Source organism: Pseudomonas sp. IT-P176 (assembly GCF_949767245.1).
Taxonomy (GTDB): Bacteria; Pseudomonadota; Gammaproteobacteria; order Pseudomonadales; family Pseudomonadaceae; genus Aquipseudomonas.
This window is the reverse complement of the sequence record NZ_CATKPN010000046.1, coordinates 111,738-224,865: the sequence shown is the minus strand read 5'-3', so window position 1 is coordinate 224,865 and position 113,128 is coordinate 111,738. Positions and strand designations below refer to the sequence as shown.

At 60.3% G+C, this 113,128-nt stretch carries 102 protein-coding genes and 1 pseudogene (2 of these 103 only partly in view); 51 read left to right on the top strand and 52 right to left on the bottom strand.

Annotation, left to right across the window (positions count from 1 at the left end):
- Together ispA and ACM6IP_RS13655 are read right to left on the bottom strand one after the other, a co-directional pair.
- Positions 1–482 carry the 5' portion of a (2E,6E)-farnesyl diphosphate synthase gene (ispA, locus tag ACM6IP_RS13660; protein ID WP_414861659.1) on the bottom strand. Its footprint begins 406 nt before the window's first position, so the window shows 482 of its 888 coding nt (coding positions 1–482); the start codon lies at positions 480–482; its stop codon lies off the left edge, out of view.
- Complete coding sequence (locus ACM6IP_RS13655; RefSeq protein WP_095166242.1) at positions 479–721, bottom strand: exodeoxyribonuclease VII small subunit; 243 nt, start codon at positions 719–721, stop codon at positions 479–481. The genes ispA and ACM6IP_RS13655 overlap by 4 nt, the downstream gene beginning before the upstream one ends.
- Positions 722–1,050: 329 nt before the next feature.
- Here ACM6IP_RS13655 and ACM6IP_RS13650 point away from each other — a divergent pair, with 329 nt between their 5' ends.
- Positions 1,051–2,073, top strand: coding sequence for a PDDEXK nuclease domain-containing protein (locus tag ACM6IP_RS13650; protein WP_414861658.1), 1,023 nt, complete (start codon positions 1,051–1,053; stop codon positions 2,071–2,073).
- A gap of 30 nt (positions 2,074–2,103) precedes the next feature.
- On the opposite strand, the gene ACM6IP_RS13645 is transcribed toward ACM6IP_RS13650, so the two are convergent.
- Positions 2,104–3,045, bottom strand: coding sequence for a LysR family transcriptional regulator (locus tag ACM6IP_RS13645; RefSeq protein ID WP_401130505.1), 942 nt, complete (start codon positions 3,043–3,045; stop codon positions 2,104–2,106).
- Positions 3,046–3,132: 87 nt separating this feature from the next.
- Between ACM6IP_RS13645 and ACM6IP_RS13640 the strand changes: the two genes are divergently transcribed.
- The 5 genes from ACM6IP_RS13640 (at position 3,133) to ACM6IP_RS13620 (ending at position 14,228) form a co-directional block, all read left to right on the top strand.
- Positions 3,133–4,458 (top strand): MFS transporter, encoded by a 1,326-nt coding sequence (locus ACM6IP_RS13640; RefSeq protein ID WP_414861657.1) that lies wholly within the window; start codon positions 3,133–3,135, stop codon positions 4,456–4,458.
- Between the two features lie 32 nt (positions 4,459–4,490).
- Positions 4,491–5,423 carry a carbon-nitrogen hydrolase family protein gene (locus ACM6IP_RS13635; protein WP_159998143.1) on the top strand — a complete coding sequence of 311 codons (933 nt, stop codon included), beginning with the start codon at positions 4,491–4,493 and terminating at the stop codon, positions 5,421–5,423.
- A 636-nt stretch (positions 5,424–6,059) separates the two neighbouring features.
- Positions 6,060–11,804: a DUF4011 domain-containing anti-phage protein Hhe gene (gene hhe / locus ACM6IP_RS13630; protein WP_407693847.1), complete on the top strand. Its 5,745-nt coding sequence runs from the start codon at positions 6,060–6,062 to the stop codon at positions 11,802–11,804.
- Between the two features lie 45 nt (positions 11,805–11,849).
- Positions 11,850–12,938 carry a DUF4236 domain-containing protein gene (locus tag ACM6IP_RS13625; protein ID WP_407693846.1) on the top strand — a complete coding sequence of 363 codons (1,089 nt, stop codon included), beginning with the start codon at positions 11,850–11,852 and terminating at the stop codon, positions 12,936–12,938.
- A 168-nt stretch (positions 12,939–13,106) separates the two neighbouring features.
- Positions 13,107–14,228: an endonuclease NucS domain-containing protein gene (locus tag ACM6IP_RS13620; protein WP_407693845.1), complete on the top strand. Its 1,122-nt coding sequence runs from the start codon at positions 13,107–13,109 to the stop codon at positions 14,226–14,228.
- Between the two features lie 104 nt (positions 14,229–14,332).
- Here ACM6IP_RS13620 and ACM6IP_RS13615 read toward each other — a convergent pair whose 3' ends face one another.
- The 3 genes from ACM6IP_RS13615 to ACM6IP_RS13605 are packed head-to-tail and all read right to left on the bottom strand — an operon-like array spanning position 14,333 to position 21,275.
- Positions 14,333–17,599, bottom strand: coding sequence for a type I restriction endonuclease subunit R (locus ACM6IP_RS13615; protein WP_414861656.1), 3,267 nt, complete (start codon positions 17,597–17,599; stop codon positions 14,333–14,335).
- The gene (locus tag ACM6IP_RS13610; RefSeq protein ID WP_414861655.1) at positions 17,596–18,942 is read right to left on the bottom strand and encodes a restriction endonuclease subunit S; all 1,347 of its coding nucleotides are present in this window, start codon (positions 18,940–18,942) and stop codon (positions 17,596–17,598) included. The genes ACM6IP_RS13615 and ACM6IP_RS13610 overlap by 4 nt, the downstream gene beginning before the upstream one ends.
- Positions 18,942–21,275 (bottom strand): N-6 DNA methylase, encoded by a 2,334-nt coding sequence (locus ACM6IP_RS13605; protein WP_407693842.1) that lies wholly within the window; start codon positions 21,273–21,275, stop codon positions 18,942–18,944. The genes ACM6IP_RS13610 and ACM6IP_RS13605 overlap by 1 nt, the downstream gene beginning before the upstream one ends.
- Positions 21,276–21,483: 208 nt before the next feature.
- On the opposite strand from ACM6IP_RS13605, the gene ACM6IP_RS13600 reads away from it, so the two are divergent.
- Positions 21,484–21,612 carry a hypothetical protein gene (locus ACM6IP_RS13600; RefSeq protein WP_414861654.1) on the top strand — a complete coding sequence of 43 codons (129 nt, stop codon included), beginning with the start codon at positions 21,484–21,486 and terminating at the stop codon, positions 21,610–21,612.
- Between the two features lie 904 nt (positions 21,613–22,516).
- Positions 22,517–23,089: pseudogene (locus tag ACM6IP_RS13595) on the top strand (integrase); the annotation flags it as partial.
- Between the two features lie 336 nt (positions 23,090–23,425).
- On the opposite strand, the gene ACM6IP_RS13590 reads toward ACM6IP_RS13595, so the two are convergent.
- The 11 genes from ACM6IP_RS13590 to ACM6IP_RS13540 form a co-directional block, all read right to left on the bottom strand.
- Positions 23,426–23,743, bottom strand: coding sequence for a hypothetical protein (locus ACM6IP_RS13590; RefSeq protein WP_407693840.1), 318 nt, complete (start codon positions 23,741–23,743; stop codon positions 23,426–23,428).
- 139 nt (positions 23,744–23,882) lie between these two features.
- On the bottom strand, positions 23,883–25,133 hold the full coding sequence (locus ACM6IP_RS13585; protein ID WP_414861653.1) for a tyrosine-type recombinase/integrase: 1,251 nt from the start codon (positions 25,131–25,133) through the stop codon (positions 23,883–23,885).
- Between the two features lie 395 nt (positions 25,134–25,528).
- Positions 25,529–26,278 carry an XRE family transcriptional regulator gene (locus ACM6IP_RS13580; protein WP_414861652.1) on the bottom strand — a complete coding sequence of 250 codons (750 nt, stop codon included), beginning with the start codon at positions 26,276–26,278 and terminating at the stop codon, positions 25,529–25,531.
- Between the two features lie 227 nt (positions 26,279–26,505).
- Positions 26,506–27,033: an inorganic diphosphatase gene (gene ppa / locus ACM6IP_RS13575; RefSeq protein ID WP_095166255.1), complete on the bottom strand. Its 528-nt coding sequence runs from the start codon at positions 27,031–27,033 to the stop codon at positions 26,506–26,508.
- A gap of 111 nt (positions 27,034–27,144) precedes the next feature.
- Complete coding sequence (locus ACM6IP_RS13570; RefSeq protein ID WP_095166257.1) at positions 27,145–27,957, bottom strand: zinc-dependent peptidase; 813 nt, start codon at positions 27,955–27,957, stop codon at positions 27,145–27,147.
- Positions 27,958–27,963: 6 nt separating this feature from the next.
- Complete coding sequence (locus tag ACM6IP_RS13565; protein WP_095166259.1) at positions 27,964–28,620, bottom strand: DedA family protein; 657 nt, start codon at positions 28,618–28,620, stop codon at positions 27,964–27,966.
- 283 nt (positions 28,621–28,903) lie between these two features.
- Positions 28,904–29,365, bottom strand: a complete 462-nt coding sequence (locus ACM6IP_RS13560) for a GNAT family N-acetyltransferase (protein ID WP_095166261.1) — start codon at positions 29,363–29,365, stop codon at positions 28,904–28,906.
- A gap of 130 nt (positions 29,366–29,495) precedes the next feature.
- Positions 29,496–30,320, bottom strand: coding sequence for an ethanolamine ammonia-lyase subunit EutC (gene eutC / locus ACM6IP_RS13555; protein ID WP_095166619.1), 825 nt, complete (start codon positions 30,318–30,320; stop codon positions 29,496–29,498).
- 11 nt (positions 30,321–30,331) lie between these two features.
- Complete coding sequence (locus ACM6IP_RS13550) at positions 30,332–31,726, bottom strand: ethanolamine ammonia-lyase subunit EutB (protein ID WP_095166263.1); 1,395 nt, start codon at positions 31,724–31,726, stop codon at positions 30,332–30,334.
- Between the two features lie 98 nt (positions 31,727–31,824).
- Entirely contained in the window at positions 31,825–33,105 is a 1,281-nt protein-coding gene (gene eutH, locus ACM6IP_RS13545; RefSeq protein ID WP_095166265.1) for an ethanolamine utilization protein EutH, read from the bottom strand.
- A gap of 186 nt (positions 33,106–33,291) precedes the next feature.
- Positions 33,292–34,812, bottom strand: a complete 1,521-nt coding sequence (locus tag ACM6IP_RS13540) for an aldehyde dehydrogenase family protein (RefSeq protein ID WP_095166267.1) — start codon at positions 34,810–34,812, stop codon at positions 33,292–33,294.
- 358 nt (positions 34,813–35,170) lie between these two features.
- On the opposite strand from ACM6IP_RS13540, the gene ACM6IP_RS13535 reads away from it, so the two are divergent.
- Positions 35,171–37,081 carry a sigma-54-dependent Fis family transcriptional regulator gene (locus ACM6IP_RS13535; protein ID WP_414861651.1) on the top strand — a complete coding sequence of 637 codons (1,911 nt, stop codon included), beginning with the start codon at positions 35,171–35,173 and terminating at the stop codon, positions 37,079–37,081.
- A 23-nt stretch (positions 37,082–37,104) separates the two neighbouring features.
- Here ACM6IP_RS13535 and ACM6IP_RS13530 read toward each other — a convergent pair whose 3' ends face one another.
- Complete coding sequence (locus ACM6IP_RS13530) at positions 37,105–38,229, bottom strand: molecular chaperone DnaJ (protein ID WP_414861650.1); 1,125 nt, start codon at positions 38,227–38,229, stop codon at positions 37,105–37,107.
- Between the two features lie 190 nt (positions 38,230–38,419).
- Between ACM6IP_RS13530 and mpl the strand changes: the two genes are divergently transcribed.
- Genes mpl through ACM6IP_RS13515 form a run of 3 tightly spaced genes read left to right on the top strand, consistent with a single transcriptional unit; the run spans position 38,420 to position 40,675 of the window.
- Positions 38,420–39,769 carry a UDP-N-acetylmuramate:L-alanyl-gamma-D-glutamyl-meso-diaminopimelate ligase gene (gene mpl / locus ACM6IP_RS13525; protein ID WP_320333093.1) on the top strand — a complete coding sequence of 450 codons (1,350 nt, stop codon included), beginning with the start codon at positions 38,420–38,422 and terminating at the stop codon, positions 39,767–39,769.
- The gene (gene ubiX, locus ACM6IP_RS13520; RefSeq protein WP_095166275.1) at positions 39,766–40,398 is read left to right on the top strand and encodes a flavin prenyltransferase UbiX; all 633 of its coding nucleotides are present in this window, start codon (positions 39,766–39,768) and stop codon (positions 40,396–40,398) included. Before mpl ends, ubiX begins: the two co-directional genes overlap by 4 nt.
- Entirely contained in the window at positions 40,391–40,675 is a 285-nt protein-coding gene (locus tag ACM6IP_RS13515) for a YceK/YidQ family lipoprotein (RefSeq protein WP_095166277.1), read from the top strand. Before ubiX ends, ACM6IP_RS13515 begins: the two co-directional genes overlap by 8 nt.
- A 7-nt stretch (positions 40,676–40,682) precedes the next feature.
- On the opposite strand, the gene ACM6IP_RS13510 is transcribed toward ACM6IP_RS13515, so the two are convergent.
- The 3 genes from ACM6IP_RS13510 to ACM6IP_RS13500 all read right to left on the bottom strand — a co-directional run bounded on the left by ACM6IP_RS13510 (position 40,683) and on the right by ACM6IP_RS13500 (position 43,629).
- Entirely contained in the window at positions 40,683–41,324 is a 642-nt protein-coding gene (locus ACM6IP_RS13510; protein ID WP_095166279.1) for an oxidoreductase, read from the bottom strand.
- Between the two features lie 27 nt (positions 41,325–41,351).
- A complete protein-coding gene (locus ACM6IP_RS13505) occupies positions 41,352–43,070 on the bottom strand; it encodes a C13 family peptidase (RefSeq protein ID WP_414861649.1) in 1,719 nt (572 codons plus the stop codon).
- Positions 43,071–43,173: 103 nt separating this feature from the next.
- The gene (locus tag ACM6IP_RS13500; RefSeq protein WP_095166283.1) at positions 43,174–43,629 is read right to left on the bottom strand and encodes a MaoC family dehydratase; all 456 of its coding nucleotides are present in this window, start codon (positions 43,627–43,629) and stop codon (positions 43,174–43,176) included.
- A gap of 183 nt (positions 43,630–43,812) precedes the next feature.
- On the opposite strand from ACM6IP_RS13500, the gene ACM6IP_RS13495 reads away from it, so the two are divergent.
- From ACM6IP_RS13495 to ACM6IP_RS13485, 3 genes are read left to right on the top strand one after another with little or no spacing between them, the layout of a single operon-like run.
- Positions 43,813–44,175, top strand: a complete 363-nt coding sequence (locus tag ACM6IP_RS13495) for a CidA/LrgA family protein (protein ID WP_095166285.1) — start codon at positions 43,813–43,815, stop codon at positions 44,173–44,175.
- Positions 44,172–44,888, top strand: coding sequence for an LrgB family protein (locus ACM6IP_RS13490; RefSeq protein WP_095166287.1), 717 nt, complete (start codon positions 44,172–44,174; stop codon positions 44,886–44,888). Before ACM6IP_RS13495 ends, ACM6IP_RS13490 begins: the two co-directional genes overlap by 4 nt.
- Positions 44,889–44,898: 10 nt before the next feature.
- Positions 44,899–45,489: an LON peptidase substrate-binding domain-containing protein gene (locus ACM6IP_RS13485; protein ID WP_095166289.1), complete on the top strand. Its 591-nt coding sequence runs from the start codon at positions 44,899–44,901 to the stop codon at positions 45,487–45,489.
- A 7-nt stretch (positions 45,490–45,496) separates the two neighbouring features.
- Here the strand turns inward: ACM6IP_RS13485 and ACM6IP_RS13480 are convergent, their stop codons facing one another.
- Complete coding sequence (locus ACM6IP_RS13480) at positions 45,497–46,813, bottom strand: bifunctional DedA family/phosphatase PAP2 family protein (RefSeq protein ID WP_320333088.1); 1,317 nt, start codon at positions 46,811–46,813, stop codon at positions 45,497–45,499.
- Positions 46,814–46,856: 43 nt separating this feature from the next.
- On the bottom strand, positions 46,857–47,540 hold the full coding sequence (locus ACM6IP_RS13475) for a DNA-3-methyladenine glycosylase (RefSeq protein ID WP_401127178.1): 684 nt from the start codon (positions 47,538–47,540) through the stop codon (positions 46,857–46,859).
- Between the two features lie 187 nt (positions 47,541–47,727).
- On the opposite strand from ACM6IP_RS13475, the gene ACM6IP_RS13470 reads away from it, so the two are divergent.
- The 13 genes from ACM6IP_RS13470 (at position 47,728) to ACM6IP_RS13410 (ending at position 60,229) form a co-directional block, all read left to right on the top strand.
- Positions 47,728–48,999: a glutamate-5-semialdehyde dehydrogenase gene (locus ACM6IP_RS13470; protein ID WP_414861648.1), complete on the top strand. Its 1,272-nt coding sequence runs from the start codon at positions 47,728–47,730 to the stop codon at positions 48,997–48,999.
- Positions 48,968–49,690: a nicotinate-nucleotide adenylyltransferase gene (gene nadD, locus ACM6IP_RS13465; protein WP_095166296.1), complete on the top strand. Its 723-nt coding sequence runs from the start codon at positions 48,968–48,970 to the stop codon at positions 49,688–49,690. The genes ACM6IP_RS13470 and nadD overlap by 32 nt, the downstream gene beginning before the upstream one ends.
- Before the next feature lie 73 nt (positions 49,691–49,763).
- Positions 49,764–50,258, top strand: a complete 495-nt coding sequence (gene rsfS / locus ACM6IP_RS13460; protein ID WP_095166298.1) for a ribosome silencing factor — start codon at positions 49,764–49,766, stop codon at positions 50,256–50,258.
- 9 nt (positions 50,259–50,267) lie between these two features.
- On the top strand, positions 50,268–50,735 hold the full coding sequence (gene rlmH / locus ACM6IP_RS13455) for a 23S rRNA (pseudouridine(1915)-N(3))-methyltransferase RlmH (protein ID WP_003185785.1): 468 nt from the start codon (positions 50,268–50,270) through the stop codon (positions 50,733–50,735).
- A gap of 10 nt (positions 50,736–50,745) precedes the next feature.
- Entirely contained in the window at positions 50,746–52,641 is a 1,896-nt protein-coding gene (gene mrdA, locus ACM6IP_RS13450) for a penicillin-binding protein 2 (RefSeq protein WP_095166300.1), read from the top strand.
- 31 nt (positions 52,642–52,672) lie between these two features.
- Positions 52,673–53,776: a rod shape-determining protein RodA gene (gene rodA, locus ACM6IP_RS13445; RefSeq protein ID WP_162530240.1), complete on the top strand. Its 1,104-nt coding sequence runs from the start codon at positions 52,673–52,675 to the stop codon at positions 53,774–53,776.
- Positions 53,777–53,793: 17 nt separating this feature from the next.
- Positions 53,794–54,804, top strand: a complete 1,011-nt coding sequence (gene mltB / locus ACM6IP_RS13440) for a lytic murein transglycosylase B (RefSeq protein WP_095166304.1) — start codon at positions 53,794–53,796, stop codon at positions 54,802–54,804.
- Positions 54,805–54,860: 56 nt separating this feature from the next.
- Entirely contained in the window at positions 54,861–55,817 is a 957-nt protein-coding gene (locus ACM6IP_RS13435) for a septal ring lytic transglycosylase RlpA family protein (protein WP_371917574.1), read from the top strand.
- Positions 55,818–56,011: 194 nt separating this feature from the next.
- On the top strand, positions 56,012–57,169 hold the full coding sequence (locus tag ACM6IP_RS13430; protein ID WP_095166309.1) for a D-alanyl-D-alanine carboxypeptidase family protein: 1,158 nt from the start codon (positions 56,012–56,014) through the stop codon (positions 57,167–57,169).
- Between the two features lie 80 nt (positions 57,170–57,249).
- Positions 57,250–57,525, top strand: a complete 276-nt coding sequence (locus ACM6IP_RS13425; RefSeq protein WP_008152827.1) for a DUF493 domain-containing protein — start codon at positions 57,250–57,252, stop codon at positions 57,523–57,525.
- Positions 57,525–58,172, top strand: coding sequence for a lipoyl(octanoyl) transferase LipB (gene lipB / locus ACM6IP_RS13420; RefSeq protein WP_414861647.1), 648 nt, complete (start codon positions 57,525–57,527; stop codon positions 58,170–58,172). Before ACM6IP_RS13425 ends, lipB begins: the two co-directional genes overlap by 1 nt.
- A gap of 1 nt (position 58,173) precedes the next feature.
- Entirely contained in the window at positions 58,174–59,196 is a 1,023-nt protein-coding gene (gene lipA / locus ACM6IP_RS13415; RefSeq protein ID WP_095166313.1) for a lipoyl synthase, read from the top strand.
- Positions 59,197–59,278: 82 nt separating this feature from the next.
- A complete protein-coding gene (locus ACM6IP_RS13410; protein WP_414861646.1) occupies positions 59,279–60,229 on the top strand; it encodes a S66 peptidase family protein in 951 nt (316 codons plus the stop codon).
- Positions 60,230–60,322: 93 nt separating this feature from the next.
- On the opposite strand, the gene ACM6IP_RS13405 is transcribed toward ACM6IP_RS13410, so the two are convergent.
- The 5 genes from ACM6IP_RS13405 to leuS form a co-directional block, all read right to left on the bottom strand.
- Positions 60,323–61,645 carry a lytic murein transglycosylase gene (locus ACM6IP_RS13405; RefSeq protein WP_095166316.1) on the bottom strand — a complete coding sequence of 441 codons (1,323 nt, stop codon included), beginning with the start codon at positions 61,643–61,645 and terminating at the stop codon, positions 60,323–60,325.
- 61 nt (positions 61,646–61,706) lie between these two features.
- Positions 61,707–61,862 carry an alternative ribosome rescue factor ArfA gene (gene arfA, locus ACM6IP_RS13400; protein WP_095166318.1) on the bottom strand — a complete coding sequence of 52 codons (156 nt, stop codon included), beginning with the start codon at positions 61,860–61,862 and terminating at the stop codon, positions 61,707–61,709.
- 142 nt (positions 61,863–62,004) lie between these two features.
- A complete protein-coding gene (gene holA, locus ACM6IP_RS13395) occupies positions 62,005–63,042 on the bottom strand; it encodes a DNA polymerase III subunit delta (RefSeq protein WP_095166320.1) in 1,038 nt (345 codons plus the stop codon).
- A gap of 39 nt (positions 63,043–63,081) precedes the next feature.
- A complete protein-coding gene (lptE, locus tag ACM6IP_RS13390) occupies positions 63,082–63,687 on the bottom strand; it encodes an LPS assembly lipoprotein LptE (RefSeq protein ID WP_095166322.1) in 606 nt (201 codons plus the stop codon).
- Positions 63,688–63,774: 87 nt separating this feature from the next.
- Positions 63,775–66,381 carry a leucine--tRNA ligase gene (gene leuS, locus ACM6IP_RS13385; RefSeq protein WP_414861645.1) on the bottom strand — a complete coding sequence of 869 codons (2,607 nt, stop codon included), beginning with the start codon at positions 66,379–66,381 and terminating at the stop codon, positions 63,775–63,777.
- A 271-nt stretch (positions 66,382–66,652) separates the two neighbouring features.
- On the opposite strand from leuS, the gene ACM6IP_RS13380 reads away from it, so the two are divergent.
- Both ACM6IP_RS13380 and ACM6IP_RS13375 read left to right on the top strand, forming a co-directional pair.
- Positions 66,653–66,973 (top strand): hypothetical protein, encoded by a 321-nt coding sequence (locus ACM6IP_RS13380; protein ID WP_159998120.1) that lies wholly within the window; start codon positions 66,653–66,655, stop codon positions 66,971–66,973.
- A gap of 135 nt (positions 66,974–67,108) precedes the next feature.
- Complete coding sequence (locus ACM6IP_RS13375) at positions 67,109–67,876, top strand: YdcF family protein (protein WP_095166328.1); 768 nt, start codon at positions 67,109–67,111, stop codon at positions 67,874–67,876.
- Positions 67,877–67,938: 62 nt separating this feature from the next.
- On the opposite strand, the gene lnt is transcribed toward ACM6IP_RS13375, so the two are convergent.
- From lnt to miaB, 5 genes are all read right to left on the bottom strand, one after another.
- Positions 67,939–69,462, bottom strand: a complete 1,524-nt coding sequence (gene lnt / locus ACM6IP_RS13370; protein ID WP_159998118.1) for an apolipoprotein N-acyltransferase — start codon at positions 69,460–69,462, stop codon at positions 67,939–67,941.
- 15 nt (positions 69,463–69,477) lie between these two features.
- Positions 69,478–70,317 carry an HlyC/CorC family transporter gene (locus ACM6IP_RS13365; RefSeq protein ID WP_016773041.1) on the bottom strand — a complete coding sequence of 280 codons (840 nt, stop codon included), beginning with the start codon at positions 70,315–70,317 and terminating at the stop codon, positions 69,478–69,480.
- A gap of 5 nt (positions 70,318–70,322) precedes the next feature.
- The gene (ybeY, locus tag ACM6IP_RS13360; RefSeq protein WP_095166332.1) at positions 70,323–70,817 is read right to left on the bottom strand and encodes an rRNA maturation RNase YbeY; all 495 of its coding nucleotides are present in this window, start codon (positions 70,815–70,817) and stop codon (positions 70,323–70,325) included.
- Positions 70,810–71,814 carry a PhoH family protein gene (locus ACM6IP_RS13355; protein WP_159998116.1) on the bottom strand — a complete coding sequence of 335 codons (1,005 nt, stop codon included), beginning with the start codon at positions 71,812–71,814 and terminating at the stop codon, positions 70,810–70,812. The genes ybeY and ACM6IP_RS13355 overlap by 8 nt, the downstream gene beginning before the upstream one ends.
- A 207-nt stretch (positions 71,815–72,021) precedes the next feature.
- Complete coding sequence (gene miaB / locus ACM6IP_RS13350) at positions 72,022–73,350, bottom strand: tRNA (N6-isopentenyl adenosine(37)-C2)-methylthiotransferase MiaB (RefSeq protein WP_095166623.1); 1,329 nt, start codon at positions 73,348–73,350, stop codon at positions 72,022–72,024.
- 135 nt (positions 73,351–73,485) lie between these two features.
- Between miaB and ACM6IP_RS13345 the strand changes: the two genes are divergently transcribed.
- A complete protein-coding gene (locus tag ACM6IP_RS13345) occupies positions 73,486–73,815 on the top strand; it encodes a DUF1820 family protein (protein ID WP_003185742.1) in 330 nt (109 codons plus the stop codon).
- A 118-nt stretch (positions 73,816–73,933) separates the two neighbouring features.
- On the opposite strand, the gene ACM6IP_RS13340 is transcribed toward ACM6IP_RS13345, so the two are convergent.
- The 4 genes from ACM6IP_RS13340 to ACM6IP_RS13325 form a co-directional block, all read right to left on the bottom strand.
- Positions 73,934–74,488 (bottom strand): tetratricopeptide repeat protein, encoded by a 555-nt coding sequence (locus ACM6IP_RS13340; protein ID WP_095166334.1) that lies wholly within the window; start codon positions 74,486–74,488, stop codon positions 73,934–73,936.
- A gap of 224 nt (positions 74,489–74,712) precedes the next feature.
- A complete protein-coding gene (hemL, locus tag ACM6IP_RS13335; RefSeq protein ID WP_414861644.1) occupies positions 74,713–75,996 on the bottom strand; it encodes a glutamate-1-semialdehyde 2,1-aminomutase in 1,284 nt (427 codons plus the stop codon).
- 18 nt (positions 75,997–76,014) lie between these two features.
- Positions 76,015–76,638: a thiamine phosphate synthase gene (gene thiE, locus ACM6IP_RS13330; protein ID WP_095166338.1), complete on the bottom strand. Its 624-nt coding sequence runs from the start codon at positions 76,636–76,638 to the stop codon at positions 76,015–76,017.
- 18 nt (positions 76,639–76,656) lie between these two features.
- A complete protein-coding gene (locus ACM6IP_RS13325; RefSeq protein ID WP_095166340.1) occupies positions 76,657–77,454 on the bottom strand; it encodes a hydroxymethylpyrimidine/phosphomethylpyrimidine kinase in 798 nt (265 codons plus the stop codon).
- A gap of 325 nt (positions 77,455–77,779) precedes the next feature.
- Between ACM6IP_RS13325 and ACM6IP_RS13320 the strand changes: the two genes are divergently transcribed.
- From ACM6IP_RS13320 to ACM6IP_RS13305, 4 genes are all read left to right on the top strand, one after another.
- Positions 77,780–80,161, top strand: a complete 2,382-nt coding sequence (locus ACM6IP_RS13320; protein WP_159998112.1) for a 7TM diverse intracellular signaling domain-containing protein — start codon at positions 77,780–77,782, stop codon at positions 80,159–80,161.
- A gap of 73 nt (positions 80,162–80,234) precedes the next feature.
- Positions 80,235–81,884 (top strand): acyl-CoA dehydrogenase family protein, encoded by a 1,650-nt coding sequence (locus tag ACM6IP_RS13315; RefSeq protein ID WP_414861643.1) that lies wholly within the window; start codon positions 80,235–80,237, stop codon positions 81,882–81,884.
- Positions 81,885–82,060: 176 nt separating this feature from the next.
- On the top strand, positions 82,061–83,560 hold the full coding sequence (gene amn, locus ACM6IP_RS13310; protein WP_162530213.1) for an AMP nucleosidase: 1,500 nt from the start codon (positions 82,061–82,063) through the stop codon (positions 83,558–83,560).
- A gap of 131 nt (positions 83,561–83,691) precedes the next feature.
- Positions 83,692–84,258 carry a pseudouridine synthase gene (locus ACM6IP_RS13305; protein WP_320334511.1) on the top strand — a complete coding sequence of 189 codons (567 nt, stop codon included), beginning with the start codon at positions 83,692–83,694 and terminating at the stop codon, positions 84,256–84,258.
- Here the strand turns inward: ACM6IP_RS13305 and ACM6IP_RS13300 are convergent.
- The 4 genes from ACM6IP_RS13300 to ACM6IP_RS13285 form a co-directional block, all read right to left on the bottom strand.
- Entirely contained in the window at positions 84,253–84,462 is a 210-nt protein-coding gene (locus tag ACM6IP_RS13300) for a DUF2788 domain-containing protein (protein WP_095166363.1), read from the bottom strand. The two genes, ACM6IP_RS13305 and ACM6IP_RS13300, sit on opposite strands and share 6 nt — an antisense overlap.
- 135 nt (positions 84,463–84,597) lie before the next feature.
- Positions 84,598–85,077, bottom strand: coding sequence for an Lrp/AsnC family transcriptional regulator (locus tag ACM6IP_RS13295; RefSeq protein WP_095166364.1), 480 nt, complete (start codon positions 85,075–85,077; stop codon positions 84,598–84,600).
- Between the two features lie 391 nt (positions 85,078–85,468).
- Positions 85,469–86,362, bottom strand: a complete 894-nt coding sequence (locus tag ACM6IP_RS13290) for a cation diffusion facilitator family transporter (RefSeq protein WP_095166366.1) — start codon at positions 86,360–86,362, stop codon at positions 85,469–85,471.
- A gap of 28 nt (positions 86,363–86,390) precedes the next feature.
- Positions 86,391–86,810, bottom strand: a complete 420-nt coding sequence (locus ACM6IP_RS13285; RefSeq protein WP_095166375.1) for a polyribonucleotide nucleotidyltransferase — start codon at positions 86,808–86,810, stop codon at positions 86,391–86,393.
- Positions 86,811–86,919: 109 nt separating this feature from the next.
- On the opposite strand from ACM6IP_RS13285, the gene hrpB reads away from it, so the two are divergent.
- A complete protein-coding gene (gene hrpB / locus ACM6IP_RS13280) occupies positions 86,920–89,454 on the top strand; it encodes an ATP-dependent helicase HrpB (protein WP_414861642.1) in 2,535 nt (844 codons plus the stop codon).
- Positions 89,455–89,704: 250 nt separating this feature from the next.
- Here the strand turns inward: hrpB and ACM6IP_RS13275 are convergent, their stop codons facing one another.
- Positions 89,705–90,784: an endonuclease/exonuclease/phosphatase family protein gene (locus ACM6IP_RS13275; protein ID WP_159998104.1), complete on the bottom strand. Its 1,080-nt coding sequence runs from the start codon at positions 90,782–90,784 to the stop codon at positions 89,705–89,707.
- Between the two features lie 75 nt (positions 90,785–90,859).
- Positions 90,860–91,534, bottom strand: coding sequence for a YciC family protein (locus ACM6IP_RS13270; RefSeq protein WP_414861641.1), 675 nt, complete (start codon positions 91,532–91,534; stop codon positions 90,860–90,862).
- 178 nt (positions 91,535–91,712) lie between these two features.
- Between ACM6IP_RS13270 and ACM6IP_RS13265 the strand changes: the two genes are divergently transcribed.
- The 3 genes from ACM6IP_RS13265 to ACM6IP_RS13255 all read left to right on the top strand — a co-directional run bounded on the left by ACM6IP_RS13265 (position 91,713) and on the right by ACM6IP_RS13255 (position 93,729).
- Entirely contained in the window at positions 91,713–92,477 is a 765-nt protein-coding gene (locus ACM6IP_RS13265) for a DUF2076 domain-containing protein (RefSeq protein WP_414861640.1), read from the top strand.
- 138 nt (positions 92,478–92,615) lie between these two features.
- Entirely contained in the window at positions 92,616–93,095 is a 480-nt protein-coding gene (locus ACM6IP_RS13260; RefSeq protein WP_159998098.1) for an NYN domain-containing protein, read from the top strand.
- 22 nt (positions 93,096–93,117) lie between these two features.
- Complete coding sequence (locus ACM6IP_RS13255) at positions 93,118–93,729, top strand: PolC-type DNA polymerase III (protein ID WP_159998096.1); 612 nt, start codon at positions 93,118–93,120, stop codon at positions 93,727–93,729.
- A gap of 23 nt (positions 93,730–93,752) precedes the next feature.
- On the opposite strand, the gene ACM6IP_RS13250 is transcribed toward ACM6IP_RS13255, so the two are convergent.
- Complete coding sequence (locus ACM6IP_RS13250) at positions 93,753–94,214, bottom strand: Lrp/AsnC family transcriptional regulator (RefSeq protein ID WP_095166389.1); 462 nt, start codon at positions 94,212–94,214, stop codon at positions 93,753–93,755.
- A gap of 160 nt (positions 94,215–94,374) precedes the next feature.
- On the opposite strand from ACM6IP_RS13250, the gene yedA reads away from it, so the two are divergent.
- Both yedA and ACM6IP_RS13240 read left to right on the top strand, forming a co-directional pair.
- Entirely contained in the window at positions 94,375–95,265 is an 891-nt protein-coding gene (gene yedA / locus ACM6IP_RS13245; RefSeq protein WP_159998092.1) for a drug/metabolite exporter YedA, read from the top strand.
- A gap of 58 nt (positions 95,266–95,323) precedes the next feature.
- Entirely contained in the window at positions 95,324–96,652 is a 1,329-nt protein-coding gene (locus tag ACM6IP_RS13240) for a DEAD/DEAH box helicase (protein ID WP_095166392.1), read from the top strand.
- A 34-nt stretch (positions 96,653–96,686) separates the two neighbouring features.
- Here ACM6IP_RS13240 and ACM6IP_RS13235 read toward each other — a convergent pair whose 3' ends face one another.
- Both ACM6IP_RS13235 and ACM6IP_RS13230 read right to left on the bottom strand, forming a co-directional pair.
- Positions 96,687–97,934 carry a TIGR03862 family flavoprotein gene (locus tag ACM6IP_RS13235; protein ID WP_414861639.1) on the bottom strand — a complete coding sequence of 416 codons (1,248 nt, stop codon included), beginning with the start codon at positions 97,932–97,934 and terminating at the stop codon, positions 96,687–96,689.
- 312 nt (positions 97,935–98,246) lie between these two features.
- Entirely contained in the window at positions 98,247–99,167 is a 921-nt protein-coding gene (locus ACM6IP_RS13230; protein WP_095166396.1) for a histone deacetylase, read from the bottom strand.
- An 81-nt stretch (positions 99,168–99,248) separates the two neighbouring features.
- Between ACM6IP_RS13230 and ACM6IP_RS13225 the strand changes: the two genes are divergently transcribed.
- The 3 genes from ACM6IP_RS13225 to ACM6IP_RS13215 all read left to right on the top strand — a co-directional run bounded on the left by ACM6IP_RS13225 (position 99,249) and on the right by ACM6IP_RS13215 (position 101,384).
- Complete coding sequence (locus tag ACM6IP_RS13225; protein ID WP_414861638.1) at positions 99,249–99,818, top strand: GNAT family N-acetyltransferase; 570 nt, start codon at positions 99,249–99,251, stop codon at positions 99,816–99,818.
- A gap of 106 nt (positions 99,819–99,924) precedes the next feature.
- Positions 99,925–100,794, top strand: a complete 870-nt coding sequence (gene tesB, locus ACM6IP_RS13220; protein WP_095166400.1) for an acyl-CoA thioesterase II — start codon at positions 99,925–99,927, stop codon at positions 100,792–100,794.
- Positions 100,791–101,384, top strand: coding sequence for an HAD family hydrolase (locus ACM6IP_RS13215; protein WP_095166402.1), 594 nt, complete (start codon positions 100,791–100,793; stop codon positions 101,382–101,384). The genes tesB and ACM6IP_RS13215 overlap by 4 nt, the downstream gene beginning before the upstream one ends.
- A 22-nt stretch (positions 101,385–101,406) precedes the next feature.
- Here ACM6IP_RS13215 and ACM6IP_RS13210 read toward each other — a convergent pair whose 3' ends face one another.
- The 3 genes from ACM6IP_RS13210 to ACM6IP_RS13200 all read right to left on the bottom strand — a co-directional run bounded on the left by ACM6IP_RS13210 (position 101,407) and on the right by ACM6IP_RS13200 (position 104,233).
- Positions 101,407–102,372 carry an alpha/beta hydrolase gene (locus tag ACM6IP_RS13210; protein ID WP_414861637.1) on the bottom strand — a complete coding sequence of 322 codons (966 nt, stop codon included), beginning with the start codon at positions 102,370–102,372 and terminating at the stop codon, positions 101,407–101,409.
- On the bottom strand, positions 102,373–103,260 hold the full coding sequence (locus ACM6IP_RS13205; protein ID WP_414861636.1) for a neutral zinc metallopeptidase: 888 nt from the start codon (positions 103,258–103,260) through the stop codon (positions 102,373–102,375).
- Positions 103,261–103,381: 121 nt separating this feature from the next.
- On the bottom strand, positions 103,382–104,233 hold the full coding sequence (locus ACM6IP_RS13200) for a neutral zinc metallopeptidase (protein WP_414861635.1): 852 nt from the start codon (positions 104,231–104,233) through the stop codon (positions 103,382–103,384).
- Positions 104,234–104,468: 235 nt separating this feature from the next.
- Here ACM6IP_RS13200 and ACM6IP_RS13195 point away from each other — a divergent pair, with 235 nt between their 5' ends.
- The 3 genes from ACM6IP_RS13195 to ACM6IP_RS13185 all read left to right on the top strand — a co-directional run bounded on the left by ACM6IP_RS13195 (position 104,469) and on the right by ACM6IP_RS13185 (position 106,255).
- The gene (locus ACM6IP_RS13195; RefSeq protein ID WP_414861634.1) at positions 104,469–105,146 is read left to right on the top strand and encodes a TetR/AcrR family transcriptional regulator; all 678 of its coding nucleotides are present in this window, start codon (positions 104,469–104,471) and stop codon (positions 105,144–105,146) included.
- A gap of 240 nt (positions 105,147–105,386) precedes the next feature.
- The gene (locus ACM6IP_RS13190; RefSeq protein WP_095166410.1) at positions 105,387–105,815 is read left to right on the top strand and encodes a DUF4160 domain-containing protein; all 429 of its coding nucleotides are present in this window, start codon (positions 105,387–105,389) and stop codon (positions 105,813–105,815) included.
- The gene (locus ACM6IP_RS13185) at positions 105,812–106,255 is read left to right on the top strand and encodes a DUF2442 domain-containing protein (RefSeq protein WP_095166412.1); all 444 of its coding nucleotides are present in this window, start codon (positions 105,812–105,814) and stop codon (positions 106,253–106,255) included. The genes ACM6IP_RS13190 and ACM6IP_RS13185 overlap by 4 nt, the downstream gene beginning before the upstream one ends.
- A 55-nt stretch (positions 106,256–106,310) precedes the next feature.
- Here ACM6IP_RS13185 and trmA read toward each other — a convergent pair whose 3' ends face one another.
- Positions 106,311–107,390, bottom strand: a complete 1,080-nt coding sequence (gene trmA / locus ACM6IP_RS13180) for a tRNA (uridine(54)-C5)-methyltransferase TrmA (RefSeq protein WP_095166414.1) — start codon at positions 107,388–107,390, stop codon at positions 106,311–106,313.
- Positions 107,387–108,682, bottom strand: a complete 1,296-nt coding sequence (locus ACM6IP_RS13175) for an NCS2 family permease (RefSeq protein ID WP_095166416.1) — start codon at positions 108,680–108,682, stop codon at positions 107,387–107,389. The genes trmA and ACM6IP_RS13175 overlap by 4 nt, the downstream gene beginning before the upstream one ends.
- 204 nt (positions 108,683–108,886) lie before the next feature.
- Here ACM6IP_RS13175 and ACM6IP_RS13170 point away from each other — a divergent pair, with 204 nt between their 5' ends.
- A complete protein-coding gene (locus ACM6IP_RS13170) occupies positions 108,887–109,345 on the top strand; it encodes a DUF4879 domain-containing protein (RefSeq protein ID WP_414861633.1) in 459 nt (152 codons plus the stop codon).
- Between the two features lie 80 nt (positions 109,346–109,425).
- The gene (locus tag ACM6IP_RS13165) at positions 109,426–109,977 is read left to right on the top strand and encodes a DJ-1 family glyoxalase III (RefSeq protein ID WP_095166420.1); all 552 of its coding nucleotides are present in this window, start codon (positions 109,426–109,428) and stop codon (positions 109,975–109,977) included.
- Here ACM6IP_RS13165 and ACM6IP_RS13160 read toward each other — a convergent pair.
- Positions 109,943–111,226, bottom strand: coding sequence for an MFS transporter (locus tag ACM6IP_RS13160; protein ID WP_414861632.1), 1,284 nt, complete (start codon positions 111,224–111,226; stop codon positions 109,943–109,945). The genes ACM6IP_RS13165 and ACM6IP_RS13160 overlap by 35 nt on opposite strands.
- 338 nt (positions 111,227–111,564) lie before the next feature.
- On the opposite strand from ACM6IP_RS13160, the gene ACM6IP_RS13155 reads away from it, so the two are divergent.
- A complete protein-coding gene (locus ACM6IP_RS13155) occupies positions 111,565–113,004 on the top strand; it encodes a cytochrome ubiquinol oxidase subunit I (RefSeq protein ID WP_095166422.1) in 1,440 nt (479 codons plus the stop codon).
- Positions 113,005–113,007: 3 nt separating this feature from the next.
- A protein-coding gene (gene cydB, locus ACM6IP_RS13150) for a cytochrome d ubiquinol oxidase subunit II (protein ID WP_095166424.1) crosses the window boundary here: on the top strand, positions 113,008–113,128 show its 5' portion. It continues 887 nt past the right edge of the window; the window shows 121 of its 1,008 coding nt (coding positions 1–121); it begins with the start codon at positions 113,008–113,010; its stop codon lies off the right edge, out of view.

The window sequence follows — 113,128 nt, the reverse complement described above, 5'->3', positions numbered from 1 at the left end:
AGGTCGATGGCCTGGCCGCCGACCATACCGGCTGGGCCTGCCGCCAACGCCAGGGCGCTGACCATTTGCAGGCGGATCTCGGCATCGGCGTTATTCAAGCGCGGGTCGAGCAGGGCGCTGAAAGCCAGGCTTTGCAGGCCGTCACCGGCGAGAATCGCGCAGGCTTCATCGAATTTCTTGTGCGTGGTGGGCTGGCCGCGACGCAGGTCGTCGTCGTCCATGGCCGGCAAATCGTCATGCACCAGCGAGTAAGCGTGGATCAATTCAACCGCACAGGCCGCGCCATTGGCTTGCTCAGCCTCGCCGCCCAAGGCCTGGCAGGCGGCGTAAGCCAGTAGCGGGCGCACGCGCTTGCCACCGTTCATCACGCTGTAGCGCATGGCTTCGTACAAGCGCGCGAGCTCCGGGCTCGGCGCGATGAACAGGCTTTCCAACGCGGCGTTGACCCGGGCCTGACTACTGGCCGAATACGCCGCGATCATTCTGGTTGATCCGCGTCGAAAGGCGCCTCGGCCAGTTCGCCATCGCGCTCCAGCAGCACCTGGACCTTCTGCTCGGCCTGTGCCAGTGCGGCCTGGCAATCGCGGGTCAGGCCGATGCCTTGTTCGAAGGCGGTCAGCGAGTCTTCCAGCGACAGCTCGCCGTTCTCCAGACGCTCAACCAGCGTTTGCAGGTCGGCGAGGGATTGTTCGAAATCCAGTGCAGCTTTTTTGCGGGCCATGGCGGCTATCCAGGTGACATTTGAACCGGCGCGACACTAGCAGATAGGGGGGAGGGGGGCAAATGAGGAGACCCGCGGTTCTTGGGCGTGAGCCGAATACGAAGGCTAATCGGCTCATGAATTGAGCCGATTAATTGCGCTATCGGGCTCAGTGCCTAGTTGGCTGACGCTGAATCAGATATTCAGGGCCGCTGCTCTGCTGGCCTTGACCTGACTGAGCGCAGTCAGGACCGACGACTGTGTTTTATGGGGAAACACTCAGTGGTTTTTACTTTCAAGAAAACTCAAGTAGTTAAAGGGAAACGTCCTATCGAGTGGAACTGTTTCCCATGAATGATTTCCGGCTCAATTCACCAGATGGCGAGACCAGCTTTAGCGAAATTACCCATTTGATCGTTAGCGCACGGCAGCGTGCGTTGCAGGCGGTGAATACCGAGTTGATCGAGCTTTATTGGCAGGTTGGCGCGTACATCAGTCGCAAGATCGAAGCGGCCGAGTGGGGAGATGGTGTCGTGGTTCAATTGGCTTCCCATCTTGCGCGAACCCAGCCTGGTTTACGCGGGTTTACCAGGGCGAATCTCTTTCGCATGCGCAGGTTTTACGAGGCATACAGGCACGATGAAATAGTCGCGGCAGTGCTGCGACAATTACCCTGGACGCAAAACCTGATCATCCTCAACCAAAGCGAATGCCCTGAAGAGCGCGTTTTTTACTTGCACATGGCGATACAGGAAAGATGGTCAAGCCGCGAGCTCGAACGCCAAATCAAGGCGGCACTGTTTGAGCGCTCAATCATTAGCCCGGCGAAAATTTCGCCACGGGCAGAGCTGTTACATCCTGATGCTGTAAATGTGTTCAAGGACACCTACATGGTCGAGTTTCTCGACCTTGCGCAAGGACATATCGAGACAGATTTGCATCGTGGTCTGATACATCGGCTCAGGGACTTCCTGATTGAGCTGGGAAGGGACTTTTGCTTTATCGGCTCACAGTATCCCCTGCAGGTCGGAGGCCGTGACTTTGCTCTGGACCTGCTGTTCTTCCATCGGGGGCTGAACTGCCTGGTGGCAATCGAACTCAAGGTCGGGCGCTTCGAGCCCGAATACCTGGGCAAACTGGACTTCTACCTTGAAGCCCTGGATCGCAACGTTCGTAAACCCCACGAGAACCCGGCGTTGGGTGTGCTGTTATGTGCCAGCAAGGATGATGAGGTGGTTGAGTACGCACTCAACCGTTCACTTTCGCCGGCGTTGATTGCGCAGTACCAAACCCAACTGCCAGACAAGCAGTTACTGCAGGCCAAGTTGCATGAGTTTTATGCGCTCAATGATTTGGCTGCAGGCAAGTATTAGCATTTTTGATTGCTTCCTTTTGGGCCTGCCTCAGGTCGGCGTCAACGAGCCCCGCTGCAACTCCTGGGTGGTATCGATAATGAAATTACGCAGCCAGCGGTTGTGCGGGTCGTCGTTGTGTTCCACGTCCCAGACCATGAATACACGAAAGGCCGGGACAAAAATCGGCACCGGGCTGACCGTCAGTCGGGCAATCCGGGCGTAGGACAGCGCCGCAAAGGTCGGCAGGGTGGCGATCACATCGCTGTTGACCAGCGTCGCCAGGGCCCCGGAAAAGTGGGTAAAGGACGCTGAAACCCGACGCGGGATGCCTTCACTTTCCAGCAGGTCATCGACGAAACCACGGCGACCATCGAAGGATACCCGCACATGTTCGTGGCGCAGGTATTCGTCGCGACTGATAGGACTCTGCAGGTTGAGACGTGGTCCGTCATACAGGCAGGAGTAGGACGAAGAGAACAGCACTTGAGAGGAGTAGTGCGAGGTGACTTCCTTGGGCTCGGAACACAAGACCATGTCGATGGCCGGGTCCGCCAGGGCGTTTTTCCACAGTGAGCTGTTGGTCTGGTGAAAGGCGAAACTCACTGACAGGCCGCGGGCCTTGGCCTCGTTGACCAGCCTGGGCGACAGGTAACTTTCGATGTCGTCCGACAGGGCGATGTTGAACACCCGGTTGGATGACTCGGCGGCAAACTGCGGCTGGCGATCGACAATCGCGCTGACGGCTGTCAGCGCTTCCATCACCTTGGGTGCGATCTCCAGTGCCCGAGGTGTCGGCACCATGCCGGTGCCGGTGCGCAGAAACAGTTCGTCGTGAAACTGTTCGCGCAACCGCTTGAGCGAAGAGCTCACCGCCCCTTGAGTCACGTGCAGCACGGCAGCCGTGCGGGTCACGCTGCGCTCGGTCATCAGGCACTGGAAGATGATTAACAGATTGAGGTCGACCCTACTGATATTAGAAATTCTAATCATGGGTATCTCTAGTATTCGTTTGATTAATTTACCTGCGGATTCTTAATCTCAACCCAGGCAAACACAACAACAATCGAGAACCTCAGCATGCAACAGACGATAGCGCGAACGGATCAACCTGAAGGCATAGCGTCATCCAGCGCCGCGGCGGAACTGCGCAAACGTGCAGTGGCCGTCGGTATCGGCAACTTCATGGAGTGGTTCGACTTTGCCATCTACGGCTACTTCGCCGCGGTGATCGGCCAGATCTTCTTCCCATCCACCCAGCCCGGCGTCTCGCTGCTGTCGTCGCTGGCGGTGTTCGCCGTGGGGTTTCTCGCCCGGCCATTGGGCGCCGTGGTGCTGGGGCCGATTGGCGACAAGCTGGGGCGACGCGCGGTGCTGATCATCACGGTGTTCGGCATGGGGCTGGCGACCACGCTGATCGGCCTGCTGCCGGACTACGCGAGCATCGGCATTGCCGCGCCGATATTGCTGGTGGCCCTGCGCTTCTTGCAGGGAATGATGGTCGGAGGTGAGTGGTCCAGCGCCGGGATCTACATCGTCGAAAGTGCCCCGGCCAATCGCCGCGCCACCGCTGCCAGCGTGATTACCGGTACGGCCGGCGCAGCATTTCTTTGCGGTACGGCGATTGCGGCGATCATCACCAGTTCAATGTCCGAGGAGGCAGTGGCTCAGTGGGGATGGCGAGTACCGTTCGTTGCCTCCATCGTCATGGCGGGCGTGGCCATGTACATCCGCCGCAAACTGGGTGACACCCCGGTCTACGAGGAGCTTGAACGCAAGCGGGCCAACAACACCCTGGAAACCGTATCCAGCCGGGCCAAATGGCGCGCGTTCGTGATTTCCTTCGCATTCTCTGCCTTGTTCGGCGTGTCGCTGTACTACTTCATCACCTACGCCAACACCCACCTGACGCAAACCGTCGGCCTGAGCAAATCCACGGCCCTGTGGCTGTGCAGCCTGACCCTGGTGATCTACACCTTGCTCAACCCGATTGTCGGGCGCCTCAGCGATCGTTTTGGTCGTCGTCCGTTTGTCCTCGGCGCTGCATTCGGCCTGACCGTGCTGGCCTACCCGGTGTTTCTGTTGATGAACACCGGCCACTACGGGGCAATCCTCCTGGGATTGCTGATCATGGCGCTGCTGGTGGCGATCACTGCGGTGATGGACGTGGTGTTGCTGGTGGAAGTGTTCCCAGCGTCGATCCGCTCCACCGGCGCCGCAGTCGGGCACAACGTGGCGTTGGCCCTGCTGGCTGGCCCGGGCCCGTTCATTGCCGTGGCACTGATCCAGGCCACCCACAACCCGAACATTCCTGCCGTGTACCTGGCCGCCGTGTCACTGGCCTGCTTCATCGTGCTCTGGTTCCTGCTGCCGGAAACCAAGGACCGCGACATCACTCGTGGTTAATCCCCATCTTCTTCTGACACAAGGCAAGGCTCATGTTTAAAGCAGCTGTAGTGCAAGCGTCTTCCATTCCGTTCGAGCCGCAACTGAGCGCCGAAAAAGCGGCCGGCCTGATCCGCCAGGCCGCCGCCCAGGGCGCCACGCTTGCGGTGTTCCCCGAGGCCTTCCTCGGCGGCTACCCCAAGGGCGCCGCCTTCGGTACCGTCATCGGCAGCCGCAATGCCACCGGCCGCGCGCACTTCGAGCGCTACATGGACGGCGCAGTCACCCTCGACGGCCCGGAACTGGCCCGTCTCAGCGAAGTGGCGAATGAAACCGGCCTGCATGTGGTCATGGGCATCATCGAGCGCCTGGGCCGCACGTTGTATTGCACCGCCGTGACCCTGGCCCCGGGCCAAGGCATTGCCGGGTATCACCGCAAACTGATGCCGACCGGCCAGGAGCGGATCATCTGGGGCTTCGGCGATGGCTCGACCATCGCCCCGGTGGACACCCCCTTCGGCCGCCTGGGCAGCGTCATCTGCTGGGAAAACTACATGCCCGCCCTGCGCCAGGCCATGTACGCCCAAGGCACCGAAATCTACTGCGCGCCCACCGCCGACGACCGCCCAACCTGGGCCTCATCGATGGTGCACATCGCCCTCGAAGGCCGGGTCCACGTCCTGTCCGCCTGCCAGGCCATCACCCTGGGCGAATACCCGGCCAGCTACCGCGAAGACTTCAACCTCCAGGCCCAGGACGCCGACTACATCATGCACGGCGGCAGCATGATCGTCAGCCCGACCGGCGAAGTGCTGGCAGGGCCAGTGTTTGACCAGGAAACCATCCTGTATGCGGACATCGATTTGTCCATTGGCCGGGCCAGTAATCTTGATTTTGATGTGTGCGGGCACTATTCGCGGCCGGAGGTGTTTCAGTTGAAGGTGAATACAGCGCCGATGCAGGCGGTGGTGTTTGGGGAGGGGTGATTTGTGAAGAGAGGGGGGTAACGGGCATTAAAAAGCCGGCTTGTGGTTAGCTTTTTATTTAGTTAAGTAATTGAAAATTAGTAAATTATAGTTTCTATAAAACCTATTGTTCCCCCATTTGTTCCTCCACTTTTTGACGATTTCTTTTGATTTTTTTCCGGTAAAGACCGGCTTTTTGGTCGGTTTTTTTTGTTTGGTTGTTGCCCGAATTGAGCTTTTATCGGGCATCGAGAAAACGGTTGAGGAGGTCGAATTGAGAGACGTACTTTCGTGCTTAACTCGAGTTTTGCATTCCGCCTCTGACGGAGCCGCAACATCAAGTGTTTGGAAGTGAGAATCATCCTTATGCCGGGGTTTTCCTATAAGTGTAGGGGGATTTACTGACCAATCGTCGAGGAGACGGGGATTTGTGCGGCGTGAAGGCGCTTTGCCTTTACCTTGCTCCGAGTGCTGGATATTGTGACATCCATCAAACTCCAGGCAGACCGCTGTTTCCCAAGGATGGCATCTTGAGCGCACCGAGAAATCGGCAGCGCCCCTACAAAGCCTCTCTTGTTATCGCGGCCAGCTGAAGCTGAGCATCGGTTTACCGTGCCCAGAAAAAACTTATTAGGCAGTTGCCCCAAAAAATTAGCGGTGATCGACGTGAACTCAGGCCCTGAATCATTGGCTGTCCAACGGTATGAACTTGTTCTGCAATGGATACTGGAACTGGTCCCCGCAGACGGGACGGCCGTTGGCAACAAGTCACTCAGGGACCGGATCGATCGGCGAGCTGAGCTTCAGAATTTTGCTGTCTCTGAGGAAGAGTATTGGAGTCTTCGCGACGAGCTCATTACCAAGGGACTGCTCAATAAAGGTAGCGGCCGGGGAGGGTCGGTTTATCGGTTCGATACCGAGTCCAAGGGTCATTCAAAGTCCATTGATCCAGCGCCTCTTACCGATTGGGATGACCTTGATACGCCCCCAAGCGAGATACCGGAAAGCCTGGAGAAGCTGAGAAGCAGGCTTCTCGACCTCAGCGCTCGCAATCGGCTGCTGAACTTTTCACATGCGCGCTCCAAACGTTTCGTAAGGATTATTGATGAGTTGCCGGATCACCTGTTCGATACCTTGGCAGATGAAAAATCCATGCGATTTGCTGCTGTTCCTGAACCAACGGAAAGGCAGCTACTTACCCACGGCTTTTTGAAGCTGGACGAAAAGACAGGCGCAGTTGTTGAGTTAAAGAAACAGCCTACGGCAGAAGTCTGGGCGCAGATCCTCGGTATAGCGACCAGCTATGAGCTACCACTGCCCCCTGAAACCGGGCAAACAGGTAAGCATTCTGACGACGCTATTCAGACGCTTTATTACCCCGTGGAGATGGAGTCGCGGCTACAGATTCTGTATACCCAGTCGCGATCGGCACTCGAGGAAACGGGTGCGAACATTCTTTATCTTGCGCTCGGGTTCCTGGAGTGGGATGACTCAGTCGCAGGTAAAGACAGCACCCGCCTAGCGCCACTGATGCTGGTGCCAGTGAATCTGGAGAAAGGCAAACTCAATCCTCAAACCGCGACGTTCGAATACCGCGTACATCCTACTGGCGAAGACATTCTTACCAACCTTTCATTACGGGAAAAGCTTCGCGTCGATTTTGGTATCGCGCTACCGCGGATAACCGACGACAGCACGCCCGAGGAATACTTCGAGCGCATTGTTGAAACGGTGCTGAAGGTTAAACCTGACTGGAAGGTTCATCGTTACGCATCGCTTGGCTTGTTCGAGTTTGGCAAGTTGATGATGTATCTCGACCTTGATCCAGGTCGTTGGAAAGACCAATCATTGCTGGATCACGGCCTGGTTAAACGGCTTACAGGGATGGACGGTTTACCGGCCGATTCGACAGGAAAGCAAGGCGCATTTTGCGTTGAGCATTCAATAGACGACATTGAGCAGATTCACCTGCAGTTTCCTCTAATTGATGACGCTGACAGCTCTCAGCACAGTGCATTGATAGACGTGATTCGCGGGGATGATCTTGTGATCGAGGGGCCTCCCGGTACAGGGAAGTCTCAGACCATCACAAACATGATTGCGGCGGCATTGGCCCAAGGCAAAAAAGTGTTGTTCGTTGCGGAGAAGCGTGCAGCGCTTGAGGTGGTCAAAACTCGGCTGACAAGGGCAGGGTTAGGCGATTTTTGTCTGGAATTGCATAGTCATAAGAGTCAAAAGAGCGCTGTTATCGACAGCATCCGGCAACGGATTCAGAAAAGCGGTGGCTATCGCTCGCCCAAGCAGCTGACGGATCTGATTTCCAACTATGAGCGATTGAAGCAGCAGCTCAACAAGCACGTACATCACCTCCATGCTCAGTTCGAGGAATCGGGGATGAGTGTTCATGAGGTGCTAATGCAGGCAACGCGTTTGCGTGAGGCGTTGTCGATTAAACCTTCCGATTTGCACCCGCAGTCGGAGGCGCGGATCGATAAAATGCATTTGCGAGAGCAGGCCGGCTTTTATGCACACATCTATCGAAAGACGGCTGAGGAAGCTGGCCAAGCGGGCAAGCTTGAAACGCATCCGTGGTTTGGCAGCACAAAAACGCGGGTGACTGGTGCTGAGCGCTCTGCACTTCTAGAAAATCTCTCCCTGGCTCAGCAGGCGCTGAATCGTCTAGCGACTATTCGTCCTCAATTAGCACAACAGCTACAGGTAGCTGTACTGGAAACCTACAGCCCAGATCAGTTGCGAGATTTAGCCGCTTCAATTCCGGTACTTGCATTACCTAAAGGTGATGAGGATTGGGATCTGTTAGGACGACTGGATATCGAGTCCTGCGAGGCATTGAAGCTTTGGCTGCAAGGTATGGACTCCTTGTTGGACGAGCAGGGTGTGCTAGCTCGATCGTTGCGCGCTGATGTTATTGGTTCTGGGCAGGCGATAGTTTCTATCAAAAAAGCCTGCGCGGCCATACGTCTGCATAACGGTGATGAGACCCTGTCACTTAATGTCTTGCTGGATGTGATTGAAGAGGCTGAGGAGCTACTGGAGCTGGCTCCACGCATTCAAAGGCTGATTCAGTTATTGGCGGAAGGGGCTGCAGTTCAAGGCTTGCGAAGCGATTTTATCGGCATTGAACAAGTGGTGCTCTTTCTACAAATGCTCGCGGCGATGCCTGAGGATTTGGCACCTCTTCGCCATAAACGCTTCGAAGACGAGAGCTTGGACGGATTGCTCGTAGAGTTGGACAGTGACATCCCACTCATTAAGCAGTTGCAGGAGCAGGCTGCGAGTCATTTCACGCTGGATCGATTGCCTAGTCATACGCGACTGGAAGATTTGAGTCGGGTTCTGGCGGATAAATCACTTTTCCGCTGGTTCAAGGGACAATGGCGCTCTGCTAAAGCCGAAATCTTGGCCATGGCGCGACCAGGGCTCAAGCTGAACCAGCTTCTGGTGGTCTTGCCTGATGTCATTGCCTATTTGAAAAAACACAGTCAACTGAATGAAAATAAAGTGTTTACCGAAAAGCTGGGTGAACATTTCCAAGGGCTTGATACTCCGATCGACGCACTCAAGCGTTTGCGGGGCTGGTACAAGCTCTTGCGGACAGAATGCGGACGTGGATTCGGTGCAAAGGTATGGGTTGCGGAATACCTGCTTAAGGTCGATCAGCAGCTATTGGCCGGTGTTTCGGGCGATAGCGCGGACCTCGAACCCTATCTGATGGATGTCCTGGAGCATCGTCTTGACCTGGAAGAACTGTTGCCTTTTGACAGTCATGATTTGCGTTCGGAAGATTTACTTGCTCCACAGGGACTGTATGTTCGCCTTATCCAAGATATCGGAATCCCTCTACGCTCTTTATTACCCGTAGTCAGCGAAGAGAAGCCCACGATGGGGCAACTGCTGCAGTTGATTCAGGCCGTGGAGAGCTGGCAGACCCGCTCGGCGGCACTGCAAAGCGACGCAGTGCTACAAACCTGCTTGTTAGGTGAAGAGCTCCCTCGGATAGACAACCTTTCAGCGGCCCGACCTCGCTTGACGACCTGGCGGCATACGGTTGCCTTCGTTCAGCCTATTTTGGCGTTGCCGATTCGGGATATTCTCGTTCCGCAGTTGACCGCGTGCACACCAAAGGAAGCTGAGGAGCTGATACTCCATTGGCATCAACAAGGTACAGCGCTCGCGCAAGCCGTAGATATCTGGGAGCAGGCACTGGAAGATTTTTTCCAAAGCGCTGCGGTTATTGCTGGTCAGTGGTGGCAGTCCATTGAGAGCGCAGATTTCGAACCCATGGCCAGTCGTCTGGCCTGGGCCGTTCAGAACCCCGATCTACTCGACCATTGGTTCGAGTACCGCCGTTTGCGTTTGCACCTGGTCGAGTTGGGGTTCGAGACAGTCGTCGAAGGAATCGAAACGCAAAGATTGGCGTCTGAGCGCTGCATCGATGCCTGTCTGCTCGGGCTTCTTGACAGCTGGGCATTGAAAATTCTTGAGCTTGATCCCGCGCTGGGTCAGTTTTCGGGCAAGGAACAGGAGGCCATCCGCGCTCGGTTTGCTGATATCGATGAGCAGCTCAAGTATCTTCAACGTGAACAAGTTTCGTCACGTATCAGTCAGAACAAAATTCCTGTCGGAAATAGTCAAGGTGCGGTCAGAGACTTTACGCAATTGGCCTTGCTGCAGCGCGAGGCTGAGAAAAAGACACGGCATGTCCCGATCCGTAGCCTGATGAACCGTGCAGCTGAAGCGCTGCAAGGCCTCAAACCCTGCTTCATGATGTCGCCAATGGCTGTCGCTCAATACTTGCCGGCAGGGCACGTCGAGTTCGATTTGGTCGTAATGGATGAAGCATCCCAAATGCGCCCGGAGGAAGCATTGGGTAGCATCGCCCGAGGTAAACAGCTAGTAGTCGTGGGTGACCCGAAACAGCTGCCACCGACGAACTTCTTTTCCCGCAATGGTGGCGATTCGGATACGGATGAAACAGATGCATCATTGGCCGAGGACTCGGAAAGCATTTTGGAAGCAGCCATGCCGCTGTTCAAGCTGCGACGTCTACGTTGGCACTACCGTTCCCGTCACGAGAGCCTGATTGCTTTCTCCAACAAAGCCTTCTATGAAAGCAATTTGGTGGTGTACCCATCACCGCACCGTGAATCAACCGAATTTGGCGTCAAGTTTGTCAGAGTGCCTCGCGGGCGTTTTGTCGAGCAACGCAATATCGAAGAGGCCGAGGTTGTCGCCAAAGCCATCGAGCACCACGTTATTCACCGCCCTGATGAGTCGCTAGGTGTGGTGGCCATGAACGTCAAACAGGCTGATCAAATCGAGCGGATGCTTGAGCATCTGGCCAAACAAAGCCCGCAACTGCAAGTCGCATTGGACCGTAATCAAAGTCAGGATGAGCCACTGTTTATCAAGAACCTGGAAAACGTCCAGGGTGATGAGCGAGATGTTATTTACATCTCCGGCACCTACGGCCCTATGGAGGTAGGCGGTACCGTCCCTCAGCGTTTTGGCCCGATTAACGGTGCCAGCGGATGGCGACGTTTGAACGTGCTGTATACCCGCTCCAAGAAGCGCATGCAGGTGTTCTCCTCGTTTAGCTCGACCGATGTAGTGGTGACCGGTACTTCCAGCAGAGGCGTGCAGGCACTGCGTGATTTTCTGCATTTCGCTGAGTCCGGCCGCATGCCGCACATCAAAGAGTCTGAACGTGCTCCCGACAGTGATTTCGAAGTGGCTGTCATTGAGGTGCTGTCTCGTCATGGCTATCAATGCGAGCCCCAGGTTGGTGTTGCTGGTTTCTTCATTGATCTGGCGGTACGTGATCCAGGGCAGCCCGGTCGCTACCTGATGGGGATTGAATGCGACGGTGCGGCATATCATTCGGCCAAGTCAGCGCGTGACCGTGATCGTCTGCGTCAGAGCGTGTTGGAGCAATTGGGCTGGAATATTCGCCGCATTTGGTCGGTGGACTGGTTCCGTAATGCCCGTGTGCAAATCGAACCCATCCTTCAGGAGCTTGCGCGGTTGCGAACCGAGCCAGCTGTAGAGGTCGAGGGGGGGAGTACAGAATCTGAAGAGGTTTCCATCCAGCAAGTGGCAGATGAGCAGAGCGAGCACGCTGAGCGTATTACTCTTGAGGGTAACTACAGCCTGCGAGAGAAGTTGGTCTGGCTTGAAGAGAATGTGATCCGGCCGAATTTGCCAGAGGTTCCTGTTAACCAGCGGCTATTGAGGCCAGCTATGTTGGAAGCATTGCTTGAGTTTCTTCCTGCAGACCGTATCGAATTTCAGCAGATGATTCCTGGGTATTTGCGTAATGGTACTCATGGTGCGGAAGGGCGGTATATCGACGATGTATTGCTTTTGATTGGCGAGCAGTGAGTCAGCGCCTAACAGTGGATGTTCAAGCTGTATCAAGGAATGTTAATGGGATTCTATATTCGTAAGAGCGTCAGAGTAGGGCTGTTTCGTTTCAATCTGTCCCAGCAGGGTGTGGGCGTTTCGGTGGGATTGAAAGGCCTACGCATCGGGACCGGACCTCGAGGCAATTACGTTCATATGGGGCGGGGAGGCCTGTACTACCGGGCTACCGTACCAAGGACCAACGATAAGCCGCCTTTTTTGCCTCACGTTGAAACTACGGTGTTACCTGAGGGCACTCACGCCCCTTTAGTCGAGATCGAGTCCACGGATGCTTCGCAAATCGTGGATTCATCCTCACGTGATTTGCTCGATGAAATGAATTCGAAGCAGGCAAAATGGCGGCTTTGGCCATGGGTTGGTGTCCTAGGAATCCTCGTAGTATTTCTTGGCCTGCGTAATGGTTGGCCCATTGGGACTATGTGGGGTGCGCTTATCCTCGGTTCAGTCCTAACAATTGCCTCAGCAGTACGCGATACGATGGCTAAGACGGTTGTACTGTTTTACGATTTTGACGCCGAGATGGAAGAAGCTTACGAAGCACTGCACAGCAGTGGCCAGCAGGTTTCGGCAGCAGATGCGGCCTGGCATATCGAGGCCGAAGGCGCCGTTCATGATCGTAAGTATCACGCTGGTGCGAGCAATCTTGTACGTCGGAAAAAAACGACTATTGCTCGGTCTTCACCACCTTATGTAAAAACCAATATAGAAACCATCTCCATGGTTGTTGGGCGCCAAACGCTGCATTTCTTCCCTGATCGTGTATTGATTTATGACGAGAAAAGTGTGGGCGCGGTTAGCTATCGAGAGCTGCAGTTGCAGGTCAATGCGAAGCGGTTTATTGAAAGTGCTTCGCTTCCCAGAGATGCCACGGTAGTCGACAGGACGTGGCAATTTGTTAACAAGAAGGGCGGCCCTGATCGTAGATTCAAAAACAATCGTGAACTCCCTGTTTGTCTTTACGATGAATTGAAGTTGTCTAGCACCACGGGTCTGAATGAGGTCGTACAAATCTCGCGAAATGGTGTGGGAGAGGTTTTTGCCAAGGCGATTCTCGACCTTGCACGGATTATGCCTTCTGAGCGAGTAAGCTGAGGCAACCTAGTTCCTCGTATTCGTACCCGAGTTTCACGCATGTATGGAATGTTGATTTGGTCAGTAGCTCGCTAACTAATTCAGCATCTACCAGCGATTTTTGCGTGGTCGGAGTTTCGACGGCGAAATCCAGTTCTATCATAAAAAATTTCATCAAGGACTCACAGCTTGCCTATCAAAACGGACGTCTGGACCGTCGGCCTTACACCCAATAAGCTTCGCCAAAGCCGATTGGCCAGTGAGCAGCTACTGGAAGAAATGATCATCAGCTCCCCAAGCATTCTCTCGGATGAGTGGATGCTGATAGGTAGGCAAGAAAGCACTGGTATGGGGGGGCGCATTGATCTATTGGCCATTGCTCCTGATGGAAATCTGGTACTAATTGAGCTCAAACGAGACCGCACGCCCCGTGAAGTCGTTGCTCAGACCCTCGATTACGCCGTGTGGGTCGAGAGTCTGCGTGAGAACGAAATCGCGGCGATTTACCAACGGTTCCGCCCCGGAAGCAGCTTGTATGCAGATTTTCTAGCGCGCTTTGGTCGTGTGCTAGACGACGATGATTTGAATAAAAGCCACCAACTGATCATCGTCGCCACGGAGTTGGATGTCAGCAGCGAGCGAATCGTTGAGTACCTCAGCAAGCGAGATATTCCGATCAACGTGCTCTGTTTTCAAATTTTCCAGGTGGGCGATCAACAGCTACTGAGTCGATCCTGGTTACTCGATCCTGTTCAGACTCAAGTCAACGCCGCGTCGACGAGCGAAGGGCATAGCGAGCCTTGGAACGGCGAGTTCTACTGTTCCTTCGGCGATTCTGCCTCGCGCTCATGGGCCGATGCTGTGGAGTTCGGTTTTATTTCCGGCGGTGGAGGCGCGTGGTACAGCAAGACCCTGCAGCTCCTGTCTCCGGGAGATCGGATCTGGGTAAACATTCCGCAGCAAGGCTATGTCGGCGTAGGACGCGTTGTTGGCACGTCCACACCTGCGAACGAGTTCACAGTGATGCAAGACGGCGAGGAGCGGCCGGTGCTAGAGGTCGCAACGCGCGCCAACTATCATGCAGAATTTGCTGACGATCCGGAGCGCTGCGACTATTTTGTTCCGATCCAATGGCTGCAAAGCGTGCCGGTGAGCCAGGCAGTACGAGAGATTGGGATGTTTGGGAATCAGAATACGGTTTGCCGTCCGACTACGCCGAAGTGGCGGTGGACGATTGAGCGATTAAAGCAGCGATTTCCGCGTTTCGATGAAGTGGCAGCTACTGAGGTCGCGAGCGTTCCTGGCAGTTGATAAATTGGGCAGCAGCCTGCTGCCCAATTACTTGTTCAGTAGCACCTACAGTCAGTATCTCTTTTCTAGTCTGGAGAAAGTCCCACCTGCGGTGGGACATGCGATTATTGGTCTGCCAGCTTAAGTAAATCGAAAACCACTCTGGCAAATTTACTGGCCTTAGCAGGGTCAGAGAGCAGTTGCATCATCTGGTTCTGGTGGGCATCGCCACTGTCCATAATCGCGTCATCAACCGCATTGGCGAAGTTTCCAAGCAATGCCTGTTCGGGAGTATTGTTTGCCAGTTGTTGCATAACTAACTGGTTTTCACTGACCTTGTCACGGATGGTATAGGCGTAATTTACCATGTCTTTTTCAGTCAGTTGGTCCGTCACAAACAGCTCATTGAGCCGTTCTAATATCTGTGAAAGCAGCTCTTCCTTTTTGTCCTTCGCAGCCGCTGATCCAAGCCCCTCACCTGGCACGAGCTTATAGTCGGGCGAGTCTTCTTTTAGCTTCAGGTCTTGCTGGCGTATTTTCGAAACGCGGTAATGGCTGAGCACGACACCAGTGAGGTCAATATCATCCTCATCCACAGCGGCTTCACGCAGCATTGGGCTTAGATTGCGTGCGTACAGGCTGAGCTTTTCCAGCTGCTTATCATCGTAATCGACGATCTGCGACATGAATTCATAGAAACGCACAAAGGTGCCCAGATCCTTTTTGAAGATGTCCAGGGCGTCCTTGGCTTGCTTGCATTCCTTCAGGTCGTTTTCAGCGTTGGCGATCAATACTGCATCCTGAGTCTTTTTGATTCTCTCAAATATGTCTTTCGAGTGTGCGTAGGCATCAACCGCCAACTTGTAGCGTTTAGTCCAGCGTTCGACCGCAGGCTTGCAAATGTTGGCAATCGCCGCATTGCTTTTGTTTTTGATGAAAAAGGCTGCGGAGAACTGCTCAACCTCGCTGGACTTGTAAATGCCCGCCGCGTTGAGCTTCTCAAGCAAATCGAAGATCAAGTCTGGATCGGAAACATCTGCCAGCTCTGCCGTCTGAAAGTACGGCTGGAACGAGTCAAGGATGTCTTGCGGCTCGTTGAAGAAGTCCAGGATGAACATGCCAACGTCCGCCTTGCCGGGATACGTACGGTTCAAGCGCGACAGGGTCTGTACGCACTCGACGCCGCCGAGTTTTTTGTCCACGTACATGGCGCAGAGCTTGGGTTGATCAAAGCCGGTCTGAAATTTGTTGGCAACGATCATCACCTGATAATCATCGCTATCAAAGGCTTTGCGCATATCGCGGCCTTTGAGGTTGGGGTTCATGTTGCTCTCGGTGTATTTGTTGCCGAGTAACGCGACCGCATTTGGGTCTTTCTCTGTGAACTCCACCTCACTGGAGAATGCCACCATGGCATGGATTTTTTGGTAGCCCTTATCGACGATGTAGTTGTCGAAACACAGCTTGTATCGCACGGCCTCTTTGCGTGAGCTGGTGACCACCATGGCTTTGGCTTGACCGCCCAAAAGGCCCATCACGTTGTTGCGAAAGTGCTCAACAATCACCTGCACCTTTTGCGCGATGTTGTATTCGTGCAGGCGCACCCACTGGTTGAGCTTGACCTTGGCTTTCTTGCTTTCGACTTCCTGATCAGCCTTGTCGATTTTTTGCGCCAGGTTGTAGGCCACTTTGTAGTTGGTGTAGTTCTTCAGCACATCGAGAATAAAGCCCTCTTCAATGGCCTGACGCATGCTGTACACGTGGTAGGCTGCGGGCTTATTGGTTTTAGAGGGCTGCTCAGTGGGCTTGGGCAAACGGCCAAACAGCTCCAGCGTTTTGGTTTTCGGCGTAGCGGTGAAGGCAAAGTAACTGAGGTTTTTCGACACGCGGCGTGAAGCCACGGCGGCATCGAGAATGTCCTCGGTGCTAAGTTCGTCCTCACCATTAGCCTTGGCCTCAATCATCAGCACTTCTTTTAGCTGGCGGGCGGTAGAGCCGGTTTGCGAGGAGTGGGCTTCGTCAGCAATGATCGCGTAGCTGCGCTCTTTCAGGCTGACGCTGTTTTCGATGGCGCGCAGCACATAGGGAAAGGTCTGGATTGTGACGATAATAATCGGCTGCGAGTTTTCCAGCGCTGCGGCGAGCTTTTCCGATTTAGAACCGTCGCCTTCCTGATTATTGATGCGTCCAACCGCGCCATCGACGTGTTCAAACTGGTTGATCGTGTCTTGCAGTTGATCATCCAGCACGGTGCGATCCGTCACCACAATCACTGAGTTGAATTGTTTGCAGCCCTGTGCGTCGTAAAGCGCCGACAGTTGATGCGCGATCCAGGCAATCGAGTTGGACTTTCCAGAGCCGGCGCTATGCTGGATCAGGTACTTATGGCCAGGGCCTTCAGTGCGGGCCGCTGTGACCAGTTTATTCACTACATCCCACTGATGGTAACGCGGAAAAATCAGGCTTTCTTTTTTGTATTTACGACCTTCCCAATCTTCTTTCTCTTCAATTTGCAGATGCACAAAGTGCCCGAGAATCGATAGCAGATTGTTGGGCAGCAACACTTCGTTCCACAGGTAATCGGTGGCGTACTGGTTAATGTCTGCCGGCACATCGTTACCGGCACCGCCGACAGAGGTGCCCTTGTTGAATGGTAGGAAGAAGGTCTCCGCGCCTTCCAGCCGCGTGGCCATATAGACCTCGTACTGGCTCACGGCAAAATGCACCAGAGCACCACGCTTGAAGGTTAGTAGTGGCTCGGGCTTCTTAGTGACAGGATCTGTCGCAAAGCGTGTGGTTTTGTATTGCTTAATGGCGCTGTGCACAGCCTGCTTGAATTCGGATTTCAGCTCTAGTGTTGCGACCGGCAAGCCATTTACAAACAGCACCAAGTCAATTCGCCAGGCTTTGGCCTTGCTGCCGGACTGTTCGAGATGTTCTTTGCTTGCCCAGGGCGAATAAACCACCTCAGGCACGACACGGCAGCGGTTCTTAGCGTAGCGAGTCAAGGTATCGGGGTTTAGATCGTGTTCAGGTTTGAACTGACACAGACTGAACCGGGTGCCCCGGTGACGCAGTTCATGGCGCAACACGCCCAGCGTGCCGAAGGTGCGCATTTCTTTGCTGGCGGCATTGGGATCAGTTTTATTCAGTTGGGTAGCGACACGTTCAAGAAAGTGGTGTTCTGGGTTGCTTGGGTAGAGCGCGCAGAATTTTTGCCACTGTTCATCCTGGGTTTCTTTGACAAAACCCAGCAGGTCTTCGGAGTACAAGGCCAATTCACGGTTGTAATTTTCCGTTTTGCCCAGCAGCCAGCCTTTGGCAACGAGATGCTTGAGCATATCGTTCTGGAATATCAGTTCGTTGGCCTTACCGCCACCCAATGCACTCATGCGGCTACTTCCCTGTTGGTTTGAATTTCTTTAGGGGCTACCCAGTGTCTGACATCTATTTTTCCAGTGATAGCGGCGGAAATTAGAGCAGTGCGGCGCTCTTCAAGTAGTAAAATTTGTTCCTCAGCTTTATCGATCAGTTCTGTATATTTTCTGCGCTGCTTTTTGATGAACTCAGTAATTGTGCGTTGTTCACTATTGTTAGGGTATGCAATTGGTATGTTTTGGAGGATAGGTACGCTTATGTTTTTTTGCGCACTGCCCCAGCCAAGTAGGTCGAAGTATGATTTTCCAGTGTGGGAGTTCAAATACTCTGAAAGAAACTCAGGCAACATAGCTTTGCTTGGGGTGGCAACTAAGTTTGTAAAACATTGCGAGTTGTTCAATTGCTCAGGAATAACTGCGCTTACGCCCGGATAACCTGTTCTTACGGTTATTACGTCATTTGCATACAGATATTTAGAGCTATTTTTTTCTGAAAACTCTTCTGTGATAAACAACATCCCAGTAGTGTCAAGGCCTTCCTCTTTGATGTTTGTCGAGCGGATAATAGGGACGCCAGAGTCTGTATATGCATGTGTTGCTGCTTCTGCGATACCCACCACAATTCTAGTTGTACAAAACTTATATCTTCCAACCACCCAGTGTCTTGGGACTTTTCCTAGCCATTCAACTCCTGATTCGCGCATCTCAGCGTTAGAGTTCAAGCCTTTCGTTACTGCTTGGCTAATCGCCGCCTGGCGTTTTTCTTTTAATAGCTGGATAAGCTGCGTTTGCTTTTCAATGAGAGTGCCAATTTTAGCAGTCTCGTGGTCGAGAAAATTGGCGATTTTTACTTGTTCTAACCTATCGATACAAGGGATACGTATGCCGCCGAGCTTTCCTTTGGTTACATGAACCATGCCTATGACTCCATGAGCTTGCTCTTCCACGTAATACGTGACAGCCTTTAATGTCCAGTATAGCCACTGCTTATTACAAGAATACTCATCTAGTTTGAAAATATGCTGGTTAAGGTAATGCTCGCCCGTTCTCCACCATAAGAATGGCCCGAAAGAAGTTCCTCTGTTACCTGACCATCCAAATAAAAGATCACCTTCTAATACGCGGTAGCGGTCGTCAACTCGCCCCTCAAAGCAGTTAAAGTCATGGCTGCCATTGAGGTTTTCAATTCTTATAATAGGAACTCCATCTTCACTCCATTCAGAAGGCTTAAATGCATTTCCGTTGATGAAGTTGGTCACGCATTTTAACGGCGTAGTTGACCATGTGTCTGGAATTAGACCGAGCCACTCAACCCCGGAATCTTTATACTCAAGATACGTTTGATATCGTCCCGCCATTACGAATGTACCTCTTGTAGCAGCTGCATAATCTCGGCTGATACGACATCTAGATCCGCGTCGATCTCAAGCAACCCCCTAGGCGGCTGATACTGGTAGAAATGCCGGGCAAAGGGGATTTCATAACCGACAATACCGACTTGCTGATCCTTAGGATCTTTCTTGCCAGCATCTATCCAGGCATCGGGCACGTGGGGCTGCACTTCTTTTAGGAAGTACGCCTCATTGATGGCGTTAACGCTTTTATCCGGCTGGAGCGCGACGCTCTCGTTGTCGCGCAGGTCACTGTCTGGTTGGTATTCCAGTACCTCGCCGTCGACGGCAAACAATCCATACAACGGATTGGCTTTGGTTTTGTGAACCTTCTTAATTACCTTGGCTGCATCTGAGTTCTTCCAACTCACAGCGTCAATAATTTGTTTCTTGTCTTTCGCGTCCAGGTTTACTCCCTGCTTCTTGCAGGCGATTTTGAGGGCGTCGTCAAGGGTGTTGAAGTCATCATGCTGGGCAGCTCCGATGCTGGCCTTCAGCTGCTGCGTTTTGAGTAACAGCCGTTTTTGATCCATCCAGGTTGATCTGCTTAGCAAATCCTTGAGATGCTTTTCTTTCAAATCGGTGAAGTGAAGTTTGCAATAGCGGCGGATGGCGTCTTCATGGCCACTTAGGTCACCGTAAAGCTTGCAGTCGTCTTCGTCGCTCCAGCTCTCGCCCTCCAAGCTGCTGTATTCCTGATAAACCCAACGCATGGCGCTGTTGAGGGCGCCCGGAGCGAAGCGACAGGTAGCCACGCGTTCGTCACTAAATTGGTAAGACAGCCGCAATGGGCGTTCGATGCTGATTCGCCGATAGCCGAACTCATATGTGTTGTAGATCTTGCTGGCGAAGGTCTTGGGCACTTCAGCTTTGGGGTTGGCTGCCTGACGGCCACGATTGCTTTTTTGTGCGGCTTGTTTGTCTAGTTCGTAGGCATCGACTGCGACAAAACTGCCGAAAGCGCGAATCACCGTTGCAATATCGCTTTCATCCATTTCATTGCGCTTGGAACCGAGAGATTTTCGCATTTTGCTGCATAAGTTCACGCCGTTAATTAGCTGAACCTTGCCCTTGCGCTCTACGGCTTTTTTGTTCGACAGCACCCAGACGTAAGTGGATATGCCGGTGTTGTAGAACATGTCGGTGGGCAGCGCGACGATAGCTTCGAGCAAATCGGCTTCTAGAATATATCGGCGAATTTCCGATTCGCCAGAGCCAGCGCCTCCGGTAAACAACGGCGAGCCATTGAGGATAATGCCAATCCGCCCACCACCTTGAGAACCGTCGCGTAGCTTGCTGAGCAGGTGCATTAGGAACAACAAGGAGCCATCGCTGACCCGTGGCAACCCTGCACCAAAACGGCCACTGAATCCTTTTTGCGTGTGCTCTTCACTGATCTCTTGCTCGATCCTTTTCCAATCCACGCCAAAGGGCGGGTTAGAGAGCATGTAATCAAATTCAGTGGCGTAAAGCTGGTCGTTCGAGAGGGTGTTGCCTAGCTTGATGTTGCTGACGTCCTGCCCCTTGATCAGCATGTCCGCTTTGCAGATGGCGTAACTCTCGGGGTTGAGCTCCTGGCCATAGGCGCGCATCACCGCTTTTGGATTGAGCTCATGTACGTATTCCATGCCTGAAGATAGAAAACCTCCAGTGCCCGCTGTTGGGTCGTAAATGGTTCGGATGATGCCGGGCTTTGTCAGCGCATCATCGTCTTCCATAAACACTAGGGAGGTGGTGAGCCGCACGATGTCACGCGGGGTAAAGTGCTCCCCAGCGGTGTCATTGGAGCTTTCCGCAAATCGGCGAATCAACTCTTCAAACACCAGGCCCATGTCGTGGTTGGAAACAGCCGCAGGGCTTAAGTCCGTCTTCCGTACCTTTTGCACAACCTTGTAGAGCAGGTTGGCATCGTTCAGCTGTCCGAGAAACTCGGTGAATTTGAAGTGTTCGAAAATCTCCCGTGCATCTTTGGAAAAGCCCTGCAGGTAGGACTCCAGGTTGGCCTTGATGCCGGATTCACCGAGCTTGGACAGATCCATTTTCGAGGTATTGAAAAACGACAGCCCACCGCTTGCACGCAGGAGCAGTTTTTCCTGGGCTTCTTCGGAGATATTGAGTTGCTGGACGCGTGCATGCTCCGCCAGCACCGCTGCCTTGCTTGCCTCTAACACGCATTCGAGACGACGCAACAAGGTGAAAGGCAGAATGATGCGACCGTACTGGCTTTGTCTAAAGTCACCACGGAGTAAGTCGGCTAAAGACCAGATGTAGGCGGCCAGGTTGTTGGAGGCTTGCGACATGTACTGAAGTCCTTGTAGTGTTCGAAAGCTGCGGAGCCACTGCGCAGCTTGGTGATGAATATAACTGGGGCGCATTATGCTGCAACGACAGCGAGAGGTGATGGCTTCAGTCGGGTATTCCACCCAAAAGCTGGTGCGGTAGGGCAGTGACGACATTGAAAGTCAAATAAGCCACAAGGCCGAACTCCTTGAACAGCGCAGGCTGATCATGGCGCGGTGGAGCAACTACCTCGATGCCAACCGCCATGGGCATGTGACGCCCCACGAATTTGCCCACCCGGTCGGCGACAACATCACCTCCCTGCCAAACAGTCGTGGCACATTCCATCGTGGGTAAGCCTGTGAGATCACCTGGTCCGCCCTTTCGCGCGGGTCCATCCAAGCAGGGCAGCAAAGCTGCCCTGCTTGGATGGACCTCACTTAAAAAATTTAAAGCCCACCCAACCGTCTGTGGAAAACCACTGATTTCCACCGGTGCATAATTTCATCAACAGCCGCAGAACTCCCGAAAATTCGAGCCTTGACCCGAATTATCCACAGGCGTAGAAAAGATCGGGCAAAGCGCTGTCGTTGACAGCAACCCAGGTAGCCAGAACCTTTGAGGCTACGCCACGCCGTGGTGGTTCTCCCAAAGTGCGATTAGCGTCCGGCGGCTCGCACGCTCACAGCGATGTGATGGATGCCTACTTTTACCAGTGTCCCCACTGCGGCAACTTCCCCCATTCATAGCTGCCTTGCAGCAACCTATCCGCTTGGCCATTTCCTTGCGCCAACCTGCGCCCGTCTCTTTCTCCCGGAAAGAGACGGGCGCTCCTACCGCTGCTGCAGCCCAACTCGTACAAGGCTTTGCGGCATTCCCTCTCGTGACAATCGGCGTGACAAACACCGAAGTCACCAGCAACAGCGATGCAGATGATGGTGCCGCAGCCTACGGAATGGACTGCACCTGACTGACAGTCAGGCATGCCCCGGTCATCGCTTCACTGCCTTCACCCGACTCAGGATCTCGCGGCATTGGTCTCGTCAACCGGCGCAGCCTCCACCCGCCCACTTCTTCGGAAGTGCTCAGGAGGCCAGATCATGAGGTGCCCAAGCTCTCGGTCGTAAAGAGCCGCCAGTCCCGCGTTAGTGGACAACCCTCACAGGTCGCAGGGGCCTTGATCCCTGAGAACACTCAACATTCGTGGCGGGATGACGTGGGGGAGGGTTTTAAAAGTTTTTGCTTCGAGAGGAGTTTGATCATGGCCTTGGTCGGTAGACGGGATGGGCGAAATTTTGGGTATGGTCGGCAGTTGAGTTATGCCGGGGTGCAGGCATTAAAAGACCTGTTCGGCGGTGGCCACTACGGCACGGTCAAGGCGCATTCTGATCGCTGGCAGGCGTTCATGCGCTGGTATCGGTCAGACGATGGTCCTCGGTTCAATGATGCGCGGCAGGTTGATCGGAAGGTGTTGGCCGACTATGCGGCGTATCTCCGTGACCTGGTTGGGCGCGGTGACCTCGCCATCAGCACCGCGCAAAATCGGCTATCCAGTGTGAATCGGACCATGGCCACGCTTCGAGGTGATCAGTACGTCAAAATCCCCAGTCCGAGTAAGGCGCTGGGAATGCGGCGCACCAGTATTCGTTGTTCAATGTCGCAAGGCCAAGACCGCGAACAGGTGAAGCGGATCGTAGAGGTGCATTGCGAAATCCAGCAGCCGCGCGCCGCTGCCATCGCTCAGTTAGCGCGAGCCACCGGTATGCGCTTGCGCGAGGCGATTTTGGCCGGCCTTCCCCGTCTAAAACGTGAAGCCAAGCAATTCGGCAAGATGTTTACTGTGTAATCCTTGGCGATCCCTTTGTCGGCGAACGAGCCGCTAGCGGTTTCAAAAACTTGGTGGAGTTCGATGCTCTCGAGTTTGGTCGACAATTTCCCCCGTTCGCTGCCGATCCTGGAAGTGCCATGCAGGGAGCTCTTCATCAGGTGAGTTCGGATGCGGTGATTCGTGGCCAGTATGACGCGAGGCTCATGTCGCTGATTTTTGGCTCTGTCCGACCAAGTTTTGATGAGGCTTATGCCGTTTTTCGGCGCCACGCTGAAGCATTGATCCAGATGCTCTAAATCCCTCAGATCATAAAATGGTCTGAGGGGTTTCAGCATGCAGGTGTTAGCGGGGATAGTCCTTCGACATAGCTTCGTAATTGGCATAAATCCAAGCTTGAACTTTTGCGCGCCCTTGCGTTGTACCAGGCAGCTTTTCGTGAAGCATCCATTCCACAATCAACAGGCCTTTGAGTGAGTTTTTGTTATCTTTCCAGCCGATTGAGTTGATCATGTTCACCACCTCATACTTTTCTTTCCGGCTGAAACGGTCAGCATCTTCGACAGTCTTTGTGGGATCGTCCCCTTTCACAGCAGTATCGCTATAGTCGGTGTAATACAGCTCACTGGGTTTGATCTTGATTAGCGTGTTTGTTGTGGTCATTTGCTGTGCGCCGGAGTGTGCCCGCGAATTGGGGTGATATTGAATTGATGGCGCTGAATACAGATTTCAACTAAGTCGAAGCTTAAGCTTGTTACAGAATGCTTCGGTGGCGCCGTTGTTTAGCCCATTCTGGTCTACGTTATTTAGTAATTCGCGCATTTTGAGCCAGCCGGCTTTGTGTATCGCTGCCACCTTTGGGCGTCGCGTACTGCGCCCACAGCTCCATCAGTTCTCGACGTTTATCGAAGAAATCAGAGCGGGAATAAGCGCTTTCGGTTTCACCTCGCTCATCATGAGCCAGTGCCAGTTCACAAATCTCTCGAGGGAAACTGGTCTGCTCGCCCGCCCAGTCGCGGAACGTTGAGCGGAATCCGTGGCGAGTGATGCTTTCATAGCCGAGCCCGTGCAATAGGTTACGAATGCCGTTGGCATGCATGACGCCGCTACGACCACTCCCTGGAAATACATAAGGGCTTTCGCGGCCGAGCTTGGGAAGATTCTTGAGTAGTGAGACGACCTCTGGCGCCAGAGGGATCGCGAAAGCCTGGCGGGTCTTCATTCGTTCGTCGGGCAAAGACCAGCGACAGGACTCAAGGTCGAATTCATCCCAGCGCGCGAATCGGACCATGTGTGAGCGAGCGCCGGTTAGGATCAGTAACTGAGCTGCAACAGAAACGTGGCTGGTGTCCTTACGCAAGGCTTCCATGAGCTTCGGCAGGTCTTGCCAATTCAGCGCGGGATGATGCAGGCGTTTGCGAGCTTTCTTCTTCTCATGACGGCTGAGCAGGTTTTCCAGATGGCCGCGCCAGCGTGCCGGGTTCTCTCCGGTTCTGAGACCTCGGGCTGTGGCGGCATCCAGGATCTGTTCGATTTGCCCACGTACTTCGTCAGCCGTCCGCGTTTTAGTTGACCATATTGGCTGCAAGACTTTGATCAGATGCTTGGTCTCGATCTGGTCAGCTGAAAGCTTCCCTACCGTAGGGAATGCATAGAGCTCGAGTTTCCTCAGCCAGCCCTTGCGCCATTTCTCCGACCAGCTCGAGCCGTGGGCATCTCGATAGTCGGTGGCCAATTTCTCGAAGGTAATCAGATGTGCCAGTTCTCGTCGCTCTGCCTCCCGCTGAGCGGCTTGTTCAGCCTGTCGTTTAGCGAGTGGATCAGTGCCGTGGAGGATCTGGACTTTATTTTCATAGGCGGCTGCGCGGGCTTTTTTCAGGTCGAGCTGAGGGTAACTCCCGAGACCCATCTCCCTGCGTTTGCCGTTCAATTGAAAGCGGAGTACCCAGGTTTTTCGTCCTGAGGGTTTCACCAAAAGACGAAGCCCTTCACCGTCTTCGTACGTCCCAGCCTCAACCAGACTCTTGACTTGATTAGCGGTCAGTTTACCCATTTTTTTGCCCTCTGTTCCCCCACTTGTTCCCCCACTTACGCGTGGAACGCCTCGGATCAAAACGGAAGTCACAGGAACAAAAATAGGTTGAAACCCTTGATCTAGCAAGGCTCTCGCGATTTTCAGTAGATGAAGGTGGCTTTCAAAAAGGCATTAAAAAGCCGGCTTGTGGCCGGCTTCTCGGGGACTGGCTTGGTTTATTTTTGGTAAACCGTACCAGCCTTCAAAACGTACACCCGGATCTTGCGTCCGGCTGTGGGACTTGGCGAGAAAGTCATCTGCCTTGTCGGTGCGATCGGACCGGCGCGGGGCGGGTCGATGCAAATGTGGTGCGCAGCATACTGATTTTTTTGGGGAATTCCCAGTGCGATGTGTATTGCAGGGCGTTGCGGTGGTCATGCAAAGGGTACTGGCGGGCGCTGTTTGTTGAGGGTGGACCACCAGAACACCCAGCCGAGGACGTCGATATCCTGTTTTTTGATTTGTTCGGCGCTGAAGATCTCATCCGGATAGCCGCTGCTGTTGTGGCTGCGCAAGCGCAGGGCGCCGCCGGGGAGGCGGTGCAGGTATTTGATGCGCAGCATGCCGGCGTGCTGGAGGGCGTAGATCTGGCCGTCGATGATCTGGGTCAGGCTGCGGTCGATGGCCAGGGTCGAGCCGTCTTCGATTCTCTCCGACATGCTGTCGCCGACCATGGGCACGCAGATGGCGTGGATGGGTTTGACTTCCAGGTTCTCCAGGTAGTGGCGGGGCAGGCGAACGGCTTCGCCGGGGATTGCGACGACATGGGTGTCGCTGGAGCCGAGGGCTTTGGGCTGTTCTTTGTAGAGCGGGATTTCGATGTCGGGGGAGTCGACACTGACCTGGTATTGCTCGCGGGACTCCCGGGTGTCCAGCAGGGGGATAGTCGGCTCGGGCGCTTGGCCGATGACGGGATGCTTGGGGCCTTCGCCGTTGATCAGCCATTGGCTGTTGACGCTCAGCAGGCGGGCGATTTCTTCGACGCGGGGGTAGGGCACGCCGCGGATGTACCAGTTGTTGATGTGCTGGGGCTCGACGTTGCAGAAGGTAGCAAACTCCGAGGGGGTGATTTTCACCTCCTTGAGGAGTGCCTTGAAGCGTGGGCCGCATTTGTGTTTTTTCATAAACGCGGATTTTACTCAGTCAACTAACGGTATTGAATAAACAAACCGATCAATTTGCGCAGGAATATCCGCTTGTTTTGCAAGAGCTTGTAAGTGAGCGCTAAACGCAACTAAACAGCCTTCCAAATTGTATTAATTAGACTGTTATTTGAAGTTTCTATAGTTATAAAAAAACCCCGGATAACCGGGGTTTTTCAAGCCGTCAGTGGCGCCAGGCCAATGCCGTCTCAGCCTTTGTAGGCGGCAACCGACTTCATGATTTCAGCGCGCGCAGCTTCGGCGTCGCCCCAACCGTCGATCTTCACCCATTTGCCTTTTTCGAGATCCTTGTAGTTCTCGAAGAAGTGTTTGATCTGTTCCAGCAGCAGGGCTGGCAGGTCGGTGTATTCCTTGATGTCGACATACAGCTGGGACAGCTTGTCGTGTGGCACCGCGATAACTTTGGCATCGCCGCCGCCGTCGTCGGTCATGTGCAGGATGCCAACTGGACGTGCGCGGATGACCGAGCCTGGAGCAACCGGGTAAGGGGTTACAACCAGCACGTCGAGGGGGTCGCCATCGTCAGCCAGGGTGTTGGGGATGAAACCGTAGTTGGCCGGGTAGAACATTGGGGTGGCCATGAAACGGTCAACGAACAGGCAATCGCTGTCTTTGTCGATTTCGTATTTGATCGGCGCGTGGTTAGCCGGGATCTCGATCGCGACGTAGATGTCGTTCGGCAGGTCTTTGCCAGCCGGAATCTTGCTGTAGCTCATTGGGCGGTGCCCCCGTTAGTGGCCAAATGACTTGGCCGGATTGACCAAAAAGTGGCGGCGATTATAGGCATATTCCTGAGCCTGTGCCACGTACCAGAAGTCGCGTAGACCTTAGTCGTGTGGTTGATACGCCGGATGTTCGGCTTGCAAATGCGCAAGCCTTGCCAGGGGATCCTGGCGGTAGAACAGCTGCAGTTGCTGATAGACCTGTGGATAACTGCCGTGCAGCAAATCCGGGGCGCTGAAGAAGTATTCGCTGGTGACGGCGAAGAACTCGGCGGGGTTTTCCGCGGCGTAGGGGTCGATCGGCGTGTCGGCATCGGGGTTGTGGTCGAGTTGGCGGTTGAGGTCGTCGTAGGCGTGTTGCATCACCTGCGCCCAGTCCGAGACCCGCATGTCACTGTGCAGCGGCGGCAGGCCGTTGGCGTCACCGTTGAGCATGTCGAGCTTGTGCGCCAGTTCGTGGATCACCAGGTTGTAACCTTCCCAGCCACCACTGGCCATCACTCCCGGCCAGGCCAGGATGATCGGCCCTTGCTGCCAGGCTTCACCGCTGTGTTCGCCGTCCCACTCATGCTCCACGCCACTGGCATCGCGATGGCGCTGCGGGCTGAGGAAGTCGTCGGGGTACAGCACGATCTCATGGAAACCCTGGTACCAGTTCAGATCGCCCAGGTGCAGCAGCGGCAATTGAGCCTGGGCGGCGAGCAGCAGGCGTTGTTCCTGGTGCAGTTCGACGCCGGGCAGGCAGGTCAGGTGTTTGTCCTGCAGGAACAGCACGGCCGACTCGCGCAGCCATTGGTCCTCGGCCTCGCTCAGGCCGTCGAGAAAACTCAGGTGCTGACGGACTCGCTGCCAGGTTTCATCGGCAACGGGGTGCTTGGCCAAGGTGCGTTGGCGACGCCAGGTGCTGAGCAGGCCCATGGGCGATCAGCGCGACTGGGCTTTGGAGCTCGAGCCACCGAAGCGGCTGCGGACCAGGCCAATGATCATCGGCACCAGCGACAACAGGATGATGCCTACCACCAGCAGCGACAGGTTCTTCTTGATGAAGGGCACGTTGCCGAAGAAGTAACCCAAGGTCACGAGGCCGCCGACCCAGAGGATGGTGCCGAACACACTGAAGGCGAAAAAACGCGGATAGGGCATCTTGGCGACACCGGCGACGAAGGGCGCAAAGGTCCGGATGATCGGCAGGAAGCGCGCCAGCGTCACGGTCTTGCCGCCGTGCTTTTCATAGAAGTCGTGGGTTTGTTGCAGGTAGTCGCGGCGGAAGATTTTCGAGTTGGGATTACTGAACAGTTTTTCCCCGGCCGTTCGACCGACCACATAGTTGGTACTGTCTCCGAGTATCGCCGCCAGCATCAGCAGGCCTCCCAGCAGCACCGGGTCCATGCCGCCACCGGCGGCGACGGCACCGGCGATGAACAGCAGCGAGTCGCCCGGCAGGAAGGGCATGACCACCAGGCCGGTCTCGCAGAAGATCACCAGGAAAAGAATGGCGTAGATCCATGGCCCGTAGTTGGTGACCAGCATATCGAGGTACACATCGAGATGCAGGACAAGGTCGATCGGGTTGAAATCCATGGAGGGCACCTGTGTGGCGGCTCGACTCGGCAAGCCTGTGCGGAAAGTCTGAAAAATATGACTACAAGGCCGCGGGCTATTTCTTACGGCCGATAAAGATCGCGATTATACGGACAGCAAAGTGAAAAGCGTGTGGGTTTTGTAGCGAGGGATTACGAAGGCGATGGTGTGAGGATTGCCGGGGGAATCAAGTGCATCGGGTTCAGCCTGGGTTCAGGTTTCAGGGGCGCAACGCACCCCCGGCGGGAGCGAGCGCCCGCGCCACCTGGAAACGTCACAAATGTCAGAGTTCGTCGCTGATCGGCAAAATGTAGTTCTTGAACTCGCTGTCTTCACGAAAGCCCATGGACTCGTAGGTTTTTTGCGCCACCAGGTTGTCGCTGCTGGTGGACACGCGCATGCGCACGGCCTGGGTTTCCTTGGCCATTTTTTTCGCGGTGCGCATCAGGTTGTCGGCGACCAGTTGGCGGCGGGCGTCTTCGGCGACGTAGATGTCGTTGAGGATCCATACCCGCTTGAGCGACAGGGACGAGAAGCTCGGGTACAGCTGGCAAAAACCCAGCAGTCGGCCATCGTCGTCATCTGGCAAGGCCAGGTAAATCACCGACTCCTTGCGGCGCAGGCGTTTTTCCAGGAACGCGCGGGAGGAATCCGGATAAGGCAGCGAACCGTAAAACTCGCGGTACTTGACGAACAGAGGCGTCAGCAGGTCCAGGTGCTCGAGAGTAGCTTGAATAATCCGCATGCTAGAGGCCTCAACTTCAAGTAGATATGACGGCAGTTTCCAGTGGATTTGACGGCAATTGATCCATCACTCGGGCAGCCGTTCGTCGACTCTGCCTCAAAGCGCGACTAAAACGCAATGCGCAGTAGACTCAGGGTTTCTGCGGACCGAGCAGGAAATTGGAGCTGGTTTGTGCGTCGTTTTCTGACTCGATAGTCTGCAGTTGCGCCTCATCTTTCAGGTTGACGCCCGATAGCTGCCGGCGACAGGCCTCGCGCATCAGGTACAGCAGGCGGTGGGCGGCCATGCCGTAGCTCAGACCCTCGAGGCGGACATTGGAGATGCAGTTGCGGTAGGCGTCCGTCAGGCCGACCTTGGGGTTGTAGGTGAAATACAGGCCGAGGCTGTCGGGCGAGCTGAGGCCGGGGCGTTCGCCGATCAGGATCACCACCATTTTGGCTCCCAGCAACTGGCCGATTTCGTCGGCCACGGCGACCCGACCTTGTTCCACCAGAATCACCGGCGACAGGGACCAACCCTCGGCCTCGGTCTGTTCTTCCATGCGCGCCAGGAAGGGTAGGGTGTGCCGATGTACCGCCAGTGCCGACAGGCCGTCTGCCACCACCACGGCCAGGTCGACCCCGCCTGGGTGGGCCTCGGCATATTCACGCAGGGTTTGCGCCGAGTGCTCGGAGAGTTTGCGCCCCAGGTCCGGGCGCTGCAGGTAGCTATGCCGATCGCTGGCGGCGCTGTGCAGCAGCAGGCTGGCGCGTCCGGCTGTGGCCAACTGCGTGCTCAGCCCGGCGTGATCGAAGGGTAGGTGCACGGCGTCACGGGCCTGGGCGTGGGCGTACTGGAAATCCAGTTGGGCACCGGTCGGCATGCTGGTGCCGGAGCGGCCCAGGGCGATGCGCGCGGGAGTCAGGCGGCGCAGTTCCAGCCAGGGGTTCTGCGGGTCGATCGGTGGTTGTTCCATGAGCACCTCTTTCATCCCAGTTGCGCCAGGGCCTGGCGGAAGGCCGGCGGCAGGTTGTTGCCGAACCGGACCTTGCCGTCACCCTGCGTGAAAATACCCATGTTCGCCAACCATGCCTCGAATTCCGGGGCCGGTTTCAGGCCCAGGGTCTGGCGCGCGTAGAGGGCGTCATGGAATGAGGTGGTCTGGTAGTTGAGCATGATGTCGTCGGAGCCGGGGATGCCCATGATGAAGTTGATCCCGGCCACGCCCAGCAGGGTCAGCAGGGTGTCCATGTCGTCCTGGTCGGCTTCGGCGTGGTTGGTGTAGCAGATGTCGCAGCCCATGGGCACGCCGAGCAACTTGCCGCAGAAGTGGTCTTCCAGGCCGGCGCGGATGATCTGCTTGCCGTTGTACAGGTACTCCGGGCCGATGAAACCGACCACGGTGTTGACCAGGAATGGCTTGAAATGCCGTGCCACGGCATAGGCCCGGGTCTCGCAGGTTTGCTGGTCGAGGCCGAAGTGGGCGTTGGCCGACAGCGCGCTGCCCTGGCCGGTCTCGAAATACATCAGGTTTTGCCCCAGCGTGCCGCGGTTGAGGCTCAGTCCGGCGTCGTAGCCTTCCTGGAGCACGCTCAGGCTAATGCCAAAGCTGGCATTGGCGGCTTCGGTGCCGGCAATCGACTGGAACACCAGGTCCAGGGGCACGCCACGGTTGATCGCCTCGATGGAGGTGGTGACGTGGGTCAGGACGCAGGCCTGGGTCGGTATTTCGTAGCGCTGGATCACCGCGTCGAGCATTTCCAGCATGGCGCAGATCGAGGCGATGCTGTCCGTGGCCGGGTTGATGCCGATCATCGCGTCGCCATTGCCGTACAGCAGGCCGTCGAGAATGCTCGCCGCGATACCGGCCGGCTCGTCGGTGGGGTGGTTGGGTTGCAGCCGGGTCGACAAGCGACCGCGTAGGCCCAGGGTCCCGCGAAAGCGGGTGACTACGCGAATTTTCTGCGCCACCAGCACCAGGTCTTGCACGCGCATGATTTTCGACACGGCCGCGGCCATTTCTGGCGTCAGGCCGGGGGCCAGCGCACGCAGACTGTGTTCGTCGGCGGCGTCGCTGAGCAGCCAGTCGCGAAAGCCGCCGACGGTCAGGTGGCTGACGGTGGCAAAGGCGTTGGCGTCGTGGGTGTCGATGATCAACCGGGTGACTTCATCGGTCTCGTAGGGGATCAGCGCTTCTTGCAGAAAGTGCTTGAGCGGGATATCCGCCAGGGCCATTTGCGCCGCTACCCGCTCACCGTCGTTCTGCGCGGCGACACCGGCCAGGAAGTCTCCGGAGCGTGCCGGGCTGGCTTTGGCCATGACGTCCTTGAGGTCGTCGAAGCGGTAGGTCTGGGCGCCCACGCTATGGGAAAAACTTGCCATTTCAGTCTCCGTTTCAAATAGGACAGTGCGCTGCCCGGGGCCGGCCGTGGCTGAGCATGCCACGCTCGGCGTGGGCAGCGCACTTCAATGCAGCAGACTCAGGCCGTTGCCTTGGTGCCATCGGGGTGCAGGGTTTCCGGCAGCGGCAGGCCCAGGTATTCGCCCTTGGCAATGATCCCGGCGGCGCGGTCCTCGGCTTCCAGTTGCAAGGCCTTGGGTACCGACAGCCAATACGCCAGGCCCACGGCAATGAAACCTGCACTTATCTTGCCAATCAGCACCGGCAGAATAATGGTGGGCTGGAAGTTGGCAGTGAAGGACAAGTGGTCGCCCAGCAGGAAGGCCGCGCACACGCCAAAGGCAATGTTGATCACTTTGTCCTTTGGCGGCATGAAACGCACCAGGCGGAACATGGCCAGGATGTTGGCGATGGTCGCCAGCATGCCGGCGCTGCCAACGGCGCTCAGGCCGATCTTGCTGCCGAGGCTTTCCAGTGGCTTGCCCAGGTACTTGCGCAGCAGATAGACCATCGGGAAGGCACCGGCCAGCATGATGCCGATGTAGCCAGCGGTTTCCAGGGCGCGGGTCTGGTCTTCAGCGTCGGCGATGATCGGGTGGAACCCCCAACTGCCGAACACCAGGGTGAATACGCCGGTGAAGTACTCGACGATGGAGAACACCAGGACCAGCTTGATCGCGGCGTCCAGGGTGCGCCCGAAGATGATGAAGCCCTTGATCATCAGGTCGGGCAGAAAACGCAGGCCCAGGGCCAGGGCCACGACGAAGATCAGGATCGGCAGCAGGTTGGCGAAGATGCTGCCCAGGCCCAGGGCCAATTGATAGGTGGCTTCGCCGTTGGTCGACACCAGGTCGCGCACCAGCGGGTTGCTGAACGCGAGGATGACACTGGCAATCAGCACGCCCAGCGGGATAGTCAGGATGCCCGACATGATGCCCAGGGCCATGTACTTGTGGTCGCGCTTGTCGAGCATCGCCAGGCCCATGGGAATGGAGAACACGATGGTCGCGCCGCCCATGAAACCGGTGATCAGCGCCATGACCAGTGCTTCTTTACTGGCCGCCAGGGCCGAGGCCAGGTGATAACCGCCCATATCCGAGGCGATGATCATGGTCGCCGCCAGTGCCGGGTCAGCGCCCAGGGAGCTGAAGAACGGGCCGAAGGCTTTTTCGATGACCACTGTCAGGTAGGGGATGGACGCCATGATCCCCGCCGCCGGCACGAAGATGTGCCCGGTGGCGTGGATGCCTTCCATGAATTCTTTACCAAGTCCTTCATCGCTGTTGTAGATCGCCGCGAAGGCGCCGAGTACGGCGCAGAACATGATGAGATAGAGCACGTAGTTGCCGATCTGATCCATTGCGGTTTCCTTTCTTATTGTTGTTTTCCAGCGCGGACGCTGTGTTTCACCAAAGGCGCGCGGGCTTTTGCGATTTTCTGCTTGCAGCCGTGCGTCCGGCCGCCGAGGGGGGCCGAATGCACTGCATGAAAAAGAGTCTTGCCGGTACAGGTCAGTCCCGGCGACCGAAGTCGCCGGGAGGTTGGATCAGAAGAAGCCCAGCGGGTTGATGTCGTAGCTCACCAGCAGGTTTTTGGTCTGTTGGTAGTGATCGAGCATCATCTTGTGGGTTTCACGGCCGACACCGGACTTCTTGTAGCCACCGAACGCGGCGTGCGCCGGGTACAGGTGGTAGCAGTTGGTCCAGACGCGACCGGCCTTGATCGCCCGGCCCATGCGGTAGGCGCGGTTGATGTCGCGGGTCCACAGGCCAGCGCCGAGGCCGAACTCGGTGTCGTTGGCAATGGCCAGGGCTTCGGCTTCGTCCTTGAAGGTGGTGATGCTCACCACTGGACCGAAGATTTCTTCCTGGAACACGCGCATTTTGTTGGTGCCCTTGAGCAGGGTCGGCTGGATGTAATAGCCGGTCGCCAGGTTGCCCTCGAGTTTTTCCACCTTGCCACCGGTCAGCAGCTCGGCGCCTTCGCCCTTGGCGATTTCCAGGTACGAAAGGATTTTGTCGAATTGCTGCTCGGACGCCTGGGCGCCGACCATGGTGTCGGTGTCGAGCGGGTCGCCGCGCTTGATTTGCAGGACCTTCTTCATCACGACTTTCATGAAGTCGTCGTAGATCGACTCTTGCACCAGGGCGCGCGATGGGCAGGTGCAGACTTCGCCCTGGTTGAAGAACGCCAGCACCAGGCCTTCTGCGGCTTTTTCGATGAACGATTCTTCGGCTTGCATGATGTCGGCGAAGAAGATGTTCGGCGACTTGCCGCCCAGTTCCACGGTCGACGGAATGATGTTTTCGGCGGCGCATTTCATGATGTGCGAACCGACCGGGGTCGAGCCGGTGAATGCGATCTTGGCGATGCGCTTGCTGGTGGCCAGGGCTTCGCCGGCTTCTTTGCCGAACCCTTGCACCACGTTCAACACGCCCGGTGGCAGCAGGTCGCCGATCAGTTCCAGCAGCACGCTGATGCCCAGCGGCGTTTGTTCGGCCGGCTTGAGCACCACGCAGTTACCGGCAGCCAGGGCCGGCGCGAGTTTCCAGGCGGCCATCAGGATCGGGAAGTTCCACGGGATGATCTGGCCGACCACGCCCAGCGGTTCGTGGAAGTGATAGGCCGCGGTGTGTTCGTTGATTTCCGCAGAGCTGCCTTCTTGCGCGCGGATGCAGCCGGCGTAGTAGCGGAAGTGATCAGCCGCCAGCGGGATGTCGGCGTTCAGGGTTTCGCGCACGGCCTTGCCGTTGTCCCAGGATTCGGTGATTGCCAGGACTTCGAGGTTCTGCTCGATGCGATCGGCGATTTTCAACAGCACCAGGGAGCGGTCCTGGACCGAGGTCTTGCCCCAGGCATCGGCCGCGGCGTGGGCAGCGTCCAGGGCTTTTTCGATGTCTTCGGCCGTGGAACGGGGGAATTCGGCAATCGGCTGGCCGTTGACCGGCGAGGTGTTAGTGAAGTACTGGCCTTTGACAGGCGCGACGAACTCGCCGCCGATGTAGTTACCGTATTTGCTTTTGAACGAAACGATAGCGCCTTCAGTACCGGGGTGAGCGTAACGCATGATGAGTGTCTCCTTGGCTTTTGTGCTTATAGGGGAGTACGCGCAATAAGCGCTGGTACAAGCCTAGAGCAAAGGTCGGGCCAGTGCCTTGTGGTGCCTGTAAATCAAGGGTTTGCGCAGTCGGCGGCGGGGCCTTGCTTGCAGGCTGTGCCAGATTCGATACGGGTCGTGTGACACTTTGTACCGTTTGTGGCACAGCGCGTGACCGGTCGGTCTCGCTGGCATTGCAATGCGCGCCGGGCTGGAGGATGCTCGGCTGCATGAGAGGGCGAAGCACTCGCCTGAACCAGGCACAGGATAGGGGACACGGGGGTTACGACCGTTCTGCGGACCTGACCCTCGGGGAGAACAATAAGAAATGCACAGCAACCATTTAAGTCGCCATGCCCAACAGGTCTTGACCGTCACCCAGGGCAAGAACCAGTTGCACGGTCCGGGCAGCGATCCGTCCATCGCCCGCTCCTGGCTGCGGTGTCTGGAGGACTATCATCTCGATCCGGCATTGGCCATCGCGCCCACGGTGCTGGAGCATGGTCGGGTGCTGGAAAGTCGCGAGCGCCTGCAGCAGGTGCTGCAGATTGCCGGCGGAGAAATGAACAGCCTGCATCAGCAACTCAGCGGTGCCGGGCATGCGGTGTTGTTGACCGACGCCCGTGGGGTGATTCTCAACTGTGTCACGGCGTCCACCGAGCGCAAGATCTTCGAGCGCGCCGGCCTGTGGCTCGGCGCCGATTGGAGTGAGGCCTGCGAAGGCACCAACGGAATCGGCACTTGTTTAGTGGAACGCCAGGCGCTGACCATCCACCAGGATGAACACTTTCGCGGCCGTCACACGGGCCTGACCTGTTCGGCCAGCCCGGTGTTCGACCCCCATGGCGAGCTGCTGGCGGTGCTCGACGTTTCCTCGGCGCGCCATGACGTTTCGCGCCAGAGCCAGTTCCACACCATGGCGCTGGTCAATCTCTCGGCGAAAATGATCGAGAGCTGCTACTTCCTGCGCCACTTCGACAACCAGTGGTTGCTGCGCTTTCACCTGCAGGCCGAGTCGGTCGGGTTGTTCAGCGAAGGGCTGCTGGCGTTTGACGGGGAAGGGCGCATCAGTGCGGTCAACCAGAGCGCGTTGAACCTGCTGGGGCATATTCGCGGCGGCCTGGTGGGCAAGCCGGTGGAGGCCTTTTTCGACTGTTCGCTGGATCAACTGTTGTCTCGCGCCAGCGTCAACGCCAGCGCCAGTTGGCCGCTGCGCACCCGTGACGGCCGGGCCTTGTTTGCCCTGTTGCGCGGTCAGCCGCGCAGTGTGCCCGCCCCGGTTGCGCAGGCGCAGAGGGTTGCCGAGCGGCCGCGGTTGGCCGGTATTTGCCTGGGCGATGAAGGTTTGCAGGCGGATTTTCGCAAAGCCCTGCGGGTGTTCGAACGTGATGTGCCGCTGTTGATCAATGGCGAGACCGGTTCAGGCAAAGAGGCCTTTGCCAAGGCCGTGCACCAGGCCAGCCAGCGTGCCGACAAAGCCTTTGTCGCGCTCAATTGCGCGGCCATTCCTGAGAGCCTGATCGAGAGCGAGCTGTTCGGCTATCGCGGCGGCAGTTTCACCGGCGCACGCAAGGAAGGCATGCGCGGCAAGCTGCAGCAGGCCGATGGCGGGACTTTGTTCCTGGATGAAATCGGCGACATGCCCCTGGCCCTGCAAACCCGCTTGTTACGGGTACTTGAGGACCGGCTGGTGGTGCCGATTGGTGGTGAGCCGCAGGCGGTCAACGTGCGGATCATCAGCGCCACTCACCGTGACTTGCTGGAGCGGGTGCAGGATGGCAGCTTTCGCGAAGACCTGTATTACCGGCTCAATGGTCTGGAGGTAGGCTTGCCGCCCCTGCGTGAGCGCAGTGATAAATCCCAGCTGCTGGACTTTCTGTTGGCCGAAGAGGCAGGTGGCGAGGCGGTGTTGATTGATGCTCCGGCGCGCCAGGCGTTGCTCGGGTTTGCCTGGCCAGGCAACGTGCGGCAGTTGCGCACGGTGCTGCGGACCTTGGCAGCCTTGTGTGAAGAGGGGCGCATCGGTGTGGAGGACTTGCCGGCGATGATTCGTCAGGCTCGTCCGGCATCGAGCAGTGCACCGGCAGCGGTCGAGTTTCCACTCGACGATGCCGAGCGCCTGGCCTTGCTCAATGCCCTGGAACAACAGCGCTGGCACATGACCCATGCGGCCGAACAGTTGGGGGTCAGCCGCAATACCCTCTATAGAAAGCTGCGCAAGCACGGGATAACCCGTTAGGTGTTGGCTGAAGTGACGGCTGTTCAGCGAAAGAACGGGTCGTCGAAGAACAGGTCGTCGTTGAGTGATTTTTCCATTTCGCGCTCATAGTCCCTCTGTGCCTTGAGCCAGGCTTTCAGGTTCTTGGGATCATTCAGCTCTTCGCCGAGCAGAATATGTTCCTGAATATCATCCAGGACCGAGTCGAGTTGCTGCTGGTAAAAACCAGGCAGGTTCGCCAGTGTCAGTTTGTCGAACGGGTCGAGATTTAGCTGCAGTTTGAATCCTTGCTCCTGATCGAATACTTCCTGTTTTAGCTCATCGAGTTGCTCGGTCAATACGCGGTTGTAATGTTTCAGTCGATCAGCAGTCAGCGTGTTGAGGGTGCTTGCATCGATGTGCTCCAACTCCAGCTGTAGTTGCAGCAGCTCAAGCAGATTGCGCTGGCCATAGGCATGGTTGACGCGCTGCATCAACACGGTTTTGCGCTCGCGCTCGTCAGGGTCGGTTTCTCGGTCTGGGTGCAGGGCGCTGGCCAGTTTGCGGTACACCTCGCGCACGGACTGGCTGGCCTCGGCGGCGGCTGCTTCCTGGCGTAGCTGGTGGGCGTTTTTCTTGCCAGGTTTGTTTGGCTCAGGTTGTTCGCTCTGCAAGCGCTCATTTATTTTTTGCGCGATGTCGTCGGGAGATAGCCCCTGGATATCGTCGTCGAGCTCGACCCCGAACATCTCCTGCAGTCCCAGTTTGAGAAACTCGTTGTCTTCTTCCTCATCGGTATCGAAGTCTCGGCCACTGTGCTGGTTGTACAGCGCTTTCAAGCGCACTTGCTCCTCTTCGCTGCAATTGCCGCTATCAAGCAGGGTGTAGGCTTGGCCGCAAATTTCCTGGGTCAGTGTCTTGCGATCAGTTTTCGAGAGTTTGATTCGCTCGCCCAGGTCGCTCAGAAGTTGCACGAACCCGACCGTGTGTTGATGCAGGATGTCGAGCTGGGGCACGAACTCACTGTGCCAGCGCTGCTCATAAAGCGCGGTGGCCGCTTCCCACGCTTGCAGGATCTGCCGTTGTTTGTCGATTTTTTTCACCAGCTCATTGAATTTTCGCTGCCCGGCAGACAATTTTTTGGGACCTTTGTCTGGGGAGATACTCAGGTCGTAGGTGGTTTTGCTCATGGGCGGTCTCCGGCGATCACTCAAGCGTGAGGGATGCCAAGATTATCAGCGGCATCGGTGGTGTACAGGGTCGCAGGCAGATTCTGAATGTTCAGTCGTTTAATAGGGTGCAGTGACTCGCCCGTTTAAACATCAGGTGCGATTTTTCCCACCCTAGGCTAACCTGCCTCGATGTTTTACGAGGTTGACTATGCACATTCATATCCTGGGTATCTGCGGCACTTTCATGGGCTCGATGGCGGTTCTGGCCAAAGAGCTGGGCCATCGCGTGACCGGCTCCGACGCGAATGTCTATCCGCCGATGAGCACCCAACTGGAGGCTCAGGGCATTGAACTGACGCAGGGTTATGACCCGGCCCAGCTCGACCCGGCCCCGGACCTGGTGGTGATCGGCAATGCCATGTCCCGCGGTAACCCGGCGGTCGAGTACGTCTTGAACAAAGGTTTGCCGTACGTCTCGGGCCCGCAGTGGCTGGCCGACCATGTGCTGCAAGGGCGCTGGGTGCTGGCGGTTGCCGGCACCCATGGCAAGACTACCACCAGCAGCATGCTCGCCTGGGTGCTGGAGCACGCGGGCATGAGCCCGGGCTTCCTGATCGGCGGCGTGCCGCAGAATTTCTCGGTCTCGGCGCGCCTGGGCGACACGCCGTTTTTTGTGATCGAGGCTGACGAATACGACAGCGCCTTCTTCGACAAGCGTTCGAAGTTCGTCCACTACCGCCCGCGCACTGCGATCCTCAACAACCTTGAGTTTGATCACGCAGACATCTTCCCCGATCTGCCAGCGATCGAGCGCCAGTTCCACCACTTGGTGCGCACCATCCCGAGCGAAGGCCTGGTGATTCATCCGACCACTGAGCCGGCGTTGCAGCGGGTCGTCGAGATGGGCTGCTGGACCCCGGTGCAAACCACCGGTGCCGGCGGGCAATGGCAGGTCAAATTGCTCAGCGAAGACGGTTCGAAGTTCGAAGTGCTGTTCGAGGGCGTCGCGCAGGGCGTGGTCGACTGGGACATGACCGGTCAGCACAACGTCGCCAACGCGTTGGCGACCCTGGCGGCAGCACGCCATGTCGGCGTGGTCCCGGCCATGGGCATTGCGGCGCTGAGCGCGTTCAAGAGTGTCAAACGGCGCATGGAAGTCGTGGCCCAGGTCAACGGCATCACCATCTACGACGACTTTGCCCACCATCCGACGGCGATCGCTACCACCCTGGACGGCCTGCGTAAGCGCATTGGCGACGCACCGCTGATTGCCATCATCGAGCCGCGTTCCAACTCCATGAAGCTCGGCGCGCACCGTGACGGACTGCCGGAAAGCGTGGTCGATGCCGACCAGGTGATCTGGTACGCTCCGGCCAACCTGGGCTGGGACCTGGCGGGCACCGCGGCGCTGTGTACGGTGCCGTCGATCGTCAGCGATTCGCTGGACGGCATCATTGCGCGGGTCCAGAGCCAGGCTCAACCGGGCACGCACGTGGTGATCATGAGCAATGGCGGCTTCGGCGGCCTGCACGGCAAGCTGGCCGAGGCGCTTAAATGAACAACGGTCCGGATCGCATCACGCTGGCCATGACGGGCGCTTCAGGCGCCCAGTATGGCTTGCGCCTGCTCGATTGCCTGGTGCGCGAAGACCGTGAGGTGCATTTCCTGATCTCCAAGGCCGCACAGTTGGTACTGGCTACCGAGACTGACGTCACGCTGCCGCCCAAGCCGCAGATGATGCAGGCCTTTCTCACCGAATACACCGGTGCGGTCGCCGGGCAGATTCGGGTGTATGGCAAGGAAGACTGGATGTCGCCGGTGGCCTCGGGCTCCGGCTCACCGGCCGCGATGGTGGTGGTGCCCTGTTCGACCGGGACCTTGTCCGCCATCGCCATGGGCGCCTGCAACAACCTGATCGAACGTGCCGCCGACGTGACGTTGAAAGAGCGCCGGCAGTTGATTGTGGTGCCGCGCGAGGCGCCGTATTCGAGCATTCACCTGGAAAACATGCTCAAGCTGTCGAACATGGGCGTGACTATCCTGCCGGCGTCGCCGGGTTTCTATCATCAGCCGCAGACCATCGATGACCTGGTGGATTTTGTCGTGGCGCGGATTCTCAATGTGTTGAACATCCCGCAGGACATGCTGCCGCGCTGGGGCGAACACCATCTGAGCAGTGATGAGTAAGCTGCTGCTGGTGCTGCTGGCCTTGCAACTGGTCGGTTGCGCCAGTGTGCGCACCCTGGATGCGGCGCAACCGGGCGCTCCGGTGGTGTATTCCGGGGCGCGCCTGGACTGGTATGCGCTACAGGGTGGTTGTTGTGCCAAGGATCGGTTTGGTGCCGAAGCCCCGAGTTATCCAGGTCTCGACCTGCCGGCCAGTGCCTTGCTCGACACGCTGTTGCTGCCGTTGTCGGTGTTGACGGTGCTTGGGGTCGGGTTTCAGGCGACGGGCGGGTTGTAGCGCAGGGCTACTTGCCCAGCTTGCGCAGTTCGTCCGATTCCACCACCCGTATCCCGTCCTGCTCCTCCAGCGCCAGGCGCCACATGGCGCGGGCCAGTTGGCAGGCTTCGATGCCGCGGTATTTACCCGGGATCAGCCTGGACAGCGGGCCGGCGAGTTGCTCGGCCAGGCGTGGCTCCAGGCGTTCGCCCAGTAGCAGGGAAGGCCGGCAGATAGTTAGCTGCGGCCAGTCTTGCGCGCGCAGGGCCTGTTCCATTTCCCCTTTGACGCGGTTGTAGAACACCGAGGATTTTGGGTCCGCGCCGATGGCGCTGATCACGATCAGGTGTCGTGCACCCATTTCGCGCGCCCGTTTGGCGAAGGCCACCACCATGTCCAGGTCGACCGCGCGAAATGCCGGTTCCGAACCGGCCTGCTTGATCGTGGTGCCCAGGCAGCAGTAGGCGATGTCTACCCGGCCATTGAGTTGAGGCAGGAACACGGTAGGGTCGCCGACTGGGTTTTCCAGGTGCGGGTGTTCCGCCAGCGGTCGGCGAGAGGGCGCCAGTACGCGACTGATGGTGGGCTCGTTGAGCAACCGGTCGAGCAAATGTTCACCGGTCAGGCCGGTGGCTCCAGCGAGCAGTACGTGCTGAGGCGTCAAGTACATAGTGTTTCTCCCTTGATACTGTTCAGCTTAGTTGCTCTTTGCATCCGTGTTGTTCAACGCCGCATTTTGCAGCGCTTTTCGTGCTTGCTGCTTGCGCAGTGCCTGCCAGCGCGCCAGAACCCCCTTGGGTGCCCAGATCTGTGGTTCAGAAGCTTCGAAGTTGTCTGCCAGTTCCCGTTCGGCAACCGTGGCCTTGGCCAGCTTGAAGGCTTGCTCGAGGTCGTCGGTCTGGTTCAGTGCCTGGGCGAACAGGGCATCGCCGAAGTAAGTGAAGTCCGCTTCCTCGGAGCAGCCGAACGACACCCGGTCAGCCCGCGAGGCGGTCATGACGAGCGTGCGCTCGTCTTTGAGGGCAGGTAGGAAACCTCCGGAGTAGCAGGCGGAAATCACGATGATCTTGTCGCGGTTTTTCAGCGGTGCCAAGACGGCGGCCAACTCATCGGCGGGCAGGTCGGCCAGCTCCATGCGCGGCTGGTCGAGTACCAGTTCGTGTTCGTGGGTGCCGTGGCTGGTCAGGTAGATGAACAGCAAGTCTTCCGGACCGCTGCGCTCGGCCAGGGTCAGGGCGGCGCGGCGCAGGTTTTCGCGGGTGGCCATGGGCCGGTCGCCGAGGTGGTCGCGGTGGTTGACCAGGCGGATCTGGCCATAGGCGCCGAAACGGCTGGCCAGCATGTTGCTGACGTAGTCGGACTCGCGCAGGAATACGCTCTGCTTGCCGTCGCCGCCGAGCGTCAGGCTGTACAGTTCGATCGCGGGGGTTGAGGCAGGCACATTGGCCAGCGCCTCATTGAGCAGGCGGCCCTGGGCCAGCAGGCCCAGCTCCAGGGTGTCGGGCAGCAATTTGCCGTCGGCATCACGCACGCGCTGGCCATTGATCCAGTCGCCGCTCTGCACCGTGCCGTCGGTCAGTACCAGCGTGCCGTGGCCCTGATAGCTGTCGTTGTCGAACTGGCCGACGTAGAAGCTGCCATCGGGCAGGTTCAGGCGCCCCTGGCCGGTGAAGCGCCAGTCGCTGAAGTGCCCGAGGTAGTGACTGTTGTCAGCGCCGATCAACTCGCCCTTGCCGCTGAGCGCGCCTTCCTTGAACTGGCCGATCCACACGTCGCCGTCGGCGTTTTCGTAGCGGCCCTTGCCGTGCAGTTGATTCTGTTTGAAGCCGCCGACATAGCTGTCGCCTTCGGCGCTGTTGAAGCTGCCAATGCCGTCCAGTTGGCTGTTGATGAAGTGGCCGCTGAACTGATTGCCGCTGACATCGCTGCGCTGGCCTTGGCCATTGGGTTTGCCGTGGGCGAACTGGCCCTGGTATTGGCTGCCGTCTTCGAGTTCCAGGCGACCGAGTCCGGAGTACTGGTCGGCCTTGAATTCGCCCCGGTAGGTCATGCCGTTTTCCTTGAGCGTGCCCTCGCCGTCGCGCCGCCCCAGCTTGAAGCCGCCGGTGTAGCTGCTGTCGCTGGTGGTCAGGGCGCCCTGGCCATGGAACAGCCCTTGCTGGAAGGCGCCGCGGTAGACCTCGCCATTGCTGCCGTGCCACTCGCCCTGCCCATGCCATTGGCCTTTGTCGAACTGGCCGGCGTACCAACTGCCGTTCGGGTAGTCGATGCGACCCTGGCCTTGCAGCAGCCCGTCGACCAGGTCGCCCCGATAGCGGCCGCCGTCGGGCAGGCGCGCGTCCGGCGGCAACAGCGATTCGCCGTCGCCACAGGCGGTGAGCAACAGGGTCAATGCGAGGGGTGCAAGTAAGCGCATAGCAGGATCCGGGTGATTAGGCGACCGAGTATGCCGCAGCTATGTGCCTGATAAATAGAGACGCGGTGCGAAACAGCAGCAACTGCTCCGCATCCGGCAGGGGTTACACGAACGCCAGTGACAGGGGTTCGGCGATATAGGCCGGTTTTTCCTGGCCTTCGATTTCCAGGGTGGCGGTGGCCTTGAGCAGCCATTGGCCGGGTTTTTTCTCGGTGACGTCGGTCAGTTCGACCTTGAGCCGGACCCTTGAATCGACTTTCACCGGCTGGATGAAGCGCACGCTGTCGAGGCCGTAGTTGACGACCATTTTCAAGTCCTGGGGCAGGACCATGATGTCTTCCATCAGTTTGGGAATCAGCGACAGCGACAGGAAACCGTGGGCGATGGTGCTACCGAATGGTGTCTGTGCGGCTTTTACCGGGTCAACGTGGATGAACTGAAAGTCGCCCGTGGCTTCAGCGAACAGGTTGATGCGCTCCTGGTCGATGGTGAGCCATTCGGAACGTCCGAGTTCCTTGCCGACATAATTCTTGAGCTCTGCAACGGGTACATAGGGCATTGAGACTCTCCTTGGGTTCATCGGTTTTATAGTTTTTTTTAGGGATCAGGAACCACCTTAGATCATCATGGCCACGGGTGCCGGTCAAGCTTGCATACCATTGGCGAATACCCATGCATAGCAGATGCCATGCTTATAATGGCAGGCCCGTTTTGGGGGGCGAGTTTTGTGGGGGGATGATTCATGTTGCTTCGCGGCCTGACCTGGCTGGTGCTGTTTCAATTGCTCGGCACGGCCATCAACCATTTGTTGTTGCCGGTGCTGCCGGGGCCGATTATCGGCCTGCTGCTGTTGCTGGTGTACCTGATCATGCGCGGCGAAGTCGGCGAGCCACTGAGCCTGGCTGCCGGCAGCTTGTTGCGCTATCTACCGTTGCTGCTGGTCCCGCCTGCGGTGGGGGTGATGGTGTATGCCGCGGATATCGCGGCTGACTTCTGGGCGATCGCCGGCGCATTGGTGCTGTCGTTGCTGCTGTCCATGGCCTTTGCCGGGGTGCTGATGCAATGGCTGGTCAAGCGCCAGGCTCGACGGGAGGAGCGCTCATGATGTTTGACTGGCAGGGCGCGGTGGCGGCAGTGATCCATCACCCGTTGTTCGGGATCGGCATTACCCTGGGGGCTTATCAGTTGGTGCTGGCGGCGTTCGAGAAAACCCGCTGGATCTTCCTGCAGCCGGTGCTGGTGTCCATGCTGCTGGTGATTGGCGTATTGCTCACCTGTGGCCTGACCTATGCCGAGTACCGTAAAAGCACGGAAATCCTCAGCATCCTGCTGGGGCCGGCGACGGTGGCCCTGGCGGTGCCGCTGTACCTCAACCTGCGGCGCATTCGCCAACTGTTCTGGCCGATTTTTACTACGCTGGTGGTAGGTGGGGTGGTCGCTACCGGCCTGTGCGTGTTGCTGGGCTGGTGGTTTGGCGCCGAACACATGATTCTGATGACTATGGCACCGAAGTCGGTGACCTCGCCCATTGCCATGCTGGTGGCCGAGCAGATCGGTGGCGTGGCGGCGTTGGCGGCGGTGTTTGTGCTGATCACCGGGGTGATCGGGGCGATTTTCGGCCCGGCGCTGCTCGATCGTCTCGGCGTCCATGGCCCCGAGGCCCGCGGCATGGCCCTGGGCATGACCGCTCATGCGGTGGGCACTTCAGTAGCCCTGCAGGAAAGTGAAGAGTGCGGTGCGTTTGCCGCGTTGGCGATGAGCCTGATGGGTGTGGCCACGGCGGTGTTGTTGCCGTTGGCGGTGTCGATGGTGGTGTAAGGACATGTCTATGAGTCTGGCGCTTTTCCCGCTGAATACGGTGCTGTTTCCCGGCTGTTTCCTTGATCTGCAGATTTTCGAGGCGCGCTACCTGGACATGATCAGCCGCTGCATGAAGCAGGGGGCAGGGTTTGGCGTGGTGTGCATTCTTGAGGGCGAAGAGGTCGGCCTGGCCCCGCAGGGGTATGCACTGGTCGGCTGCGAAGCGCGGATCACCGATTTCAAGCAGCAGGACAACGGCCTGCTGGGAATTCGAGTGCAGGGCGCACGCCGCTTCAATGTGTTGCGCAGCGAAGTGCAGCGCGATCAGCTGACTGTCGCCGAAGTCGAGTGGCTGGACGAGTTGCCCGAGCAGCCCCTGCAGGAAGAAGACGCAGACTTGATGGCCTTGCTCAAGGCGCTGGCCGAGCACCCGATGGTCGAGGCGTTGAACATGGGTACCGACGCCGCAGGCCAGCAGTCACTGGCCAACCAGTTGGCCTACTTGTTGCCATTCTCCGAGCTGGACAAGATCGGGCTGCTGCAGGTCGATGATCCGCAACAACGCCTGGATGCGATCCAGGCGTTGTTGGATGAGCTGCAGGGTGAGTTGTTCGCCTGATATTGCCTCAGTACGCGTAACGCATCATCGCGTGCGGCAGATTCTGCAGTGCGTAGAAGCCGAACAGCGCCACCATCACGGGCAGGATCAACCACCAGATTTTCGCCGGTAGCGGATTGAGCGGCGCCTGGCGCTGGCTCAGCCACAGGCTGGCGGCACACACGCAGGCTGCGAGCATGGCTCCGGCCACCACATCGGTCGGCCAGTGAGCCCCCAGGTAAACCCGCGACAGGGCAATGGCCAGGGCCGGCAGGCAACCGATCAGCAGCCAGGTCAGGCGCATGCGCTGGGGTTGTCCTCGACCCGCCAGCACGGCCAGGGTCAGGAACAGCGCAAACGAACCTGAGGCATGACCGCTGGGCATGCTGTAGCTGGTCAGTGGGTCGGTCAGGACTTCCGGGCGCATCCGCGCGAACAGCTGCTTGGTGGCGGTATTGGCCAGCGCAGTCACCAGCAAGGTACCGCCGGCGAACAGCAAGTGCCGCCATTGCCGCGTGGCCAGCAGCACCAGGGTCAGCGCCGCGCTGATCACCAGCATGTGCTTGAACTCACCGAGTTGGGTCAACATCACCGCGAACTCGTCGAGCAGCGGTTTGCGGTGTTCCTGCACCAGGGTCATCAGGCCTTGATCGAAGGCACCGAGGTGTGAGTAGCCGACAAACAGCCCGCCCAGTATCAACAGGCTCAGGCCGGCGATCAGCAGGGTAGAGCGCCGATGTCCGCGCAGGCCGCTGTTGATACCCAGGCCTACCAGCACCGCGATGCTGCCCACTACCAGCCCGGCCTGGGGCCAGAAACCCTCGGGCAATGGCAAGCGGATAGCCGCCCCGGTGGCCCAGCCCGGCAGCAGATAGGCCACGGCCCAGCCGGCACCTGCCAGCAGGCTGACGGCAAAAAAGCGCGGGAAGGGCATGTCGAACATCCCGGCGACCATTGGCAGCATCGGGCGCAACGGACCGATAAAACGCCCCACCAGCAAGCTGGCGATGCCATAGCGCTGGAAATAGGCTTCGGCACTGCCGATCCACTCTGGGTGGTGGCGCAAGCCCGGCAAGCGCCGGATGTTCTGATGGAAGTGCCGGCCGACGAAATACGACACCACGTCCCCCAGCACACCGCCGAGAAAGCCCAGCAGTAGGGTTTCCCCCAGCGACAGGGCGCCGCTGCCCGCCAGTACCGCAACGGCAAACAACAGGACGGTGCCGGGGACGATCAGGCCGGCAATCGCCAGACACTCAATGCAGGCCACGATAAATACGGCGGCCGCCAGCCATTGCGGGTTTGCCGTTAACCAAGCGGTCAGGCTATCGAGCCATGGGCCCATAGGTACAACTCCAGGATTGCTGTTGGCCCATCGAGGGCAGGAATCAGATCAGTAAATAGTCGCGGCCTTCGACCTGGCCGCGGCGTAGAGGGTTCCGTGTGCAATAGGGCGCGTAGGCACTGTCGACGAAGCGGTACATCAAGTGTTCATCGCGGCCGTGGGGGATGCCCAGGCGGGTGGTCTGGATCACATGGGTGGGCGGTCGGCCAAGGTCTTCGACAAACAGCACTTGATGGTCAAAGCGCTTGGCGTCCCAGGTCGGTACTTTCAGGCCCAGCGCCTTGCACAGTAGGGTCTGGCCGGCGCAGAGCTTCTGCGAGGGGCGCGGCCGGCCGTTGGCGTCGGGGTTGTTGAGCAGCATCTGGGCCAGGCTCGCTGGCCCCGAGACTTCGTCGACCCAAGGATAGGCGGACTTGATCAGTACCGCATTGCCGGGCCCGTGGGCGCTGAAGTTCAGGGAGTCGCCACCACGGGCGTAATACATATAGATGTGCCCGCCATCCAGAAACAAAGCCTTACGCTTTTCTGTGTAGCCGAGGGAGGCGTGACTGCCTTTTTCGTCGCAGTAATAGGCTTCGGTTTCAATAATTCGCGCCGAAAGCCACAAATCTCCAATCCGATGGCGGATCACCTTGCCCAGTAATTCGCACGCGAGCAATTGTGCGTCGCGGTTGAAAAAGCTGTCAGGCAGGGCCTTTGGCTGCGTGGGATGGGTCACAATGGTCATGGGCGGCAGCATTCAGAGAGCAAATGTGACGTTATGATAACAACCAGGGCCTTAATCCACGCTGAAGAGTGACTATTTGCTGTCCATTTCGACCATCCGCCCGTCACCGCTGTTAGTCGAGTGACGCGACAGCTATAATCTGCCGCTTTACTCTTTACCACGACCATAGCAAAGACCACTCCAGACTATGACTGAGTCCGTTCTTGACTACATGACCCGCTTGGGTCGCGCTGCGCGCGATGCTTCCCGCGTGATCGGCCGTGCCAGCACCGGGCAGAAAAACCGCGCCCTGCTGGCTGCCGCCAACGCCCTGGATGCCGCGCGTGCCGAGTTGACTGCCGCCAATGAGCTGGACCTGGCTGCTGGCCGGGCCAATGGCCTGGAGCCGGCAATGCTCGAGCGTCTGGCCCTGACCCCCGCACGCATCGACGGCATGATCGTCGGTTTGCGTCAGGTGGCGGCGCTGCCGGACCCGGTAGGCGCGATCCGCGACATGAGTTATCGGCCGTCGGGTATCCAGGTGGGCAAGATGCGCGTCCCCCTGGGCGTGGTCGGGATCATCTACGAATCGCGGCCCAACGTGACCATCGACGCCGCCAGCCTGTGCCTGAAGTCGGGCAATGCGACCATCCTGCGCGGTGGCTCGGAGGCGATTCATTCCAACCGTGCCATTGCCGCCTGCATCCAGCGCGGCCTGGCCGAGGCCGGCCTGCCGGCTGCCGTGGTGCAAGTAGTCGAGACGACGGACCGTGCCGCAGTGGGCGCGCTGATCACCATGCCGGAATACGTCGACGTGATCGTGCCGCGTGGCGGCAAAGGCCTGATCGAACGGATCAGTCGCGACGCCCGGGTGCCAGTCATCAAGCACCTGGACGGCATCTGCCACGTCTACGTCAGTGCCCACGCCGACCTGGCCAAGGCGCAGCGGATTGCGTTCAACGCCAAGACCTACCGCTACGGCATCTGTGGCGCGATGGAAACCCTGTTGGTCGACCAGGCGGTCGCCAAGGACTTCCTGCCGGCCATGGCTGCCCAGTTCCGCGAAAAAGGCGTCGAACTGCGTGGCTGCGAGCGGACCCGCGCAATCATCGAGGCCGAAGCGGCCACCGAGCAAGACTGGAGCACCGAGTACCTGGCGCCGATCCTGTCGATCCTGGTGGTCGATGGCCTGGACCAGGCCATCGAACACATCAACCATTACGGCTCGCACCATACCGACTCGATCGTCAGCGAACACCAGGGCGACGCCCGGCGTTTTGTGGCTGAAGTCGACTCGGCGTCGGTGATGATCAACACCCCGACCTGCTTTGCCGATGGCTTCGAATACGGATTGGGTGCCGAGATCGGCATTTCTACTGATAAGCTGCACGCCCGCGGCCCGGTGGGTCTCGAAGGTCTGACCTGCGAGAAGTACATCGTGGTCGGTGATGGCCAGTTGCGCGGTCAGGAGCCGGTCTGACTTGGGCGACCTCGAGCCGTCAGCCACAGTGACCCGCCAGGAACCCTGTCCCCGGCGCATTGGCGTGCTGGGCGGGACCTTCGACCCGGTGCACATCGGCCATTTGCGCGGTGCGCTGGAAGTGGCCGAGTCGCTGGACCTCGATGAGTTGCGCCTGACGCCCAGCGCCAGGCCACCCCATCGGGGTACGCCGCAGGTGTCGGCGCTCGACCGTCTGGCGATGGTTGAGTGCGCGGTAGCTGGAGTTGCACCCCTGGTGGTGGACGACCGCGAACTCAAACGCGACAAGCCGTCCTACACTATTGACACCCTGGAGCTGATGCGCGCGGAACTCGCCGCCGATGACCAGGTATTTTTACTTTTGGGCTGGGACGCATTTTGCGGCCTGCCCACTTGGCATCGCTGGGAAGAGTTGCTCCAGCATTGCCACATCCTGGTGCTGCAACGCCCGGATGCCGACAGCGAACCGCCGGATGCCTTGCGCAACCTGCTGGCCGCGCGCTCGGTGAGCGACCCGCTGGCCCTCAAAGGGCCGAGTGGACAGATTGCATTCGTCTGGCAGACACCGCTCGCGGTATCCGCCACCCAGATCCGTCAACTGCTGGCCAGCGGTAAGTCGGTACGTTTCCTGGTGCCCGACGCGGTCCTGGCCTACATCGATGCGCATGGACTTTACCGTGCGCCGAACTGAATAGGAGTGCCTCAAGGCACGTGGCAACAACGTGTATTGATGCGCCCGAACATACGAGCAAAACGAGTTTTATATGACTGACAAAGACCAAACCAAAGTAAAGCGTAAAGGCACGTTCAAGAGCGCCCCGCTGCCAGTAGAGGCACACACTGGCGTGATCCTGGCCGGCGAAGAGCTGGTCAAGGTTGCCGTAGCGGCCCTGGAAGACGTCAAGGCCCAGGACATCCAGGTGATCGACGTTCGTGAAAAGCAGAGCATCACCGACTTCATGATCATCGCCACCGGTACCTCCAACCGCCAGATCGGCGCGATGCTGGACAAGGTCCGCGAAGCGGTCAAGGCACAGGGCGTCAAGCCGCTGGGCGAAGAAGGCAAGGGCGACAGCGACTGGGTCCTGCTGGACATGGACGATGTCATCGTGCACATGATGACCGCCTCGGCACGCCAGTTCTACGACCTGGAGCGCCTGTGGGCCGGTGCCGAGCAAAGCCGTTCGGCCAGCGCCGCGCACCACAGCCCGGAAAACACCCATGAGCACTTCACCAAGCTCAACAAAGACCAGCTATAAGGGATCGCTGTGCGACTGCGACTGATCGCCGTCGGTTCACGCATGCCCAAATGGGTGGAAGAAGGTTGGCATGAATATGCCAAGCGTCTTCCGTCCGAGCTGGCGCTGGAACTGGTGGAAATACCGCTCAACACCCGGGGCAAGAATGCTGACGTGGCGCGTTTCATTCGCCAGGAAGGCGAAGCCATGCTGGCCAAGGTCGGGCCGAACGAGCGCATCGTCACCCTCGAAGTCCATGGCAAGCCGTGGAGCACTGAGCAACTGGCGGTAGAGCTCGATCGCTGGCGCCTGGACTCGCGCACGGTGAACTTCATGGTCGGCGGCCCCGAGGGGCTGGCGCCGGAAGTCTGTGCGCGGGCCGACCAGCGCTGGTCGTTATCGCCCTTGACCTTGCCGCACCCGCTGGTGCGCATCCTGATCGGCGAACAGCTGTATCGTGCCTGGACTGTTCTGTCCGGCCACCCTTACCACAAGTAGCTCTGCCCTCATGTCCCAGCCGATCCGCATCAAGGACCACGAAAAAGACGCCCGTCTGGTGCGTGGCCGCGTCGTGTTCGGGGCAATTGCAGTGGTGGTGCTGATCGGCGTGCTGATTGCGCGGCTGTATTTCCTGCAGGTGATCCAGTACGAGTACCACTCGACCCTGTCGGAAAACAACCGCGTCCACGTTCAGCCGATTCCGCCGACGCGCGGCCTGATCTTCGACCGTAATGGCGTGGTGATTGCCGACAACCGGCCCAGCTTCAGCCTGAGCATGACCCGCGAACGTTCCGGCGACTGGCAGCAGGTACTCGATGTGATCGTCGAGGTGCTGCAGCTGACGCCCGAGGACCGGGTGATCTTTGAAAAACGCATGCGCCAGGGACGTCGGCCGTTCGAGCCGGTGCCGATCCTCTTCGAGCTGACGGAGGAGCAGATTGCCCGTATTGCGGTCAATCAGTTCCGCCTGCCAGGCGTCGAAGTGGTTGCGCAGTTGGTGCGCCATTACCCCCAGGGTGCGCACTTTGCGCACTCGGTGGGCTACATGGGGCGGATCAACGAAAAAGAGCTCAAGACCCTCGATCCGGTGAACTACAGCGGTACCCATCATATCGGCAAGACCGGTATCGAACGTTTCTACGAACCCCAGTTGCACGGCCAGGTCGGTTACGAAGAAGTCGAGACCAACGCTCGAGGCCGGGTGCTGCGGGTACTCAAGCGCACCGATCCGATTCCCGGCAAGGACATCGTCCTGAGCCTGGACATCAAGCTGCAAGAGGCGGCGGAAGCGGCGTTGGGTGGCCGTCGTGGCGCGGTGGTGGCGCTGGACCCGAACACTGGCGAAGTACTGGCGATGGTCAGCCAGCCGAGTTTCGACCCGAACCTGTTCGTCACCGGTATCAGCTTCAAGGCCTATGCCGAGTTGCGTGACTCCATCGACCGGCCGCTGTTCAACCGCGTGCTGCGTGGCCTGTATCCACCGGGTTCGACCATCAAGCCGGCGGTGGCGATTGCCGGCCTGGACTCCGGGGTGGTGACGGCCTCCTCGCGGGTGTTCGACCCGGGCTATTACCAGTTGCCCAACTACGATCACAAGTACCGTAACTGGAACCGCTCCGGCGACGGTTTTGTCGACCTCGACACGGCGATCATGCGTTCCAACGACACCTACTTCTATGACCTGGCCCACAAGCTGGGGATCGATCGGTTGTCGACCTACATGGGCAAGTTCGGCATCGGCCAGAAGGTCTCGCTGGACATGTTTGAAGAATCGCCGGGGCTGATGCCGTCCCGCGAGTGGAAACGCGCCACCCGCCGCCAGGCCTGGTTCCCGGGGGAAACCCTGATCCTGGGGATTGGCCAGGGTTATATGCAGTCCACCCCGTTGCAGCTGGCCCAGGCCACGGCACTGGTAGCCAGCAAGGGCAAGTGGATTCGTCCGCACCTGGCCAAGACCATCGAAGGCGAAAAGCCGGTGGACGACAACCCGATGCCGGACATCATCCTGCGTGATCCGCTGGACTGGAACCGGGTCAACCATGGCATGCAGCAGGTGATGCACGGTGCTCGCGGCACGGCGCGCAAAGCAGCGATCGGCGCGCAATACCGGATCGCCGGCAAGTCGGGTACCGCCCAGGTGGTCGCGATCAAGCAGGGTGAGAAGTACGACCGCTCCAAGGTGCAGGAGCGCCACCGCGACCACGCCTTGTTTGTCGGGTTCGCGCCAGCCGACAACCCGAAAATCACCGTGTCGGTGATGGTCGAGAACGGCGAGTCCGGCTCCGGCGTCGCTGCGCCGGTGGTGCGTCAAATCATGGACGCCTGGCTCCTGGACCAGGACGGCCGGCTCAAATCCGAGTTCGCCAGCCCCAATACCGCGGAGGCTACGGCCCGTGAAGAGTAATTTTGATCGCATTCTCTCCAGCGAGGATGTGATGCGTCGCCGCGCGACGTTGTTGCAACGCATGCACATCGACGGTCCGCTGCTGATCCTGCTGCTGATTCTCGCGGCCGGCAGCCTGTTCGTGCTGTATTCGGCCAGCGGCAAGAGCTGGGACCTGCTGGCCAAGCAGGCGACCTCGTTCGGCATCGGCCTGGTGTCGATGGTCATCATCGCCCAGTTCGAGCCACGTTTCATGGCGCGCTGGGTGCCGCTGGGCTATGTGCTCGGCGTGGTGCTGCTGATCGTGGTCGACATCATGGGCCACAACGCCATGGGGGCGACGCGCTGGATCAACATTCCCGGGGTGATTCGCTTCCAGCCCTCGGAGTTCATGAAGATCATCATGCCGGCGACCATCGCCTGGTACCTGGCCAAGCGCACACTGCCGCCGCAGCTCAAGCACGTCGGGGTCAGCCTGATCCTGATCGGCATCCCGTTCATCCTGATCGTGCGCCAGCCGGACCTTGGTACCTCGCTGCTGATCCTTGCCGGTGGCGCCTTCGTACTGTTCATGGGTGGCCTGCGCTGGCGCTGGATCATCAGTGTGCTGGCGGCCACGGTCCCGGTGGCGATCGCCATGTGGTTCTTTGTCATGCACGACTACCAGAAGCAGCGCGTGCTGACCTTCCTCGACCCGGAGAGCGATCCGCTGGGCACTGGCTGGAACATCATCCAGTCCAAGGCCGCCATCGGCTCCGGCGGAGTATTTGGCAAGGGTTGGCTGCTGGGCACCCAGTCGCACCTGGACTTCCTGCCGGAAAGCCACACCGACTTCATCATCGCGGTGATGGGCGAAGAGTTCGGCCTGGTGGGCATTTGCGCCCTGTTGCTGATCTATCTGCTACTGATTGGCCGCGGCCTGGTGATTACCGCTCAGGCCCAGACACTGTTTGGCAAATTGCTGGCTGGCGCGCTGACCATGACGTTTTTTGTTTACGTTTTCGTCAACATCGGTATGGTCAGTGGCCTGTTGCCGGTGGTGGGGGTGCCGTTGCCGTTCATTAGCTACGGCGGAACTTCGCTGGTGACGCTGCTGTCAGCGTTTGGGGTTTTGATGTCGATCCATACCCATCGTAAGTGGATCGCGCAGGTTTGAATAAGGTGAAGAGTTCAATGCAAGTAATGCGTGGCTGGGCGACTCGATACGCTCCGTGGGTCGGCCTGGTAAGCATCCTTGGCACGGCGCCCATGGCGTTGGCCGGCGAATATGAAGGCTCGCCCCAAGTGGCCGAATTTGTCGGTGAGATGACCCGCGACTATGGTTTTGCCGGCGAACAGCTGATGGGCGTGTTCCGTGAAGCCCAGCGCAAGCAGGCGATTCTCGATGCCATCTCGCGGCCTGCCGAGCGGGTCAAGCAATGGAAGGAATATCGCCCGATGTTCCTCACCGATGCACGAATTGCCCGCGGCGTGGACTTCTGGCGTCAGCATGAGGCAGTGCTGGCCCGTGCCGAGCAGGAATACGGCGTGCCGGCCCAGGTGATTGTCTCGATCATTGGGGTCGAAACCTTCTTTGGCCGCAATACCGGCAACTATCGGGTAATCGATGCCTTGTCGACCTTGGGTTTCGACTACCCTCCACGTGCCGAATTCTTCCGCAAGGAGTTGCGTGAGTTCCTGTTGCTGGCGCGCGAAGAGCAGGTCGATCCACTGACGCTCAAAGGCTCATACGCCGGCGCCATGGGCTTGCCGCAATTCATGCCAAGCAGCTTTCGGGCTTATGCGGTGGATTTCGACGGCGACGGCCACATCAATATCTGGACCAACGCCGACGATGCCATCGGCAGCGTCGCCAGCTATTTCAAGCGTCACGGCTGGGAAGCCGGGCAGCCGGTGGTCAGTCTCGCCGAAGTGCGGGGCGATCAGGTCGACCAGGGCCTGACCACCGGGATCGAACCGACGAAAACCGTCGGGGAGTTGCGAGCGCTGGGCTGGTCGAGTCATGATGCGCTGCGCGACGATATGCCGGTCACCGCGTTTCGTCTGGAAGGCGACAATGGCCCTGAATACTGGATGGGCCTGAAGAATTTTTACGCGATCACGCGTTATAACCGCAGCGTGATGTACGCCATGGCCGTACATCAGTTGTCTGAACAGCTGGTCCAAGCACGGGGCGTCAAGTAATGCCGGCATTGCCAATCCGCAAACCCCTGAAGCTGGTGGCTTTCACCGCGTTGTCGATGCTCATGGTCAGTTGTTCGACCAGCCGTGCGCCGCAACCGCAGAAAGCCCCGCCCGCTGTCCGCGCCACGCCGGGACTGGACATCAACCGGGCTCACAAGGACGGCGCGCCGTGGTGGGATGTCGATGTGTCACGCATTCCCGACGCCACGCCAACCCTGCACACCGGGTCCTACAAGGCCAACCCCTACACAGTGCTGGGCAAGACTTACTACCCGATGCCCGAGTCCAAGCGTTATGTCGAGACAGGGACGGCGTCCTGGTACGGCACCAAGTTCCATGGCCAGAACACCGCCAATGGCGAAGTCTATGACCTGTACGGCATGAGTGCCGCGCATAAGACCCTGCCGTTGCCTGCCTACGTTCGCGTGACCAACCTGGACAACAAGCGCACGGTGGTGCTGCGGGTCAACGACCGTGGGCCGTTCTATTCCGACCGCATCATCGACCTGTCCTACGCCGCCGCGAAGAAACTCGGTTATGCCGAAACCGGTACTGCGCGGGTCAAGGTCGAAGGCATCGACCCGCAAGAGTGGTGGGCGGCCAAGGGCCGGCCAGCACCGTTGATGCTCAATGAGCCACAGGTCGCGCAAAACAGCGGGCCGGTGATCACCGCATCGACCGGCAAGGTCGAGCAATGGACCCCGCCGCCACAGCAGCACGCGGCAGCGGTCGTGCCGATGCAGATCAACGCTAAAAAAAACGCTTCTGTACCAGCCTCTGGCCAGTATCTGCAGGTGGGCGCGTTCGCCAACCCGGACGCTGCAGAGCTCCTGAGATCGAAGCTCAGCGGGATGGTGAGCGCTCCGGTGTTCATCAGCTCTATCGTGCGCAATCAGCAGACCCTGCACCGGGTTCGCCTGGGGCCTATCGGTTCGCCGGGTGAGATTACGCAAGTGCAAAACAGCGTGCGCCTGGCCAATCTCGGTTCGCCGAGCCTGGTCACGGCCGAGTAAGTAACACCTGATTCAAGGTTCGCTTGCAGTATTGGGGGGTGAACCTGAGTTGTTGGCTCGTAGTACAACAAAAGCCCGGCAAGGGTCAGTGAGTGAACAACTGAACACGCGACAACCCCAAGGCCCGTGCCGGGAAGGTTGTCAGATTAGTTTTGCCCGCGAGGGCAGTTTCCATTAGCGATTTCGAGAGACGGATGAACATCACCACCTTTGCCAAACGCCTGTGCCTGCTAGTCCCGCTGCTCCTCTCGCCGTCCGCTTTCGCGGCCGAGATGATGCCGTCGTCACCACAACTGGCCGCCAAGGCCTACGTGCTCATGGACGCCAGCAGCGGCAACGTGCTGGTCGAGAACAACGGTGACCAACGTCTGCCGCCGGCCAGCCTGACCAAGCTGATGACCGCGTACATCGCGACCCTGGAAATCCGTCGTGGCCAGATCGGTGAAAACGATCCGGTAACCGTCAGCGAAAACGCCTGGCGTACCGGCGGTTCGCGGATGTTCATCAAGGTCGGTTCGCAGGTGTCGGTCAGCGACCTGCTGCACGGCATCATCATCCAGTCGGGCAACGACGCCAGTGTCGCGCTCGCCGAGCACATCGCCGGCAGCGAAGACGCGTTCGCCGACATGATGAACAAGACTGCCGCTGACCTGGGCATGACCAACAGCCACTTCATGAACCCGACCGGCCTGCCAAACCCAGAGCACTACTCGTCGGCTCATGACATGGCCATCCTGGCACGCGCGATCATCCACGAAGACCCGGCTCACTACGCGATCTACTCGCAGAAAGAGTTCTTCTGGAACGGCATCAAGCAACCTAACCGCAACCTGCTGCTGTGGCGCGACAAGACCGTCGACGGTCTGAAAACCGGTCACACCGACGAAGCCGGCTACTGCCTGGTGTCCTCGGCGGTACGTGATGGCATGCGCCTGGTCTCCGTGGTGTTCGGCACCAACAGCGACACCGCGCGTGCAGCCGAAACCCAGAAGCTGCTGACCTACGGCTTCCGCTTCTTCGAAACCCAGACGTTCTACCAAAAAGGCGCCGAGCTGGCCCAGGCTCCTGTCTGGAAGGGCACCACCAACCAGGTCAAGGCTGGCCTGGCCCAAGACCTGACCATGACTCTGCCGAAAGGCCAGCTGAAGAAGCTCGCTGCCAGCATGACCATGAACCCACAACTGATCGCGCCAATCGCCAAGGGCGACGTGATCGGTAAAGTCGAAGTCAAGCTGGACGACAAGGTGGTGCACAGCGCCGACCTGATCGCGCTGGACGCCGTCGAGGAGGGTGGTATCTTGCGCCGCATGTGGGATAGCATCCGTCTATTCTTCTTCGGCTTGTTCAACTGATTTAGTGTGGACCTGCATGGCCCCGTTCCGACCTGGAGCGGGGCCATGTCCGTTGCCACGGCTTACGAGGCCGTTACGCCATGACAGATACAGAAGTAAAGGCGCCAAAGATCGAATTCCCTTGCGCGGATTACCCGATTAAGGTGATCGGCGATACCGGAGTGGGCTTCAAGGACAAGATCATTGCGATCCTGGAGAAGCACGCCACCGTAGACCACAAGACCCTGGCCGAGCGCCAGAGTACCAATGGCAAGTACACGACCATCCAGCTGCACATCATTGCCACCGGTCAGGAACAGCTCTACGACATCAATAGCGAGCTGCGGGCTACCGGTTTCGTGCACATGGTGCTGTGATGACCGCACCGCTGGGCTTTCGCGAGCTCGGCCAGCTGGCTTACGAGCCGGTCTGGCAGGCCATGCAGCGTTTCACCAACGAGCGTGGCAGCGAGCGTGCCGACGAGATCTGGCTGGTCGAGCATCCGCCGGTGTTCACCCAGGGCCAGGCCGGCAAGGCCGAACACCTGCTGCTGCTGGGGGAAATCCCGGTAGTGCAGGTCGACCGCGGTGGCCAGGTTACCTACCACGGCCCGGGGCAGTTGGTCGCGTACCTGCTGCTGGATGTGCGCAAGCTGGGGTTCGGCGTGCGGGACCTGGTCAGCCGGATGGAGCGCTGCCTGATCGAGTTGCTGGCCAGCTATGGTGTTAGCGCCGTGGCCAAGCCGGATGCACCGGGGGTCTACGTCAACGGTGCAAAGATCGCCTCGCTGGGACTGCGGATCCGCCACGGTTGTTCCTTTCATGGCCTGGCCCTGAACGTGGATATGGACCTTGAGCCGTTCCGACGGATTAACCCCTGTGGCTACGCCGGGCTGGCAATGACTCAGCTGCGTGACCATACAGGGCCGATAGAATTTGCCGAGGTAAGTGCCCGGCTGCGCGCGCAGCTCGTCAAACACCTCGACTATGCTGAGCAGACGACCCTAACGGGCGGAATCGACTGATATGACTACTGATGCAGTGCAAACCATGATCCCGACGCTGGATGTCACCGAGCGTCCGGCCCCGCGTGCCAAGGTTGAAGCCGGCGTTAAGCTGCGCGGCGCCGAGAAGGTTGCACGCATCCCGGTAAAGATCATTCCGACCACCGAACTGCCCAAGAAGCCAGACTGGATTCGCGTGCGTATCCCGGTTTCCCCGGAAGTCGACCGCATCAAGGCCCTGCTGCGCAAACACAAGCTGCACAGTGTCTGTGAAGAAGCCTCCTGCCCGAACCTGGGCGAGTGCTTCTCGGGCGGTACCGCGACCTTCATGATCATGGGCGACATCTGCACCCGTCGTTGCCCGTTCTGCGACGTCGGTCACGGCCGTCCGAAACCACTGGACGTCAATGAGCCGGAAAGCCTGGCCATCGCCATCGCCGACCTGAAACTCAAGTACGTGGTGATCACCTCGGTCGACCGCGACGACCTGCGCGACGGCGGTGCCCAGCACTTTGCCGACTGCATCCGCGAGATCCGCAAGCTGTCGCCGAACGTGCAGCTCGAAACCCTGGTCCCCGACTACCGTGGGCGCATGGACGTGGCGCTGGCCATCACCGCGGCCGAGCCGCCAGATGTGTTCAACCACAACCTGGAAACCGTGCCGCGCCTGTACAAGGCCGCGCGCCCGGGTTCGGACTACCAGTGGTCGTTGACCCTGCTGCAGAAATTCAAGCAGATGATGCCGCACATTCCGACCAAGTCCGGCTTGATGCTGGGCCTGGGCGAAACCGACGAAGAAGTCATCGAAGTCATGAAGCGCATGCGCGAACACGACATCGACATGCTGACCCTGGGCCAATACCTACAGCCGTCGCGCAGCCACTTGCCGGTGCAGCGTTTTGTGCACCCGGACACCTTCGCCTGGTTCGCCGAGGAAGGTTACAAGATGGGCTTCAAGAACGTCGCTTCCGGCCCGCTGGTGCGTTCCTCGTACCACGCGGACGAGCAGGCCAAGCTGGTCAAGGCCGAGCTGATGTCGTCCTGATCGCTGGGTGAAAGACCAAGGGCCCGCAAGGTTTAGCGCTTTGCGGGCTTTTTTTTAATCGGGTCATAGGGAGGAATCACGGATGACCACTCGCTCTACCGCCATTGTTGCGCCACATACCGCCGTACCGGCGTTACCCGCTGCGGGCCGCATCGCAGTGATTGCGCCAGCAGGTCCGGCGGCCCTGGATACCGAACAGGCGCTGCTCTGGATGCGCACGCGCGGCTACTCGCTAAAGATCTACCCCGGGGTCCTGGAGAAGGACGGTTACCTGGCGGGCAGCGATGAGGTGCGCCTCAATGACCTGCACCAGGCGTTCAGTGACCCGGCCATCGACGCGATCCTGTGCCTGCGCGGCGGTTATGGCAGCCCGCGCCTGCTCGACCGGATCGACTACGAGCTACTGCGCCGGCATGCCAAGCCGTTTGTCGGCTACAGCGACATCACCGCCTTGCACCTGGCGATCAGTCGCTATGCGGGGTTCGTCACCTTTCACGGGCCAATGCTCAATGCCGACCTGCTGGGGGGCAAACAAGCGCCGACCGAGGCGTCGTTGTTCAGCCTGCTCCGAGGGCAACTGACGGCTGGCAGTCGGCTGGCGCACCCGGTGGCCTACCCATTGACGACCATCGAGCCAGGCATCGCCCAGGGGCGACTGCTGGGCGGTAACCTGTCGATGATCGCCGCCACCATGGGCACGCCGTTCGAAATCGACGCCGACGGGATCATTCTGTTCATCGAAGACATCAACGAGCCGCTGTATCGCATCGATCGGTTGCTGACGCACTTGCGCCTGGCCGGCAAACTCAGCCGCTTGCGCGGGGTGCTGGTGGGGGATGTGGCGGGAGTTGAAAGCGATGCCCTGGCACGCCTGGTCAAGCAGACTTTCGCGCCGTTCGCGATTCCGGTACTGGCCGGCTGGCGCAGCGGCCATTGCGACCCGAACCTGAGCTTGCCGATGGGCGCCCTGGTGACGCTGGATGCGGGGGGCAAGAGCCTGGTGCTGGAACAGGATGTGGTGGTCAGGCGCTAGAGGCCGACCAGGCTCACAATTGATGCTGGACGCTTACAGATGTTGCAAGCACCCACACAGACCTGTGTAGGTGCGAGCTTGCTCGCGATGGGTTCAACGGCTGCGCAAGGCGTCCAGCAGTTTGTGCGTCGGGTAGCCATCAGCCGGCCAGCCAAACGACTGTTGTGCCGCGCGGATAGCCTTGCGGGTATTGGCGCCGATGATGCCGTCGGGGTTGCCGGCGTCGTAGTTGTGGGTGCTCAGTAGATTCTGCAATTCAATGCGCTCGGAACGGCTCAGCGGCAGGTCATCCTTGGGCCATTCGCCGTTGATCCGGCCGCCACCGCTGAAGCGCTGGGACAACAGGTTGACCGCCAGGGCGTAGGACGACGAGTTGTTGTACTTGAGCACTGCGCGGAAGTTATCGAGGATCAGGAACGCCGGGCCACGGTAACCGGCCGGCAGCAGCAAGGCGGCGGACAGTTGCTCGGAGCCGGCTGGCACGCTGGCGCCGGTGGGCAACTTGACGCCCAGCTGCGTCCATTCGGCGACGGTCTTGCGAATCGCTCCGTCAGCCAGCGAGTAGTTGAAGCTGCTCGGCACCTCGACTTCAAAGCCCCACGGCTGGCCTTTCTGCCAGCCAGAGCTTTGCAGGTAGTGAGCGGTGGAGGCCAGCGCATCGGCCGGGCTACCCCAGATGTCGCGGCGCCCGTCGCCATCGAAGTCCACGGCGTGGGTGTTGTAGGTGGTCGGGATGAACTGGGTCTGGCCCATGGCGCCGGCCCAGGAACCGAGCATCTTCTCGGGGGCGATATCACCTTGTTGCAGAATCTGCAGCGCGGCCAGCAATTGCGCGTGGGCAAAGCCCGGGCGCCGGCCTTCGTAGGCCAGGGTCGCGAGCGAGCGGATTACCGACTTGTCGCCCTGGAAGCTGCCGAAGTTGCTTTCCATACCCCAGACGGAAACCAGTACCTGGCGATCGACGCCGTAGCGCTGTTCGATCGCGCCCAGGGTCTCGGCGTATTGCTCCAGCAGCGCCTGGCCGCGGCGCACGCGCAAGGCTGACAGCGCGCCATCGAGGTATTCCCACACCGGGCGAGAGAACTCTGGCTGGCTGCGGTCGGCGCGGATCACGCTCATGTCCGGGGTGACGCCGGCAAAGGCGCGGTCGAACAGGCTCGGGCTGACACCGGCGGCGAGCGCGTCCTTGCGGAAGTTGGCCTGCCATTGCTCGAAGGTCTGGGTCGGCTGGATCTCGAGATTGTCGCCGGTCGGTACCACGGGCGGGACAATGGCCGGGGCAGTCGGGACAGGAACGGTCTGAAGCGGTTGGGCGTCGGCGGCGGTTGGTTTTTCCGCGCAGGCGACAAGCAGAACGAGGCTTGTGGCAGCGATCAGTTGGCGCAGGTGCCAACGACGGGAAATACTAAAGGGCATGCACAGGTCCAGAGAATACGAATCAGGTGCCGACCTTAACATGTCGAGGGGGTGCTGCGCTTCAAGCGGCCAGAAAGTAAGAAGCCTCCCAGCTTTTAGACTGGAAGGCTTCGCGGCGGTAGCTGCCTTTGCCCTTGGCCGGTTGTTCCTGGCGGCTGCGGAACAATGGCTGGGCGACGATGGATTTGGCCTTGTTGGGCCGCTGTTTTCTGCTCATGGGCGGTGTACTCCTGGGGTGGGTGGTGCGGGGCGAATCATCGGCTGAAGTGAGGGAACTGTCTAGCCCCTACATTATGTAGGACCTTTCGCGCCCGGACGATTTGTAGCCGCTGGCGAAGCCTGCGGCAGCTGCTACAAGATTACTCGGCGGGTAGCATCAGGCGCTGGCCGGCCATCAGCAAGGACAGGCGGCTGAGGCTCATCCATGGTGAGCCCGCGGCCTGGCCCTTGATCTGCGCGTCGATGCGTTGCGCTTCGAGCAGCAGTTGCGCCCAGCGGGGCGCCGAGTAGCGTTGCAGGGCCTTGCTCATCAGCGGTTTGCGTTTGTCCCAGACCGGTGGTCGGGCCTGGCTGAAGGCTTTGTCCAGCGGCACGCCCTGGCTGTATTGCAGCGACAGGTTGGCCAGCAGGCGCAGCTCGCGGGCCAGGGCCCAGAGAATCACCGGTGGTTCCACGCCCTCACCACGCAAGCCTTCGAGCATGCGCAGGGCGTGGGCGGCTTCACCGTTGAGAATCGCATCGGTGAGCCCGAACACATCGAAGCGCGCGCTATCGGCCACGGCCGCTTGCACCGTTTCGACCGTGATCTGCCCGCCCTCAGCCATCAGCTTGAGCTTTTCGATCTCCTGGGCGGCCGCCAGCAGGTTGCCTTCGACGCGGGCGGCAATCAGTTCAACGGCATCCTGGCTGGCGCTGAGTCCGGCCTGGGACAGGCGTTGGCGAATCCACTGCGGCAACTGGTTGGCGTCCACCGGCCAGATCTGCACGAACTGGGTCTGCGCGCCTTCGACCAGGGCCTTGCCCCATTTGGTTTTCTGCGCACTGCCGTCGAGCTTGGGCAGGCTGATCAGCAGCAAGGTGTCTTCGGCCGGACGCGAGCAGTACTCCATCAGGGCCGCGGCACCCTTGTCCCCCGGTTTGCCGGACGGCAAGCGCAGCTCCAGCAGGCGTTTTTCGGCGAACAACGACATGCTGGCGCCGGCTTGCAGCAGCGTGCCCCAGTCAAAGCTGGCATCGGCGCTGAAGACCTGGCGTTCATCAAAACCTTGCTGGCGGGCAGACGAGCGAATGGCGTCGGCGGCTTCCTGGCAGAGCAGCGGGTCATCGCCGCTGATGATGTAGACCGGCGCGAGGGCGCCTTGCAGGTGTTTGGCGAGTTGGGCGGGGGCGAGTTTCATAGGGCGGGGCAAACGGGGCGCACAGGCGCCCCGTAAGACTTACTCGGCAGGGACTTGCAGCGGCGACTGGCGCGGGGTGTTCGCTTCAGTCTGTTGCGCCGCTTCCAGCGCATCGGCTTCGGCCTTGGCGCGGGCGTCAGCGGTCTGCTGCAGTTGATCCAGCTGGGCCGGGGTCAGTTGCTGCAAGCGCAACATCATGCGCTGCACCAGGTCGCGACGTATTTCCTTGCGGGCTTCGTCTTCTTCCTGAACGGAGCCGGTGATGTTGCTGCCATCGTGCATGACAACCTTCTGCACCTGCAGTTTGTCGCTGATCAGCGACAGGTTGTTCTGGCCAACGATCTGGTAGTTCAGCACCGTGGTCAGTTCGTTCTCGGCGGTCCGCCCGGCACCGGAGTAGCTCAGGCTGCGCTGGGTGGTCTGTTCGTCGGTGAACACCAGTTTGTACGGTGCGCCGGCAACCACGTTGACGCCGCTGCTTTGCAATACCTGGCGCATCATGACCACGGTTTCGCCATAGGCGTTACGTGCGCTCAGGTCGAGTTCCTTGATTGCCAGTGCGGTAGTACCGGTGCCGCGCAGCTGGAAACCGCAGGCGCTCAGCAGGACAGCGAGGCCCATCACCAGCAGATTGCGTTTGATCATCTTGTTGCTCCCCTTGAAACCATGTGGGCCGCTATGGCGCCCGAAAGGTTTTGTTCGGTGCCAGGCCGGGCCTGGCACCTGCTCCAATTAGCTGGCGACGATGTTGACCAGTTTCCCGGGTACCACGATCACTTTACGAATGGTCAGGCCGTCGACGAAACGCAGTACGTTTTCGTTGGCGCGCGCCGCAGCTTCGACCTCTTCGCGGGTGGCGCTGGCCGGCATTTCGATCTGGCCACGCAGCTTGCCGTTGACCTGGATAACCAGGGTCAAGCTGTCCTGGACCAGAGCGCTGTCATCCTGCACTGGCCAGCCGGCGTCGATCACAGGATCGGCGTGGCCCAGTTGATGCCACAGCTCGTGGCTGATGTGCGGGGTGATCGGAGCCAACAGCAAGGTCACGGTTTCCAGGCCTTCGTGAACCAGGGCGCGATCTTGTGCGGTGCCTTGCGGGGCTTTTTCCAGCACGTTCATCAGCGTCATCACCTGGGCAATGGCAGTGTTGAATTTGTGGTTCTGGCCGACGTCGTGGCTGGCCTGCTTGATGGCCAGGTGGATCGAGCGGCGAATGGCTTTCTGCTCGTCGTTCAGGCTGGCGACGTCCACTTTGCCCGGCAGACCCTGGGTGATGTGCGCTTGCGCCAAGCGCCAGACGCGCTTGAGGAAGCGGTGCGAGCCTTCGACGCCGGAGTCGGACCATTCCGCGCTCATGTCCGGTGGCGAGGCAAACATCATGAACAGGCGGCAGGTGTCTGCGCCGAACTGGTCAATCATCGACTGTGGGTCAACGCCGTTGTTCTTCGACTTGGCCATCTTCTCGGTGCCACCGATTTCCACCGGCAGGCCGTCGGCAATCAGCTTGGCGCTGATCACTTTGGCCTTGCTGTCGCGCTCCAGCTCGACGTCCGCCGGGTTGAACCAAGTGTAGGCGCCGTTGGCTTCGCGACGGTAGTACGTCTCGGCGATCACCATGCCCTGGGTCAGCAGGTTCTTGAACGGCTCGTTGGAGCTCACCAGGCCTTCGTCACGCATCAGCTTGTGGAAGAAGCGCGCGTACAGCAGGTGCAGAATGGCGTGTTCGATACCGCCGATGTACTGGTCGACCGGCAACCAGTGGTCGGCCGCGGATTTTTCTACCAGGCCGCCTTCAAAGTGCGGCGAGGCGTAGCGGGCGTAGTACCACGACGACTCGACGAAGGTGTCCATGGTGTCGGTTTCGCGCTTGGCCGGTGCGCCGCATTTCGGGCAACTGCACTCGTAGAACTCAGGCATGCGCGCCAATGGCGAACCGGCGCCGTCCGGTACCACGTCTTCGGGCAGTACGACCGGCAGTTGATCTTGCGGCACTGGCACGTCACCGCAGGTTTCGCAGTGGATGATCGGGATCGGGCAGCCCCAGTAGCGCTGGCGGCTGATGCCCCAGTCGCGCAGGCGGAACTGGGTGCGCGAGGCGCCCAGTTCTTTCTTGATCAGGGCCACTTCCATGGCGTCGAACGCGCCCTGGAAATCCAGGCCGTCGAATTCGCCAGAGTTGATCAGCGTACCGTGCTCGCCGTAGGCGTCTTGCCACGGGGCCGGGTTGGTGTCGCCGGCGCTGGTACGCACCACCGATTTAACCGGCAAGTTGTACTTGTGGGCGAATTCGAAATCACGCTCGTCGTGGGCCGGCACCGCCATTACCGCGCCATCGCCGTAGTGCATCAGCACATAGTTGGCGACCCAAACCGGGAGTTTTTCACCGGTCAGCGGGTGCTCGACGAACAGGCCGGTCGGCAGGCCCTTTTTCTCCTGGGTGGCGACGTCGGCTTCGGCCACGCTGCCGCCTTTGCATTCAGCGATGAACGCTTGCAGCTCAGGATTGTTTTTTGCAGCCAGCGAAGCCAGGTGGTGCTCGGCGGCCACGGCGACGTAAGTCGCTCCCATCAAAGTGTCCGGACGGGTGGTGAACACTTTCAGGGTGCCGGCTTCGCCGATGGAGTCGACGTTGTACGGGAACTGCACTTCCATCCCGCGGGATTTGCCGATCCAGTTGCGCTGCATGGTCTTGACCTGTTCCGGCCAGCCAGTCAGTTCGTCGAGGCTCTCCAGCAGCTCATCCGCGTAGGCAGTGATCTTGAAGTAGTACATCGGGATTTCGCGCTTTTCGATCAGCGCGCCGGAACGCCAGCCGCGCCCGTCGATTACCTGTTCGTTGGCCAGGACGGTCTGGTCGATCGGGTCCCAGTTCACGGTGCCGTTTTTACGGTAGATCACGCCTTTTTCGAACAGGCGAGTGAACAGCCATTGTTCCCAGCGGTAGTAATCGGGCTTGCAGGTGGTCACTTCGCGCGACCAGTCCACCGCCAGGCCCAGGCTGCGCAGCTGGGTCTTCATGTAGGCGATGTTTTCGTAGGTCCACTTGGCCGGTGCGACGTTGTTCTTCATTGCGGCGTTTTCCGCCGGCATGCCGAAGGCGTCCCAACCCATGGGTTGCAGGACGTTCTTGCCGAGCATGCGCTGGTAGCGGGAGATCACATCGCCGATGGTGTAGTTGCGCACGTGCCCCATGTGTAGCTTGCCGCTGGGGTAAGGGAACATCGATAGGCAATAGAAAGTCTCCTTGCCTGGCTGTTCACTGACTTCAAAGGACTTTTGCTCGTCCCAGAATGATTGGGCGGCGGCTTCGATTTCACGGGGCTGATATTGTTCGTGCATGGCTACTTTTTAACTGATTAGGGGTGGCCTAATCCTCTTCAATGCAACGCTGGACCTGGATTGCGCCACATGTGGCGTTTTCGATGCCCAGCCGAGCTGGAAGTGGAGTTACAGGAAGCGCCGTAGCATACATGACCGTACTCGGCCTAGGGAAACCCTGATTGCGCCGCGTTAACCACAGCTGGGGCCGTTGGTCGCGGCGCACAGCCGGTTTGTGCGACGAAGCTAAGCTCTAGTTGGGGAGTAGGTCTTATCTTCAATGAGGTGAGGGATGGTTGAGTCGCAAACAAAAGTTACGCAACCCGAGTTGTACGAAAAACTGATAGATCGTCTGGGGATGGCCCTGGACGCGGTAAAGACCGCCGGGCGGTTGCGTGATGAGCGTCCGCTGGAACTGGAACTTCGCGGGTTGAGCCGCGCAGAGTTCGATCTGATCAAGGCTTATCTGGACCGTAGTGAACGCGAGGCGCATGGAGTCTTGTCAACAGCAGTGAAGCACAACGATGCCCCTCGTTCGGCCAAAGTCATCTGGTTGAAAGACAAGGCACCTGGCAGCGACGCGGTAAAGGTCCGGTCCCTGCAGGTCAAGTAAGTGATCAGGTACGTGTTTGTCGCCCCGAGCGGGCACATGAAGTCACCGGTGATGGTTTTTTGATGAAAGGTCCGTCACCTTGGTTGTCGCTTTACTTCAACCCACTTAGGCTTCGGGCATCTTTGGAGATGCTCGATGCCTTTTCGTTACTTGGTCAAACAACTGCTCATGCCGCCCGGCATTCTTTTGCTGCTGCTGGCGCTAGCCTGGTGGTTTCGCCGTTCCCGGCCGCGTCTGGCAACCCTGTGTTTTGTCCTGGGTGCCGGTGGATTCTGGCTGATGAGCTTGCCGGTAATGGTGCAATGGGGCGCCAAGGCTCTTGAGCGTGAACCGGCGCTGGCGCGCAGTGAGTGGGCGAGCCTGGCCGAGCGCGCGGATGTGATCGTGGTGTTGGGCGCTGGCCGTGAGCGAGGCGATCCGGCCTGGGGTTCCGACCAGCCCACGGGCGTGGCGTTGGAGCGTGAACGCTATGCGGCGCGCCTGGCCAAGGCTTCGGGTTTGCCGGTACTGACCAGTGGCGGCCTGCATTACGGCACGCCGCCGACCGAGGCCAAGCTGATGGCCGATTCGCTGCAGGAAGATTTCGGGGTCACGGTGCGCTGGCAGGAAGGGCGCAGCCGCACGACCTGGGAAAACGCCCAGTTCACCGCCGAACTGCTGCAACCGTTGGGCTTGAAGCGCGTAGTGGTGGTGACCCAGGCCTGGCACATGCCACGCAGTGTCTGGAGTTTTGAGGCCGCGGGATTGAGCGTGGTGCCGGCGCCAATGGGCTTTTTGGGCAGCGACAATGCCAATGCCGAGCCACTGGGTGGCTGGCTACCGACCTTCAAGTCGATCTGGCGCTCCGGGCAGTTGTTGAATGAGGCGGCGGGGCAGGCGGGGTATGCGTTGTTTTATCGATGACCCGTTGCACCCCTTGCAGGCGTTCGCTGGCAAGCCAGCACCTACAAGGGGCGGGGTCGGTTCTAGACGGTCTTGGCCATCCGGCTGGCCAGTAGTGCCCAGCCAAACAGCAATAGGCAGAGGACGATCAGCGGCCACGAGCGCCATTGCAGGTACGGTGTCAGGTTGTGCATCGGCACCACCTCGCCGTAGAGGATGCCGCGCTCGAATTGCGGGATCTGCACGGTGATCTTGCCGAATGGATCGATCAGCCCGGTGACGCCATTGTTGGTCGCCCGAATCATCCAGCGCCCGGCTTCCAGCGCGCGCATCTGCGCCATCTGCAGGTGCTGCAGCGGGCCGATGGAGGTGCCGAACCAGGTGTCGTTGCTGATGGTCAGCAGCAGGTCGCTGCGCGCTGACAGGCTCGCGGCAAACTCCGGGTAGACCACTTCGTAGCAGATGAACGGGGCTATCTGGTAGCCCTTGGCTTGCAGCATCGGCTGGTCGGCCGGGCCACGGGCAAAGTCTGACATCGGCAGGTCGAAGAAGGCGATCAGGCCACGCAGCACGTCCTGCAGAGGCACGTATTCACCAAACGGCACCAGCTTTTGCTTGAGGTAGGTGCCGTCACCTTCACCGACCACGGTAATGCCGTTGTAGAAGCGTTTTTCCTGGTGCACCACCTGGCGAATCGGCACACCGGTGATCAGCGCCGAATTCCGCTCGGCAGCAAAGGTGCCCATCATGCTCAGGTAGCCCTCGGCGGACTCCTTGAGTACCGGCACCGCGGTTTCCGGCCAGATCAGCAGGTCGACGCGCTTGGAGCTCAGGCTCATGTCGCGGTACAGCGCCAACTGCGAGTTGAGCTGCGCCGGGTCCCACTTCATGCTTTGTTCGACGTTGCCTTGAATGGCCGCCACGCTCAACGGCTCGCCGGACGGGCTGGTCCAGGCATGGCCCTTGAGTGCGATGCCCGCCGCCCATGGGCCGACCAGCAGCACCACGCCGGCGGCGATGAAACCTGGGCGGCGGTTGCGTAGCAGGCGTGGCGCGTTGCACAGCAGCGCTGCGGTCAGGGCGATGGTGAACGACACCAGCCACATCCCACCCACTGGCGCCAGGCCGGACAGCGGGCCATCGAGCTGGCTGTAGCCGGAATAGAGCCAGGGGAAGCCGGTAAGGAACCAGCCGCGGAATGCTTCCTGGGCCACCCACAAGGCAGCAAAGGCCAGGGCATCGGCCAGCGGCGCTTCGTTACGGCGTAGCCAGCGCGCCCAGACCCAGGCGGGCAGGGCGAAGAACCAGGCGATCGCCGCGGTGAACAGCAGCATCAGGAAGCCGGCGAGCAGCATCGAGGCGCCGCCGAAGTGGTGGATGCTGTAGTAGATCCAACTGGTACCGGCGCCGAACAGGCCGAAACCGAAGCACCAGCCGCGCCCCAGTGCCTGGCGCGGGGTCAGATGGCGCAGGCCGGCATAAAACAACCCGGCCGCCAGCAGTGCCAGCGGCCAGATATCGAACGGCGCCAGCGCCAGGGTGGTGATTGCACCGGCCGCCACGGCCAGCAGGTTACCGGGCCAGCCGGGGCGGGTTATCCAGCGCATTTCGATCCTTAGGGGTTACCGGGCGATAGGTGTCAGGCGCAGCAAGTGGATACGACGGCTGTCGGCATTGAGGATGCGAAAGCGATAGGCGCCGATTTCCGTGATTTCGTTGCGTTTTGGCAGATGCCCGAACGCGCTCATCACCAGGCCGCCTACGGTATCGAACTCATCGTCGGAGAATTCGCTGTCGAAGAACTCATTGAAGTTCTCGATCGGCGTCAGGGCCTTGATCAGGAAGTCGCCGCTGGGCAGGGGCTTGATGTAGCTGTCTTCTTCGACATCGTGCTCGTCCTCGATATCGCCGACGATCTGTTCCAGTACGTCTTCGATGGTCACCAGGCCCGCCACTCCGCCGTATTCGTCGATGACGATGGCCATGTGGTTATGGTTGGCGCGGAACTCACGCAGCAACACATTCAGGCGCTTGGACTCCGGCACGAAAGTGGCCGGGCGCAGCAGGTCCTTGATGTTGAAGCTGTCGCCGTTTTCCTTGAGGATCAACGGCAGCAAGTCCTTGGCCAGCAATACGCCCATCACGTCATCGTGGCTTTCGCCGATCACCGGATAGCGCGAGTGAGCCGAGTCGACCACGGCTGGCAGGAACTCACGGGGAGTCTGGGTCGCCTTGATGCTGACCATCTGCGAGCGCGGCACCATGATGTCGCGCACTTGCAGGTCAGCCACCTGGATGGCGCCTTCGACGATGGCCAGCGCTTCGCTGTCCAGCAACTTGTTCTGATGGGCATCGCGCAGCAGCTCCAGGAGCTCCTGACGGTTCTTCGGCTCGTGGGCAAAAGCCTGGGTGAGCTTACCCAGCCATGACTTCTGCCCGTTGCTCGATCGATCTTCGCTCATAGCGATTACTCTGAATCCTTTGTTGTAACAGTAGGGGATAGTTCGGTTTCGTCGTCTGCGTAAGGGTCCGGATGACCCAGTTCGGCAAGCAACGTTCGTTCCAGTGCTTCCATTTCCTCGGCTTCCTCGTCATCTATATGGTCGTAACCAAGCAGATGCAAGCAGCCGTGAATCACCAGGTGAGCCCAATGGGCGTCCAGCGCCTTGCCTTGCTCGGCGGCTTCACGCTCGACCACGGCCACGCAGATCACCAGATCGCCCAGCAGTGGGATGTCGAGAAACTCGTCGGGCACGTCGGCCGGGAACGACAGGACGTTGGTTGCGTAATCTTTCTGACGCCAGGTGTGATTGAGCTCACGGCCTTCGGCTTCATCGACCAGGCGAATGGTCATTTCCGAGTCGGCCGTGCGCTGGCGCAGGGCCAGCTCGCACCATTGGCGGAATTGGGCTTCGCTGGGGGCGTTGCCCTCGGTGGCAAGCTGCAGGTCAAGCTCAAGCATCGCGGCGGTTGTCCTTCGGGGAGTCGGGTGCAACGCGATTCTCGAAGCGCTCATAGGCTTCGACTATGCGCTGCACCAGCGGATGGCGCACGACGTCTTTGGGCTTGAAGTGGGTAAAGCTGATACCCGGTACGTCCTCGAGCACTTCAATCACGTGGTTGAGCCCGGACTTGGTGCCCTTGGGCAGGTCGACCTGGGTGATGTCACCGGTGATGACCGCCGTGGAGCCGAAGCCGATCCGGGTCAGGAACATCTTCATCTGTTCCACGGTGGTGTTCTGGCTTTCGTCGAGGATGATGAAGCTGTTGTTCAGGGTGCGACCACGCATGTAGGCCAGCGGTGCGACCTCGATGACCTGGCGTTCGATCAGCTTGGCCACGTATTCGAAGCCGAGCATTTCATACAGGGCGTCGTACAGGGGGCGCAGGTACGGGTCGATCTTTTGCGACAGGTCACCCGGCAGGAAACCAAGTTTCTCGCCAGCTTCGACCGCCGGGCGCACCAACAGGATGCGGCGAATCTGCTCGCGCTCCAGGGCATCTACCGCGCAGGCGACAGCCAGGTAGGTCTTGCCGGTACCGGCTGGGCCGATCCCGAAGTTGATATCGTTACCGAGGATTTCCTTCACGTAGCGCTGCTGATTCAAGCCGCGAGGGCGAATCATGCCTTTTTTGGTGCGCAAGGCTACGGCGGGTTCGGCAGGGGCGTGGTTTTCCAGCTCTTCGACGGCCGATTCCTGCAGGAACAGGTGAACCATGTCCGGCGACAGCTCACTACCCTTGGTTTCACGGTAGAGGCGGCGCAGCAGGTTTTCCGCCGAGGTGGTGTGCTTGAGCTCGCCGATCAGTTCGAACTGATTGCCGCGGTTGCGGATCACGATCGCCAGGCGCTGTTCGATCAAGCGCAAATGCTCGTCGAATTGCCCGCACAGATTGGCGAAGCGGTGAGCCTCAAAGGGCTCGAGGATGAAACGATGCGGTTCTATGGGTGCGTTCAAGGTTGTTTTCAGCCGCCCTTGGGCAATTAAGATGAAATCAAGGATAACGCCAGTGGCCTGGGTGCGAAAGCTCTTATACAGACCAATGTTGAACACCTTCCCCCTGTGGGAGCGAGCTTGCTCGCGATGACGGTCTGACATTCAACATTTAAGTTGTCTGAGCTGGCGCCATCGCGAGCAAGCTCGCTCCCACAGGGGAATGTGGTGTTATTGGATCAGCGAACCTCGCAGCGAGTGCGGCTGTGCGGCGTCGATGTGCACGTCGGCGAACTGGCCGATCAGGGTTGGCGTGTCGCAGCGGAAGTTGACGATACGGTTGTTCTCGGTGCGCCCCTGCAGTTCGCCAGGGTCTTTTTTCGAGTAATCGGTGACCAGGATCCGCTGGATCGATCCGACCATTTGTCGGCTGATTTCGAAGCCTTGCTGGTTGAGGCGATGCTGCAGGGCGTTCAGGCGCTGTTTTTTCAGCTCTTCCGGCGTCTCGTCGGCGAGGTCGGCGGCCGGGGTGCCTGGGCGCTGGCTGTAGACGAACGAGTAGGAGAAATCGAAGCCAACGTCTTCGATCAGCTTCATGGTCTGTTCGAAGTCTTTCTCGGTTTCGCCCGGGAAGCCGACGATGAAGTCCGAGCTGATGCAGATGCCCGGTACGGCGGCGCGTAACTTGCGCAGCTTGGACTTGTACTCAAGCGCAGTGTGGTTGCGCTTCATGGCCGAAAGGATTCGGTCCGAACCCGATTGCACCGGCAAGTGCAGGTGCTTGACCAACTCCGGCACGTCGGCGTGGGCCTGGATCAGGCTGTCGGAAAATTCCAGCGGATGGGACGTGGTGTAGCGGATGCGGTCGATGCCATCGACCGCGGCAACCACCCGGATCAACTCGGCCAGGTCTGCCAGGCGCCCGTCGTGGGTGGTGCCGCGATAACCGTTGACGTTCTGCCCCAGCAGGGTCACTTCACGCACGCCGTTCTCGGCCAGGTGAATGATCTCGGCGATCACGTCATCGAACGGCCGGCTGACTTCTTCGCCACGGGTGTACGGCACCACGCAGAACGTGCAGTACTTGCTGCAGCCTTCCATCACCGAGACATAGGCGCTCGGGCCGTCGATGCGCGGTTCGGGCAGATGGTCGAATTTTTCGATTTCCGGGAACGAGACATCGACCTGCGGCAGTTTGGTGATCCGCGCGGCGTCGATCATTTCCGGCAGGCGGTGCAGGGTCTGCGGGCCGAAGACCACGTCGACATAGGGGGCGCGGTCGCGGATGGCGGCGCCTTCCTGGCTGGCCACGCAGCCGCCGACGGCGATCACCATCTCCGGGTTGGCCAGCTTCAGCTCACGCCAGCGGCCCAGCTGGGAGTACACCCGGTCCTGGGCACGTTCGCGGATCGAGCAGGTGTTGAGCAGAATCACGTCCGCGTCTTCGGCGCGGGCAGTCACTTCCAGGGCCTGGTGTTCACCCAGCAGATCAACCATGCGCGAGCTGTCGTACTCGTTCATCTGGCAACCGTGGGTTTCGATGTAAAGCTTCTTGGCCATGGACGGGGTCATCACGTGATTCAAAGAACCGCGCATTATAGGGAACAAGTCCTCAGGTTCCTACCGTCGTGCGTCCAGCGGCTATGCTATAGTTCGCGCCCTCATTTTTATCCCTCGATGTGTTACCCGCCCACCATGACCAAACGTGAAGCTCCAATCTACAAGGTGATTTTCCTCAACCAGGGCCAGGTGTTCGAAATGTACGCCAAGCAGATCTATCAAAGCGATCTGTGGGGCTTCCTGGAAGTGGAAGAGTTCGTCTTTGGCGAGCGCACGCAAGTGGTCGTCGATCCGAGCGAAGAGAAGCTCAAGGCGCAGTTCGAAGGCGTGGTGCGCAGTTTTGTGCCGATGCATTCGATTGTGCGCATCGACGAGGTCGAGCGCCTGGGCACGCCAAAAATCAGCGAAGCCCGTGGCGCGGTCGGCAATGTCATGCCGTTTCCGATGCCGATGCCTGAGAAGTAAGCCTTAACACCGCGTCGTCTTCATCGCTAGCAGGCTAGCTCCCACAGTGGGTCTTCTGTGAACACACTGTTTGTGAGAGCGAGCCTGCTCGCGATGGGCCAGACAGGTCAGTGAAGGCTTACGGCAGCGGCGAGAACGGCGTACGCCCATCCGCGCTTTGCAGCTCCATCAGGTATTTGCGGAAAATCTGCCCCAGCACCTGGGTGGCGACTTCCAGTTCATCGCGTTGCATGTGCTCGGCGACTTCGTCGGCAGTGTCCAGCGCATCTTCGGCGCCGTTGACCGCAGCCATTTTCAGCACGATATAGGCCTGGACGTTATTGGCGGGCACGCCTTCGCCGTGGAAGAACATGGTGCCGAGTTTGAATTGCGCCTGGGCGTGGCCTTGCAGGGAGGCCTTTTCGAAGTAGCTCAGGGCTTGATTGAGGTCGCGCGGTGCATTTTTACCGTCGTAGTAGAACTCGCCCAACTCGTATTGCGCTTCCGCATCCCCGGCGTCCGACGCTTTCTGGCAGGCTTCAAGGGCCTCCTTCAGGTCTTCAGGCTGGGTATTGAGGGTGCAACGACCCATTGCCGGGATCAACAACGAGTTGCCGCCTGCTTGTGCGTGCGCGAGCAGCGGCTGAAGGAGCAACAGGCAGCCCAATGCAAGGGTGCGGCCGGTGCGGTTCATGGGAATCGACTTACCTCTGAAGGGCGCGCGGACCCATCGAGGGATCCAATAAGCGCGCATTATGAAATAAGCAGGACCTTCCTTACAAAGTCTTTACTCGTTTTTCTGCCGCGCGGGAACTATATCTACCGCTTTTAGCGACAACTTGGATAGTCGTAGCAGCAAAAAGACAGCAATGTAGGATAAAGCTGACGTCGACCCAGGTCGACGTCAGCGGTTTTGGCTTACTTCAGCGCGGCAAATGCTCGCTCGGCCGCGTCCAGGGTCAACTGCAACTCGGCGTCGCCGTGGGCGATCGAGGTGAAGCCTGCCTCGAAGGCGCTTGGCGCCAGGTACACGCCGCCTTCGAGCATCAGGTGGAAGAAACGCTTGAACAGGTTGGCATCGCTGGCCATGACGTCGTCAAAGGTCACGATGTCGTCGGCGCCACTGAAGTACAGGCCGAACATGCCACCCGCCTGGGTCGTGACGAATGGGATGCCCGCGGCATCGGCACGCTGTTGCAGGCCATCGAGCAGGCGGCTGGTGTAGTCGCTGAGTTCGGCGTGGAAGCCCGGACGGCTGATGAGGCGCAGGGTGGTCAGGCCGGCCGCCATGGCCAGCGGGTTACCCGACAGGGTGCCAGCCTGGTAGACCGGACCCAGCGGGGCAATGTGCGACATGATTTCGCGCTTGCCGCCGAAGCAACCCACCGGCATGCCGCCGCCGATGATCTTGCCGAAGGTGCTCAGGTCTGGAGTCACGCCGTAGTGCGCTTGGGCGCCGCCCAATGCCACGCGGAAACCGGTCATCACTTCGTCGAAAATCAGCACCACGCCGTGCTGGTTGCACATGCTGCGCAGGCCTTCGAGGAAACCCGGAGCCGGCGGTACGCAGTTCATGTTGCCGGCAACCGGCTCGACGATGATGCACGCCACTTCCTGGCCGACTTCGCCGAGCATCTTGGCCACCGCATCGATGTCGTTGAACGGCAGGGTCAGCGTGTGCTTGGCAAAGGCGGCGGGTACACCAGCGGAACTTGGCACGCCTTGGGTCAGCAGGCCCGAGCCGGCCTTGACCAGCAGGCTGTCGGAGTGGCCGTGGTAGCAGCCTTCGAACTTGATGATGCTGTCACGGCCAGTGAAACCACGGGCCAGGCGAATCGCGCTCATGGTCGCTTCGGTGCCGGAGCTGACCATGCGCACCATTTCCATCGACGGCACGATCGAGCAGACCAGGTCGGCCATTTCGGTTTCCATCGCCGTTGGGGCGCCGTAGGACAGGCCGTGTTCCAGTTGCTTGCGCACAGCGTCCAGCACTTCTGGGTGGCTGTGGCCGAGAATCATCGGGCCCCAGGAGCCGACGTAGTCGACATAGCGCTTGTCGTCTTCGTCCGTCACGTAGGCGCCTTCAGCGTGCTTGAAGAACAGCGGGGTGCCGCCCACGCTCTTGAATGCACGTACGGGCGAATTCACGCCGCCGGGAATGTGTTTCTGGGCGTTGGCAAACAGGGTTTCGGAACGAGACATGGTAGGGCTCTCAAAAATTCAGGAATTGAACAATGCGTTGAAGGCGCGCGCGCGGCGGGTCACTTCGCTCGTGCTGTCGGCGCCGAACAGGCCATGCACTACGGCCAGCAGGTCGACCCCATGGGCCACCAGCGGGGCGGCGTTGTCCAGGGTGATACCGCCGATCGCACAGATCGGCAGGTGCAGCCGGGCGCGGGCCTGGTCGAGCAGTTCGAGGCTGCAGGTCGGTGCGCCGGGTTTGGTGTTGGAGTTGAAAAAACGGCCGAAGGCGACATAACTGGCGCCTTCCTTGGCCGCTTGTTCGGCCAGCTCGATCTGCGCGTGACAGGTCGAGCCGATGATCGCCTGGCGCCCCAGCAGTGCCCGGGCCGGGGTCAGCGGGCCATCGGTTTGCCCCAGGTGAACGCCGACGCCCAGGCGTGCGGCCAGTTCGGCGTCGTCGTTGATGATCAACTGGGTCTTGTAGCGCTCGCACAGGCCGCGCAGGGCTTCGGCTTCGCGCAGGCGGCGCGCCTCGTCGGTGCTTTTGTCGCGGTACTGCAATAAGGTCACGCCACCCTCCAGTGCCGCTTGCACATAGGGCAGGAACTTGCCGGCCAGTAACTGACTGTCGGTAATGGCGTACAGACCACGTAATTTCATCGGGCAAGCCTCATGGCGTTACGAGCAAAAATCCAGCGGCAGGCGGCGCGGAACAAACTGGCCTTTGCCCAGTTGTTCGGCGTCACGCAGGGTGCGCCACGTGTAGTCCAGTGCCGACTTCACCGCGCTGGCGAGGTGTTCGCCCTGGGCCAGGCGACCGGCCAGGGCGCTGGCCAGGGTGCATCCGGATCCGTGGTAGCTACCGGGCAGGCGCTGGCAGGTAAAGGTTTCGCGGTGACCGTCGCGGCTGTAGAGGCGATTGTGTACTTGATGTTCGTCGCCATGCCCACCGGTAATCAGCAAGTGTTTGACGTAGGGCAGGAGTTTTTCTGCGCACTGGTCGGCGCTGCCGTCTGGCAGTTCAGCCAGGATCCGGGCTTCAGGAAGGTTAGGGGTGGCGATGATCGCCAATGGCAGCAGGCGTTCGCGCATGGCGTAGCCGACTTCGTCCTTGCCCAGGCGTCCGCCGCCGCCGGCGCGCAGCACCGGGTCGCAGACCACGGGCAGGTGCGGATGCGCCTGGAGCAGTTCGACCACGGTGTCGACCATTTCCAGTGAGCCGAGCATGCCCAGCTTGACCGCCGCAACCTGCGAGTCGTTGAGGACGGCATTGGCCTGGGCCAGTACCCACTCACGATCGAGGACGCGGAAATCACTGACATTGACGGTGTCTTGCACGGTCAGGGCAGTGACGGCCGGGGCCGCATGACAACCCTGAGCCAGCAGGGCTTCGATATCTGCCTGCAAGCCGGCGCCACCACTTGGGTCGTGGCCGGAGAGACAGAGGACAACGGGGCGAGAGCTGTAGATATTCATGGTGCGCGAGCTTACCACCAAACACGTTTTTTCGGTGCGCCTGGCAGCACGCCAGGACTTGCTGCCAGCCGCGTGGGCTCGTGGCAGCGGCGGGCGGTTAGGGATGATCCTCATAATCTGACTGGATCTTCAGGTATTGACCGCTATGTTCCGCCGAAAGGCCCGTTCTAGAGCCTTCAAACTAAAAATTTCAATGGTGTTCAAACGCCACCAGCGGCTATGCTAGAGTGGATCCAAACCAATAACAGGTTGTATCGGTTCGACGTCTGCTCAAAAGGAAATGGGGGGGCTTCCTGACGCACCGGACAGGCCATGCTGGGGCTTTATGCGCTATTTGCTGATGTTGCTGTTGAGTTTGCCCATGTTGGCGAGCGCAGCGGACTTTGATGAGTTCACCCAAAAGCTCCCCTTGGGTCGGATCATGCAGGTGTACGAGGATGTCGCCGGCACTGCGAGCATCAAAGACGTCCAGGCCCAAGCGGCGGCCGGTCATTTCAGCCCCCACCACAAAGCCACCCTGAATGCCGGTTACTCCCGTTCGGTGTTCTGGCTGAAGATCGACCTGCATTACCGTCCGAGCAATCCCGAGGTCCTGCGTACCTGGCTGCTGGAGTTGGCGTACCCACCCCTGGATCACGTCGACCTGTACCTGCCCGATGGCACTGGGAATTATCAGCTCAAGCAGCGCACCGGTGACGCCTTGCCGTTCGCCACCCGGGAAATTCGCCAGAACAACTACCTGTTTGACTTGCCCTTCGTGGCCAATGAACAGAAGACCGTCTACCTGCGCCTGCAAAGCCAGGGTTCGATCCAGGCGCCGCTGGCACTGTGGTCGAGTACGGCCTATCTGGAAGACCAGCCGGTGCGCCTGTATATCCTCGGGCTGATTTACGGGGTCCTGCTGGGGATGCTGGTCTATAACCTGTTCATCTACCTCAGCGTGCGCGACACCAGCTACCTCTATTACATCTTCTATATCGCCTCGTTCGGCCTGTACCAGCTCTCGGTGAACGGTGCGGCGGTGGAGTACTTCTGGCCGAACAACCCTTGGTGGGCCAACGCCTCGACACCGTTTTTCATCGGCTGCGCGGCGCTGTTCGGCAGCCAGTTCGCCCGCAGTTTCCTGCAAACCTCCAGTCACAGTCGCTGGTTCGATCGCCTGCTATTGACGCTGGTGGCCTGCAGCGCGGTGGTGGTCGGCCTGTCGTTGATGACCAGCTATGCCCTGGCCCTGCGCCTGGCCACGGCATTGGCGCTGATCTTCACCGTGGTGATTTTCTCGGCGGGGATTTTCGCCTGGTGGCGCGGCCTGCGGGTGGCACGCTATTTCATCATCGCCTGGTCGGCGTTCCTGCTCGGCGGCATCGTCAATACGCTGATGGTGCTGGGCTACCTGCCTAACGTGTTCCTGACCATGTACGCCAGCCAGATCGGTTCGGCGATTGAGGTCGCATTGCTGTCCCTGGCCCTGGCTGACCGCATCAACACCATGCGCGAGCAGCAGGCACAGACATTGTTCGATGCCGGGCAGAAGCTGGAAGTGTTGAACCAGCAACTGGCCCACAGTAACCAGCTCAAGGATGAGTTCCTGGCGACCCTGACCCACGAACTGCGCACGCCGATGAATGGGGTGATCGGTTCGCTGGAGTTGATGCAGACCGTCGAGATGGATCCGGAGCTGGAGCAGTATCAGCAGACCGCCGCCGGTTCGGCCCGGGACATGATGCGCATGGTCAACGGCATCCTGACCCTGACCGAGTTGCAGGCCGGGCGCCTCAAGGCCTACCCGGAGTCGTTCAGCCTGCGTTCGGTGGTCGATGGCCTGCACCAGCAGTTCGCCGCCAATGCCGCGAGCAAGGCCCTGGATTTCAAGGTTGAGCTGGCCCAGGGCTTGCCCGATCGCCTGCACGGTGACAGCGCCAAGCTGGTGCAGTGCCTGGAGTGCCTGCTGGACAACTCGATCAAGTTCACCCACGTCGGCGGGTTGGCGTTGCGGGTCAGCGGCAAGCCGGCTGAAGCCGGGCGCCAGGCGTTGTCCTTTGCCGTAATCGACACCGGCATCGGTTTTACTGACCTGGGCGAGGCGACCATGTATCAGCGCTTTTTCCAGCTCGACGGTTCCATGACCCGCGAGTACGGCGGCCTGGGAGTGGGGTTGGCGATCTGTCGGCAATTGGTCGAGTTGATCGGCGGGCGCCTGACCCACCGCTCTGAACCTGGGCGTGGCAGCCGGTTTCAGCTGGATGTCGAGTTCGAGGTGGTGACGCTGCCGCCGAGCACCGCCACAGTGCGCCACGGCCAGGACCTGGTGAGCGTGCGTGACCCCCAGGATTGCAGGGTGTTGTTGGTCGACGACGACAGCATCAATCAATTGGTGGTGCGCGGCATGTTGCTCAAGCTCGGCTATCGGGTGCGCAGTGTCGACAGCGCCCCCGCCGCGCTGGAGTGCTTGCGCCGGGAATATTTTGATGCGGTGCTGCTTGACAGTCCGATGCCCGCGCTGGCGGGGCAGACGATGTGCGAGCAGATCCGTGCGCTGCCGGGCTACGCCAATGTTGCGGTGCTGGCTGCGGTGGCCACCACCAGCCTGGACTTCGAGGCCGGGCTGACTGATTGCCTGAGCAAACCGGTGAAATTCGAAGAGTTGCAGGCGGTGCTGCATCGTCGGTTACTTTGCCAGCAGCAAGGTGAAAGCGCCGGCATTTAGGCGTATATGCCACTTTGTCAGGGGGTGGCAGGGTGCTTAACTGAGGGTCTTCGCTGACCCAAGGAGGCCCGCCATGAACCTGCACCAGTTCGCCGAAACCCACGAAGTTACCAATCAGCCACCCTCCCTGGACGGGGTCAACCTGTACCGCGTCGACCTGCCGCTGCAAGAGTGGTCGCGGCGTTTCGGGGCGGGTTGGGCCGAGTCGCGAATCGACGCCTATGGTGCCTTGGCCGGTGGCCCGTTGATGGCCGCGGGGTTCTTGGCCAACCAGAACAAGCCGCTGTTCTGCAGCCATGATCGGTATGGTCATCGCATCGACCTGGTGGAGTTTCACCCGGCTTACCATGAACTGATGCGGGCTGCGGTCGAGCACGGGCTGACGTCCTTGCCCTGGACCGATCCACAGGCCGGCGCCCATGTTGCCCGGGCTTCCATGACGTACCTGCACAGCCAGGCCGAAGCCGGCAGTGGCTGTCCGCTGACCATGACGTTCGCCAGCGTGCCCGCCTTGCGTCTGCAGCCGGACATCGCCCGGCAATGGCTGCCGAAAATCCTCGCCCGCGAGTATGACCCGCGCAATGTCGGCATGGCCCACAAGGCCGGCGTCACGATCGGCATGGCGATGACCGAGAAGCAGGGTGGCACCGACGTGCGGGCCAATACCACCAAGGCGTATCCAGTCGGTGCGGCCGGTCCGGGCCAGGCGTATGAACTGGTGGGCCATAAATGGTTCTGCTCGGCACCGATGTGCGACGCCTTCCTGACCCTGGCCCAGACCGACAAGGGCCTGACCTGCTTCCTGCTGCCGCGCCATCGACCGGATGACACGCGGAACCAGTTCTACATCCAGCGCCTGAAAAACAAACTGGGCAATTGCTCCAATGCGTCCAGTGAAGTCGAGTTTCGTGGGGCGCTGGCGTGGATGATCGGCGAGGAGGGGCGTGGCGTACCGACCATTATCGAAATGGTCGCCATGACCCGTTTTGATTGTATGGTCGGCTCCAGTGCCTTGATGCGCCAGGCGCTGACTCAGGCCAGCCATCACTGCGCCCACCGCCAGGTGGGTGGCAAGTTTCTCAGCGAACAGCCGCTGATGCAGAACGTGCTCGCCGACCTGGCGCTTGAAAGCGAGGCCGCCCTGGCCTTGAGCCTGCGCATGGGGCAGGCGCTGGATCAACTGGATGACACCCAGGAAGCCAAGTTCGCCCGGCTGGTGACAGCGGTGGGCAAGTACTGGATCTGCAAGCGCGCCCCGGCCATGATCAATGAAGCTGCCGAGTGCATGGGCGGTGCCGGTTATGTCGAGGAAAGCATCCTGCCGCGCCTGTACCGTGAGGCGCCGGTGAATTCGACGTGGGAAGGTTCCGGTAACGTGCAGTGCCTGGACGTGCTGCGTGCCCTGTCCAAAGAGCCCGGAGTGCTCGATGCACTGTTCAGCGAACTGGGCGACGGGCATGGCGACAAACGCCTGGCCACGCACATCCAGCAGTTGCAGGCGGCGTTCAAGGACACCAGCGACATCCAATACCGCGCCCGCCAACTGACCGAGGACATTGCCCTGGGCCTGCAGGCCAAGTTGTTGCTCGAGGCGGGCAATGCCAGCGTCAGCGACGCCTTTATCGCCAGTCGCCTGAACGGTGGAGGCCGGGTTTACGGTGCGTTGCCGCGAGGTCTGGATGTGGAAGCCATCGTCGCCCGTTCGACCCCGCAGCGCTACTGACCACAACAAAGCCCTGTGGGAGCGAGCTTGCTCGCGATTGCGATCAAACATTCAACATCAATGTTGCCTGACACACCGCAATCGCGGGCAAGCCCGCTCCCACAGGATTTCCAGTGTTCCGGAATTGAAGCGTAACCAACACGCCACTGTTCCCGTGACGCGGTGTTGCAGGCAAGATGAAGGCCTGCAAGCCAGAACACAGGAAGCTGATCGTGACCGAAGCCTTTATTGTCGTTCAAACCGCTGAACAAGCCGTGGACCGGCTCGCCGCGCTGCACGAGCGAGCCACTACGGCGTTGAACCAGGCGCTCAAGCGTTATCTGAAAGACCGCATCGAACCCGATGCCGAACAGCGTGCGATGTTTCGCTACCCGGAATTGCGCCTGACCTACCTGTGCCAGGGCGAAGTCCCACAGACCACCCGGGCTTACGCCAAGGTGCAGTTGCCGGGGACCTACAGCGTCACCGTCACCCATCCGGCGGCGTTTCGTAAGTACTTGCTGGAGCAACTGGTGCCCTTGATGCACGACTTCACCGTGACGGTGGAAGTGGGTGTCAGCCAGCAGAATATCCCGTACCCCTATGTGGTCGAGCAGGGCGATGAACTGGCCGGCTCCGGCGTGACCGCCGCGGTGCTGGCGCGGGTGTTCCCGAGCACCGACCTGTCGGCGGCCACCGATGGCATCGCCGACGGCCTGTATGATTGGGAAAATACCGATCCGCTGCCTCTGGCCCTGTTCGACGCCGCGCGGGTCGACTTCTCCCTGCGCCGCCTGGTGCACTACACCGGCAGCGACTGGCGGCATGTGCAGCCGTGGATCCTGCTGACCAACTACCATCGTTATGTCGACCAGTTCATCGTCCATGGCCTGGAGCAATTGCGCAGCGACCCACGCTTTGTGCGCATGGTGCTGCCGGGCAACGTGATCATCGAAAAGAGCATGGATCACGGCGAAGCCTCGGCCATTGCCGCAGGTGTGGTCTGGCACCGTTACCAGATGCCGGCCTACCACTTGCTGGCGTCCGACGGGCATGGCGTGACCTTGGTCAACATTGGTGTCGGCCCGTCCAACGCGAAGAACATCACCGACCACCTGGCTGTGCTGCGTCCGCACTGCTGGCTGATGATCGGGCACTGCGGTGGCCTGCGCCAATCGCAGACGATCGGCGACTACGTGCTGGCCCACGCCTACATGCGGCGCGATGGGATTCTCGACCGGGTGGTGCCGCCGAACATTCCGATCCCGGCGCTGGCCGAAGTGCAAATGGCGCTGCAACAGGCGGCTGCCAACGTCACGGGCGAGAAGGGCGATGACCTGAAAAAACGCCTGCGCACCGGTACCGTGCTGACCTACGACGACCGTAACTGGGAATTGCGTTGGGCCCAGGAACGACCGTTGATCAACCTGTCACGGGCGGTGGCGGTGGACATGGAAAGCGGCACCATCGCCGCCCAGGGTTATCGTCTGCGGGTGCCATATGGCACGTTGCTGTGTGTCTCGGACAAGCCGCTGCACAGTGAAATCAAGCTGCCGGGTTCGGCCAACGCTTTTTATGAGCGTGCGGTCAGCCAGCACTTGAAAATCGGCATCGCCGCGGTGGATTTGCTGCGCACCGAGCTCAACTCATTGCACTCGCGCAAACTGCGCAGCTTCGACGAGCCGCCGTTCCGCTGATTGTTATCGTGGTCATTTGACGGTCGGGGCACTAGCATGGGCAGCCCTGACCGTTAGATGTTGTGTTTGCCATGTCCCGTCCTCGTCCTCCTTCCCGTCGCCCAGGTGCTGCCCCCGCAGGCCCGCGCCGCGTGGCCAAAGCGCCGCCGGCTGAACCGAAACTGATTCTGTTCAACAAACCCTTCGATGTGCTGACGCAATTCAGTGATGGCGAAGGGCGGGCGACGCTCAAGGATTACCTCGAGATTCCCGGGATCTACCCGGCCGGCCGCCTGGACCGTGACAGCGAAGGGCTGCTGTTGCTGACCAACGATGGCCAGTTGCAGGCGCGGATTGCCGATCCCAAGCACAAGTTGGCCAAGACCTATTGGGTGCAGGTCGAAGGCGAGCCGTCGGCCGAGCAGTTGCAGCGCTTGCGTGACGGTGTCGAGCTCAATGACGGCATGACCTTGCCCGCTGAGGCGCGTCAGCTGGAAGAGCCCGAGTTGTGGCCACGCAACCCGCCGGTACGCTTTCGTAAAAGCGTGCCTACCAGTTGGCTGGAGTTGGTGATTCGGGAGGGGCGCAACCGCCAGGTGCGGCGCATGACCGCGGCAGTGGGCTTGCCGACCTTGCGCCTGGTGCGCGTGCGAATCGGCGACTGGACGCTCGAGGGGCTCGACCAGGGCCAGTGGAAGGAAGTGCCGGCGCGCTTATAAAGTGCCGGATTCGATCAGGCCAATTACCACGCTCTTGATGATGAATGCCGCCACACCCAGGCCCAGCACAAAGAACAGGATGAATGAGCCGAAACGTCCGGCCTTGGATTTCTTTGCCAGGTCCCAGACGATGAAACCCATGAAAATGATCAGGATGCTGACCAGGCCGGTCATCATCCACTCTTCCAACAGTGCAGGATCCATCGAACATCTCCAGCGTGCGCAGGGCAAAAAAGGCCGGGGGAGTATACGCCAAGGGCACGCGGCGGGGCATTGACCTGCGTCGGTGTGCCGCAGCCTTGCGCCCCGTAGGTGCAAGGCTTGCCCGCGATGGCGTACTTAGCCGCGCAAATGGGTCAACGGCAACTCGGTACTGTTCAATACCTGGTTGAGCACGAAGCTGGAGCGCACACTGGTCACCCCTTCAATCCGCGTCAGGTGTCCGAGCAGCAGTTTCTGATAATGGTCCATGTCCGGCACCACCACCTTGAGCTGGTAGTCGGCGTCCATCCCGGTCACCAGGCTGCACTCCAGTACCTGGGGCAGGGTACGAATGGCGGCCTCGAAATTTTCGAAGCGCTCGGGAGTGTGGCGGTCCATGCCGATCAATACGTAGGCCGTCAGGCTCAAGCCGAGCAGCTTGCGGTCGAGCAAGGCGACCTGGCGGCTGATGTAGCCATCGTCCTCCAACTGTTTGACCCGCCGCGAACAAGGCGAGGGCGAAAGGCCGATGCGCTCGGCCAGCTCCTGATTGGAGATGCGTGCGTCGCGCTGCAATTCCGCCAAAATGCTCAAGTCGTATCGGTCGAGTTTGCTCATGAAACAGGCCTTTGTCTTAACAATTGCGGTGGATTATCTATCAGGGGTGAAAAATTGCGCAAGTCATGTTTATTTGAGCAATATTCGCAATCCTCTGCCGTGGCCTCAGGCCTATTCTTATTACCAGAATCACTGCCCGGACAAACAGTCCACAGCGGCCCGCCGAATCAGGCCAGCCGCGGCCACCCCTCCCACAGGAGGCGAGTTGGCCCCCGGGCTACACACTGTCCAGAAGACGGAGTGAGGTGAGCCGGCGTCAAAAGCGTCGAGCACGGACTAAGTTCTCAAGGGGAGGCCGACGGGCCTCCCTTTTTTATGTGCGCGAAATAAGGCCAGGCCCGGGCAATTGCCTGGGCTCGCGGGACTATCAGGTTCAGTGGTAGCTGTGAGCTTAAAGCTTGCCGCTTGCGGCTGAGCCAATCGGGTCAGCGTGCACCAGCACTTCGGCTCGTGGGTAGGCGGCGTGAATGGCATCGGCCGCCTGGTCGCTGATGCCATGGGCGACGGATAAGGTCAGGTCCCCTGGCAGTTCCAGGTGCAGTTGCACAAACCAGTGGTTGCCCGAGACCCGGGTGCGCAAGTCGTGGGCGCCCAGGACGCCGGGCACGCCACAGGCCAGTTCGAGCATGTGCTGGCTGATCTCGGGCGGCAGTTCCTCGTCCATCAGCACGGTAAAGCTTTCCCGGGCGATCTGTATCGCACTCCACAGGATGTAGGCGGCAATGGCCAGGCCGAACCAGGCATCCAGTTGATGCCAGCCAAACCCAGCCAGCACCAGGGCAAGCAGGATGCTGCCATTGAGCAGCAGGTCGGAGCGGTAGTGCAGTGAATCGGCGCGCACCGCATTGGACCCGGTTTCGCGGATAACCCGGTGTTGCAACAGCAGCAATGCCGCCGTCAGGCCGAGGGAAAACACAATCACCCCGATACTGATCCATGGAGCACCGACCGGCTCTGGATGCTTGAGTCGGTCGAAAGCCTGGAAGGCGATCAGTAATGCACTGCCGCCGATGAACAGCGCCTGGGCCATACCCGCCAGGGACTCGGCCTTGCCATGCCCATAGCGGTGATCGTCGTCCGCCGGGCGCAGGGCGTAGTGCACCGCCAGCAGATTGAGCAGCGAGGTCACGCCGTCGAGTGCCGAGTCCGTCAAGCCGGCGAGCATGCTCACCGACCCGCTTAACCACCAGGCAATGGCCTTGGCGATAATCAGGATGCTGGCCACCGCCACCGAGGCGCGGGTGGCCAGGCGTAACAGGCGAGCGTGTTCCGGGCTGCTGGTCATAGGTGCATCGTTCCTTCGGTGCGCGTCATCAAGCGGCGGGTTGCAACCCTAACGATGCCAGTTGCTGGGCACTGCCCTTGTGCTGGATCAGGCGTGGATCGTCCAACGGGAAGCTGCGGCCCAACTCGGTTTGCAGGATGGTCTGCAGCTTGGCGTTGTCGACCTGGCCGTCGGCGCCGATCGCTTGTTGGAGTTTTTCTGGGGCCACTTGGGCGGTCTTGCCTGGCTCGAAATAAATCGCCCCGGTAGTGAAGTCCACGGCAAAGGCGATCAGCCCGGGGATCACATAAAACAGCAGGCCCACGGCATCGAGCACGGCAATTGCCGGGTCGATCTTGCCGTCGATCTGGCCACGGCGATCGGGGTAGAAAATCGACCCGCACGCGGTCAGTTGGGTCAGCAGGGTCGCTACCAGCACACCACCAATCAGACGAAACGGAACACGCATAAGAATTCTCCTCGGCAAACTTGAAACGAAACGTCGTCGCTATGAATTAGGACCGTGACGAACGCAAAGCAGTTCGCCGTTATACTCGCCGCTCTGTTTTGGAGCCAGCATGATTTCTTTGCCGATAGATGAAGTTTTACCCGCGCTGCGTGAAGCCCTGGCGACACGCCATGAAGCCGTGCTCGAAGCACCGCCCGGCGCCGGTAAGACCACCCGCGTGCCTTTGGCGCTGCTCAACGAGCCGTGGCTGGCCGGGCAAACCATCCTGATGCTGGAACCGCGCCGGCTGGCGGCGCGCGCAGCGGCCGAGCGCCTGGCCAGTGAGCTGGGGGAGAAAGTCGGGGAAACCGTCGGCTACCGGATCCGCCTGGACAGCAAGGTCGGTCCCAACACCCGTATCGAAGTGGTCACCGAAGGCATCCTCACCCGCCGCTTGCAGGAAGATCCGGCGCTGGAGGGGGTTGGCCTGCTGATTTTCGATGAGTACCACGAGCGCAGCCTGGATGCCGACCTGGCCCTGGCCCTGAGCCTCAATGGCCGGGAGCTGTTTCGCGACGAGCAGCCACTGAAGATTCTGCTGATGTCGGCCACTCTCGAAGGCGAGCGCCTGGCCAGCTTGCTGAATGATGCGCCGATCCTGCGCAGCGAAGGCCGCATGTACCCGGTGGCGATGCGCTGGGGCCGGCCGTTTCAGCCGGGCGAGTTCATCGAGCCACGGTTGGTGCAGACCGTGCTCGAAGCCTTGAATGATGAGGCCGGCAGCCTGTTGGTATTCCTGCCCGGACAAGCGGAAATCCGTCGGGTGCACCAGCAATTGGCCGATGCCCTGGGGGAGCGCTCCTCGGTGTTGTTGTGCCCTTTGCACGGCGAACTCGACCTGGCAGCGCAGCGGGCGGCCATCGATCCGGCGCCGGCGGGGCAACGCAAAGTGGTGCTAGCGACCAACATCGCCGAGACCAGCCTGACCATTGACGGCGTGCGGGTAGTAATCGATGCCGGGCTGGCGCGGGTGCCGCGTTTCGACCCTGGCAGCGGCATGACACGCCTCGATACCCAGCGGATCTCCCGCGCCAGCGCCACCCAACGTGCCGGTCGTGCCGGACGCCTGGAGCCGGGGGTGTGTTATCGGCTGTGGTCCCAGGACCAGCATGAACAATTGGCAGCCTATGCCAGTGCCGAAATACTCTCGGCGGACCTCGCCGGCCTGGCGTTGCAGTTGGGGCGTTGGGGTGTGACTCCGGGGCAACTGGTGTGGCTCGATGTGCCGCCGGCGGCGGCGTATGCCCAGGCCCAGGACCTGCTCGAACGCTTGGGGGCCCTGCAAGGCTCCTCGCCGCAAGATTGGCAACTGACCCGGCATGGTCAGGCTATGGCTGAACTGCCGGCCCACCCGCGGATTGCCCATTTGTTGCTGCGCGGCCAGGCGCTGGGCCTGGCGAACATGGCCTGCGATGTCGCGGCGTTGCTCGGCGAGCGGGATATTTTGCGCGGCGCCGGTGCCGACCTGCACAGTCGCCTGGTGCTGCTATCCGGTGAGGAACGGGCTGCCCGGGGCGCCCAGGGTGGTGTGCAGCGGGCTCGGCAACTGGCGCGGCAGTATCGCGGCTATCTGCGTGGCAAACCCGAGCAACCGGTGCCGGACCCGCAACATCCGCGCTGGCTTGGCGCGTTGCTGGCCCTGGCCTACCCGGACCGCGTGGCCCAGCAGCGCCGTGCGGGCGGGGCGGAATATCGCTTGGCCAACGGACGCGCGGCGTTGTTTGCCGAGGCGGACAGCCTGATGAAACAGGGCTGGCTGGTCATCGCCGATTTGGGCAGTCGCCAGGGGCAACGGGAAGAACGGATCTACCTGGCGGCGGATTTTGACCCGGCGCTGTTCGACTCGGTATTGGCCGAGCAGGTGCGTTGCGTCGATCAACTGGATTGGGATGAGCGTGAAGGCGTGCTGCGCGCTGAGCGCCAGCGCAAGGTCGGCGAGCTGGTATTGAGTCGTGAGCCGTTGACCGGCCTGGATGAAGCGGCGCGCAGTCAGGCGCTGGTCAACCTGGTGCGGCGCAAGGGCCTGGAGCTGTTGCCCTGGACCCCGGAGCTGCGGCAATGGCAGGCCCGTGTGGCGCTCTTGCGCCAGCTCGACCTCGATCAGCAGGGCGACAGCAGTTGGCCGGATGTCAGCGACGGCGCGCTGCTCAAGAGCCTGGAACACTGGCTGATGCCTTATCTGGGGCGGGTTTCGCGGCTCAGCCACTTTGCCAACCTGGACCTGTCGAGCATTGTGCATAACTTGCTGCCCTGGCCGTTGCCCCAACGCCTGGATGAGCTGGCGCCCCATCACCTGAGCGTGCCTTCGGGGTCGTCGATCCGCCTGGACTACAGCGAGCAGCCACCGATTCTCGCGGTGCGCCTGCAGGAATTGTTTGGCCTGGCCGAGACCCCGCGCATTGCCGGTGGCCGGCAGGTGGTCAAGCTGCACCTGCTGTCACCGGCCCGCCGCCCGGTGCAGGTGACCCAGGACCTGGCAAATTTCTGGCGCAGTACCTACGCCGAAGTGAAGAAGGACCTGAAGGGCCGATACCCCAAGCACTACTGGCCCGATGACCCTCTGGTGGCAGAAGCCACGGCGCGGGCCAAACCGCGCAAGTCCTGAAGGATTGGTGGGTGTATACAAAATCTGCGAGCACCTAAAACCATGGTGGGAGCGGGCTTGCCCGCGATGGGGCCGGTCCATTCAACATCAAGGTTGCCTGACACACCGCCATCGCGAGCAAGCTCGCTCCCACAGGTTTTGGTGGTGTATGCAAAATCTGCGAGCACCCAAAACCATGGTGGGAGCGGGCTTGCCCGCGATGGGGCCGGAACATTCAACACCGATGGGGCCTGGCACAAATGCCCCGGGGTTACGGTGTTGCCGGTAGCAGAAACCGCGCAATCACCGGCAAGTGATCGGAAATGCGCAGCGTATCGTCCTGCCGGACCTCGGCTTGCACTCGCTTGAGCCTGGGGCTGTAGAACAGGTAGTCGACCGTGCGGTCCGGGCCGTTGAGGCCTGGGTCGTTGGGATAGTGGGTCAGCCAGCGGGCGCGGTCGATGCCGCTGGCTTCGTTATTGGTCGGGATCATCGGGTACTTGTCCCACAGCGTGTGCAGGGCACTGTCGGCGGTGTAGGGCGTGCGCTGTTCGGGGGGCAGGCGCTGGAACTGGCCCAGGGGCAGCAGGTTGAAATCACCACCGATCAGCCACGGGGTGCCGCGCGCCTCGAATTTGTCCAACACCTTGGCGACAGCCGCGACCTTGTTCTGCAGGCTGTCATCCGGCTGGCGCACCCAGTCCAGGTGAGTATTGAGCAGCGCCAGTTGGCCGCCGTCTCTGAGGGGCAGGTAGCTCACCAGCAAGGCGTTTTTCGGTTGGAACTGGCGACTGATGAAGTTCTGCGGCGGCTCGGGCAGTTGCTGGCGTTCGGCGTGTTCGATCTGGTAGCGGCTCAAGGTCGCCAATTGCCGGCCGACACTGCCGAAAATATGCAGGTCCGGCACGAAGTCAGCCTTCCAGTCGAACGCCCAGGTACTGCAGGGATAAAGGTCCGCCAGGCGTTCGCGGAGCAGTTTGAGCTGGTCCTGATAGTCGCTGGCCTTGGCCCCGTCATCCAGCTCCTGTAACAGCACTACATCCGGCTGCTCATCGCGGATTACCCGCGCCACTTCATCGAGGCTGAAGGCCATGTCTTCCGGGGTCGGGGATTCGTCGCTGCCCTGGGCCAAGTCGTTCCAGAACACATAACGCTTGCCTGCCAGGTACTGCACGTTCCAGGTCATGACCTTCAGCGCCTGGCCAGGCACCAGCGAGGGCGCCGGGGCGCTGCATTGCACCGTCAGGGGTTCCTTGGCCTCGGGGCGCCAGGTCAGGCTGTAGGTCGAGGCCAGCAACAGGCCTGCCAGGATCAGCAGGCCTAACAGGGTGTAGCGCAGTAGGCGGGTCATGGGCTCGGCTTATGGCGTTACAAAGTTGGTCCCGAGCATAACCGAGAGCAGGGCCCGAGCCCAAGGGTGCTGCGGTCAGGCATTGCCCTGGGTTTTGTCAGGCGCTTCGCTGATCAGCATGAACAGGCGAAACAGCACCACGCTGGTGAACAGTTGCAGGAAGCTATGGCCACTTTCGATAAGGACCGACAGCACCGGGTTCTGTGGCGACGGATAGAGCGAGACGCTCACCCCCTTGAGCAGCCACAGTGGCCCCATCACACAGAGAATGCACACCAGGATGCGCAGGAAATTGCCTCGGGCCAGGCGCATGCTTTCGCGGATCGCGGCCAACGGCGCCAGGTTGCGCAGTACCAGCAGGTATTCGGCGAACGCCAGCATCACCATCAGCCAGATGCCCGGCAGGAAGTACAGCGACAGCCCCACCAGAATCATCAGGGTGTTGACGGCCGTCAGCAAGGCGAAGCGTGGCCACAGGCTGGCCGAGGCTGCCCACAGGTCGCGGGTGCGTGGAGATTCGCCACGGCTGCGGGCATCGAGAAACAGAATCAGCGCGGCGGTGTACAACGGGTAGACCAGCAGCCCGACAATCACGCTGTAGCCGGGAAACGCCGCGGGTCCCTGGGTGTGGTCGACCAGTTGTTGCAGCAGGGCCTCGATCACCACCAGCGGCAGGCACAACGAGACGATGCCGCCCAGGTTGCGCTTGAAGAAATACAAGGAGTCGCGGAGTACGTCTAACGGATTCATCGGTCGCTTTCGCAGGTTGCAAAGTATGGCGACACTGTAACCGATGGGAGCCTTACCTGAACAAAGGTAAACGTTAGGTAAAGCGCATTGAAACAGCTGGCGTCGGCCCCATTACTGCCGGGCACCTGATCCACACGGGATGAGGGCAAAGATTTTTCCGGCAATCTATGAGGTCGCCATGAACAGCGAAGAGCAAACCCTGATCGATGACCTGTTTGCACGGCTGCAACAGGCGCAAACCCAGGCCGAACCGCGCGACGCCCTGGCGCAAGCGCGAATCAACCAGCACCTGGGCCGCCAGCCCGATGCCGGTTATTTCATGACCCAGGCGATCCTGGTGCAAGAGGCGGCGCTCAAGCGCCTCGACGAGCAAAACCAAGCGCTCGCGCAACAGGTTGAGCAATTGCGCAACCAGGTGTTGCAGGCCCAGGCGCAGACCCCGGCAGCGGCGCCGAGCGGCAGTGGCGGGTTCCTGTCCAGCCTGTTTGGTGGGCCGCGTGACCCACAGCCTGGTGCATCCCGCGTAGCGCCGACATCCAGCGGCAATGGTTGGCGTGAGCCCGGACGCTCGGCGCCCAATGCCCAGTCCGGCGCGCAAAATTTCACGGCTGCGGCGCAGAACCCAGGCGCTGCGGCGCAACAGGCGCCGGCGGCTGGCGGCAGCTTCCTCGGTGGCGCCCTGAAGACCGCTGCCGGGGTAGCGGGCGGGGTGATGCTGGCGCAGGGCATCAGCAGCCTGTTCCACAGTAACCAGGCGCCCCAGGAAGTCGTCGAGGTGATCAAGCCAGAGCCCGCGCCAGTCAATGACACCGGCACCGGCTGGAGTGACGAACCGCGCATGGCCGGTAACGACAGCTACGGCAACGACCAAGGCGGGTTTGCCGACGCCGGCTACAGCGATGACGGCTCGTCGTTGTTCGGCGACGACGATAGCTTCGTCTGATCCGCCATTCGTCCGGGGCGTTGCGCCGTCCCGGACTGATGATTCGCCCAACCTTCCTTGCGACTGGCATACTGGGCGACTTTTCGGGCCCGGGGTCCGAACAATCGCCTGCGCCTGTGCGCGCCAAGAGGATGTGCGGTGAAGAAGATCGCAGTGTTCGCCGATGTCCAGAACCTCTATTACACCGTGCGCCAGGCCTACGGCTGTCATTTCAACTATGCCGCCTTGTGGGCTGACATCAGCCAGCACGGGCAGATCGTCGAGGCCTATGCCTACGCCATCGATCGCGGTGACAGCAAGCAGCAGCAGTTCCAGCAGATCCTGCGTAACCTCGGTTTCATCGTGAAGCTCAAGCCCTACATCCAGCGTAGCGACGGCTCGGCCAAGGGCGACTGGGACGTGGGTATTACCCTGGATATCATGGACGCCGCCGACCACGTCGACGAAGTGGTGCTGGCCTCCGGTGACGGCGATTTCGACATGCTGCTCGAGCGCATCATCAACAAGCACGGGGTGGCCGCCGTTGCCTATGGCGTGCCGGGTCTCACCGCCAATTCGCTAATTCGCGCGGCCACACGCTACGTGCCGATCGAAGGCGCGTTGTTGCTCAAAAACTGATTGTTGAACGCAAGGAACAGGTTTGGAACGCATAGCCGTCATCGACTTTGAAACCACCGGAATCTCCCCCAGCAGCAGTTGCCGGGCCACGGAAATCGCCGTGGTGATTCTAGAACAGGGGCGCATCGTCGAGCGTTACCAGAGCCTGATGAATGCCGGCGTGCGCGTGCCAGCATTTATCGAACAACTGACCGGCATCAGCAACGCCATGCTGCGCACCGCACCCAGTGCGCAGCAGGTGATGAACGAGGTCAACGAGTTTGTCGGGACCACGCCACTGCTGGCGCACAACGCAGCATTCGACCAGAAGTTCTGGGACTTCGAGCTGGGGCAGATCAAGCGCACGCGCTTGCAGCACTTTGCCTGCTCGCTGTTGCTGGCCCGCCGCCTGATGCCGGCGGCGCCCAACCACAAGTTGGGTACCCTCACCCGTTTCGCCGGGTTGCCCCACACCGGCCAGGCTCACCGGGCCATGGCCGACGCCGAGATGGCGGCCAACCTAACTGCGCACCTGGCGCAGGAGTTGCGGCACACGCACGGCTTGCGCGAGCTGTCCCATGACCTGCTGCGCAGCTTGCAGAAAGTTCCGGCGGCGAAGATCAACGAGCATCTCAAGCGCCATCGCGGGTTCTGACCTTCCGGGCCACCCCCTAGACCTCATGCGCCGTTTTTCGCGTTGCCTTCCAGTTGCCCCAGGGGGACGCGTTTTTCGAAGGCGCTGGAGAGCACGATCGAGGTCTTGCTGGAGCCGAACCGGGCGACACGATTGATCAAGTCCTCCAACTCGATCATCGAGGCCACCGCGCCACGCATGATCACGCAGGAGTCGCCGGTGACGCGATGGCACTCGGTGAGCTGGGGGATCCTGATCATTTCGTCATAGGCTTTCTGGTTGCCGTGCTGGGTCAGGCGCAGTTCGATCAGGCACTGGATCGGCAGGCCGACCTTGGCCAGGTCGACGGTGGCCTGGTAACCGGTGATCACACCGCTGGACTCCAGCTTGGCGACCCGCTCGGCGACGGCGGGCGCCGACAGGTTCACCTTGCGCGCCAATTCGGCGTAGGACGCTCGCCCATTTTCCATGAGGGCACTGAGCAGCATTCGGTCGTATTTATCCATAAACAGGCTCCCTGAACCGCTGACTTTCGAAAGTACGGCTTATAGCTGTTATCTCCGTGTTTTGAAAAGTGTACGGGCCTTATAAACAGGTTTTGTAACTTAAGTTCCGTCCGTCGGCTTTCTAGAATAACGCTCCATTTGTCCTGCCTCAGAGCGTCCCATGCCTGGTCTTCGCCGTTTCCCGTTACCGCTGATTGGAGCCTTTTTTGCGCTGTATGTGATCTGGGGGTCGACCTACCTGGTGATCCGCATCGGCGTCGAGTACTGGCCACCGCTGATGCTGGGGGGCGTGCGCTTTATCATTGCCGGGACCCTGCTGTATGCCTTTCTGCGCTGGCGCGGGGTGCCGGCGCCCACGTGGCAGCAGTGGAAGGCGGCCGCAGCGATCGGGGTGCTGTTGCTCAGTTGTGGTAACGGCGCGGTGACGGTTGCCGAGCATGCGGGCGTGGCCTCGGGCGTGGCGGCATTGGCGGTGGCCACGGTGCCGCTGTTCACCTTGCTCTGCGGCTATTTCTGGGGCGCGCGCAATACCCGCCTGGAGTGGGCGGGGATTGTGCTGGGCCTGATCGGGATCGCCATGCTCAACCTCGGCTCCAACCTGCAGTCCAGCCCCTTGGGTGCGGCGTTGCTGATCTTTGCCGCCGCGGCCTGGGCCTTTGGTTCGGTGTGGAGCAAGCATTTGCCGTTGCCCCAAGGAGCGATGGCCAGTGCCGCCGAGATGCTGGTGGGTGGCGTGGTGCTGATGATCGCCAGCGCACTGTCCGGCGAACGCCTGCATAGCCTGCCGCCGATCGAAGGCTGGGCAGCGCTGATGTACCTGGTGCTGCTCGGTTCGATCGTCGCGTTCAACGCCTACATGTACCTGCTCAAGCACGTGCGCCCGGCAGCGGCCACCAGTTATGCCTACGTCAACCCGGCCGTGGCGGTGTTGCTGGGGATTGTTTTTGCCGGTGAAACCATTGGCATGGAAGAAGCCCTGGCGATGACGGTGATCATCAGTGCCGTGGTGTTGATCGGCTTGCCGCAGTGGCGTAAGCAGAAACCGCAGTGATTTAAGGTAAACTGCCGCGCATTGCCCACGTGCGCTGATTTTTTCCTACGGTATCCCAATGACTTTCGCCACTCTTGGCCTGATCGAACCCTTGCTGCGCGCCCTTGAGACGCTCGGTTACCAGACCCCGACGCCGGTTCAGGCGCAAGCCATTCCGGCGGTGCTGGCCGGTCGCGACCTGATGGCCGCGGCCCAGACCGGCACCGGCAAGACCGCCGGCTTTGCCGTGCCGCTGTTGCAGTTGCTGGCCATGGAGGGGCCGAAAGTCACCAGTAACTCGGTGCGTGCGCTGATCCTGGTGCCAACTCGCGAGCTGGCCGAACAGGTGCATGAAAGCGTGCGCCAGTACGCCGAGCATCTGCCGTTGAGCACCTACGCGGTGTACGGCGGCGTCAGCATCAACCCGCAGATGATGAAGCTGCGCAAAGGCGTCGACCTGCTGGTGGCGACTCCCGGTCGCCTGCTCGACCTATTCCGCCAGAACGCGCTGAAATTCAATCAGCTGCAGACCCTGGTGCTCGACGAAGCCGACCGCATGCTCGACCTGGGCTTCTCCGAAGAACTGTCGAATATCTACCGGGTGCTGCCGAAAAAGCGCCAGACCTTGCTGTTCTCCGCGACCTTCTCGGATCAGATCCGCCTGCTGGCCGGGCAAATGCTCAATGATCCGCTGAGCATCGAAGTCAGCCCGCGCAACGTTGCTGCCAACACGGTCAAGCAATGGCTCTACACCGTCGACAAGAAGCGCAAGCCAGAGCTGTTCGTGCATTTGCTGCGCAAGCAAAAGTGGAAGCAGGTGCTGGTGTTCGCCAAGACCCGTAACGGCGTGGACGCGCTGGTGGAGAAACTCCAGGGCCTGGGCGTCAATGCCGACGGTATTCATGGCGACAAACCCCAGGCGACCCGCCAACGGGCGCTGGACCGTTTCAAGGCCAGCGAAATCCAGATCCTGGTGGCTACTGACGTCGCGGCCCGTGGCCTGGACATCGAAGACCTGCCGCTGGTGGTGAACTTTGATTTGCCGATCGTGGCCGAGGACTACATCCACCGGATCGGCCGTACCGGTCGTGCCGGGGCCACCGGCGAGGCGATTTCGCTGGTGTGTGCCGATGAAGTGAACCTGTTGTCGGCGATCGAGACGCTGACCCGTCAGGCCCTGACTCGCCATATGGAGCAGGACTTCGAGCCGGAGCACCGGGTGCCGGACACCGACGCCAGCGGCCAGGTGATCAAGAAGCCGAAAAAGCCGAAGAAGCCCAAGGCTTCCGGTGGTGGCAAACGTAACCTGGGTAAATGGGTGGATAGCGGTGAGACCGTGGCCGATGTGCCGGTCAAGCCGGTGCGCAAAGTGCCGGTATTCAACACCGGGCCGCGCAAGAAGAAGTGAGGCGGCTATAAGCCGCAAGCTTGAAGCTTGCGGCTTATAGCGTGTAGCTGCTCTTCAGCCACTGCACCATCCCCAACCCGGCCGCACGCCCACTGGCGAAACAGGCGGTCAGCAGATAGCCGCCAGTCGGCGCTTCCCAATCGAGCATTTCGCCTGCGCAGAACACGCCGGGCAATGCCTTGAGCATCAGTTGTTCATCCATCGCTTCGAACGTCACGCCGCCGGCGCTGCTGATGGCTTCGTCCAAGGGCCTGGTCTTGACCAGTGTCAGTGGCAGCGCCTTGATGGCGTGGGCCAGCGCCAACGGATCGGCGAATGACTCGCTCGGTGTCAGCTCGCGCAGCAGCGCGGCCTTGACGCCATCCAGGCCCAACTGGCTGTGTAGATGTTTGGCCATGGAGCGGGAGCCGCGCGGCTTGCTCAGCACTGCGTGGATTTTATCCACAGGGCGCCCGGGCAGTAGATCCAGGTGCACAGTGGCCGAACCCTGCTGCTCAATGGCATCGCGGATCGGCGCGGACAAGGCATAGATCAGGCTGCCCTCAACCCCGGTAGCGGTGATCACGCATTCCCCCAGGCGCGGGACATCGTCATTCACGCCGATGGCGATGTTTTTCAGCGGCGCGCCGGCAAATTTGCTGAGCATCAATTCACTCCAGGCGGTCACCTCGAACCCGCAGTTGCTCGGTCTCAAAGGCGCCAGGGCGACTCCGCGTTGTTCCAGGGGCAGCATCCAGGCGCCATCGGAGCCCAGTCGCGCCCAACTGCCGCCACCGAGTGCCAGTAACAGGGCGTCGGGATTGATCTTCTGTTCGCCGTCCGGATTGGCAATGCGCAGGCTGCCGTCCGGATTCCAGCCTAGCCAGCGATGGCGGGTGTGGATAACTACTCCGCCATCGCGCAGGCGCTTGAGCCAGGCACGCAGCAGCGGGGCGGCTTTCATGTCGGTGGGAAAGACCCGGCCGGAACTGCCGACGAACGTTTCTATCCCCAGGCCGTGAATCCAATCACACAGCGCGGGGGCATCGAAGCCGCGCAACAGCGGGGCGATGTGCGGGGCGCGTGCGGCGTAGCGTGCAAGGAACGCCGGGTAGGCTTCGGAGTGGGTGATGTTCATGCCGCCGACACCGGCCAGCAGGAACTTGCGGCCCACCGACGGCATGGCGTCGTAGAGGTCGACCCTGGCCCCGGCCTGGCTCAGCACCTCGGCGGCCATCAAGCCGGCAGGGCCGCCACCGATGATGGCGACGTGCTGGGGAGGGTGGGCGACGGGTTGGCTCATGGCATGCACTGCGATTCGGCTCGAAAGGCCGCGTATTCTAGCAGCACCACAAGCCCCCCGTAGCAGCTGTCGAGCCCCGCGAGGCTGCGTTCGAGGACGCAGTCCTCGCCGGGTGCGTTGAGTCTGGCGGCTGCTGCGCAGCCGAACGCAGCCTCGCGGGCTCGGCAGCTGCGACAGGGGCTCGGCGGTTCTAGGGCGTTGGTTGAAAAATGATCAGTGGCTTGTAGGCCATAGTGGGCAGGGCTTGCAGGTCCTTTCACTCAGGTTATCCACAGGCCGTTCCACAGGCATTGTGGGTAAAGCATCCACAACTCAATGACAGCCTGATGACTGCCAGACCCGTTGCGCACTGTGATGGAGGATGCCGTGACGCCGAGCCAGGGCCTCACGGTCTTTGCTGTAGCCGCCGCCAATCACGCCCATCACCGCGATGTCGCGGCCCAGGCAGTGGCGCAATACGGCCTCATCGCGGGCGGCGACCCCGGCATCGGTCAGCTTCAGATACCCCAGGGCGTCGTCCTTGTGCACATCGACCCCGGCGTCGTACAGCACCAGGTCCGGCTGGTAGAGCGGCAGCAGGTAGTTGAGCGCGTCATCGACCACCTTGAGGTACTCGGCATCGCCCATGCCCATGGGCAGCGGAATGTCCCAGTCGCTGTCGGCCTTGCGTGCGGGAAAATTCTTTTCGCAATGCAGGGAAACCGTCACCGCGTCCGGGGTATGTTGCAGAATCCGCGCCGTGCCGTCGCCCTGATGCACGTCACAGTCGAAGATCAACACCCGTGAAACCCGTCCGCTTGCCAGCAGGTAATGGCTGATTACCGCCAGGTCGTTGAAGATGCAGAAGCCGGCGGGGTGATCGTAGTGGGCGTGGTGGGTACCGCCCGCCAGGTGGCAGGCCATGCCATGTGCCAGCGCCTGTTCGGCGGCCAGCAGGGAGCCGCCGACCGCCCGCACGGTGCGCCGGGCCAGGGCTTCGTTCCAGGGCAGGCCGAGGCGCCGTTGGTCTTCGCGGGACAACTCGCCGCTCATGTAGCGTTCGATATAGCCGGGGTCGTGGGCCAGGGCCAGTACGTCTGCCGGGCAAATCTGTGGACGCAGCAGGTGCTGGTCCTCGGTCAGGCCACTGTCCACCAAGTGATCGCGCAGCAGTCGGAACTTGTCCATGGGGAAACGATGTTCCGCTGGAAACTCGGGGCTGTAGTCTTCGTGGTAAATCAGCGGCAGGGGCATGGTCGGTTCGTGGCGTGGAGTGACGAAGTGAAGGATCCTACCAGCGATCTAGACATGTATGCAGGGAAACGGAGGGGAGCGATGGAGCCGATACTGGAACTTGAGAGCGCGCGGCTGCTGATGCGCCAGTGGCGTGATGAGGACTTGCCGGAATTTGCCGCGATGTGCGCCGACCCGCAAGTCATGCGCTACTTCCCGGCACCCTTGAGTCGCCTGGAAAGCGCTGCATTGATCGGGCGAATCCGTGGACATTTTGCTGAGCACGGTTTTGGTCCGTGGGCGCTGCAGCGCAAGGACAATGGTGCATTCATTGGATTTACCGGCTTGGGGGTGGTCGGGTTTGACGCCCCGTTCACCCCAGCCACCGAAATCGCTTGGCGCCTGGCCCGCGAACACTGGGGTCTTGGGTATGCCAGCGAAGCGGCCTGGACCGCTCTGCGCTGCGGCTTTGACCGCTTGCTGCTGGATCAGGTGGTGGCCTTTACCACCGAGGCCAACCTGCCGTCTCAGAAAGTCATGCAGGCCATTGGCATGCACCCTGACCCGGCAGGCGATTTCCAGCACCCCAAGCAGCAAGCCGGTCATCCGCTGCGCAGCCACGTGTTGTACCGCATCACCCGTGAGCAATGGTTGGAAACCTTGCATGGATAAGCTGGCCGGGATGTTTACAATGTGCGCAATGTTGGCCCGGGCCAAAACCTGAATCGACCGCCGCAGCCAAGACTGCGCGGCATTGCTCTGTGTGAGGAGAGTCTGAATGAGCCAAGTGCTGGAAGATCTGGTCGACTTGCTGACCCTGGAACCGATCGAAGAAAACCTGTTTCGCGGCCGTAGCCAGGACTTGGGTTTTCGTCAGTTGTTCGGCGGCCAGGTGCTGGGCCAGTCCCTGTCGGCGGCCAGCCAGACCGTTGAAGAAGCGCGTCACGTGCATTCGCTGCACGGTTATTTCCTGCGTCCGGGCGACGCCGGTTTGCCGGTGGTCTACCAGGTGGACCGGGTCCGCGACGGCGGTAGCTTCAGCACCCGCCGGGTGACCGCGATCCAGAAGGGCCAGCCGATCTTCACCTGCAGCGCGTCGTTCCAGTACGACGAAGAGGGCTTCGACCATCAGAGCGCGATGCCCCAGGTGGTCGGTCCGGAAAACCTGCCCTCGGAGCTGGAACTGACCCAGCAACGCGCGCACCTGATTCCCGAACACATGCGCGAAAAACTGCTGTGCGCCAAGCCGATCGAGTTCCGTCCGGTAACCGACAGTGATCCCTACAATCCGCAGCCGGCCGACCCGGTCAAGTACGTCTGGTTTCGCGCCGACGGTGCGCTGGCCGACTCGCCGGCGCTGCACAAGTATCTGCTGGCCTACGCCTCCGACTTCGGCCTGCTGGTCACTTCATTGCTGCCCCACGGCAAATCGGTCTGGCAAAAAGACATGCAGGTTGCCAGCCTCGACCACGCATTGTGGTTCCACGCCGACGTGCGTGCCGATGATTGGCTGCTGTACGCCATGGACAGCCCGTGGGCCGGCAACTCCCGGGGCTTTACTCGCGGCAGCGTGTTCAACCGCGCCGGCAAACTGGTGGCCTCGGTGACCCAGGAAGGCCTGATTCGCCACCGTAAGGATTGGGCATGAGCCTGGCGCAGGTACGCCACTGGGTGTTCGACATGGACGGCACCCTGACGGTGGCCGTGCATGATTTTGCGGCGATTCGCCAGGCCTTGGCGATTCCCCCCGAGCACGACATCCTGACCCATCTCGCGGCGTTGCCCGCCGCCGAAGCCGCGGCCAAGCATGCCTGGCTGCTGGAACACGAACGGGACCTGGCGCTGGGTTCGCAGCCGGCCCCTGGCGCCGTCGAGCTGGTGCGTGAGTTGGCCGGGCGTGGTTATCGCCTGGGCATCCTCACCCGCAATGCGCGGGAACTGGCCCATATCACGCTCCAGGCGATTGGCTTGGCGGACTGCTTTGCGGTCGAGGATGTCCTGGGCCGCGACGATGCGCCGCCCAAGCCCGATCCCGGTGGATTGCTGAAACTGGCCCAGGCCTGGGATGTTGCACCTGGCAATATGGTGATGGTCGGTGACTACCGGTTTGACCTCGATTGCGGTCGTGCGGCGGGCACGCGCACGGTGCTGGTGAATCTACCGGACAATCCATGGCCGGAATTGACCGACTGGCACGCCGTCGACTGCGTGGCGTTGCGTAACTTGCTTGCAGCCTGATCCTCTGCGGGCATTTTACTGATCAGCGAAACAGCGCTTGCTGACCTTGGGCCGAGATGAACATCTGATCGCCGTTGTGTCCGACCCCCGGCACTTGCACCAGATGCTGATTGAGCTCCTGTGGATGGCGCTGAGTCAGGTAGTTGAAGTAGTTGAGCCCGCGCACCTGATGCGACGGACCCTGGGCCAGGGCGGCGCAGGACTTGTCCAGGGCCGGTTGGGCCGGGTTGGTGTCCAGTTCGCCGAGCAGGTAGGTGATGTCGCGCGCGATGTAGCGTTGCTCCAGCGATTGCGCCGACTGGCCCTTGGCGTAGGCCGGTAGCCGGTCCAGACCGTACTTCCAGTCGTTGAAACCGGGGCATTTGTTGCGGTCGACGGGCATTGGCCGCTGTTGATCGAAGTAGGCGTAGGACGACGGATTGGCGATCACGTAGCGGACCTTGACGCCGGCCTGGCGCAAGGCTGGCTGGTCATCCCCGAGCAAGGCAAAACGCTGCACCATTTGCCCGCCACCGGAATGTCCGGCAATTACCACTTCCTTGAGCTCCGGGTACTCCAGGCGGTTGCTCAGGCGGCTCAGCAAACGGTCGAGCACGGCATAGGAACTCAGCGCCTGGGGCCCGGTGGACAAGCCCCCGGCCATCCACTCGTTGCCACGCCAGCGCATCACGCTGTCGGCCAGTTGATGCCGCGTGATGTCCGTTTCATTAAGCAATTGCGGGGCAATCACCAGGGTGCTGGCGCTCTGTCCGGCCTGCGCTGCAGCTTTTTCAGCGCTTTGCCGATAGGTTTCGGCATTGCGCAAACGCCCATGGAGGATGATCAGCACCCGCTGGACCTGCGCTGAGGGTTGACTGAAGCCAACCGCCAATTCGCCTGCACCCAGGTCCAGGCGGCCGGGACTGATGTCTTTCACCCCATGGTCAGCCGCCTGTAGCGTGGTGCACCCCAGTGACAGAACAAATACCGCCAGCCAGGGTTTTGCCATTCAGAGACTCTTCGCGGCAAAGGTGTCGCATTGATTGATCTGGCCTTGGGCGAAGCCAGTCTTGAACCAGCGCACGCGTTGCGCCGAAGTACCATGGGTAAATGAATCCGGGACCACGCGACCTTGACCCTGTTGCTGCAAGCGGTCGTCGCCGATGGCGTTGGCGGCGTTCATCGCTTCTTCTATGTCCCCCGGCTCAAGCCAGTTCAAACGTTTCTGCGCATGGTTGGCCCAGACCCCGGCCAGGCAGTCGGCCTGTAATTCCTGGCGCACCAGCAGCCCGCCATCACCTTCCATGCGTTGTCCTTGCTGGCGCGCAGCCTGGATCTTGGCGGATACCCCGAGCAGGGTCTGCACGTGGTGGCCGACTTCGTGAGCGATGACATACGCCTGGGCGAAGTCGCCGGTCGCGCCGAAACGCTGGGACATTTCCTGGAAGAAGCTCATGTCCAGGTACACCCTTTGATCCGCCGGGCAGTAGAACGGCCCGGTCGCCGCCGAAGCACCGCCGCAGGCCGAGTTGACCCGACCGCTGAACAGCATCAGCTTGGGCGCCGCGTACTGGCGCCCGGCCTGTTGAAAGATCTGGCCCCAGGTGTCTTCGGTGTCACCGAGGATTCGCGCCACAAATTCCGCCTGCTCGTCATTGGCCGGCGGCGCCTTGCGGGTTTGGGTGGTGGCAGGGGCTGACTGTTGGTCCATTTGCCCGGCCAGTTGCCCGAGAATCTGCATCGGGTCCTGCCCGGTGATCCAGCCGATCCCGACGATCAGCACGATGGCCGTCAGGCTCAGCCCCTTGCCCCCGCCAAAACGCATGCCACCGCCGCCGCCACCCTCACCCCGGGCATCCACCACGTTGTCACTGCGGCGGCCTTTTTTCCATAACATGTGGGAATCCTCTGATTACGCGTGGTGTGAGTGTTGCTGGTGAGTGGGATAGTCGCCAGTCCGGTCGTCAGACGATGTCGGACGAAAGGTAGTATGGCATTCGATGTGCGACGCTGCCGTGCTACAGCGGATTGGCCGAGAAGGTGTCGCACTGTTCGATGCGACCTTGCTCGAAACCGCGCTCGAACCAGCGCACGCGCTGCACAGACGTCCCGTGAGTGAAAGTCTCAGGCATCGGGCCGGTCGTTTGGTTCCCGCGCTGGTAATCGTCGCCGAACACCGCGGCCGCTTCCAGCGCGGCTTGCAGATCGCCTGGCTCCAGCCAGTTCAGGCGTTGCTGGGCATGGTGCGCCCAGACGCCCGCCAGGCAGTCGGCCTGCAGTTCGGCGCGCACTTCCAGGCCGTTGTCACCGGCGGTGAGTTGGCCGGCAGCCAGGGCTTCGTCGAAGGGCCGGGATAACCCCAGGCGGGTCTGCACGTGATGCCCGATTTCGTGGGCGATCACATAGGCCTGGGCAAACTCGCCGAAGTTGGGCATCTGCTGGGCCATTTTGCGGAAAAATCCCAAGTCCAGGTACAGCACCTGACTGTCAGGGCAATAGAACGGCCCGACCGCCGACGAGGCGTAACCGCAGGCGGAAGCCACACCCTGCTCGAAGAGGATCATGGTGGGTTCAGGGTAGGGCTGGTCCAGGGTTAGAAACTGGGCTCTCCATGTGTCCTCGGTATCGCCGAGCACGGCGCGCACGAACGCCAGGTCGGGGTCATCGGTGTGTACCGGCGTGACTTCGGTCACGGGGGGCTCTGGCGGGTCAGCCTCCTGGGTGGAAATCAGGCTGCCCAACGCCACAACCCCCGAGAGGGCGACAGCACCGAAGGCGATCCCGAGTTTCTTGCCAGGGGGGAAGCGCTTGGAGGAGGATTTGCGGGTATCCGTAACGTTATCGCTAGGACGGGCTTTGTTCCATAACATGTCGACATTCCTTGTGAGTTGAGCGGCATTCATTGCCTGGTGTCTGCATACACCAGCTATGGCACGGAGGGTGACGGGCAATGTGTAAACGCAGGTGAGCGACAGCGCGGGGGTGCGCCGGGGCAAGTTGTATTGAAATCGTAAGCGGGGGGGCTATAGGTGGTAGCGATGCTTCCTTCGCTGCAGCGAGCGGCCCATAATCGCCAGCCTCTGCAGCGTTGGCCACGAGCCCGGAATGAGAATGACCACAGACCTTACCGTAGCGCCCGAAGCGTCAGCGCTCGAGCCGCGCAAGAGTCGCAAGAACAACCCGCAAAAGTCCCGCGAGAACATCCTTCAAGAAGCCATTGTCGAGTTCGTCCAGCAGGGGCTGTCCGGGGCGCGAGTGGATGCCATCGCCGAACGAATCCATACCTCCAAGCGCATGATCTATTACTACTTCGGGAGTAAGGAGCAGCTCTACGTCGAGGTGCTGGAAAAACTCTACGGGGATATCCGCAGTACCGAGAATCGCTTGCAACTCGCCGAGCTCGCGCCGCGTGAAGCCATCCAGCGGCTGGTGGAGTTCACCTTCGATCACCATGATCGTAATGTCGATTTCGTGCGCATTGTCAGCATCGAGAATATTCACAACGCCGAGTACGTGAAGCACTCCGAGGCGATCAAGGCGATGAACAGCACCATCCTCGATGCACTGGGGGGGATACTGCGGCGCGGGGTCGTGGAGGGAGTGTTCCGTGACGGACTCAACCCGTTGGACGTGCATCTGCTGATCACCTCGTTCTGTTTCTACCGAGTGTCGAACCGCCACACCGTCGGTGAGATCTTCCAGATCGACCTGCCCGATGCGGCGATCAAGCAGCGTCATCGGCAGATGATCTGTGAGTCGGTGTTGCGCTACCTGCAGGCCTGAGCTGTGGTGAGGGGCTTTGGCCCCGGTATCCGCCCAGGACACCGTTTACCCGAGCGCTGTCCAAGCCCCTGGTGGGCGCATGCAAAGATTGCTTACCCATTTCTCCCCTGCATGGCAGGTGTTATCGCCTAGGCAGAACTAGCCTGAGGTGGGATTTGCCGTGGGTGAAAGATTGCCTTCGGTCGGGATCTCAAGGAACGGTGGGAAATTCGATCTCTAAAACCTAACGGATGGGTTAGCATGAAGATATGCAGCTACAAAGGACTGTCGCTGGTGATCATGTTGCGCGATGAGCACTGTCCGCCCCACGTACATGTCGATGGTGGCGCCTGGGGTGCGCGCTTTGTGTTCAGCTTCTGGCACAACGGCGTAGAGCTCCTGGATGTCACCCCGCTATCGCGACGGCCGCCGCTGGCGGTGTTGGAGGGCCTGCGCCAGACACTCAAACAAGCTGCTCATTTGCGCCGAGCGCGTTGTGTCTGGTGGGTGAAGCTGCATACGACCTGTCTGCGCAATCAGCTGTGGGATAGTCAGGCCAATGAAATGGTGCTGATCAACCGTAACCCCAAGGTGATCCGGCGTATTGCTTCGGCGCGTTATGACCTCAAGGGCAATACAACCCTGATGGAGTTAGTGGGCGCCTGTGAAGGCGTGGAGATTGAATTATGAAAAGGATACAAGCCAAGACCCCTGCGGATCGGCCGCTGACAGAGACGGTCGTGGACGAAGCCATCGAGCGCGGCGAGGTGCGTCGTAGCGGCATTTGCGCCCAGTGCGTGAGCCTTGTGGGGCAACACCTGTCGATCGGCTTCGAGGATGGCAGTGCCGTGCTGCTGCCCGTGCACAATTACCCCGAGTTCACTGGCTTGGACAGCAGCGACTTCGCGGATTTGCAGGTCGGGTTCGGCGGTACGGCGCTCTGCCATGAGCGCAAGGACCTGCAGGTGTCCATCGCCGGACTGATTCTGGCAAGCAAACCGCTGATGGACATGGCCGCCTCGCTCATCGCCAGCCGCAATGGTCGCCAGAGCAGCGCCGCCAAGGCCGACGCTGCCCGTGCCAATGGCCGCAAGGGTGGGCGGCCGCGCAAGGTCGATACGACGCTGTGAGCAGGCACAAAAAAACCGTCCTCGGGACGGCTTTTTTGTGGAGCGTGATCAGCGATCAACGACGGGTCAGCAAGACCCCGGATTCCATGTGGTGGGTCCACGGGAATTGATCGAACAGCGCGCAGCGGGTGATGCGATGAGTGTCGTGCAACTGGGCGATGTTGGCTGCCAAGGTCTCTGGGTTACATGAGATGTACAGGATGTTGTCGAAGCGTCGGGTCAGCTCGCAGGTGTCCGGGTCCATGCCCGCGCGCGGTGGATCGACGAACACGCTGCCGAACGCGTAGCTCTTCAAGTCGATACCGTGCAGGCGACGGAACGGGCGCACTTCGTTCAAGGCTTCGGTCAACTCTTCAGCGGATAGCCGCACCAGGGTGACGTTATCCACCGCGTTTTCGCTGAGGTTGCTCAGCGCAGCATTGACCGAGGTCTTGCTGATTTCGGTTGCCAGCACTTTGCCTACGCGGGTCGCCAGGGGCAGGGTGAAGTTGCCATTGCCGCAATACAGTTCCAGCAGATCGTCCGGGCGCTCGCCCAGGGCGTCATACGCCCAGTTGAGCATCTTCTGGTTCACCGTGCCGTTGGGCTGGGTGAATGCCCCCTCGGGTTGGCGATAGCTGAAGGTACGCCCACCGACTTCGAGTTTCTCGACCACATAATCCTGGCCGATCACTTCGCGCTTACCCTTGGAGCGACCGATCACGCTGACATTCAAGTCGGCAGCCAACTGGCTGGCCGCCGCATGCCAGTGCTCATCGAGCGGGCGGTGGTAGCACAGGGTGATCATCGCGTCGCCCGCCAGGGTGGTCAGGAACTCCACCTGGAACAGCTTGTGGCTCAAGGCTGCGCTGGCTTGCCAGGCGGCCTTGAGCTGCGGCATCAACTGGTTGATGCGCAGGCTGGCGATCGGGAACTCTTCGATCAGGATCGGCGTGCGCTTGTCTTCCTGGGAAAACATTGCGTAGTGCCGCTCGCCGGCTTCGCGCCACAGGCGGAATTCGGCGCGCAGGCGGAAGTTGGCCAGCGGCGAGTCGAACACCGCAGGTTGCGGGGCATCGAACGGGGCCAGCAGGTCACGCAGGCGCGTGACCTTGTCTTCGAGCTGAGCGGCGTAAGCCTGGGAATCGAATGTCATGCGTTGAACCAACCCAACTTGATCACGAACAGAATGGAGAGAATCACCAGCGCCGGGTTCAGCTCACGGCCACGACCGGACAGCAGTTTGATTGCGGTCCAGGCGATGAAACCGAAGGCAATGCCGTTGGCGATGGAGTAAGTGAAAGGCATCGCCAGGGCGGTGATCACCACGGGCGCAGCCACGGTGATGTCATCCCAGTCTATTTCCGCCAGGCCGGAAGTCATCAGCACGGCGACGAACAGCAGGGCCGGCGCGGTGGCGAAAGCCGGAACGCTGGCAGCCAGTGGCGAGAAGAACAGCGCCAGCAGGAACAGGATGGCCACGACCACGGCGGTGAGGCCGGTCCGGCCGCCGGCGCTGACGCCCGCTGCCGATTCGATGTAGCTGGTGGTGGTCGAGGTGCCCAGCAGGGAACCGGCCATGGCCGCCGTACTGTCGGCGATCAGCGCCCGGCCCATTTTCGGCATGTGGCCGTCCTTGCCCATCAGGCCGGCGCGCTTGGCGACGCCGATCAGGGTGCCGGAGTTGTCGAACAGGTCGACGAACAGGAAGGCGAAGATCACGCTGACCAGACCGATGTCCAGGGCGCCCTTGATGTCCAGTTGCAGGAAGGTCGGCGCCAGGGAGGGTGGCATCGACACTACGCCGCCGAACGGGGTGAACCCCAGGGCGATGGAGGCGATGGTCACGGTCAGGATGCCGATCAGCACTGCACCGCGTACTTTCAGGGCTTCAAGGGCCACGATCAGGGCAAAGCCCAGGGTCGCGAGGATCGGAGCCGGTTGCTTCAGGTCACCGAGGCCGACCATGGTCGCCGGGTTGCTGACCACAATGCCTGCGTTGTGCAGGGCAATCAGGGCCAGGAACAGGCCGATACCGGCGGCAATCGCCGAACGCAGCGGCAGCGGGATACTGTTGATGATCCATTCGCGGATGCGGAAGATCGACAGCAGGAAGAACAGCACCGCCGAAATGAATACCGCACCCAGCGCCACTTGCCAGGTGTGGCCCATGTGCAGCACCACGGTGTAGGTGAAGAAGGCGTTCAGGCCCATGCCCGGTGCCAGCGCGATCGGGTAGTTGGCAATCAGGCCCATCACGGTGGAGCCGATGGCGGCCGCCAGGCAGGTCGCGACAAACACTGCGCCCTTGTCCATGCCTGTCTCGCCGAGGATGCTCGGGTTGACGAACAAAATGTAGGCCATGGCCAGGAAGGTCGTGACGCCCGCAAGAATCTCGGTGCGCACGTTGGTGTTGTGTGCCTTGAGTTGAAACAGCCTTTCCAGCATGTCTGCTCCCCGTGGCGCATCTTGCGCCGTGAATGTATCGACTTGAACAGCAAAGCACAGACCACAGCAGGCGCCCGGGATTTTTCTGTCGGTCGGAAAAAGCCGCGCATCATACCAGCAGCTTGGGGCTATGGCTGCGATCGTCGGCGATGTTTTGCCTTTGAGACGGGTGGGGCATACTGCGCGCTGGTTTCGGGAGTGGTCATGTCTTCTAAAAAACGCGGGTTGGCTTTGGTGGTGGGCGTGTTTGGCGCCTTGTTGTCCGGCATGCAGATGGCCGAGGCGGCTTCCGCACCGCCGTTGAGCGAAATCAAGGTGCTTAAGGTCCAGTCGCCGTCCTGCGGCATGGAGGACATCAGTCCTGGGCAGGCACAAACCAACTGTGATCACGAAGGGCCGAACATCAAGATCTACGTGCTGGAGGTCGGTTATGGCCGTTCACCCCAGGCCGGGCTGGATGGCGCGGACATCGATGGCGTGCGCACCCGGGTATGTGCCTTTGATAATGGCGACCTGACGGAATGCGCCGGCATGGTCAGCAAGATCGTCGGCTACCTCTATATCTTCGATATGGCCGGCAAGCAGCGTGGCACTTTCACGTTCCGCAATACCTCGATCAATGCACCGGCCAACAGCCTGTCGACCCAGATCTACATCAAGTAATGGGCGCTGGCGTGCGGGGGACTTGAACGCCTGTCAGTAAAGATGACTACGCTTTAAGGATCACCCTGTGGACACCGACCATGACCTTTAGAGCCCTGATTACCCTTGCCGAGGGCATCGACGACCTGCAAAGCGTCACCCTGATCGACGTGCTGCGCCGGGCGAACGTCGAAGTGGTGGTGGCCAGCATCGAGGCGCGGCGCATGCTGACGTGCGCCCGGGGCACACGCCTGACCGCCGATGCGATGCTGGTGGACGTGCTGGCGCAACCCTTCGACCTGATTGTCCTGCCTGGCGGCGCCGTCGGCGGCAAGCACCTGGCCGCCCATCAGCCGCTGCAGCAATTGCTCAAGGACCAGGCCGCCGCCGGCCGACTGTTCGCCGCCATCGCCGAATCGCCGGCGCTTGCCCTGCAGGCCTTCGGCGTATTGCGCCAACGCCGCATGACCTGCCTGCCGGCCGTCAGTCAGCAACTGCTGGGCTGCACCTTCGTCGATCAGCCGGTGGTGGTCGACGGCAACTGCATTACCGCCCAGGGTTCGGCGGCGGCCCTGCCATTTGCCCTGCAATTGCTGGAGCAACTGTGCGGCAGGGCAGTCAAGCTGGCGGTGGCGCGGGAGTTGCTGGCTTAGCTACGGTCGGCGAATCCTCGGGGGCAGCCACCGGCACATGCATGCGATCACGCTGGGCCAGGGTCGGGAACAGCTTGATCCAGGTGCCGGTGACCAACAGCGTGCCAACTCCGCCCATGACCACCGCTGGCACAGTGCCGAACCAGTGCGCCGTCAGGCCGGACTCGAATTCACCCAACTGGTTCGAAGCGCCGATGAACAAGCCGTTCACGGCGCTGACCCGGCCGCGCATTTCATCCGGGGTTTCCAGTTGCACAAAAGAGGCGCGGATCACCATGCTGATCATGTCCGCCGCCCCCAGCACCACCAGCACCGCCAACGAGAACCAGAATGAGGTCGACAGGCCAAAGGCAATGGTCGCGACGCCGAACACGCCGACGGCGGTAAACATCACCCGTCCGACTTTGCGCTCCACGGCAAACCGCGCCAGCCACAGTGACATCAACAGGGCGCCCACTGCCGGTGCCGAGCGCAGCAGCCCCAGGCCCCATGGGCCGGTCAGCAGGATGTCCTTGGCGAACACCGGCAACAGCGCGGTGGCGCCACCCAGCAGTACCGCGAACAGGTCCAGGGAGATCGCCCCGAGAATGTCCGGGCGACTGCGGATGAAGCGAACGCCGGCCAGCAGTGAATCCAGGGTGGCCTTGCCTTTGTTCAGCGGGGTTTGCCGCGCTGGCAGGTTGAGCATCAGGGTGCAGGCGATGACGTACAAGAGCACCGTCGGCCCATAGACCCAGACGCTGCCAAAGGCGTAGAGCAGGCCGCCCAGGGCCGGGGCGATGATGGTGGCCGACTGTTGCGCCGACTGTGCCGCCGCCACCGCACGCGGGAACAAGGCCGTGGGCACGATGCTGGGCAGCAGGGCCTGGGTGGTGGGCATCTCGAACGAGCGGGCAGCGCCCAGCAGGAAGGCGAGGATGAAGATCAGCTCGCGGGTCACTTGGTCGGTGGCGCTGCCGATGGTCAGGGCCAGGGCGATCAAAGCCTGCAAGGACTGGCAGAGGGCAGCGACCTTGCGCCGGTCATAGCGGTCAGCCACATGCCCGGTGTGCAGCATGAACAGTACCCGCGGAGCGAACTCCACCAGCCCGACCAACCCCAGGTCCAGCACGTTGCCAGTGAGCTGGTAGAGGTTCCAGCCAATGGCCACTGTGAGCATCTGGAAACCGCTGGCGGTGAAAATCCGCGCCAGCCAGAACGCAAGGAAAGGGCGGTGATGGCGTAACAGCAGGGGCTCTGGGCTGGGCATCGGCAGACAGGTCTGGTGGGGAAAAAGCTGAGCCTATCATCAAGTTGTAACTAAAGGTTGCGGCGATCGCCTGGATTGGCGCGCCAGGGTCCTGAGGCAACCTGTCACGCGGCAATAGACCACACGCTCTGTCGCTGAAAATGCGACTACTCTTTGATCGTTGCTTGATCCAGATCAAAGCCCTTGGGGGATTTGTTCTGACGGCCAGATGGCCAGACTCCCTGCGTTGTGATGATTGTAAAAAAAGAACGAATTCGAATTCGCCACACTCCATACCCGTGGGGGCGGTGGGTGCAGGCCACAAGCCTGTAGCCGTTTTACCTGACAGAGGAAGACTTATGTTCGGTTTGGAGGCACTTGATCTCGCCCGAATTCAGTTCGCGTTCACCATCTCATTCCACATCCTGTTCCCGGCGATCACCATCGGCCTGGCGAGTTACCTGGCGGTGCTTGAAGGCCTGTGGCTGAAAACCAACAACAACACCTACCGTGACCTCTACCATTTCTGGTCGAAGATCTTTGCCGTCAACTTCGGCATGGGAGTCGTCTCCGGCCTGGTCATGGCCTACCAGTTCGGTACCAACTGGAGCCGTTTCTCGGACTTCGCGGGCTCCGTCACTGGGCCATTGCTGACCTATGAAGTGCTCACGGCATTCTTCCTCGAAGCCGGTTTCCTCGGCGTCATGCTGTTTGGCTGGAACAAGGTGGGGCGCAAGCTGCACTTCTTCGCCACGATCATGGTGGCGATCGGCACGCTGATCTCGACGTTCTGGATTCTCGCCTCCAACAGCTGGATGCAGACCCCCCAGGGTTACGAAATCATCAACGGCCAGGTCATCCCGGTGGACTGGATTGCGGTGATTTTCAACCCGTCGTTCCCCTATCGCCTGATGCACATGGCCACCGCTGCCTTTGTCGCGACCGCATTCTTCGTCGGTTCGTCGGCGGCCTGGCACCTGCTGCGCGGTCGCGACAACCCGGCGATCCGCACCATGCTGTCGATGGCCATGTGGATGGCGTTGATCGTCGCGCCGATCCAAGCCGTGATCGGTGACTTCCACGGGCTCAACACCCTCAAGCACCAACCGGCGAAAATCGCCGCGATCGAAGGTCACTGGGAAAACCACGGCGACGAACCGACGCCGCTGATCCTGTTCGGCTGGCCGGACATGAAGGAGGAGCGGACCAAGTACGCGGTGGAAATTCCGTACCTGGGCAGCCTGATCCTGACCCACTCGCTGGACAAACAGGTGCCGGCGCTCAAGGAATTCCCGCCAGAAGACCGGGCGAACTCGACCATCGTGTTCTGGTCGTTCCGGATCATGGTCGGCCTGGGCATGCTGATGATCTTCACCGGTCTGTGGAGCCTGTGGCTGCGCAAGCGTGACCGGCTGTATTCGAACCGCGCGTTCCTGTACCTGACCCTGTGGATGGGGCCTTCTGGCCTGATCGCGATTCTCGCGGGCTGGTTCACCACGGAAGTCGGGCGCCAACCGTGGGTGATCTACGGGGTGATGCGCACCGCCGATGCCTCCTCCGGGCACAGCGTGGTGCAGATGAGCATTACCCTGGCGCTGTTTGTGGTGGTGTATTTCTCGCTGTTCGGTGTGGGCCTGGGCTACATGATGCGCCTGGTGCGCAAGGGGCCCAAGCTCAATGAAGGGGCCGAACCGAGCCACGGTGGTCCTGGTCAGCAACGCACGCCGGCCCGTCCGCTTTCCGCTGCCGATGACGGCACCGAAGGTGACCACAGCGACAGCCTGAACAAGGGGAATTGAGTCATGGGTATTGATCTTCCACTGATCTGGGCCGTGATCATCATCTTCGGCATCATGATGTACGTGGTCATGGACGGCTTTGACCTGGGGATCGGGATTCTTTTCCCGTTCATCAAGGGCAAGA

Excerpts from the sequence above, each read along its gene's own strand:
- ACM6IP_RS13655 (WP_095166242.1), bottom strand. The coding sequence starts at position 721 with ATGGCCCGCAAAAAAGCTGCACTGGATTTCGAACAATCCCTCGCCGAC.
- ACM6IP_RS13650 (WP_414861658.1), top strand. The coding sequence starts at position 1,051 with ATGAATGATTTCCGGCTCAATTCACCAGATGGCGAGACCAGCTTTAGC.
- ACM6IP_RS13645 (WP_401130505.1), bottom strand. The coding sequence starts at position 3,045 with ATGATTAGAATTTCTAATATCAGTAGGGTCGACCTCAATCTGTTAATC.
- ACM6IP_RS13640 (WP_414861657.1), top strand. The coding sequence starts at position 3,133 with ATGCAACAGACGATAGCGCGAACGGATCAACCTGAAGGCATAGCGTCA.
- ACM6IP_RS13635 (WP_159998143.1), top strand. The coding sequence starts at position 4,491 with ATGTTTAAAGCAGCTGTAGTGCAAGCGTCTTCCATTCCGTTCGAGCCG.
- ACM6IP_RS13625 (WP_407693846.1), top strand. The coding sequence starts at position 11,850 with ATGGGATTCTATATTCGTAAGAGCGTCAGAGTAGGGCTGTTTCGTTTC.
- ACM6IP_RS13615 (WP_414861656.1), bottom strand. The coding sequence starts at position 17,599 with ATGAGTGCATTGGGTGGCGGTAAGGCCAACGAACTGATATTCCAGAAC.
- ACM6IP_RS13610 (WP_414861655.1), bottom strand. The coding sequence starts at position 18,942 with ATGGCGGGACGATATCAAACGTATCTTGAGTATAAAGATTCCGGGGTT.
- ACM6IP_RS13605 (WP_407693842.1), bottom strand. The coding sequence starts at position 21,275 with ATGTCGCAAGCCTCCAACAACCTGGCCGCCTACATCTGGTCTTTAGCC.
- ACM6IP_RS13600 (WP_414861654.1), top strand. The coding sequence starts at position 21,484 with ATGGCGCGGTGGAGCAACTACCTCGATGCCAACCGCCATGGGCATGTG.
- ACM6IP_RS13590 (WP_407693840.1), bottom strand. The coding sequence starts at position 23,743 with ATGACCACAACAAACACGCTAATCAAGATCAAACCCAGTGAGCTGTAT.
- ACM6IP_RS13585 (WP_414861653.1), bottom strand. The coding sequence starts at position 25,133 with ATGGGTAAACTGACCGCTAATCAAGTCAAGAGTCTGGTTGAGGCTGGG.
- ACM6IP_RS13580 (WP_414861652.1), bottom strand. The coding sequence starts at position 26,278 with ATGAAAAAACACAAATGCGGCCCACGCTTCAAGGCACTCCTCAAGGAG.
- ppa (WP_095166255.1), bottom strand. The coding sequence starts at position 27,033 with ATGAGCTACAGCAAGATTCCGGCTGGCAAAGACCTGCCGAACGACATC.
- ACM6IP_RS13570 (WP_095166257.1), bottom strand. The coding sequence starts at position 27,957 with ATGGGCCTGCTCAGCACCTGGCGTCGCCAACGCACCTTGGCCAAGCAC.
- ACM6IP_RS13565 (WP_095166259.1), bottom strand. The coding sequence starts at position 28,620 with ATGGATTTCAACCCGATCGACCTTGTCCTGCATCTCGATGTGTACCTC.
- ACM6IP_RS13560 (WP_095166261.1), bottom strand. The coding sequence starts at position 29,365 with ATGCGGATTATTCAAGCTACTCTCGAGCACCTGGACCTGCTGACGCCT.
- eutC (WP_095166619.1), bottom strand. The coding sequence starts at position 30,320 with ATGGAACAACCACCGATCGACCCGCAGAACCCCTGGCTGGAACTGCGC.
- ACM6IP_RS13550 (WP_095166263.1), bottom strand. The coding sequence starts at position 31,726 with ATGGCAAGTTTTTCCCATAGCGTGGGCGCCCAGACCTACCGCTTCGAC.
- eutH (WP_095166265.1), bottom strand. The coding sequence starts at position 33,105 with ATGGATCAGATCGGCAACTACGTGCTCTATCTCATCATGTTCTGCGCC.
- ACM6IP_RS13540 (WP_095166267.1), bottom strand. The coding sequence starts at position 34,812 with ATGCGTTACGCTCACCCCGGTACTGAAGGCGCTATCGTTTCGTTCAAA.
- ACM6IP_RS13535 (WP_414861651.1), top strand. The coding sequence starts at position 35,171 with ATGCACAGCAACCATTTAAGTCGCCATGCCCAACAGGTCTTGACCGTC.
- ACM6IP_RS13530 (WP_414861650.1), bottom strand. The coding sequence starts at position 38,229 with ATGAGCAAAACCACCTACGACCTGAGTATCTCCCCAGACAAAGGTCCC.
- mpl (WP_320333093.1), top strand. The coding sequence starts at position 38,420 with ATGCACATTCATATCCTGGGTATCTGCGGCACTTTCATGGGCTCGATG.
- ubiX (WP_095166275.1), top strand. The coding sequence starts at position 39,766 with ATGAACAACGGTCCGGATCGCATCACGCTGGCCATGACGGGCGCTTCA.
- ACM6IP_RS13515 (WP_095166277.1), top strand. The coding sequence starts at position 40,391 with ATGAGTAAGCTGCTGCTGGTGCTGCTGGCCTTGCAACTGGTCGGTTGC.
- ACM6IP_RS13510 (WP_095166279.1), bottom strand. The coding sequence starts at position 41,324 with ATGTACTTGACGCCTCAGCACGTACTGCTCGCTGGAGCCACCGGCCTG.
- ACM6IP_RS13505 (WP_414861649.1), bottom strand. The coding sequence starts at position 43,070 with ATGCGCTTACTTGCACCCCTCGCATTGACCCTGTTGCTCACCGCCTGT.
- ACM6IP_RS13500 (WP_095166283.1), bottom strand. The coding sequence starts at position 43,629 with ATGCCCTATGTACCCGTTGCAGAGCTCAAGAATTATGTCGGCAAGGAA.
- ACM6IP_RS13495 (WP_095166285.1), top strand. The coding sequence starts at position 43,813 with ATGTTGCTTCGCGGCCTGACCTGGCTGGTGCTGTTTCAATTGCTCGGC.
- ACM6IP_RS13490 (WP_095166287.1), top strand. The coding sequence starts at position 44,172 with ATGATGTTTGACTGGCAGGGCGCGGTGGCGGCAGTGATCCATCACCCG.
- ACM6IP_RS13485 (WP_095166289.1), top strand. The coding sequence starts at position 44,899 with ATGAGTCTGGCGCTTTTCCCGCTGAATACGGTGCTGTTTCCCGGCTGT.
- ACM6IP_RS13480 (WP_320333088.1), bottom strand. The coding sequence starts at position 46,813 with ATGGGCCCATGGCTCGATAGCCTGACCGCTTGGTTAACGGCAAACCCG.
- ACM6IP_RS13475 (WP_401127178.1), bottom strand. The coding sequence starts at position 47,540 with ATGACCATTGTGACCCATCCCACGCAGCCAAAGGCCCTGCCTGACAGC.
- ACM6IP_RS13470 (WP_414861648.1), top strand. The coding sequence starts at position 47,728 with ATGACTGAGTCCGTTCTTGACTACATGACCCGCTTGGGTCGCGCTGCG.
- nadD (WP_095166296.1), top strand. The coding sequence starts at position 48,968 with ATGGCCAGTTGCGCGGTCAGGAGCCGGTCTGACTTGGGCGACCTCGAG.
- rsfS (WP_095166298.1), top strand. The coding sequence starts at position 49,764 with ATGACTGACAAAGACCAAACCAAAGTAAAGCGTAAAGGCACGTTCAAG.
- mrdA (WP_095166300.1), top strand. The coding sequence starts at position 50,746 with ATGTCCCAGCCGATCCGCATCAAGGACCACGAAAAAGACGCCCGTCTG.
- rodA (WP_162530240.1), top strand. The coding sequence starts at position 52,673 with ATGCGTCGCCGCGCGACGTTGTTGCAACGCATGCACATCGACGGTCCG.
- mltB (WP_095166304.1), top strand. The coding sequence starts at position 53,794 with ATGCAAGTAATGCGTGGCTGGGCGACTCGATACGCTCCGTGGGTCGGC.
- ACM6IP_RS13435 (WP_371917574.1), top strand. The coding sequence starts at position 54,861 with ATGCTCATGGTCAGTTGTTCGACCAGCCGTGCGCCGCAACCGCAGAAA.
- ACM6IP_RS13430 (WP_095166309.1), top strand. The coding sequence starts at position 56,012 with ATGAACATCACCACCTTTGCCAAACGCCTGTGCCTGCTAGTCCCGCTG.
- ACM6IP_RS13425 (WP_008152827.1), top strand. The coding sequence starts at position 57,250 with ATGACAGATACAGAAGTAAAGGCGCCAAAGATCGAATTCCCTTGCGCG.
- lipB (WP_414861647.1), top strand. The coding sequence starts at position 57,525 with ATGACCGCACCGCTGGGCTTTCGCGAGCTCGGCCAGCTGGCTTACGAG.
- lipA (WP_095166313.1), top strand. The coding sequence starts at position 58,174 with ATGACTACTGATGCAGTGCAAACCATGATCCCGACGCTGGATGTCACC.
- ACM6IP_RS13410 (WP_414861646.1), top strand. The coding sequence starts at position 59,279 with ATGACCACTCGCTCTACCGCCATTGTTGCGCCACATACCGCCGTACCG.
- ACM6IP_RS13405 (WP_095166316.1), bottom strand. The coding sequence starts at position 61,645 with ATGCCCTTTAGTATTTCCCGTCGTTGGCACCTGCGCCAACTGATCGCT.
- arfA (WP_095166318.1), bottom strand. The coding sequence starts at position 61,862 with ATGAGCAGAAAACAGCGGCCCAACAAGGCCAAATCCATCGTCGCCCAG.
- holA (WP_095166320.1), bottom strand. The coding sequence starts at position 63,042 with ATGAAACTCGCCCCCGCCCAACTCGCCAAACACCTGCAAGGCGCCCTC.
- lptE (WP_095166322.1), bottom strand. The coding sequence starts at position 63,687 with ATGATCAAACGCAATCTGCTGGTGATGGGCCTCGCTGTCCTGCTGAGC.
- leuS (WP_414861645.1), bottom strand. The coding sequence starts at position 66,381 with ATGCACGAACAATATCAGCCCCGTGAAATCGAAGCCGCCGCCCAATCA.
- ACM6IP_RS13380 (WP_159998120.1), top strand. The coding sequence starts at position 66,653 with ATGGTTGAGTCGCAAACAAAAGTTACGCAACCCGAGTTGTACGAAAAA.
- ACM6IP_RS13375 (WP_095166328.1), top strand. The coding sequence starts at position 67,109 with ATGCCTTTTCGTTACTTGGTCAAACAACTGCTCATGCCGCCCGGCATT.
- lnt (WP_159998118.1), bottom strand. The coding sequence starts at position 69,462 with ATGCGCTGGATAACCCGCCCCGGCTGGCCCGGTAACCTGCTGGCCGTG.
- ACM6IP_RS13365 (WP_016773041.1), bottom strand. The coding sequence starts at position 70,317 with ATGAGCGAAGATCGATCGAGCAACGGGCAGAAGTCATGGCTGGGTAAG.
- ybeY (WP_095166332.1), bottom strand. The coding sequence starts at position 70,817 with ATGCTTGAGCTTGACCTGCAGCTTGCCACCGAGGGCAACGCCCCCAGC.
- miaB (WP_095166623.1), bottom strand. The coding sequence starts at position 73,350 with ATGGCCAAGAAGCTTTACATCGAAACCCACGGTTGCCAGATGAACGAG.
- ACM6IP_RS13345 (WP_003185742.1), top strand. The coding sequence starts at position 73,486 with ATGACCAAACGTGAAGCTCCAATCTACAAGGTGATTTTCCTCAACCAG.
- ACM6IP_RS13340 (WP_095166334.1), bottom strand. The coding sequence starts at position 74,488 with ATGAACCGCACCGGCCGCACCCTTGCATTGGGCTGCCTGTTGCTCCTT.
- hemL (WP_414861644.1), bottom strand. The coding sequence starts at position 75,996 with ATGTCTCGTTCCGAAACCCTGTTTGCCAACGCCCAGAAACACATTCCC.
- thiE (WP_095166338.1), bottom strand. The coding sequence starts at position 76,638 with ATGAAATTACGTGGTCTGTACGCCATTACCGACAGTCAGTTACTGGCC.
- ACM6IP_RS13325 (WP_095166340.1), bottom strand. The coding sequence starts at position 77,454 with ATGAATATCTACAGCTCTCGCCCCGTTGTCCTCTGTCTCTCCGGCCAC.
- ACM6IP_RS13320 (WP_159998112.1), top strand. The coding sequence starts at position 77,780 with ATGCGCTATTTGCTGATGTTGCTGTTGAGTTTGCCCATGTTGGCGAGC.
- ACM6IP_RS13315 (WP_414861643.1), top strand. The coding sequence starts at position 80,235 with ATGAACCTGCACCAGTTCGCCGAAACCCACGAAGTTACCAATCAGCCA.
- amn (WP_162530213.1), top strand. The coding sequence starts at position 82,061 with ATGAAGGCCTGCAAGCCAGAACACAGGAAGCTGATCGTGACCGAAGCC.
- ACM6IP_RS13300 (WP_095166363.1), bottom strand. The coding sequence starts at position 84,462 with ATGGATCCTGCACTGTTGGAAGAGTGGATGATGACCGGCCTGGTCAGC.
- ACM6IP_RS13295 (WP_095166364.1), bottom strand. The coding sequence starts at position 85,077 with ATGAGCAAACTCGACCGATACGACTTGAGCATTTTGGCGGAATTGCAG.
- ACM6IP_RS13290 (WP_095166366.1), bottom strand. The coding sequence starts at position 86,362 with ATGACCAGCAGCCCGGAACACGCTCGCCTGTTACGCCTGGCCACCCGC.
- ACM6IP_RS13285 (WP_095166375.1), bottom strand. The coding sequence starts at position 86,810 with ATGCGTGTTCCGTTTCGTCTGATTGGTGGTGTGCTGGTAGCGACCCTG.
- hrpB (WP_414861642.1), top strand. The coding sequence starts at position 86,920 with ATGATTTCTTTGCCGATAGATGAAGTTTTACCCGCGCTGCGTGAAGCC.
- ACM6IP_RS13275 (WP_159998104.1), bottom strand. The coding sequence starts at position 90,784 with ATGACCCGCCTACTGCGCTACACCCTGTTAGGCCTGCTGATCCTGGCA.
- ACM6IP_RS13270 (WP_414861641.1), bottom strand. The coding sequence starts at position 91,534 with ATGAATCCGTTAGACGTACTCCGCGACTCCTTGTATTTCTTCAAGCGC.
- ACM6IP_RS13265 (WP_414861640.1), top strand. The coding sequence starts at position 91,713 with ATGAACAGCGAAGAGCAAACCCTGATCGATGACCTGTTTGCACGGCTG.
- ACM6IP_RS13250 (WP_095166389.1), bottom strand. The coding sequence starts at position 94,214 with ATGGATAAATACGACCGAATGCTGCTCAGTGCCCTCATGGAAAATGGG.
- yedA (WP_159998092.1), top strand. The coding sequence starts at position 94,375 with ATGCCTGGTCTTCGCCGTTTCCCGTTACCGCTGATTGGAGCCTTTTTT.
- ACM6IP_RS13240 (WP_095166392.1), top strand. The coding sequence starts at position 95,324 with ATGACTTTCGCCACTCTTGGCCTGATCGAACCCTTGCTGCGCGCCCTT.
- ACM6IP_RS13235 (WP_414861639.1), bottom strand. The coding sequence starts at position 97,934 with ATGAGCCAACCCGTCGCCCACCCTCCCCAGCACGTCGCCATCATCGGT.
- ACM6IP_RS13230 (WP_095166396.1), bottom strand. The coding sequence starts at position 99,167 with ATGCCCCTGCCGCTGATTTACCACGAAGACTACAGCCCCGAGTTTCCA.
- ACM6IP_RS13225 (WP_414861638.1), top strand. The coding sequence starts at position 99,249 with ATGGAGCCGATACTGGAACTTGAGAGCGCGCGGCTGCTGATGCGCCAG.
- tesB (WP_095166400.1), top strand. The coding sequence starts at position 99,925 with ATGAGCCAAGTGCTGGAAGATCTGGTCGACTTGCTGACCCTGGAACCG.
- ACM6IP_RS13215 (WP_095166402.1), top strand. The coding sequence starts at position 100,791 with ATGAGCCTGGCGCAGGTACGCCACTGGGTGTTCGACATGGACGGCACC.
- ACM6IP_RS13210 (WP_414861637.1), bottom strand. The coding sequence starts at position 102,372 with ATGGCAAAACCCTGGCTGGCGGTATTTGTTCTGTCACTGGGGTGCACC.
- ACM6IP_RS13205 (WP_414861636.1), bottom strand. The coding sequence starts at position 103,260 with ATGTTATGGAAAAAAGGCCGCCGCAGTGACAACGTGGTGGATGCCCGG.
- ACM6IP_RS13200 (WP_414861635.1), bottom strand. The coding sequence starts at position 104,233 with ATGTTATGGAACAAAGCCCGTCCTAGCGATAACGTTACGGATACCCGC.
- ACM6IP_RS13195 (WP_414861634.1), top strand. The coding sequence starts at position 104,469 with ATGAGAATGACCACAGACCTTACCGTAGCGCCCGAAGCGTCAGCGCTC.
- ACM6IP_RS13190 (WP_095166410.1), top strand. The coding sequence starts at position 105,387 with ATGAAGATATGCAGCTACAAAGGACTGTCGCTGGTGATCATGTTGCGC.
- ACM6IP_RS13185 (WP_095166412.1), top strand. The coding sequence starts at position 105,812 with ATGAAAAGGATACAAGCCAAGACCCCTGCGGATCGGCCGCTGACAGAG.
- trmA (WP_095166414.1), bottom strand. The coding sequence starts at position 107,390 with ATGACATTCGATTCCCAGGCTTACGCCGCTCAGCTCGAAGACAAGGTC.
- ACM6IP_RS13175 (WP_095166416.1), bottom strand. The coding sequence starts at position 108,682 with ATGCTGGAAAGGCTGTTTCAACTCAAGGCACACAACACCAACGTGCGC.
- ACM6IP_RS13170 (WP_414861633.1), top strand. The coding sequence starts at position 108,887 with ATGTCTTCTAAAAAACGCGGGTTGGCTTTGGTGGTGGGCGTGTTTGGC.
- ACM6IP_RS13165 (WP_095166420.1), top strand. The coding sequence starts at position 109,426 with ATGACCTTTAGAGCCCTGATTACCCTTGCCGAGGGCATCGACGACCTG.
- ACM6IP_RS13160 (WP_414861632.1), bottom strand. The coding sequence starts at position 111,226 with ATGCCCAGCCCAGAGCCCCTGCTGTTACGCCATCACCGCCCTTTCCTT.
- ACM6IP_RS13155 (WP_095166422.1), top strand. The coding sequence starts at position 111,565 with ATGTTCGGTTTGGAGGCACTTGATCTCGCCCGAATTCAGTTCGCGTTC.